This window comes from Anoxybacillus andreesenii, from assembly GCF_030813005.1.
GTDB lineage: Bacteria > Bacillota > Bacilli > Bacillales > Cytobacillaceae > Robertmurraya > Robertmurraya andreesenii.
The window spans coordinates 1-103,856 of record NZ_JAUSTU010000015.1 but is presented as its reverse complement, the minus strand read 5'-3'; the positions used below and the strand labels follow the sequence as shown (position 1 = coordinate 103,856).

The window sequence follows — 103,856 nt, the reverse complement described above, 5'->3', positions numbered from 1 at the left end:
CTATCTGAACTACCATCTATGAAGTTATCAAAGAGCAATAAACGAACTGGAAATTACCTCGAAAGAGGATTCTAAACTTACTATACGAGGAGGAAACGGGATGAATCAATTTCATGCTACTACCATTTTCGCTGTGCATCATAATGGAATTTGTGCGATGGCAGGGGATGGCCAGGTTACATTCGGCAATGCCGTAGTGATGAAACACACAGCAAGAAAGGTTAGAAAGATATTTAATGGGAATGTATTAGCTGGCTTTGCTGGTTCGGTAGCAGATGCCTTTACGCTTTTTGAAATGTTCGAAGGAAAGCTCGAGGAATTCAACGGGAATCTTCAGAGGGCTGCTGTAGAGCTTGCAAAAGAGTGGAGAAGTGACAAGGTTCTACGTAAGTTAGAAGCCATGTTAATTGTGATGAACAAAGAGAGCATTCTTCTAGTTTCGGGTACTGGTGAGGTGATTGAGCCAGACGATGGAATTTTAGCGATTGGTTCCGGTGGGAATTATGCTCTTTCAGCAGGTAGAGCTTTAAAGCGCTATGCTGGTGATCATTTAACTGCTAAGGAAATCGCCAAATCTGCCCTTGAAATAGCTTCAGAAATATGTGTCTATACCAATGAAAATATCATAGTCGAAGAGCTGTAAAGGAGGAATGAAGTGGTGGGATACGGAACAAACTTAACACCAAGGCAAATTGTCGAACGGTTGGATCAATACATTGTTGGTCAAAAGGATGCAAAGCAAGCAGTTGCAGTTGCTTTAAGGAATCGCTACCGCCGTAGTTTATTAGACGAAAAGCTCCGAGATGAAATCAATCCCAAGAATATTCTAATGATTGGGCCAACTGGTGTAGGGAAGACTGAAATTGCAAGAAGAATGGCAAAGCTCGTCAATGCCCCTTTTGTGAAGGTTGAAGCGACCAAATTCACAGAGGTCGGATATGTGGGCAGAGATGTAGAATCAATGGTCAGGGATTTAGTGGAAACCGCTGTTCGTCTAGTAAAAGAAGAAAAAATGGCCAGCGTGAAAGAGCGGGCTGAAGAAAACGCCAATCGCCGCCTTGTCGAACTGCTCGTACCATCGCAAAAAAAAGCGACAAGCTACAAAAACCCGCTAGAAATGCTTTTTGGTGGTGGGAACCAGCAGGAGCAAGACAGCAATCCATCTGAGGAATACAATCTTCAAGAAAAGCGAAAGATTATCCGTGAAAAGCTGGCGATGGGCGATTTGGAAAACGAAGTTGTCACCGTGGAGGTAGAGGAGCAGCAAGCTTCTATGTTCGATTTGCTGCAGGGCTCTGGAATGGAACAAATGGGCATGAATATGCAAGATGCCTTAAGTGGGCTTATGCCAAAGAAACGGAAGAAAAGGAAGCTTACTGTCAGGGAGGCGCGAAAGGTTTTAACAAATGAAGAGGCACAGAAGCTGATCGATATGGATGAGGTAACACAGGAGGCTGTATTTAGGGCAGAGCAATCCGGGATTATTTTTATCGATGAGATTGACAAAATCGCAAGCAAGAATCATGGTGGCTCTTCAGCGGATGTATCAAGAGAAGGGGTTCAACGGGACATCCTTCCAGTTGTAGAGGGTTCAACAGTCGTGACTAAATACGGCTCTGTTAAGACAGACCATGTTTTATTTATGGCGGCAGGAGCCTTTCATATTGCTAAGCCGTCTGATTTAATCCCTGAGCTTCAAGGTCGTTTTCCAATCCGTGTAGAGTTGACTAAGCTTACAGTCGATGACTTCTTCAAGATTTTAATCGAGCCGGATAATGCCCTTATTAAACAATATCAAGCTTTATTAGCAACAGAAGGTATACAAATTGAATTTTCTGACGATGCTATTCGTAAGATTGCAGAAGTTGCGTTCGAGGTCAATCAGAATACAGATAATATCGGTGCAAGACGCCTTCACACCATTCTTGAAAAACTGTTAGAAGACCTGTCATTTGAAGCTCCTGAAATTTCAATGGAGAAGGTGACAATTACACCACAATATGTCGAAGAAAAGCTTGGAGCCATCTCCAAAAATAAAGATTTGAGTCAGTTTATCTTGTAAGTGCAGATAAAATTAAATATTGAAGGTTTTAGCCAATTAGGAGGAAGAAACAATGGATTTATTAACAAAAACGAGAAAGATTAATGCATTATTACAAAAAGCAGCAGGTAAACCAGTGAATTTTAAAGAAATGTCTGAAACGTTAAGTGAAGTAATTGAAGCGAATGTCTTTATCGTAAGTCGCCGTGGAAAATTACTTGGTTATGCGGTCAACCAACAAATTGAAAATGATCGTATGATTAAAATGCTTGAGGATCGTCAATTTCCAGAAGAGTATACCAATAATCTTTTTAACATTAAGGAAACCTCACCAAATCTTGATGTGAATAGTGAGTACACTGCTTTCCCAGTTGAGAATAAAGAATTATTCCAAAGTGGATTGACAACAATTGTTCCAATTATTGGTGGGGGAGAGAGACTTGGCACTCTAATTCTTGCGAGATTACAGGAGCAATTCCATGATGATGATCTAATTCTAGGTGAATATGGTGCAACGGTTGTAGGAATGGAGATTCTTCGTGAAAAAGCGGAAGAAATTGAAGAGGAAGCTCGCAGCAAGGCTGTTGTGCAAATGGCCATCAGTTCATTGTCCTATAGTGAGCTCGAGGCAATTGAGCATATTTTTGAAGAGCTTAACGGACATGAAGGTCTCCTGGTTGCTTCGAAAATAGCAGACAGAGTTGGAATCACACGTTCCGTTATCGTTAACGCTTTAAGGAAGCTTGAGAGTGCTGGTGTGATTGAATCACGTTCATTAGGTATGAAGGGAACATATATTAAGGTATTAAATGATAAATTCCTTGTGGAACTAGATAAATTAAGAACCAACTAATAGGAACAATCTTTGTTAGTAAATATGATCACTGAAAACCCCTAACTTAGGGGTTTTTGTCGTTTTTAGGTCGATTATTGAATTCTACTTTCAGTTAATTTACAAATTGTTACAAAAATATGTATAAAGATAGGATCAATTTTTCGACAAAACTATCATTACTATAGTAATAATCAACGAAAATATCGTATATTAAGAGTTGTTTTTAACTTATAGGACGAAGAGAGGGACCTTTTCCATAGAAAAAATGGAGAACCATAGTGAAACAGGACATATCTCCCATGTTTTTTAGCTCAATATTCGTAGACATATTATTACATATTCATTACAATAAGTAATATGCTACATAATTCAGCTTTTTATTACAAAATTCAACATAATTATTAAATGGGGGTGACAAACTTTGAAGCTTTTTTCAAATACCATAACAACCCTTGAACAAGCATTAAACTATTCATCTACCAAACAAAAAGTGATTGCTCAAAATATATCAAATGCCGATACGCCAAATTACAAGTCGAAGGAAGTCAGTTTCAAGTCTGCATTGCAAAATGCAATGGATCAGTCCATGCAGGCTAAACGGACAGATGCTCGGCATTTTGAATTCAAAGGGCAACAGACAAATGGTATAGCCATAACAACTAACCAAAATACCTCTTATAACAATAATGGAAACAATGTGGATGTTGACAAAGAAATGGCGGATTTGGCGACAAATCAAATCTACTACAATGCTTTGACAGAGCGAATCAGCGGTAAGTTTCAAACCTTACAATCTGTTATTAGAGGAGGGAAATAGCGATGTCAATTTTTCATAGCATCAATACTTCTGCGTCGGCCTTAACGACCCAAAGACTCAGAATGGATGTTATTTCTTCAAATATGGCCAATGTCGATTCGACAAGAGCTACACAAGTGAATGGAGAGTGGGTGCCATATAGAAGAAAATCGGTCGTACTGGAGCCGAAGGAAAATAACTTTTCTTCGTTCTTAAATGTTGCGATGAATAGGAGTGAAGTTGGGAATGGTGTCAAGGTGACAAGAATTGTCGAGGACGACACTCCTTTCAAAGAGGTCTATGATCCAGAGCACCCCGATGCGAATGAATTTGGTTATGTGCAAATGCCTAATGTAGACCCTTTAAGAGAAATGGTTGATTTGATTAGTGCATCAAGATCCTACGAGGCCAACGTCACAGTACTCAATGCTTCAAAAGGGATGCTGATGAAGGCGTTAGAAATAGGAAAGTAAAGGAGCCAATATAAATGAACAATGTTTCATTTCCAAATATGTCTCGAATCTTTAAAGAAGCTGATGTGTCAAAAACGACAGCTACACCTTACGAAGCACAAAAGAGCTTTGCTTCCGTACTTAAGCAATCTATTGAAAAAGTAAATGAAGCACAAATACAATCGGATGTAATGACTGAAAAACTAGCACGCGGTGAAAACGTTGATTTACATCAAGTCATGATTGCTAGTCAAAAGGCTAGTATTACTTTGCAAGCAACAATGGAAGTAAGAAATAAAGTAATTGAAGCCTATCAAGAAGTTATGAGAATGCAGGTCTAGTATAGTTGTAGTTCTTTCCAACAATTAGACAGAATAGCCGGGGGATAAGAATGACAGTTTCGTTTCAAAAATATATAGATAAATTAAAAGAATATTGGAGTGGCCGTTCTAAGAAACAAAAAATGATCATTATCGGCTCTATTCTGTTACTTGTAATTTTAATTTCCTTAACAACTTTTTTTGCTACACGAACGAAGATGGTTCCTTTATACAAAGATTTATCACTATCTGAGGTAGGAACAATAAAGGCAAGTCTGGATGAAAAGGGCGTCAAATATGAGATTTCGGGCTCGCAAATTCTTGTTCCAGAAAAGGACGCCGATAATCTTTTGGTCGATCTTGCTGCTGAAGGGCTGCCAAAGTCTGGAGGAATTGACTACTCTTTTTTTAGTCAGAACGCTGGGATTGGGATGACGGATAACGAGTTTAATGTCATGAAGCTTGATGCCATGCAAACGGAGTTGGCTAACCTCATAAAGGGGATTGATGGGATTGAGGATGCAAATGTGATGATCACCCTGCCTCCCCAAGGCATTTTTGTGAGTGATACAAAGGAGGAAGCCTCTGCTGCGATCGTTTTGAAGACGAAAGCGGGCTATCAGTTTGAGGAGAAACAAATCAAGGGCCTCTATCATCTTGTTTCAAAGAGTGTTCCAAGCCTTCCTACTGATAATATCGTCATTTATAACCAAAATTTTGAGTATTTCGATCTAAAAAATAGTGAAAATTCTTCAGGTGAAACCTTTGCTACACAAAATCAGATCAAGAAGGAAATTGAACGTGATGTACAGCGCCAGGTTCAAAGCATGCTTGGTACTTTGATGGGGCAGGATAAGGTCGTGGTTTCGGTAACGGCTGATGTTGATTTCACGCAAGAGAATAGAGAGGAAAATCTCGTCACCCCTGTGGATGAAGAAAATATGGAAGGCATTAAGATCAGTGCCCAAAAAATCACAGAGACCTTCTCAGGCGAAGGGGCAGCAGCAGGGGGTGTACCTCAGGGAGAAGATCCTGCTGATACGTTAGGCGGAACCTACCAGCAAGGCGCTAATGGGAACGGCGATTACGAAAGAATTGAAGAGACCATCAACAATGAAGTGAATAAGATCCGAAAGGAAATCGTTGAGAGTCCTTATAAGATTAGAGACTTAGGAATTCAGGTAATGGTTGAGCCACCAGATCCAGAGGATGCAACGTCTCTTCCGCAAGAAAGAGTAGATGACATTAGCAAAATATTAAGTACGATCGTGCGTACTACCATCGATAAGGATGCAGCAGGCGCTGAGCTAACAGATGAAGCAATTCAAGACAAAATTGTCGTCTCTGTTCAACCATTTAACGGTAAGCCACAGTTCAGTTCTGAACAGAAATTTACATTGCCTTGGTGGGCATATGTGGTAGGTGGAATTCTTCTCTTAGTCATTGGTTTGGGAATCTTCTTGTTTATCCGTTCACGTAAGAAACGTGAGGAAGAAGAGGAGATGGAGGAAATCATGGATAATGGACCACAGTTGACTATCCCAGATGTAAATGACGAGCAGGAAACGGAAAGCTCGTTAAGACGTAAGCAACTTGAAAAGATGGCGAAGGACAAGCCTGAGGACTTTGCTAAACTATTACGGACGTGGATTTCAGAAGACTAGGAGGTATGAAAGTTGGCAAAAAAAGACCATAAAGAGCTATCAGGGAAACAAAAAGCAGCCATCCTTCTTATTTCGCTGGGACCTGATGTATCTGCGTCTGTTTATAAGCATTTAAGTGAAGAAGAAATTGAGAAACTCACATTAGAAATCTCAGGTGTAAAAAAAGTAGATACTCAGGCCAAGGAAGAAATCGTTGAAGAGTTTCATAACATTGCCTTGGCACAGGACTATATTGCACAAGGTGGAATTGGCTACGCGAAGACGGTGCTTGAGAAGGCACTGGGTGCTGAACAAGCGGCTGTTATTATAAATAGACTAACCTCATCCTTGCAGGTACGCCCGTTTGATTTTGCGAGAAAAGCTGACCCAGGACAAATATTGAATTTTATCCAAAATGAACATCCCCAAACGATCGCCTTAATTTTGTCCTATTTAGATTCTGCGCAAGCAGGGCAAATTCTTTCAGAATTACCGCAGGAAATGCAAGCAGATGTTGCGAGAAGAATTGCTGTAATGGATAGTACTTCACCTGAAATTATTAATGAGGTTGAACAAATTCTGGAACGGAAGCTGTCATCGACAGTGACTCAGGATTACACTCAAACAGGTGGAGTTGAGGCAGTTGTTGAGGTTCTTAATGGTGTTGATCGAGCAACTGAACGAACCATTCTCGATGCTCTAGAAATTCAAGATCCAGAGCTTGCAGAAGAAATCAAGAAGAGAATGTTTGTCTTTGAGGATATTGTCACGCTTGATAATCGTGCCATTCAAAGGGTTATTAGAGATTGTGAGAATGAGGATCTGATGCTGTCCTTGAAGGTGTCAAGCGATGAGGTGAAGGATATCGTCTTTAAAAATATGTCAACACGGATGGTAGAGACCTTTAAGGATGAAATGGAATTCATGGGACCTGTACGCTTGCGTGATGTAGAGGAAGCCCAATCAAGAATTGTTGCCATTATTCGTCGTCTTGAGGAGTCCGGTGAAATCGTCGTTGCTCGCGGCGGAGGAGATGATATTATTGTCTAGGCTTATCAAATCAGGTTGGACAATTCCTGACAAATCTGAAAATCGGGTCATTTCCATCAAAACATTTAAAGTTCATCAGGAAGAATCGGGTGAACCTTATACAAGTATTGATGCAATGAAAGAAAGAGAACAAATTATCGAAAAGGCCGTGACTGAAGCAGATTCGATTGTTGCAGAGGCAAATGCCTACAAGGAAAGCATTGAGATTCAATTGCAGCAGGAAAAATTAAACTGGGAGCAAGAGAAGGTTCTTCTTACGAATCAAGCTCAGGAAAGTGGATTTGAAGCAGGGTTCCATGAGGGAAGAAATCAAGGTTACAATGAGACTCAAAGTTTAATAGATGAGGCAAAACAGATTATCGATAAATCAAAAGAGGACTATTTTAAAAAAATTGAATCGGCTGAAGAAACGATTTTAAATCTTGGCCTTAAAGTAGCGGAAAGAATCCTTGGTACACAGCTTAAAGAAAACGAAGAGGTTTTTTTAAGCATAGCCAAGCGTGCTTTAAAGGAAGCAAGAGAGTATCGTGAGATTCAATTGCATATTCATCCGCGTTATTATGACTTTTTGATCGAGCAAAAGGATGATTTAATAAGCATTTTTCCTAAGGAAACAGAGCTTTATATTTATCCAGATAGTGATTTATCAGAACAAAGCTGTATCATAGAATCTGCAAATGGGCGAATTGATGCTAGCGTCGATGTACAGCTCGAAGAAATCAAGGCTAAGCTTTTTGAAATGTTGGAGAGTGAATAACGTGAGGGCAGCCGAACTGATTGCGCAAATCAACCAAATCGATACATTTAAACGTTACGGTAGGGTAAAACAGGTTGTAGGGCTTATGATTGAATCCCAGGGTCCAGAAAGCTCCATTGGTGATGTTTGCTATATTCATGTCGGCCATAAGCAGAAACGTAAAATTCAAGCAGAAGTAGTTGGCTTTAAAGATGAAAATATTATTTTAATGCCCTACACAACGGTCAATGATATTGCTCCAGGAAGCTTGGTGGAGGCAACTCTAAAACCTTTAGAGGTGAAGGTTGGTCCTGGTCTAATTGGCAGTGTTGTGGATTCATTAGGAAATCCTTTAGATGATTCCCCCTTGCCAAAGGGCCTTACACCGGTCTTAACTGAGCAGGAGCCGCCTAATCCGTTAAATCGTCCGCCCATTTCCGAACCAATAGAGGTCGGCGTAAGGATGATTGACAGCTTACTAACGGTTGGGAATGGTCAAAGGGTAGGGATCTTTGCCGGTAGTGGTGTGGGAAAAAGCACCTTGCTTGGTATGATTGCTCGCAATACAAAGGCTGATTTAAATGTCATTGCGCTCATTGGTGAACGTGGACGTGAGGTTAGAGAATTCATTGAAAGAGATTTAGGACCAGAAGGGTTAGAACGTTCGATTGTGGTGGTGGCCACTTCTGACCAGCCAGCTCTCATGAGAATCAAGGGAGCATTTACAGCCACGGCGATAGCGGAATATTTCCGTGATAAGGGTCTAAATGTCATGATGATGATGGACTCGGTTACTCGTGTCGCAATGGCACAACGTGAGGTTGGTCTAGCGATTGGTGAACCACCGACTACAAAGGGCTATACTCCATCTGTATTTGCCATTTTACCTAAGCTATTAGAAAGAACAGGGACTAACCTGCATGGTTCGATTACCGCATTCTATACTGTTTTGGTGGACGGCGATGACATGAATGAGCCTATTGCAGATGCTGTACGGGGGATTTTGGATGGCCACTTTGTCTTAGATCGGGATTTGGCTAATAAGGGACAATATCCAGCTGTCAATATATTAAAAAGTGTTAGTCGTGTTATGAACAATATTGTTCCGAGTGAGCATCGTCACTCGTCGGAGAGACTGCGGGAACTGTTAAGCACCTATATCAATGCTGAGGATTTAATCAATATCGGAGCTTATAAGAAAGGCTCATCTCGGCAAATTGATGAAGCGATTCGGTTATACCCCGAAATTATTGAATTTCTTAAGCAGCAAACAGATGAGAAGGTTTCTTTGAACGAGGCTATAGCTGGGCTTTACAGATTGATTGGAAAAGGTGATTAAACCGATGAATTATCAATATAAGTTTGGTCGGGTGCTTGCCCTGAAGGAACGAGAAAAGGATGAGGCTTTATCTCTCTATCAGGAATCTGTCAAGAAGTTTGAGGAAGCTGCCCAAAAGCTCTATGAGCTGTTGAAGAAAAAAGAAGATCTAGAAGCCCATCAAGCTACTGGATTGCAAAAGGGACTTTCCATCATGGATATCCGTCAGCAACAGTTATTCATCGGAAACATCGAAAAAACGATTCATCATTATCAAAAAATGGTCATAAATGCAAGGAATCGGATGAATCTTCATCAAGAGAAACTGATGGAGAAAAATATTGAAGTAAAAAAATATGAAAAAATTCGTGAAAAGGATTTTGAACTTTTTTTAAGAGAATTGAAGGCAAATGAAAGTAAGCAAATGGATGATATCTCGATACAACATTATATGCATCGAGGAGGTTAGGTGATGAAATGGCGAAGACAAAGGAAGATAAAGAAGTATTAGATGAAAAAGAACAGAAAAAATTTAACAAATTCCAATGGTTTGTGTACACAGGTCTAATCCCTTTCCTTTTCACTATCCTAGTCGTCCTTATTGTCCTTTCATTTGCGGGAATTAATGTGTTTGAAAAGGCTAAGGAAGTTGGAGAAAAGATTCCGTTTGTCTCAAATTTCATTAAAGAAGATGAAACCAAGACTACTGAAGAATGGGAAAAAAGTCTCATTGAGCTTGAAGGCGAGATTAAGGATAAGGAAGCACAAATTGAACAGCTTCAGACAGAGCTTGATGGTAAGGACAAGGAAGTTGAACGAGGCAAGCTAGAAATCGAGCAACTGCAGGCGCAAATTGACGAATTAATGGCAATTCAGGAAGAAAATAAGAGGGCCTTCAAGGATATTATTAAAACCTATGAAACGATGTCAGCCAAAAAAGCGGCACCGATTATTTCGCAAATGAATGATCAAGAGGCATTAAAAATTCTATCCAATATCAAGGCGGACAATTTAGCGGCCATCATGGAAAGCTTGCAGCCGGATAAAGCTGCTAAATATACGGAGTTGCTAACAAATGAAGCAGAGAATTAATATTGTTTTTCTTGAAAGGAGGTGAAAAGAATGGAGATCGGTGGATTGGGCACAGTGAAGACGTTGATTTCTTCAGCAAATGACAATTCCCAAAGCTCACAGGTCAGCGGCTTTCTCGGTGTTTTTGGTGCTTTACTAACTGAAGAAAATAGTTCAATCGAAAATGCCTCACTTGGAGCAAATCCAATATCAAAAGAAGAGCTGCTGAATCTGATTCAATTATTAAAAACAGAGGATATTCTTGATGTTGAAGGTGGAATGGAGCTTCTAAACAAGGCGTTATCAACTGATAATGAGCAAGAAATCATTTCATTTGTTAAGAGCTTAGTTTTAGGAGATTCAAATTTGAAGAATTTGGTTGAACTAGCTTCTGGGCAAATTAGTGATAAGGGACAACTAGAGGACCTAGAAAATGGGTCAGCTAAAGAGGGAACAGCTAGAATTGAAGACTTAATTCAAGTTGTGGAACAGCTTTTATCCATGCCTATACAGGAATTGAGTAAGCTCCTCAATGGTGAAATGCAGAATGTGATCAAAGCGATTAAACTCATTGACTTAACTTTTAATGAGAGGAATCCTGGGTTTGATGATGCACCGTTAAAGGCTTTAATTCATGAGCTAACAAAGAAACTTGAATTATTAGGAGAGAATGGCAAGGGATTGTTGCTGGATTCCGGAAAACAGGTTTCAAGAATGGAATACCTTCATCGAACCTTTAACACGGTTGCTGCGGAATGGAATAGTGAAGCACAAACGGAGCAAAGACCTATTAACACGAAGACAGAAGCCGTAAGCGGAGTGATCCCATTTCAGCAAATGAGCAAAGCTGAGCAATTGACTTTACATTTAAGTCAATCAGGAAGGCCTACCAATTCGGCAGAGCTTATTAAACAATTCGAAAATATTCTAGCCAGAAGTCAATTTTCAAATGTTGCAGGTGCGCAAAAGCTATTGATCAAATTAAATCCTGAACATCTAGGGGCTCTTAGAATTGAGTTAATTCAAAGGGATGCGGGGTTAGTGGCTAGGATTATGACGACCACTCAGGCAGCCAAGGATGCCCTTGAGACCCACTTGAACGGATTAAGACAAGCCTTTGGCTCGCAAAACATCCAAGTGGACAGAGTGGAGGTTTCACAGGCTATGGCGCAGCAGCAGGATCGATATTTCGGCCGAGAGCAAGGCCAGCAGTCACAACAACAATGGCAAGACAATGAAGAAAAGAACAAGCAGGATGAGAAATTAGAAAATGAAGCATTTAATTTTTCATTAGAAGAGGCTCTTGTAAATACGGAAGTGTAGGTGGTTAGGATGACAAATACGATTGATCCGTCGCTGCTTTTATCTGAGTATCAGAACAGTCAACGAAAAACGGGTTCAAATACGCTTGGGAAAGACGATTTTCTGAAGCTATTAATTACACAGCTTGCAAATCAAGACCCGACAAATCCGATGCAGGATCGAGAGTTTATTTCACAAATGGCTCAGTTTTCTTCATTGGAGCAAATGACCAACATGAACAATACGATGCAAAAGTTTATCGACTCACAGCAGCAAAATACACTCATTGCTTATAACCAATTTATTGGTAAAGAGATTACTTGGCATCGAATTAGCTACACGGATGAAAAAAATCCAAAACCAGTTATCGAAGAAGGTACTGGTAAGGTCGTATCGCTGCAATTTAAAGATAACAATGTTTATTTTATATTAGAAGATGGGACGAAATTAGAGCCGGGAAATGTTTCACAAATTAATTCTGTTTCATCAGAAAATCAATTAACTCAAGCAAGTCTATTAATTGGAAAAACGGTCACCTATAAAGGAAAGGATAATGAAGAGCTAGTTGCTCAAGTGAAATCCGTATTCTTTAAAGATGGAAAGACATTTTTTCAATTAAACGATGAAAACAACACTAATATCACTGCATCACAGATAACGAAAATCGAATAAAGAGGGTAGGTTGAATGGATAAGTCTTCATTTAGGCCAATACAAGCTCAGCCGCTCACAACCGGGCAGCTTCATTCCAAGAAGCCAAATCAAATCAAGGGAAATGCTTTCTCACTTCATTTACAACAGGCGATTCAAGAAGGTGACAACAAGTTAACCTTAAGCAAGCATGCAAAGGAGCGGTTGATACAGCGAGATATACATATTTCTGACAATCGCTGGGAGCAAATCGAACAAAGAGTAAATGAGGCCAAAAAACTGGGAGTAAAGGATTCTCTAGTATTGTTGGATAATGCAGCACTGATTGTCAGCGCCAAAAACAATACGGTCATAACTGCAATGGATCGCCAGGAAGCAACGACACAAATTTTCACTAACATTAACGGGACAATTGTACTAGAATAAAAAAGTGGCTGGACCTATTTAGGAAGCCGGAGCTGTGGACCGATCGAAGCAGCTCAAATGGAAAGGAGAAATAATTATATGCTACGCTCCATGTACTCAGGAATAAGCGGAATGAAGAACATGCAAACAAAACTTGACGTAATTGGTAATAATATTGCCAATGTCAATACTTACGGATTTAAAAAAGGTCGTGTAACATTTAAAGATATGATGAGTCAGACGGTTGCTGGTGCATCTGCATCTAATGAAACAAGGGGCGGAACAAATCCAAAGCAGGTTGGATTAGGTTCCACTTTAGCAACTATAGATACAATTCATGACGGTTCAAGTTTACAAACAACCAATCGCTCCCTTGATCTTGGAATCGATGGGGATGGATACTTCGTCGTACGTCAAGGGACAGCACAATACTATACAAGAGCTGGGAACTTTTATTTAGATGATAATGGCTTACTCGTAAATGGTGATGGATTGGCGGTTCAAGCTTATCAATATGATAATGCTGGAAATTTAACGAATAGACTAGGAGACATAGCAGTAAATGTTAACGCGGTAATGCCAGCACAGACAACAACAATTATCTCTGCAGCAGGGAATCTCCCAGCCAATGCTATAGCTGAAGATACGACCGCTACTCCACCAGTGAAAGGTTTTATTTATACACAACAGATAAAAGTAGTAGACAAAAACGGTAATGCACATGCATTAGATGTTCACTTTAAAAAAACTGGGGAAAATGAATGGAGTCTTTATATAAATCAGGATCCCAATAAGGCAGATTCTACCGGAACAGAGATAAAATTTAAAGCTGATGGAACATTAGATTCAGATGAAGAAATTGACATTACAAATAAAATTCCAATTGGGAAAGATGCAGATGGAAATGACATTGAATTAGAATTAGGTGATAATGGACTAACTTTAAATGTATCTCAACTATCACAAAACTCTGGAACCGCCTCTGCATTGTTAGATCCTGATGGTAGCACAGAAGGCAAACTAGAAAGCTTTAATATTGGCGCAACCGGTGATATAACAGGTGTCTATTCCAACGGAGAGATAGTGACATTAGGGCGCCTAGCACTTGCAAAATTCAGTAATACCTCTGGTTTAATGAAAGCAGGAAATAACTTATTCCAAGAAACCATTAACTCAGGCACAGCTAATATAGGAGCTGCAGGAGAGGGGCGCGGTACACTCGTTTCAGGTTCCCTCGAAATGTCAAACGTCGACTTATCCGAGGAATTCACCGAAATGATCGTCGCACAGCGTGGCTTCCAAGCAAACACTCGAATCATCACAACATCCGATGAAATTCTTCAAGAGCTTGTTAATTTAAAACGATAGGTTAAGGGAGGGACAGGGCTGAAGATGATTGTCTTCAGTCCTGAATAGACAAGTGATTAATGTGACTAGATTGAATGGAAAAGGGTTTACGATTAATGCCATCTATATTGAAACGATTGAATCGTTTCCTGATACGACCATTACCCTTACGAATGGGAGAAAGTATGTCGTAAAGGAAAGCAAGGACGAGGTCCTGCAGCTTGTCACGAGATTCTATCAAACGATTAACCTATTAGGACTACAGATGGAGGAGCCAGAGGATGAAAAATAATAAACTTGTCATGATTATGTTAATACTTCTTATCGCCATCACCCTCGTTGGCGCTGTTGCCGTTGTAGTTATTCTGAAGGTTACTGATGAGGACAAGGAGCCAACGATAGATGAAGTGCTCGAAGCTTCAGTGGATGTTCCGGAAATTACTACGAACCTAGCCAGCAATGATTTTATTCGAATATCCTTTAAGATTCAAACAGACGGGAAGAAAGCGAAAGAAGAGCTAGAAAAGAGAGATTTTCAAGTGAAGAATATTATTATTCATACCCTCTCAGAAAAGACAGCAGAGCAGGTCTCTGGGAATGAGGGACAAACTCAGCTCGAAAATGAGCTAAAGGAAGAGATTAATAAGCTTATGCAAAAAGGGAAAGTTGAAAAGGTTTATATAACGGGATCACTCCTTCCATAATTTGATCACCATTATGAAAAAGTATAGCGAATGGAGGTGAGGATTCATGTCTGGAGAAGTTTTATCACAAAGTGAAATAGACGCCCTACTTTCTGCCATTTCAACGGGAGAAATGGATGCCGATGAGCTGAAGAAAGAAACGACGGAGAAAAAGGTAAAGGTGTACGACTTTAAGAGGGCTTTGAGATTCTCAAAGGATCAAATTCGTAGCTTAACACGAATCCATGAGAATTTCGCAAGGTTACTCACTACCTTTTTCTCAGCACAGCTCAGAACCTATGTCCAAATCACGGTGGCATCCGCGGACCAAATACCTTATGAAGAATTTATTCGGTCCATCCCGAAAATGACCATCCTAAATGTATTTGAGGTTCCGCCGCTAGATGGTAGGATTCTGATGGAGGTCAACCCCAACATCGCCTACGCAATGATGGATAGAATGATGGGTGGCAAGGGCTCGAGCATCAATAAAGTTGAAAATTTAACCGAAATTGAAACAAAGATTATGTCCAACACGTTTGAGCGCTCCTTTGAAAATTTACGGGAGGCATGGGAAACGATTGCGGATATTGACCCAATCCTAACAGATTTTGAAGTGAATCCTCAATTCTTGCAAATGGTTTCTCCAAATGAAACAGTTGTAGTCATCTCATTAAATACAACCATCGGGGAAACGACTGGGATGATTAATATATGCATACCTCATGTTGTGCTGGAACCAATTATCCCTAAGCTTTCTGTACATTATTGGATGCAGACAGACAAGAAGGAAAGGGAGCCTAAAGAAATCGAAGTTTTGGAGAAACGCTTAAAACGGGCCGATATTCCAGTATCGATAGATTTAGGAAGCACGGAGATTTCCATCCAAGATTTCTTAATGCTTGATGTAGGGGATGTAATTGAATTGAATCAACAAATTGAACACCCACTAACGATAAAAATTGGTGGGATGCCAAAGTTTCATGGACAGCCAGGGTTAGCGAATAAGAAGATAGCTGTTCAAGTATTAGAAATTATGAAGGGGGGCGACGACGATGGTGAGTGATGATATGCTCTCTCAAGATGAAATAGATGCCTTACTAAGAGGTACAGATGACATTGAGCCCGAGGTTCATGACATTGAAGAGACAAAAGTAGAAGATTATCTTTCTTCCATGGAGCAGGATGCACTGGGGGAAATTGGTAATATTTCCTTTGGAAGCTCGGCAACAGCCCTCTCAACGCTACTGAATCAAAAGGTTGATATTACAACCCCAACTGTTACCGTTATTCCACAGCGTCAATTAGAGGAGGAATTTCCACATCCGTATGTAGCCATCCAAGTCAGCTATACAGAAGGCTTTTCAGGAAGTAATTTGCTAGTGATTAAGCAGGAGGATGCAGCGGTGATTGCCGATCTCATGCTTGGCGGAGATGGAATTAACCCTGCCGAACTATTGGGAGAGATACAGCTGAGCGCTGTCCAAGAGGCGATGAATCAAATGATGGGTTCGTCCGCTACTTCCATGTCAACGATTTTTAGTAAAAGAGTAGATATTTCCCCACCTTCTATTGATATGTTAGATCTCAGGCATGGAGAAGGGACGGATAGGATACCAAACGATGATATGCTTGTGAAGGTATCGTTCAGGTTAAAGGTTGGAGAATTAATCGATTCGAGCATCATGCAGCTACTTCCACTAGAATTTGCCAAGGGTTTAGTTGCAGAATTGTTAAATCCTGAAGCCTCAAGCACTGAAGCTTCTGCTAGAATAGAAGAGGTTAAAGATACTAGAATTGAAGAACCTGTCATGAATCAACCACAACAGACTCAAAATGTAGAGTATCATGGACAAGCAAATCCCTCCATGGATGCACAGCAAACCATGCCTATGAACGGTGGAACAGGATACCCGGGAAATTGGCAGCAAGGACCAGCTCCTGGTGGCTATCAAATGCCACCGCTCATGCAGCAAACAGGCCCACAATATTATGGGACGCAATATCCTGGCGGAGCACAGCCGACGGTTCAACCGGCTGTCTTCTCAAACTTTGAACAGGTTTCACTGCAGGAGTCAGAGACAAAGAACCTGAACATGCTCCTTGATATCCCATTACAGGTTACGGTCGAGCTGGGGAGAACAAAAAGGTCTGTCAAAGAGATTCTTGAACTTTCACCTGGTTCCATTATTGAGCTTGACAAGCTCGCAGGAGAACCAGTTGATATTTTGGTCAATAATCGACTTATCGCCAAGGGTGAGGTAGTCGTAATTGATGAGAACTTTGGTGTCCGTGTGACAGATATTATTAGTCAAAGTGATAGACTTAATAAACTTAGATAATCAATGGGGGTAGAGATTAATGGCGCACAAAATTTTAATCGTAGATGATGCTGCTTTTATGCGTATGATGATCAAAGATATTTTAACAAAGAACGGCTTTGAAGTAGTTGGCGAAGCAGCTGATGGTGCTCAGGCTGTTGAAAAATACAAAGAAACCAATCCAGATCTTGTGACAATGGACATTACAATGCCGGAAATGGATGGAATTACAGCTTTAAAAGAGATCAAAAAGGTTAATCCGAATGCCAAGGTGATTATGTGTTCGGCTATGGGACAGCAGGCAATGGTTATCGATGCGATTCAAGCAGGTGCAAAAGATTTTATCGTCAAACCTTTCCAGGCCGACCGGGTAATTGAAGCAATATCTAAAACCTTAGGATAAAACAACTTGGCGGCGTTTTGCCGCCAAAGCTATGTTTTTCTAAAAGGAAATCATTCTAGTACAAGAGGTGCATCCAGTTGCAATCCATTCGGTCATTTATGAAAGTATTACTTCTCTTATTTATTGTTCTAGTTGGAGCTGGAACCAGCGTACATGCAGAACAATTAAATAGCGTAAAAGACTGCATTGAGCATCCAGAGAGTTGCAGTGAGAAGGACCAAGCTCCTAAACAGGATAAAGCAGATCACAATCAAAATGATGTGAGTACGGTTGGACTGACTGCTTGGGATTTCGCAAAAATGATTTTTGCAACTCTTTTTGTCATTGCACTTCTTTACTTTCTGCTCAAATTTATTAATAAAAAAAGCCATGGATATAAGGAATCCCAGATCATACAAAATATTGGTGGAACCTCTCTAGGTGCTAACCGCTCTGTACAAATGGTTAAGGTTGGCGAGAGGGTGCTGATTATTGGGGTTGGAGAGAATATTCAGCTGTTAAAAGAAATCGAAGACGAAGAAGAGGCTCGTCAGATCATCCTTGATTACAACAACAAAATGGAACAGCTTATGAGTCCAAGCGATATTGTGACAAAGCTGATAAAAAGAACATCAACTCTTAACAATAAGAAGAACGAAAAAGAAAATAGTGCTTTTCCTTCAATTCTGAAGAAACAGTTAGACACGATTACGAAAGAAAGAAAAAAGCTACTAAATGAAATGGAGAAGAAGGGGCCAGAAGAACGATGAGTCAGTTTATGGAGTTTTTTAACAATAGCGATCCTGCTAATGTCTCGACATCTGTTAAGCTTATGCTTCTTCTTACGGTCATGTCCTTGGCTCCTAGCATTCTAGTCTTAATGACATCATTTACACGTATTGTTATTGTTCTTTCCTTTGTCAGAACGGCGCTTGCCACACAGCAAATGCCACCAAACCAAGTTATTGTAGGTCTTTCCTTGTTTTTAACATTTTTTATCATGGCACCAACGTTTCAAGAGATTAATAAGGATGCTTTAACACCATTGTTTAATGAAGAAATCACGTTGGAGCAGGCCTACGATAAGGCTGCTGCTCCACTAAAGGATTTTATGAGTGCCCATACGAGGCAAAAGGATTTAGCTTTGTTTTTACAGTATTCCAAAGCGGAACAGCCTAAGTCAATTGAAGACATTCCCTTAACGACACTGGTTCCAGCTTTTGCGATTAGTGAGATTAAGACAGCCTTCCAAATTGGTTTCATGATTTTTATTCCGTTTCTCGTTATTGACATGGTTGTGGCGAGTGTGCTCATGTCAATGGGGATGATGATGCTGCCGCCGGTGATGATCTCATTGCCTTTCAAAATTCTCTTGTTCGTTCTTGTCGACGGATGGTATCTTGTCGTTAAATCGCTTTTTGAAAGCTTCTAAGCAGGTGATAATAGATGACACCAGAACATGTAATTTCAATCGCGGAGCAAGGCATATGGACAGTATTGCTCGTATGTGGACCACTAATCCTGCTTGCATTGGTTGTCGGATTAATTGTTAGTATTTTTCAGGCAACCACTCAGATACAGGAACAAACCTTAGCTTTCGTCCCAAAAATCGTAGCGGTTTTACTGGGCATTGTGTTCTTTGGTCCATGGATGCTGAGCCGTATACTATCCTATGCCAATGATATATTTTCTAATTTAACGAGGTTTATAGGATGATACGATGGTAGACTTACTTCCAGAATTTCCAGTATTCCTGTTAATATTTGTGAGGGTTACATCATTTTTCATTATGATGCCCATTTTTTCTTATCGAACGATTCCGGCACCTTTTAAAATTGGGTTGGGTTTCTTTCTTGCTTGGATTATGTTCTACACGATCGATGCACCGGTATTGGAGATTAACGGTGCATACTTTTTATTAATCATGAAGGAGGCCCTTGTTGGGATACTGATAGGGTTCATTGCCTATTTAATTCTTTCCGCAATTCAGATTGCCGGAGGGTTTATTGATTTTCAAATGGGATTTGCAATTGCCAATGTCATCGACCCTCAGACAGGTGCCCAAAGTCCGATCACGGGCCAGTACTTCTATATTGTAAGTTTGCTATTTTTGCTTAGTGTTAATGGTCATCATCTATTGATAGATGGAATTTATTATAGCTATCAATTTGTTCCCATCGATCAAGCGTGGATCCCCTTTGGAAAAGAATCATTGGTGGAGTTTGTATTAAAAGCTTTCAGTACCATGTTCATGATTGCACTACAAATGGCTCTACCCATCGTAGGTAGCATTTTTCTTGTCGATGTTGCCTTGGGGATTGTGGCCAGAACGGTACCACAACTAAATGTGTTCGTTGTAGGACTGCCGTTAAAGATCGGTGTAAGCTTTATCGTGATTGTCGCTGTCATGACGGTGATGATGGGAGTGGTATCCCAGTTGTTTGAGTATACGCTCATTACGATGAGAGGCCTGATGGAGCTCATTGGGGGTTCATAGAATGGAATTCTTAAAGTTAGATTTACAGTATTTTTCTGGTGAGAAAACGGAAAAAGCAACACCGAAAAAACGGCAGGATAGTCGTAAAAAAGGACAGGTTGCCAAAAGTCAGGATATTAACACAGCCGTTGTCTTATTAGCTGTCTTTCTCGTTCTTCTGTTTGGAGGAAAGTACTTTTTTGACACCCTCTTATATCTGTTTCGGCACACATATGAACAATATATTGGGATGGATATTACAGAGAATAACCTGCAGATGCTTTTCCTGGATATATTGAAGGAGCTCGTATATGTGCTAGCACCGATCATGGCTATTGCGATGGTTGCTGGTGTTGCGGCCAATTATATGCAGTTTGGCTTCCTATTTTCAACAGAAACGATACAGCCGAAGCTGGAAAAATTAGATCCCATCAAAGGCCTCAAGAGAATTTTTTCTATTCGAGCCATTGTAGAACTGTTAAAATCGATCCTGAAAATAAGTGTTGTAGGAGTCGTAACATTCTCTGTTTTATGGGCAAGAAAGGATGAGATCCTGATCTTGGGCCAGAAATCGGTTGGTGCTGGGCTGGCTACCATTGCCAATTTAACGGTCCAAATGGGGTTAATTGCGTGTGCCGCACTTATCATATTGGCTGCACTTGACTATTTTTATCAGAAATATGATTTTGAAAAAAATATCCGGATGTCAAAGCAAGACATCAAGGATGAGTATAAGAATATGGAAGGGGACCCGCTCATTAAGTCAAAAATCAAACAGCGCCAGCGGGAAATGGCCATGCGCCGAATGATGCAGGAGGTCCCAAATGCTGATGTGGTCATTACGAACCCGACCCATTATGCCGTCGCCTTGAAATATGATGAGAATAAGCTTGATGCTCCATATGTCGTGGCAAAGGGCGTCGATTATGTCGCTCAAAAAATCAAGTTGATTGCGAAAGAAAATGAAGTTATTCAGGTGGAAAACCGCCCTCTAGCAAGGGCTTTATATAGTCAGACAGAAATTGGGGATGCCATCCCTGAGGAGTTTTTCAAAGCGGTGGCGGAGATTCTAGCCTACGTCTACCGAACAAAGAAAAAAATCTAGAAACGAATGAGAAAACGATAGTACTTCAACTTGCATTTGTACTTTTATTCTATCGTGGAGTGAATTTTTCACATAAAACGGATCAACCGTGACGCTTTACTAATGGGGGAAATACTATGCGTGCAAAAGATTTAACCGTATTGCTAGCTGTCATCTTAATCGTGGCTATGCTCATTATCCCTTTGCCAACCTGGTTATTGAGCTTGCTCTTGATCGTGAATATCTCGCTAGCATTACTGATTCTTTTAATATCCATGAATACCAATGAGCCACTTCAATTCTCGGTTTTTCCCTCTCTTCTATTATTGGCAACGTTATTCCGATTAGGCTTGAATGTTTCAACAACCCGTTCGATTCTTTCAAAGGGAGATGCTGGAGGCGTTGTCGATACCTTTGGCTCCTTCGTTGTCGGTGGGAATATTGTTGTTGGTTTAGTTGTTTTCTTTATTTTGGTTATTATCAACTTTATTGTTATTACAAAGGGTACGGAACGTGTGTCAGAAGTAGCTGCCCGCTTCACCCTCGATGCGATGCCAGGTAAGCAGATGAGTATCGATGCTGATTTGAATGCAGGCATGATTTCAGAGCATGAAGCAAGAATTCGTCGTGAAAAAATCAGTAGTGAAGCTGATTTTTATGGTTCCATGGATGGTGCGAGTAAATTTGTTAAAGGGGATGCCATCGCAGGGATTATCATTACCCTTATAAATTTGATTTTTGGGATCGTCATTGGGATGCTGCAGCTTGGACTACCAATAGCTGAAGCAGCAACCAGATTTTCCTTATTGACGGTCGGAGATGGTCTTGTCAGCCAAATTCCCGCCCTGCTTATCTCAACAGCAACGGGAATAATTGTAACAAGAGCAGGTGCTTCCGATGGAAGTCTATCTGAGGATATTTCGAATCAGCTTCTTTCTCAGCCGAAAATGCTCTATGTTACAGGTGGAACGATTATTGTATTAGGTTTATTAACACCTATCGGGATTGTCATTACACTACCAGTTGGGGGATTATTGATTTTTGCTGGTTTTAGAATGAGCCAAATACCAGCACAGGACAAAGAACAGCTTGAGGAATTGGAAGAAGAAATTCAATCTGATGAATTAAAGAGCCCTGAGAGTGTGGTTAGTCTCCTCAACGTAGATCCGATTGAATTTGAATTTGGCTATGGACTAATCCCTTTAGCAGATTCCAATCAGGGAGGAGATTTGCTCGATCGAATCGTGATGATTAGAAGACAACTCGCAATTGAGCTTGGACTCGTCATTCCGGTTGTGCGAATTAGGGATAATATCCAACTGCAGCCAAATGAATATCGGTTGAAGATTAAGGGAAACGAAATGGCAAGGGGCGAATTGCTTCTTGATCATTATCTCGCTATGAGCCCAGGGGTAGAGGATGACTCCATTGAAGGAATCGATACGATCGAACCATCCTTTGGTCTGCCTGCCAAATGGATTACGGAGGAGATGAAGGAGCAGGCGGAAATATTTGGGTATACTGTAGTAGATCCGCCTTCCGTCGTTTCGACTCATATAACGGAGGTCATTAAGGCCAATGCCCATGAGCTTCTTGGAAGACAAGAGACGAAACAATTAATCGATCATGTAAAAGAAAGCTATCCAATTTTGGTCGAGGAGGTTACACCTAACCCTCTTTCTGTCGGAGAGGTTCAAAAGGTACTTGCGAAGCTACTCCGAGAAAATGTATCCATTCGAAACCTACCGATTATTTTTGAAACACTGGCTGATTTTGGGAAGGTTACTTCAGATACGGATGTTTTGACTGAATATGTGAGACAAGCCTTGGCTAGACAAATTACAAATCAATATAGTACAAATGGACAAACATTAAAGGTTGTGACCGTATCCGGTAAAGTGGAAAAAACAATTGCCGATGGGGTACAACAGACGGAGCATGGAAACTATTTGTCGATTGATCCTTCCGTTTCACAGTCGATCTTAGAATCAATTGCATCGCAGGTTGAACAGCTCTCCTTGATGGAACAGACACCGATCGTTTTATGCTCTCCAGCTGTTCGCATGTATGTCCGTCAATTAACAGAACGATATTTTCCGCAGATCCCAATTTTGTCTTATAACGAACTCGAGGCAAATGTGGAAGTACAAAGTGTCGGGGTGGTGAACATCGATTGAAGGTGAAAAAATATGTGGCAGCAACAATGCCCGAAGCGATGAAGTTAATTCGTGCAGAACTAGGAAATGATGCGGTCATCCTTAACTCGAAAGTAGTCTATACGGGAGGTTTCCTTGGTTTCTTTCGAAAAAAGAAAATTGAAGTGATAGCCGCGATGGATCAGGTTGCAAAGATGGAACCGGTTGTGAAGGAAAAACCGAAAAAAATACCAGTTAGCAGTCCTAAAAATGTAGTGGAAAAGGATATCAAGCCCTCGGAGGAGGTGCTGAAGGAGCTTTCCGAATTAAAGCAAATGCTGGGGAGCATTTCTTCGTCAGGGCAGGGACGAATTTCTTATCCAGCACCCATTCAGACAGTCAATACACATTTAATCAAACAGGGAATTGAAGCAACAATTCGCGAAGACCTTTTGGTTGCCCTGTTAGAAAGATGGTACTCCCGAGGCTCCCAGGCTTCACAGAATGAAGTGCTCGAATGGTGCAAGGAATTAATGAAAGCAAGACTCTCAGACCTTCCATTTGGCGAGCTTTCCTTTTCAAAGAAATATGTTGATGTCGTTGGACCAACTGGGGTCGGAAAAACTACGACCTTAGCAAAAATTGCGGCGGATTGCATGCTTAAATTCAACAAAAAGGTTGCCCTTATTACGACCGATACCTACCGGATTGCAGCAATTGAACAGCTTAAGACCTATGCGAAAATCCTCTCTATTCCTTTAGAGGTTTGCTATAATCTTGAAGATTTTGAAAAAGCTTGTGAAGCCTATAAGGATTATGATGTTGTTTTGATTGATACGGCTGGTAGAAATTTTCGAAATTCATATTATGTAGAAGAATTAAAACAAATTATCGATTACGGGAATGAGATGGAGACGTTCCTCGTTCTCTCACTTACCTCCAAGCAAAGTGATATGGAGGAAATCTATCAACAATTTTCAAGCATTGATATCAAGCAGTTTATTTTTACGAAAATTGATGAAACGGCGACCTATGGGTCTATGTATAATTTGATCGATAAATATCGAATTGGTGCCGCCTATTTAACCAATGGACAAAATGTTCCAGATGATCGGGTTTCGGCATCTACAGAAATCATCACGAATCTAATTTTTGAGGATGTTCGGCCATGAAAGATCAAGCTGAGTCACTCAGAAAAAGAATGAATCAAAAAGAGAAGACGCACGCTCCCAAAACAATTGCGGTTGTAAGTGGAAAGGGTGGAGTTGGAAAATCGAATTTTTCGTTAAATTTTGCCATCTCCTTGTCTACAAAAGGGTATAAAGTGTTACTATTTGATATGGATGTAGGTATGGGCAATATTGATATCCTTTTAGGAAATAGTGCTAAACATACGATTGTAGATTTTTTTGATGGGAAAGAAACGCTTCAGAACATTGTCATGGAAGGACCGAACAACCTCCACTATATCGCTGGCGGAACAGGACTCAATCGTCTTGTTAAACTGGATGATCATCTGTTAAATAATTTTACGGACCAGCTATCACAGTTTCTGGATTTATACGATTATGTTATTTTTGATATGGGTGCCGGGGTTACGGAGGAATCATTGCATTTTATCCTATCTGTGGATGAAATGATCGTAATTACTACACCTGAACCTACCTCCATAACAGATGCTTATGCCATGTTGAAGCATGTTTATATCAAAAATGATCACATTCCATTCTTGATTGTCGTCAATCGTGTCGTCGTTGAAAAGGATGGTTTGGAGGCATTTCATCGATTGCAGTCCGTGGCAAGGAGATTTTTAGGAAAGGATTTAAAGCATTTGGGAATTATTCCTGATGATCGAGCCATACAACTCGCAGTTAAGAATCAAACGCCGGTTATTTTCAATAAAAAATCGTCCGCCGCAAAAGCAATTATAAAGATAAGTGAACGGTATGAAGACCAATCATTTATGGAGCTTCAGTCACTGAACACATTTCCATTTGTTTCAAAGTTAAAGCGATTTCTCTTTGAAAGGTAGTGCTCTACGTATGCAGAATATTAAAGTGCTAATTGTTGATGACTCAGCATTCATGCGAAAAATGATCAATGACTTTTTATCTGAGCATCAAGCAATTGAAGTTATTGGGACAGCAAGAGATGGACGAGATGCCTTAAAGAAGATAAAGACACTCAGGCCGGATGTTGTGACGATGGATATTGAGATGCCAGTCCTTAACGGCTTAGAGGCACTTCAGCTCATAATGGAGGAGCATCCCGTTCCTGTGATCATGCTTTCTAGCACTACGAAGCAAGGTGCAGAGAATACAATTCAGGCGATGGCTTACGGTGCAATTGACTTTATTGCAAAACCATCGGGGCCGATTTCGTTAGATCTCCATAAAATCAAAGAGGAACTTATTCAAAAAGTAATTTCAGCAAGTAATGCGAATATGACATCATTAGCAAAAAAACCAACATATGTTAAAAGTACTATTACACAGACGAGAGAATATAGTAAAATAGAACGAAGAGATAGGAGTAAATTGCCTCTTCAACAAGGAGCTTTAAACAAGAAACTTGTCTGTATTGGAACATCTACAGGGGGGCCAAGAGCTTTACAGCAAGTTATCACGAAATTACCTAAGAATTTAGACGCTCCTGTTTTTGTTGTACAACATATGCCAGCGGGGTTTACGAAAAGCCTGGCAAATCGACTGGATTCCCTCTCTGATGTTGCTGTTAAAGAGGCGAGTGACGGAGAAATTGTTCAAAACGGAACAGTTTATATTGCACCAGGTGGCTATCATATGCTGATTAAGGAGATGGGAGGAAATTTAAGAATCCAATTGGATGGAAGTACATTACCGAGGAACGGACATCGACCATCAGTGGATGTTATGTTTGAATCTATCAGTAATATTACGGGCTACTCGAAGATTGCTGTTGTCATGACAGGAATGGGTGCAGACGGTTCGCAGGGATTAATGGATTTGAAAAAAAAGGGCGTTGTTATAGCCATTGCTGAATCTAGGGAGACATCCATCGTATATGGAATGCCAAAAGCGGCGGTTGCTACAAATCTTGTAGATGAAGTTCAAAATGTCGATAAAATTGCTGAAACTATTATGAAATATGTATAGGCTCTTCTAGGACAAGCTGTGATTTCTTTTTGAAGGCGCTTAAGGAGGCCTATAATGAAGTCGGAGGGGGTAAGACGATGGAGTTAAATCAATATTTAGAGGTATTTATTGAAGAAAGTAAAGAACATTTGCAAAGCTGTAATGAGAGGCTGCTAGATTTAGAAAAAAACCCTGACGATATTGATATTGTCAATGATATTTTCCGTTCTGCTCATACGTTAAAGGGTATGTCCGCGACCATGGGATATGAGGATTTAGCAAATTTGACGCATCAGATGGAGAATGTACTTGATGCCATTCGTAACCACAAGCTATCGGTGACAGCGGAAATCTTGGATGTCGTTTTTCAGGCCGTTGATGATTTAGAGGCGATGGTTTTTGATATTGCAGGTGGTGGAGACGGTAAGCGAGATGTCGTAGCAGTCGTCGAAAAGTTGAAATTAATTGAAAAAGGTGAAAGCCCCGTACAAGCCCAAGCTCAAACAGAGGTCGCTGCAACTACAACAACCTCAAATGTTTCAGCAGTAAAGAGTGAATACGATGAGTTTGAATATACGGTTCTCCAGCAATCTAGGGAACAGGGCTTTGATGCTTATGAAATAACAGTCGCCCTAAGGGAGGATTGTTTATTAAAAGCAGCAAGGGTTTATATGGTTTTTGAAGTATTGGAGAAAACCGGGGAAGTCATTAAATCAACACCTCCTGCCGAACAGCTAGAAGAGGAACAATTTGACCAAGAATTTACCGTTTCCTTAGTGTCAAAAGAGCCGCTTGAAGACATTAAGAAAAAGGTCATGAAGGTATCCGAAGTTGAGAGAGTCGATATACAACCGATTTCTCTCGAGTCCATCCGTCATAACAATAATTCGATCGTTACGGAAAGGGTTGAAGAGGGAAGTCAAAAGGTAGAAGAGAATAACGATTCAATCACACAGCCGGCCGCTAATCAAAAGAAGGCAAGCAATGGGACGAAACAACCAGGCAATAAAACGATTCGGGTCAACATCGAAAGGCTTGACATTCTCTTAAATTTATTTGAGGAGCTTGTCATTGATCGTGGCCGTTTAGAGCAAATTTCCAATGATCTCAAGAATCAAGAGCTTCATGAAACGGTAGAAAGAATGTCACGGTGTACGGGTGAGCTGCAGAATATTATTTTAAATATGAGAATGGTCCCTGTCGAGACGGTGTTTAATCGCTTTCCAAGAATGGTGCGCCAATTAGCTCGTGATTTAGGCAAAAAGGTAAACCTGGAAATTATCGGAGCGGAGACGGAATTAGACCGTACGGTTATTGATGAAATTGGAGATCCGCTCGTTCATTTAATTAGAAACGCCCTTGATCACGGATTAGAGACTCCTGATGTGAGGAAAGCAAAAGGAAAGAATGAAGAAGGTACAGTTGTTCTTAAAGCGTACCATAGTGGAAACCATGTTTTCATTGAAATTGAGGACGACGGGGCTGGAATTAACCGGGATAAGGTTCTCCAAAAAGCGCTTAAGAATGGAATTGTGAATGAACAAACTGCTGCTACGATGACGGATAAAGAGGTATTTGAATTAATTCTTGCTTCTGGCTTCTCCACTGCAGATGTCATCTCGGATGTATCTGGTCGTGGAGTGGGTCTTGATGTCGTTAAAAACACGATTCAGTCATTGGGTGGCTCGATTTCCATCGATTCCAAAGAAGGAAAAGGCTCTATTTTTTCCATTCAATTACCACTTACATTATCGATTATTTCTGTCATGCTCGTTGAGATTCAAAAGGAAAAATATGCGGTACCGCTTTCATCAATTATTGAAACAGCCATTGTGAAACGGGATGAGATCTTAAACGCTCATAACCAGAGGGTCATTGATTTTCGTGGGAAGGTAGTTCCTCTATTATTCCTGAAGGATATTTTCCAAGTTCCTTGCTATGAGGAAGAGGATGAATTCTATTCCGTTGTTATCGTAAGAAAGGGAGACAAAATGGCAGGGTTAGTCGTTGATTCCTTCATTGGTCAGCAAGAGGTTGTCCTGAAATCTCTAGGAAACTACTTAACTAACGTTTTTGCTATTTCCGGTGCAACCATTCTTGGAGATGGTCAAGTAGCATTAATCGTTGATTGTAATGCCTTGATCAAATAGATGTTTGAAAGTCAAGACCAGGGGAATGGTCGGAATAGAGAGCATTCCCACAAATTTTGCGAATATAGTCTTGGACTAAAAGGAGGCTGACAAAATGACAGAAACGACAGAGACTCTAAAGGATGAAATCAAGTTAATTGTTTTTCAGCTCAAGGAAAAAGAGTATGCAATTCCTGTTAGTCAGGTCAATGCCATTGAAAAAATTGAACATATTACAAGAGTTCCGGGAGTGAAAAATTATATTAAGGGGGTTATTAACCTTAGAGGTGTAGTAACTCCAGTGATAGATTTGAGACTCCGCTTCGATATTGAACAAGAGGAATATTCGAACAGTACTCGTGTGATTATTGTGGCTTTGGAGGATATGGAAGTGGGACTAATTGTAGATGCCGCAAATGATGTCATTGATGTGAAGGTCGATTCCATTGAACCCCAACCTGAGATAGTAGGCGTAGCTGAGGCTGAGTACATAAGTGGAGTCGCCAAAATTGAGAAACGCTTGCTGATTCTATTAGATCTTGAAAAAGTACTAACTACAGACGAAGTTAGAGTAAATCTCGGAAATGAAGGATAATCGATATGGCTTTTCTTGATAAGTTTACTAATGTCCACCTTGATGTTCTTAAAGAAATTGGGAATATTGGTGCTGGCCATGCAGCTACTGCACTCTCTACTCTATTAGATAAGAAAATAGATATGAGAGTTCCAAAAGTTCGCATCGTCTCTTTTGATGAAATGATGGACATGGCCGGTGGGCCCGAAAATATTGTGGCAAGTGTTTTTCTAAGAATTGAGGGTGACGCACCAGGAAGCATGTTCTTTGTATTATCAATTGAACAAGCACATATGTTTATTAGGCAGATGCTTGGTGATGTACAATTTTCCTTTGAAAAGCCACCCTACAATGAACTAGCGATATCAGCATTACAAGAATTAGGAAATATTCTCTCGGGATCGTATTTATCATCCCTCTCTGACTTTACAAATCTTGACCTGTACCCTTCCGTTCCTGCTTTAAGCATAGATATGGTTGGTGCCATCATAAGCTTTGGGTTAATCGAGCTGTCTCAGGTAAGTGATTATGCGATCGTGATTGATACTGCTCTTGATGATGATAACTTATCGGCTTCAGAAAGCATTACTGGACATTTCTTTTTATTGCCGGACCCAGACTCCTTTGAGATTATTTTTCGAGCTTTAGGAGTACATTCTAATGAGTGAAAGTATTCAAGTGGTGAAGGTCGGGATTGCTGATATGAATATTGTCAGAAGCCCTCATCATATAAGAACCTCTGGCTTAGGCTCATGCGTTGGTGTAGTCGTCTATGATCAGGGAAAGGAGCTTGCTGGGTTAGCTCATGTCATGTTGCCTGATTCATCATTAGCAAAGGGAAGCACCATAAATATCGCTAAGTATGCGGATACAGCGGTAAAGGAGCTAGTGAATTGCCTCATCAAAAACGGAGCCCGTTCCTATTCCTTAAAGGCAAAAATTGCTGGTGGCGCTCAAATGTTTCAATATACCAGTTCGAATGACATGATGCGAATCGGCCCTCGTAATGTAGAGGCGGTCAAAAAAGAACTATCATTATTACGAATCGCGATTGTTGGTGAAGATGTTGGGGGAAACAGCGGCAGGACGATTGAGTTCGACCCGAAAACCTGTTTGCTTAATATACGTACTGTTAACAAAGGTGTTTTTGATTTATAGAATAACTTTTTCCAACACAAATCAGTCCTGTTTTTCGGGGCTGATTTTCTGTTAGGTGGCGACCTTTCAAATAGTGGTTTGGTATGATTTCTGCGACTTTCGACACTGCTCTTGTTGGTCCCAATGTCGATCATCTTGCCTTGATAAAAGGAAATTTCGAGATTTCAGGACCCAAATTTAGTCAATTATAACGAATTCGTGAATTCCCTAATAATGGTTTTGAACAATTTACGAACAATATCTAATATGATAGTCTTCAATTTGCTATAATAGGAGCATAAGAAAATTGTCGATTCTTGTGGAGGTAACAATGGGACATGTATTAACCACTGAGGAACAATTGATTTGGGAAAAATGGATATCGGAACGCGACTCAGATGCTGGGAACCTTTTAGTTAAAAAATACATGCCTTTAGTTAGCTATCATGTTCAAAGGGTAGCAGTTGGTCTTCCAAAAAACGTTTCCAGAGATGATATTCATAGTCTTGGGCTGGTGGGATTATATGATGCGATTGAAAAATTTGACCCTGCCAGAGATTTGAAATTTGATACATACGCTTCTTTTAGAATTCGTGGAGCTATCATAGATGGACTGAGAAAAGAGGACTGGCTCTCAAGGGGAACAAGGGAAAAAGCCAAAAGGATCGAAGCGACAATCGGAATGCTCGAACAAAAACATATGAGAAATATTACGGCGAAGGATGTTGCCAAAGAACTTAATATGTCAGAGGAAGAAGTTCAAACAACCATGAACGAGCAGTTTTTTTCTAGCATTCTCTCTATCGATGAACATCCCCATGATTCGGATGACAAGGATGGTCAACCTTTCGCCATTAAAGATCATAAGGCGGAAATTCCTGAGGAAAAAATCGTAAAAGATGAGCTTATTAAAGAAATGGCCGAAATGATTTCTCATTTAAACGAAAAAGAACAACTAGTATTGAGTTTGTTTTATCATGAAGAGCTTACGCTAACAGAAATTGGACAGGTAATGGACTTATCTACATCGAGAATTTCTCAAATTCATTCAAAAGCTATTTTTAAGCTAAGACAATCCTTAAGCAAGATGATTTAATTTGAGCCTACTGGTTGCAAATTTAAGCATAGGGAGAGGAAAAAAGATGGAGATGCCCTTTCGAGTCAAGATCTCTAGAGATCAATTAACCGCAGAAATAGAGTTAATAGGAGAGTTTGACGATAATATTACTGTTTCAGTAAAAAGCCTAGAAGCGTTTTTAAAAGAAAAAAACATCCATTTCGGAATCGATGAGACGAAGCTCTTTGAAGTGGCAGCCAGCCCAAAAAGCTTCGAATATCCACTTGTGATTGCCAAGGGAATCCCACCAAGGCACGGTGAGGATGCTTATTTGGTTGTTGAATATCAAAAGGAAGAAACAAAGAAAAAGGAAAAGGTAAACTTCAGAAACATCCTTGATATTCCTTCTGTAAAGAATGGAGAGGTGATTGCACGCTGTGTTCCACAAACGGTAGGGGAGAGCGGTAGAGGGGTCTCTGGTCGTTTACTGCCAGCTCGTGATGGCAAACCGTTATTGATACGAGCGGGAAAAAATGTTGTGAAGGATGGGAATCAGTTCATTTCTATTATAGATGGGCAGGTTAGTATTACCAATAAATCGATTGCTGTTAATCCTGTTTTTGAAGTAAAGGGGGACCTTGATTTAAAGACAGGGAATGTTAACTTTATTGGAAATGTTGTGATTCGCGGCAATGTCCCAACAGGCTATGAAGTGATAGCTGGAGGAGATATTAAGATTTATGGACTGGTTGAGGGTGCACAGCTACTAGCGAAGGGAAATATTGTCATCAGTGGTGGAATCACAGGGGGAAATCGTGGGAAAATTGTTGCGAACGGGAGTATACAGGCGAGTTTTTTAAATCAGGCCGACTTAAGAGCAGGTCAGGATGTGATCATTCATTCTTCCTCCCTACATAGTAAAATAGAGGCAGGGGGATCGATTCGATGTCAAAATGGTACGATTATTGGTGGGATTCTTAAAGCAGGAAAAGATATTCATGTAAAGGAACTCGGCAATCACCTGTATACGAAAACGGATCTAACGGTAGGGTATAATCCCTCTCTAGAGCAAAGGGAAAAGAAGCTTAAAGCAGAGGCGGATGAAATATCTGAAAATGTAAAAAAGTTAGATAAGATTGAACACATGATGCTTGAGACAGCAAAGGCAAAAGGACAGCTATCGGAACAAGAAAAGAACCTTATAACGAAGCAAAGGACAACGAAGAACCAGATGCTGCTGCAATTAAATGAACTAGAACAACAGCTGCAATTGATGGAAGAAGAAAAGGAAAATAGCAGGAAGCATTGTATTTATGTTTATGATAATGTTCATCCAAACTCTTGTTTTCACTTTGGTAAATATTCAAAGCTGATTCAAACGGTACATAGCTATGTGAAATTCTATGTTGATCAAAGTGAAATTGTTTTTGAACCGATTGGGTGAGGAATTGACTAAAGTAGAATTGTAAGGAAGTGACGCATGTGAGTCTAAAAGCGATTGAAATGCAAATTGCACTTCCAAGAACGCAGGATATTGGCAAACTACAAGAACAATTACAGCAAAGAGGGCAGCTTCAGCAGGATTTTGCCACAGAAACTGTGAAGAAGGAAGAAGATAAGAAAAAATCTACAGTGGTCAAACAAGAGCGAAAGGATGAGGCGCATTTTCACAAGGATGGGCATCATAGAGACGATAAAGAACAAAAAGGAAGGAAGAAAGATGGGCAAGAACATCAACAAAGAACTGAGCTGCATCCCTATAAGGGGACAAAAGTGGATATTAGTGGATAGAGGGATAGTATGGTCAATCTATTTTTAATACTAAGCTTCGTCCTTAATGGTATAGCGTTTTTTTGTATCATTATTCTTTATTTGCGACAAAATCGATTTCTTGAAGTAGAAAAAAAACAAGAAAAGCTTATCAGCGAAATGGAAGAGGTTATTTCAAGCTATTTAGTAGAGATGACAGAAGAAAACGAAAAGTTCATTCAGAGGGTGAAGGAGCTGATTCCAAATTTTCAAGCTCCCCCTTCTGAAGAATCTTCAACCATTGATACAGCCCAGGTTAACCTGAAAGGACCTCAAGGTTTTGAGCCTGAAATGGAAAAGCAGGAACCGCCGACATTCCGAAGGGGAACTGTTTTTCAGGCTGTTCAGGCTTATAAGAACATAAGTGACAGTGATAATAAAAAGCATAAAGAAACACCTCTAACCACAGAGACAGAGCTGCAATTGAAAAAAAACTTGCCCGAGGAAAAGGCTGAGCAAAAGGAAAACAATACAACATCAAGTGATCTCTACACCCAGTCCTTTTATTACCAGGCTCTTCTATTGCAAAAGCAGGGATTATCGATTGAGGATATAGCTCGAAGGCTGAATAAGGGGAAAACGGAAATAGAACTTTTATTCAAATTGCGACAAAATAAGAAAGAATAACTTGATTCTATATCTTTCATATGCTATATTTACAAATGGTGTTAATACACACGTTCATGGATTTAGACAAATGGTGCTGTTAGCAAACAGTTTTTGTTTAAAGATGAGATGAGCGGAGGAAAACAAAACCATTAGGAGGAAAGACAATGTCAGTAATTTCTATGAAGCAATTGCTTGAAGCTGGTGTACATTTTGGACACCAAACTCGCCGTTGGAACCCAAAAATGAAGAAATACATCTTCACTGAGCGTAACGGTATCTACATCATCGACCTACAAAAAACAGTTAAGAAGGTTGAAGAAGCTTACAACTGGGTAAAAGAATTAGCTGCTAATGGCGGTACAGTTCTTTTCGTAGGTACAAAGAAACAAGCTCAGGATTCTGTTAAAGAAGAAGCAGAACGTTCTGGAATGTACTATGTTAACCAACGTTGGTTAGGTGGTACTTTAACAAACTTTGAAACAATCCAAAAGCGTATTACACGCCTTAAAGATATCGAAAGAATGGCTGAAGACGGAACTTTTGACGTACTTCCTAAAAAAGAAGTTGTCGGGTTAAGAAAAGAACAAGAGCGTCTTGAAAAGTTCTTAGGCGGTATTAAAGATATGAAGCAGCTTCCAGATGCTTTATTCATCATCGACCCTCGTAAAGAGCGCATTGCTGTTGCTGAAGCTCACAAATTGAACATTCCTATCGTAGGTATCGTTGATACAAACTGTGATCCAGATGAAATCGACGTTGTTATCCCTGCGAACGATGATGCAATTCGTGCGGTTAAGCTTTTAACTGGTAAAATGGCAGATGCTATTTTAGAAGCTAAGCAAGGCGAAGAAGTAACAACAGCGTAAATCGAAATGCGGAAGTGCCTTGACCAGATAGGTGCTGGAGCTAGACAATATAACGAAACACAAGGAAGGTGATAAGAGGGCTTTACCCTTCTTTATCACCTTTTTTTCGAGAATAAAGGATTAGCTGCTGTTAGTCCTGTTAAAAATAAGTACATAAACCCTAAGGAGGATTTTTCATAATGGCTATTACAGCACAAATGGTGAAAGAACTGCGTGAAAAAACAGGCGCAGGTATGATGGATTGTAAAAAGGCTCTACAAGAAGTAGATGGAGATATGGAGAAAGCAATTGATTTACTTCGTGAAAAAGGAATTGCAAAAGCTGCGAAAAAAGGTGACCGTATTGCGGCTGAAGGTCTTACTTCTGTAAAAGTAAACGGAAATGAAGCAGTAATTCTTGAAGTAAACTCTGAAACTGACTTTGTTGCGAAGAACGAAGGATTCCAAGCACTTGTTCAAGAACTAGCAGATCATTTATTAGCTAAAAAACCTGCTTCCGTTGAAGAAGCACTTTCTCAAGTAATGGACAACGGGGCAACTGTGGAAGCACATATCAATGCTGCGGTTGCAAAAATTGGTGAGAAGCTTACTCTTCGCCGTTTTACAGTTAAGACTAAGACTGACAGCGATGCTTTTGGTGCATACCTACATATGGGTGGCCGCATTAGTGTGCTATCTGTTCTTGAAGGCACAACTGACGAAGAGGCTGCTAAGGATGTATCCATGCATATCGCTGCTTTAAATCCGAAATATGTTTCACGTGATGAAGTGTCTGCAGATGAAGTAGAACGTGAGCGCCAGGTTCTAACACAGCAAGCACTAAACGAAGGCAAGCCTGAGAACATTGTGGCAAAAATGGTAGAGGGCCGTCTCGGAAAATATTTTGAGGATGTTTGCGTCAACGACCAAGCCTTCGTTAAGAACCCTGATCAAAAGGTTCGTCAATTTGTTGAATCTAAGGGTGGAAAAATCCGCGATTTCGTTCGTTACGAGGTTGGAGAAGGTATCGAAAAGCGCGAAGATAACTTTGCTGAAGAAGTTATGAGCCAAGTTAAAAAATAATTCATTAAGGCGGATGAAGGGAACACGATGTGTTCCCTTCTTTTAAAAGAATACATGTGAGTCCATTTCATAATACAAATCAGGATTATGAAAGTGATTAATGTAAAAAAGGATGTCGTTTTTTGGTGGGGGACAGTTTTTCGTTAGAAACTCTTTCCCTTATACTGACGTCTAATTATACATACGGAGGTTCTAATGAGCAGTCCCAAATATAAACGAGTAGTCTTAAAACTTAGTGGTGAAGCTTTAGCTGGCGAAAAAGGATTTGGCATTAACCCTACTGTCATCAAGTCTGTAGCGAATCAGGTCAAGGAATTGGCTGAGTTAGGTGTTGAGGTTGCTGTAGTAGTTGGCGGAGGTAATATTTGGAGAGGTAAAATCGGTGAGGAGATGGGCATGGACAGGGCCAATGCCGATTACATGGGCATGCTAGCAACGGTCATGAATTCATTAGCTCTTCAGGACAGTCTCGAGCAGCTTGGAATTGAAACACGTGTGCAGACTTCAATCGAGATGAGACAAGTGGCTGAGCCTTATATAAGACGTCGTGCGATTCGTCATCTAGAAAAGAAGCGTGTTGTTATTTTTGCTGCTGGAACCGGAAACCCTTATTTTTCAACAGATACAACTGCTGCTTTGCGTGCTGCTGAAATCGAAGCTGACGTCATTTTAATGGCAAAGAATAATGTGGATGGTGTTTACTCCGCAGATCCAAAGCTGGATGTGAATGCGAAGAAGTATGACGAACTATCCTACCTCGATGTCTTGAAGGAAGGTTTAGCTGTCATGGATTCAACAGCTTCATCATTATGTATGGACAATGATATCCCACTAATCGTTTTTTCAATCATGGAAAATGGTAATATTAAAAGAGCTGTACTAGGTGAAACAATTGGTACAATCGTAAGGGGGAAAAGATAATGCCAAAACAAGTGATAGCAAACGTTAAGGAAAGAAACACAAAGGCTATTCAAGCTTATACGCGTGAGCTTGCAAGTATTCGTGCCGGCAGGGCCAATGCATCATTATTGGATCGTATTACCGTAGACTATTACGGTGCACCAACGCCTATTAACCAGCTTGCTGGTGTTTCTGTGCCAGAGGCTCGCCTACTTGTTATTCAGCCTTATGACAAATCTATATTAGGAGATATTGAAAAAGCAATCCTTAAATCTGATCTAGGTTTGACCCCTTCTAGTGATGGAAGCGTTATTCGACTCTCCATTCCTCAGTTAACAGAGGACCGCCGCAAAGAGCTAGTTAAGCTAGTGAAGAAGGAAGCGGAGGAAGCGAAGATTGCCATTCGAAATATTCGTCGCGATGGAAACGATGAATTAAAGAAATTAGAAAAGAATGGCGAAATTACGGAAGATGATCTTAGAGGCTATGCTGATGATATTCAGAAAATCACAGATGAATACATAGCCAAGGTTGATAATCTTACGAAAGAAAAAGAAAAAGAAATTTTGGAAGTGTAAAAGATTAACCCTCTATCCATAGGGGGTTTTTCTTTTACACACCCAACTTTTTATTCTTATTTCTTTAGCCTGTACATATTTTTTAAGGAGATATCTCCTTTTATTTTTGGTATGATATAAGCATTAAGTATAAATATCTGAAATCATCAGCCAGAGAGAAATTCTTTACTGGAGGAGCAAAATCATGTTAGATAAGATGAATCCTTGGAAGAACAAGAACAACTCTTCCATTCTCCGAGAACAAAAGAATGCGATTAAAGAGCAAATGATCCCTGAGCATGTTGCCATTATTATGGACGGAAATGGAAGATGGGCCAAGAAACGGGCTCTACCACGAATTGCTGGACATCATGAAGGCATGAAGGTTGTTAGGAAGATTACCAAACTTGCGAATGAGGTTGGTGTAAAGACACTCACGCTCTATGCATTTTCGACGGAAAATTGGAAGCGTCCCAAAATGGAAGTTGATTATTTGATGAAGCTACCAGAGGAATTTCTTGGTACTTTCCTTCCGGAGCTAGTGGAGGAGAATGTCCGTGTCGAAATGATAGGCTATAAAGAGAGTTTGCCTTCCGCGACACTTAGAGCAATTGAAAAGGCAATGCGTGAAACGAAAGATAATAATGGCCTTATCTTAAATTTTGCTCTGAATTATGGAAGTAGGGCTGAAATTCTTGATGCAGTGAAGCACGTCTTGGATGATTATAAAAATGGTATAATAAATGAAAAGGAGCTTAATGAAGAATCCCTTTCCACTTATTTAATGACAAATGGATTGTCGGATCCTGATTTACTAATAAGGACGAGTGGAGAAATCCGGTTGAGTAATTTTATGCTTTGGCAGCTGGCCTATACTGAACTCTATTTTACGGATGTTCTTTGGCCCGATTTTGATGAGAATCATTTTTTAGAAGCAATCGGAACATATCAGAGTCGCCAAAGGCGATTTGGTGGAGTATAAATAAAGGTGTTGAATATATTACAATGAAGCAAAGAATAATCACAGCTATCATCGCAGCAGCTGTTTTTCTACCGATTGTAATCGTTGGAGGATTCCCAATTATCTTGTTGGCTTATCTTTTAGCCTCGATTGCATTATATGAATTATTAAGAATGCGTCATCTGAGCCTATTCTCTATTCCGGGTCTTATTTCATTACTGGTATTATGGATTTTTCTTTTGCCAGAACAATATCAAGATTTTTTGACGGATTTAGGATATACGAAGGTTGAATTCGCCTTACTGGCAGTTTTGTTATTTTTGACTTATACTGTTGCTACGAAAAATAAGTTTACATTTGACGATGTAGCATTTTCGATTATGGCAACCCTTTATGTTGGTATGGGGTTCTTGTATTTTATTGAAACAAGAGAAGCTGGCCTTGTTTATATTTTTTATTCGTTATTTATTATCTGGGCGACGGATTCAGGTGCCTATTTTATCGGTCGTGCCATTGGAAAAAGAAAGCTCTGGCCAGAAATTAGCCCAAATAAAACAGTTGAAGGCTTTTTAGGTGGTATTTTTTGCGCCGTAATTGTCGCCATTCTCTTCATCCTATTCTCTGATATGGATGCCTCATTACTGAAGCTTGTTCTAGTAACCATCGTGCTATCGGTATTTGGCCAAGTAGGAGATTTAGTTGAATCAGCATTAAAACGTCATTACAATGTGAAGGATTCTGGCACGATTCTCCCTGGTCACGGAGGCATTTTGGACCGTTTTGATAGTCTTTTATTTGTTTGGCCATTGGTGCATTTTCTACAGCTGCTTTAGTTTGATTTGGAGTGAATTTGGTGAAATATATTAGTTTATTAGGAGCAACTGGCTCGATCGGAACTCAAACATTAGATATCATTAATGAGCATCCAACTGAGTTCCAGCTAGTCGCTATGTCAGTTGGACAAAACATTGAGCGAGCACGGAAAATTATAACTCAATTTCAGCCCGAGCTTGTGTCAGTTGCGAACAAAGAGGATGCAGAAGAACTAAGACAAGAGTTTCCAAAGATGAATTTTTCTTTTGGGCATGAGGGTTTAGTAGAAGTGGCCACATATCCGAAGGCTACCACTTTAGTGAATGCTGTTATCGGAAGTGTCGGGCTGTTTCCAACCCTTGAAGCGATAAAAGCGAAAAAAACAATTTGCATTGCTAATAAAGAAACATTGGTGACGGCAGGGCATTTGGTAATGGATGCAGCTAGGAAAAATAACGTTGCCTTTCTTCCAGTCGATAGTGAGCATTCGGCCATTTTTCAAGCCCTTCAGGGTGAGAAGGTCAAAAATATTGAAAAGCTCATTATTACGGCCTCTGGTGGAAGCTTTCGTGATAAAACAAGAGCAGAATTAAACAATGTAACAGTATCGGAGGCATTGAACCATCCGAATTGGTCAATGGGTGCAAAAATCACGATCGATTCTGCAACCATGATGAACAAAGGGTTAGAGGTTATCGAGGCTCATTGGTTATTTAATATTCCATATGAAAAAATAGATGTCCTACTTCATAAAGAAAGTATTATTCATTCAATGGTGGAGTTTCATGACAGCAGTGTGATCGCACAGCTTGGAACACCTGATATGAGAGTTCCAATTCAATACGCCTTGACCTATCCAGATCGAATCCCCCTTAAAACTGCGGCTAAATTGAACTTAGCGGAAATTGGACAGCTCCATTTTCAAAAAATGGATTTAGAAAGATACCGCTGTTTACGATTTGCCATTGAAGCTGGTAAAGTGGGAGGAACGATGCCAACCGTCCTTAATGCAGCAAATGAAATTGCTGTCCAGGCTTTCCTAGATGGAAAAATTACATTCCTTGAAATTGAGGATTTGATTGAGAAAGCATTAGAAGCTCATAGCTCTGTTAAAAATCCAGATTTAGACATCATTCAAGGGGTTGACCTAGAGACGCGAGCTGTTGTCCGCTCTCTCATTTCATAAGACTGTTTTCGTACAGGCTTATTTCACGTAACTGCTGCAATGGGACAGAAGCATGATAATTAAAAAAGCATGTTAATTAGAAAAACAGCCAAAATAAAAGGTGGTTTTATTTTGAGTACAGTGATTGCCTTTATCATTATTTTCGGGGCGTTAGTATTTTTTCATGAATTAGGACATTTAATTTTTGCGAAAAGGGCAGGAATCCTTTGTCGAGAATTCGCAATTGGAATGGGCCCGAAGGTATTTTCTTTTACCAAGAATGAGACTTTGTATACGATAAGACTATTGCCAATAGGCGGTTATGTTCGCATGGCTGGCGATGATCCGGAAATGATTGAAATCAAGCCTGGATATCGAGTGGGGTTGTTGTTTGATGTGAAGGAAGAAGTAAATAAGATTATTCTTAGTAACAAAGAAAAATATCCAGACCTCAGGATTATTGAAGTCGAAGCTTGCGATCTTGAGCACGAGCTTGTCATTAAAGGCTATGAAGAGGGAGACGATGACACGCTCAAGACATTTAAGATAAGCCGTCAAGCCAGGTTAATCGAGAATGGGGCGGAGACGCTTATTGCCCCATATGATCGCCAATTTGCATCGAAAACACTTGGACAAAGGACAATGGCTATTTTTGCCGGCCCGATGATGAATTTTGTGCTCGCCTTTGTCGTTTTTGTGATAATTGCCCTCATTCAAGGGATCCCGACAAATGAACCAATGCTTGGAAAGCTTACTCCTGATGGTGCGGCACTTGCTGCTGGTCTTCAGGAAGGCGATATTGTTCATTCTATTAATGGTGCAGAGATTTCAAGCTGGAAAGATGTTGTCGAGGTTATTCAAAAAAATCCGGAGAAACAATTGGATTTCCTGCTTGAACGAGACGGCAAGGAGATGACCATTCCGGTTACACCGAAGAAGCAAAAGCAAGAAGATGGAGAAACAATAGGAATTATTGGAGTATACAATCCGATGGAAAAAGCTCCTCTAAAAGCGGTAGTATATGGTGCCAAAGACGTGTATGTTTGGACAAAAGAAATCTTCTCGATGCTAGGAAAGCTGATCACAGGCCAATTTTCCATTGATGCTCTGTCCGGGCCGGTAGGAATTTATGTTTCAACAGATACCGTGGCCAAATCAGGGATATTATACTTAATGAAATGGGCTGGTGTGCTCAGTATTAACCTAGGGATCATGAATCTTTTACCAATCCCTGCACTTGACGGAGGACGGCTCATGTTCTTTGCCGTCGAAGGTTTAAGAGGAAAGCCTGTTGACAGACAAAAGGAAGGGATGGTTCACTTTATCGGCTTCGCCCTCCTGATGTTGTTAATGCTTGTTGTGACCTGGAACGATATCCAAAGGTTCTTTCTATAATTTATACTCTTGATAACATTGGCTATCTCAGTCGAGGTAGCCAGTGATCTTTTAGCTAGGTAGAGTTAAAGCTAGTTGTTGATCTTATGTACCGCCTTATACGTACGCATTCTCTACGTTACTCGTACCGAGTAAAACCCGTTCACACGTACGTATAAGGCTAAAGTCAACAGCCAGTGTTAACAAGCTTTCAGATAAAAATAATCGATGCGATTAAAGAGGTGCTAGTATATGAAACAAAGTATGATGCTTATTCCAACGCTACGTGAAGTGCCAGCTGATGCAGAAATTAAGAGCCATCAATTATTGCTTCGCGCAGGCTTTATGAGACAAAATGCAAGCGGGATTTACAGCTATTTACCACTCGGAACAAGGGTTTTACAAAAGGTCGAGCAAATTGTTCGGGAAGAAATGAACGCAGCTGGTGCGGTCGAGCTATTGATGCCAGCCCTTCAACAGGCAGAGCTGTGGCAGGAATCTGGCCGTTGGTATACATATGGACCTGAGCTTATGCGTATGAGGGACCGTCATGAACGAGAGTTTGCCCTTGGTGCCACCCATGAAGAGGTGATTACGAGCCTTGTCAGGGATGAGGTAAAATCCTATAAAAAATTGCCATTAACGCTCTATCAAATTCAAACGAAGTTTCGTGATGAGAAGCGTCCTCGCTTTGGCTTATTGCGTGGACGGGAATTCATTATGAAGGATGCTTACTCCTTCCATTCTTCTCACGAGAGCCTTGATCAAGTGTACGAGCAAATTTTCCAAGCCTATTCCAATGTTTTTAGACGCTGTGGCCTTGATTTCCGTGCGGTCATTGCCGACTCTGGGGCAATGGGTGGAAAAGACACCCACGAGTTTATGGTGTTATCTGATGTAGGCGAGGATACAATTGCTTATTCTGATACATCGAATTATGCGGCCAATATCGAAATGGCTCCAGTGATCAATACGTATGAAAAAGAAAACGAGCCGGCTAAGGAATTAGAAAAGGTATTAACGGAAAATCAGAAGACGATTGAAGAGGTTTCAAGCTTCCTTCAGGTAGAGACAAGAAAATGCATTAAATCACTCCTTTTCAAAGTAGATGAGCAATATGTATTAGTACTCGCTCGTGGCGACCATGAAGTAAATGATATTAAGCTGAAAAATCTTTTTGAAGCCAGTGTAGTGGAGCTTGCATCTGGAGAGGACACAAAGGAAATTCTCGGCTGTCCAGTTGGTTCGTTGGGACCAATTAATGTAGAGAATGTCGAGATTGTTGCGGATGAAGCTGTCCGTTATGTTGTCAATGGTGTTTGCGGTGCGAACGAGGACAACTACCATTATATCAATGTCAATGCGGAACGTGATTTCAAAGTAAGTCGCTATGCCGATCTCCGCTTTATTCAAGAAGGAGATCCGTCCCCTGATGGAAAAGGGAAAATTCTGTTTGCCAAGGGCATTGAGGTTGGTCACGTCTTCAAGCTTGGTACCCGTTACAGTGAAGCAATGGGTGCAACCTATCTTGATGAGAATGGCAAGGCAAAGCCAATGATTATGGGCTGCTATGGCATCGGTGTTTCAAGAACAATGGCTTCAGTTGCTGAGCAATTTAACGATGACAAAGGACTTGTGTGGCCAGCAAATATCGCTCCATATGAGCTGCACTTAATTGCGATTAACTTAAAGGATGAAGTCCAAGCTTCATTAGCGGAGGAATTATACTCCCTGTTTAACGCCAATCGTTTCGAAGTATTATTCGATGATCGGGCAGAACGCCCAGGGGTCAAATTCGCCGATTCCGATTTAATAGGCCTACCTCTACGAATCACTGTTGGGAAGAAGGCTGCTGAAGGAATTGTCGAACTAAAGGTAAGAAAAACAGGTGAAATGATTGAAATCCATAAGGATGACTTACTCGATAAGATAAAAGAATTACTGCCTACCTTGTAGGAGGACGGGGTCCCTTGAAGAGGGGCCCTATTTTTTTTGATGGCTCTGTTATTTTTGATTGTCGAACTTGACATCGCCTTATTGTTAAGAAATTACTTGACGTGTTCCTGATAATTGTTTTTGTGAAAAGGGAAATCTAGCATCGTTTGTTTATGTTATAATGATGTTCGTACTAGATAGATTAGTTGATAGAGAGGAGAGAAAGTGGATGAGCGGTGCCTCGGAGAAGAAAGAAGCATTTCAACACTTGCTCCAGCAAATACAATTAACAGATGACCGTGTAGTGACTCATTTTCACCATGCAGAAATTGATAAGGTCGTTGTCGAAAGAAAAGCAAAAAAATGGCATTTTTATTTTAGTATGGATGAAATACTGCCTTTTAAAGTATTTGAATTATTTACCTCGAAGCTTGAGAAAGCTTTCGCTCATATTGCCCGAACTTCCTATTCTTTTCAAGTGAAACATCCCAATATACATGAACAATTGATGATCGATTATTGGAATTATTGTATTGGACAGCTTGAGGGAATCGCCCCACCCTACCAAAAACTCTTAAATGAACAGCTTCCAAACATCGTTGGAAACAAAATGATTGTGAAGGTCAGCAATGAATTAGAGGAAATGACCATCAAGAAAAAGTACGGGGAAATGATCTCTGATATTTATCATCAATGTGGCTTCTCAAGCTTCATCATTGACACTGAAATCCAAGAGGATATAACCAACAAACAATACGAACAGTTTCTTGAAGCGAAACAGAAAGAGGATCAGGAAAGAGGTTTTCAAGCGCTGATGGAATTAGAGAAGCAGGAAGCTGAGAAGGATGCAGGAGGAGAGGTTCCTTCTGGGCCATTGACCATTGGCTTAACCATCAAGGATGATGCGGAGTTCCGCAGACTGATCGATATTATTGACGAGGAACGAAGAGTGGCAATCGAAGGCTATGTCTTTTTTGCCGAAACAAAGGAATTGCGGAGCGGAAGAACGCTGTTAACCTTTAAAATTACTGACTATACAAGCTCAATTATCGTCAAAATGTTCTCCAGGGACAAGGAGGATGCCGCTCTCTTTGAAAAGGTGAAAAAAGGTATGTGGCTCAAGGTGAGAGGAAGTATTCAAAACGATACGTTCGTCCGCGACTTAGTCATGATCTGTAACGATATTAACGAAGTAAAGCCGATTGAAAGAAAGGATACAGCACCAGAGGGAGAAAAACGAGTCGAGCTCCATCTTCATACCCCAATGAGTCAAATGGATGCCGTTAGCTCAGTCGGAAGCTTAGTCGCTCAGGCGAAAAAGTGGGGACATAAGGCGATTGCCATTACGGACCATGCGGTGGCTCAGTCCTTCCCTGAGGCCTATAGTGCAGGGAAGAAGCATGATATTAAGATTCTTTATGGAATAGAAGCGAATCTCATCGATGATGGTGTTCCAATTGCCTATAATGATGCACATCGACTACTAGCAGAGGACACGTACGTGGTATTTGACGTCGAGACAACGGGTTTATCAGCAGTCTATGATACAATCATTGAATTAGCGGCAGTGAAAATCAAAAACGGCGAGATCATCGACCGTTTTGAAGCCTTTGCTAATCCACATCACCCATTATCAGCGACCACGATTGACTTAACAGGAATTACAGATGATATGGTCAAAGATGCTCCTGATGTGGAAGTGGTGTTGAAAGACTTCTACGAATGGACAGGCGATGCTATCTTTGTGGCGCATAACGCATCCTTTGATATGGGCTTCTTAAATGTCGGATACAAGAAAATTGGCCTGGAAAAGGCAAAGAACCCAGTTATCGACACGTTAGAGCTTGCTCGCTTCCTTCATCCTGAAATGAAAAACCATCGTCTCAATACGTTAGCTAAGAAATTCAACGTTGAGCTAACCCAGCATCACCGGGCGATTTATGATGCGGAAGCGACAGGCTATATCCTATTGATTCTATTGAAAGAGGCACTTGAAAAAGGGATTACGTATCACGATGACCTCAACAATAATATGGGAAAAGGCAATGCCTATCAGCGTGCTCGTCCTTCCCATTGTACTTTACTTGCTCAGAACGAGGTTGGGCTAAAGAATCTCTTCAAGATTATCTCAATTTCACATATTGATTATTTCTATCGGGTTCCAAGAATTCCTCGTTCTGTTTTGCAGAAATATCGTGAGGGCATCATCGTTGGATCTGGCTGTGATAAAGGCGAAGTATTTGAAGGCATGATGCAAAAAGCATTTGAAGAAGTAGAGGAAATCGCTCGCTTCTATGATTATATCGAGGTGCATCCAAAAGAGGTGTACGCTCATTTAATCGAGCTGGAGCTTGTGCAAAATGAAAGTAAGCTAGAAGATATTATTAAGAATTTAGTTAAGCTTGGTGAAAAGCTGGATATTCCAGTAGTGGCAACTGGAAATGTTCATTATTTAAATCCCAATGACAAGATTTATCGAAAAATCTTGGTGAATTCACAAGGTGGAGCCAATCCACTTAATCGCCATCAGCTCCCTGATGTACATTTTCGTACAACCAATGAAATGCTTGATGCATTCTCCTTCTTAGGTGCTGATAAGGCGAAGGAAATTGTCATTACAAATACAAATAAAATTGCAGATATGATCGAAACCATTAAGCCTATTAAGGATGACCTATACACTCCAAAAATTGAAGGAGCAGAAGAGGAAATCCGCTCGATGAGCTATAAGCGTGCGAAAGACATTTATGGGGAGCCACTTCCTGAAATTGTGGAAGCCCGTTTGGAGAAGGAACTGAAGAGCATTATCGGACATGGGTTTGCGGTTATCTATTTGATCTCTCATAAGCTTGTAAAAAAATCATTGGATGATGGCTATCTTGTTGGTTCAAGGGGTTCGGTCGGTTCCTCACTCGTCGCGACGATGACGGAAATTACCGAGGTTAACCCGCTTCCACCGCATTATGTTTGCCCTTCCTGCAAGCATTCTGAGTTCTTCAATGACGGTTCGGTCGGCTCCGGCTTTGACCTTCCCGACAAGAACTGTCCAAATTGTGGGGAAAAATATACGAAGGATGGCCATGATATTCCGTTTGAGACCTTCCTAGGCTTCAAAGGAGACAAGGTACCTGATATCGATTTGAATTTCTCTGGGGAATATCAGCCGCGTGCTCATAACTATACAAAGGTGCTTTTCGGTGAGGATTATGTGTATCGTGCCGGTACAATCGGTACGGTTGCAGATAAAACAGCCTTTGGATATGTGAAAGCCTATCAGCAGGATCATAATCTTCAGCTTCGAGGTGCCGAGGTAGAAAGGCTCGCATCAGGATGTACGGGAGTAAAACGGACAACTGGGCAGCATCCAGGTGGAATCATCGTTGTTCCAGATTACATGGATATTTATGATTTCACACCGATTCAATACCCAGCGGATGACCGCAACTCTGAATGGAAAACAACTCACTTTGATTTCCATTCCATCCATGACAATGTCTTAAAGCTTGATATCCTTGGACACGATGATCCGACCGTCATCCGCATGCTGCAGGACTTGAGTGGGATTGACCCGAAGACGATTCCAACGGACGATAAGGAAGTCATGAAAATTTTTAGTGGTACAGAGGCCCTTGGCGTAACGGAAGAGCAGATCATGTGTAAGACAGGAACTCTTGGCATTCCTGAGTTTGGAACACGGTTCGTCCGACAAATGCTTGAGGATACGAAGCCAACAACCTTCTCTGAGCTCGTGCAAATCTCTGGCCTATCTCACGGGACGGATGTTTGGCTTGGAAATGCCCAGGAGCTTATTCAGAATAAAATTTGTACACTTAGTGAGGTCATTGGCTGTCGGGATGACATCATGGTTTATCTGATCTATCAAGGTCTTGAACCATCCTTTGCCTTTAAGATTATGGAATCGGTGCGCAAAGGAAAAGGGCTAACCGATGAAATGGAAGAAGAGATGCGCAAGAACAATGTGCCAGAGTGGTATATTGATTCTTGTAAAAAGATCAAATATATGTTCCCGAAGGCGCATGCCGCAGCCTATGTTCTCATGGCTGTCAGGATTGCTTATTTTAAAGTTCATATGCCACTGTACTACTATGCTGCTTATTTCACGGTGCGGGCAGAGGATTTTGATATTGAAGCGATGGTGAAGGGCTCACAGGCGATACGTGCCAAAATAGAGGAAATTAATGCAAAAGGACTTGAAGCATCTACAAAGGAAAAGAACCTTTTAACGGTATTAGAACTTGCATTAGAAATGAATGAGCGGGGCTTTACGTTTAAAAAGGTCGATCTCTACCGATCAAGTGCTTCAGAATTTATCATTGATGGGAATTCTCTTATTCCTCCGTTTAATTCGATTCCTGGGCTTGGAACAAACGCAGCATTGAACATTGTGAAGGCCAGGGAAGATGGGGAATTCTTATCGAAAGAGGATCTGCAGCAGCGCGGAAAGGTTTCAAAGACAATTATGGAATATCTGGAGAATCACGGCTGCTTAGCGGATATGCCAGAGCAAAACCAGCTCTCTTTATTTTAGGCTTTTAATGTAAAATACTGATTTTAGCCTTATACGTGTGCGTGAACGGGTTTTATTCGGAACGAATAACTTAGAGAACGCACACGTATAAGGCGGTATGTGGAACAACAATAGAAATTACAGTGTTCTATTTGCAGGAGCTTTTGTCAAGTAGAAATGAGATTCTCATTTGCATTAAAATATTGGTTATGGTATAGTTTTATTGGAAATACTATCGATAACTCTCGTTAACAAGAGTGGGGATTCCCCACTCTTTCGTGTTGTGTTGGATATTTTTATATGATCTCAATCATGATGAGTTACACATCACATAGGGTTAGGAGGGAATATATGAGCAAAGTAGTCGATGTTGTTGAAGAACTAGTGAAACCGATTGTCGATGAACTCCAACTTGAATTGGTAGATATCGAATATGTCAAGGAGGGGAAAAACTGGTTCCTCCGTGTATTCATTGATAAGGAAAACGGCGTTGATATAGAGGAATGTGGAATCGTTAGTGAACGGCTGAGCGAAAAGCTGGATGAAATCGACCCAATACCTTATAACTACTTCCTAGAGGTTTCCTCTCCTGGGGCGGAACGCCCTTTGAAAAAGGAAAAAGATTTTGAAAAGGCAGTTGGGAAGCATATATTTGTTAAGACCTATGAACCCATTGACGGTGAAAAAACCTTTGAAGGAAAGCTGCTCAATTTTAGTGATAGGCAATTAACAGTAGAGATCATGGTCAAGACTAGGAAAAAGACGGTGACGATACCGCTTGAGAAAATAGCTGCTGCACGGCTTGCTGTGACCTTTTCTTAAATTAGCTTGTGGATACATATCCATTTTCTAATGTAGTTAGCAGTTCATATTGATGATTAGTGTTTAAAGGGGGATATATTCAAATGAGCAGTGAATTGCTTGATGCTCTTGACTTGCTTGAAAAAGAAAAAGGGATTTCAAGAGATGTAATTATTGAGGCGATTGAAGCAGCCTTAGTATCAGCCTATCGTAGAAACTTCAATCAGGCGCAAAATGTTCGTATAGATCTTAATTTAGGATCAGGAACGATGCGGGTTTTCGCTCGGAAAGATGTGGTGGATGAGGTCTTTGATCCACGGCTAGAAATATCGCTTGAAGATGCTCGCAGAATTAATCCAAATTATCAAATCGAGGATGTTGTGGAGCTAGAGGTAACACCTAAGGATTTTGGAAGAATTGCCGCGCAAACTGCTAAGCAGGTTGTGACACAGCGTGTGAGAGAAGCAGAGCGTGGAATTATTTATTCTGAGTTTATTGACCGTGAAGAAGATATTATGACTGGAATCGTTCAACGTGTCGATTCAAAATTTATTTATGTGAGCCTCGGAAAAATTGAAGCGATTTTGCCAGCCAATGAGCAAATGCCTAATGAGAAATATCAGCCTCATGATCGCATCAAAGTATTTATTACTAAGGTAGAAAAGACTACGAAGGGTCCGCAGATTTTCGTTTCACGAACGCATCCAGGACTTTTGAAGCGTCTTTTTGAAATCGAAGTTCCAGAGATTTATGACGGTACGGTTGAAATTAAATCAGTCTCGAGGGAAGCGGGAGATCGTTCGAAAATTTCTGTTCATTCCGATAATCCAGAGGTTGATCCAGTTGGTTCATGTGTAGGTCCAAAGGGTTCACGGGTTCAGGCAGTGGTGAATGAGCTTAAGGGTGAGAAAATTGATATCGTGAAGTGGTCAAATGATCCCGTCGTATTTGTTGCCAATGCTCTAAGTCCTTCTAAGGTGCTTGATGTGATCGTTAATGAGGAGGAAAAGGCAACAACTGTGATTGTTCCTGATTACCAGCTTTCATTAGCCATTGGTAAACGTGGACAAAATGCCCGCCTAGCAGCCAAATTAACAGGTTGGAAAATTGACATCAAATCGGAAACAGATGCAAGGGAAGCGGGAATATACCCACGGGAAACTGGTATTCTTTCCTTTGATGAAGAGGATGACGAACTTGATACGGATTTAAGTCTCGATTTTGATAATGAAGATATGATGGAATAAGGGTGAGGTGACTGATCAATGAACACGAGGAGAAAGGTTCCGATGCGAAAATGTGTCGCTACTGGTGAAATGAGACCGAAAAAAGAACTCGTTCGCATCGTTCGCTCTAAAGAGGGAGAAGTATCCATTGATCTAACAGGAAAGAAGAACGGTCGCGGTGCCTATCTTTCTAAAGACAAAGAAGCCATCCTTTTAGCTAAGAAGAAGAACACATTAAAGACTCATTTAGAAGTAGAGATTGATGAACGTATTTATGAAGAGTTATTAGAGCTAGTTGAGAAGGAGAAACGACTATCCTAATGAAAGCAAATCAATGGATGTCATTGCTTGGATTAGCCAATCGAGCGCGAAAAATTATTTCAGGTGAAGAGCTGGTCGTTAAGGAAATCAGAAGTGGCAAAGCGAAGCTCGTGTTACTGTCCGCGGATGCATCCGCCAATACCACCAAAAAAGTGACTGATAAATGCAAATCCTTTTCAGTTCCATACAGAATGGTTGATAACCGTACTTTACTCGGTCAATCGATTGGAAAAGAAGCCCGCGTAGTGGTGGCCGTTTTAGATGCAGGGTTTGCAAATAAGCTGAAACAAGTGCTCGATTAATTTATGCGGGGGTGAAAGTATGAGTAAATTACGAGTTTATGAATATGCAAAAAAACAGAACGTGTCTAGTAAGGACGTAATTACAAAACTAAAAGAAATGAATATTGAGGTTTCTAATCATATGACAACAATTGAAGGGGATACAATCAAGAAGCTTGATCGTCTTTATAACAATAAAGAAGAAAAACAGCCTCAAAAGGAGAAAGGACAGGCGAAGCCTGCTCCTCAGCAAAAGGTAGACCAACCAGCGAAGAAAACTTCTTATGATGAAGGGGACGACAAAAACTCAGGCCCATCCAAGGTGAAAGTAAAAACAGCACCAAAGCCTCGTGATGGCAAAAAGGGTACTGGGGAAAATCAATCAAATAATAAAGTGTTTAAGGGCAACAATCAAAATAATCAAAACAGAAATAAGAACAAAAATAATAAGCAAAAAGCAAGGGTTCACACAAATACTAAGCCGCCACAACCAAAAAAGGAAAAAGAACTCCCGACAAAAATTGTATTTAGTGAATCTTTAACGGTTGCGGAATTAGCAAAAAAACTTCACCGCGAGCCTTCTGAGATCATTAAAAAATTATTCCTTTTAGGTGTGATGGCAACGATTAATCAAGACCTTGACAAAGATGCCATTGAATTAATTGCCTCCGAATATGGGGTCGAAGTGGAAGAAGAAATTAAGGTGGATGTTACCGATTTAGAGGTGTATTTCACTGAGGATGATGAGACAGAGCTGCAGGAGAGACCTTCCGTTGTAACGATCATGGGTCACGTGGACCACGGGAAAACAACAACCCTTGATTCCATTCGTAATACGAAGGTAACAGCAGGAGAAGCTGGTGGAATAACTCAGCATATCGGCGCTTATCAGGTTGAGGAAAATGGAAAGAAAATAACGTTCCTTGATACACCAGGGCATGCTGCATTTACAACCATGCGAGCTCGTGGTGCGAAAATTACGGACATTACCATTTTAGTCGTTGCAGCCGATGACGGTGTCATGCCGCAAACGATTGAAGCGATCAACCATGCCAAAGCTGCTGAAGTGCCGATTATTGTGGCAGTGAATAAGATGGATAAGGAATCAGCGAATCCTGATCGCGTCATGCAGGAGTTAACAGAGCATGGTTTAATTCCAGAAGCATGGGGTGGGGATACCATTTTCGTACCGATTTCTGCGTTAACTGGTGAAGGCATTGATACCCTTTTAGAAATGATTCTTCTTGTCAGCGAAGTAGAAGAGTATAAAGCAAATCCTAATCGTAAAGCCGTTGGTACGGTTATTGAGGCACAGCTAGATAAGGGTCGCGGTTCTGTTGCCACACTTTTGGTTCAAAATGGTACATTAAAGGTTGGAGATCCAATCGTTGTTGGAAACACTTATGGTCGTGTTCGTGCGATGGTGAACGATCTCGGTCGACGTGTAAAAGAGGCGGGTCCATCTACTCCTGTTGAAATTATGGGCTTAAATGACGTCCCACAAGCAGGGGATCGCTTTGTCGTCTTCGATGATGAGAAAACAGCTCGTCAAGTCGGTGAGGCACGTGCATCCCGCGCTATCCAAGCTCAAAGAAGCGAGAAGACAAGAGTAAGTCTGGATAATCTCTTTGACCATTTGAAGCAAGGGGAAATGAAGGAATTAAATCTAATCGTTAAGGCAGACGTTCAAGGTTCCGTTGAAGCCGTTGCTGCAGCTTTCCAAAAGCTTGATGTGGAAGGAGTCAATGTTAAAATCATTCACACAGGCGTAGGTGCAATAAATGAATCTGATATTACATTAGCAGCAGCATCCAATGCGATCGTGATTGGCTTTAACGTGCGCCCTGACAATAATGCGAAGCGTACTGCAGAGGCTGAAGGTGTTGATATTCGACTTCACCGCATCATTTATAAGGCCATTGAAGAAATTGAAGCGGCCATGAAGGGAATGCTTGATCCAGAATTTGAAGAGAAAATTATCGGTCAAGCTGAGGTTCGTCAAACCTTCAAGGTTTCCAAAATCGGAACGATTGCAGGCTCCTATGTCACAGATGGAAAAATTACTCGCCATAGCGGAGTTCGTGTGATCCGTGACGGAATTGTCATTTATGAAGGTGAAATTGACGCACTGAAACGCTTTAAAGACGATGTGAAAGAAGTAGCCCAAGGCTACGAATGTGGAATTACCATCAAGAACTTCAACGATGTTAAAGAAGGCGACGTCATCGAAGCATATATTATGGAAGAAGTGGAACGTTAAAAGGACTAGATTTTCTGTTCCAAGACTCCTTTTCAATCTTTTACTTTTGTAAAGGAGTCTTTTGATTAAACTAGAGGTGATTTACTATGAGCCTTAGATCGCACCGTGTTGGGGAGCAAATGAAAAAAGAACTTGGCGACATTATCGGACGAAAAATCAAGGATCCAAGAATTGGTTTTGTTACGGTGACAGATGTTCAAGTTACTGGGGATCTTCAGCAAGCAAAAGTGTTTATCTCCGTATTGGGAGACGCAGAACAAAAGGAAAACACTTTGAAGGGGCTTGCCAAAGCTAAAGGGTTCATCCGTTCAGAGATAGGGCAAAGAATCCGTTTACGGAAAACACCTGAAATTACATTTGAATTTGATGGATCAATGGACTATGGTAATCGAATCGATTCCCTTCTTTATCAGCTTCACGAAGAAAATCAATCGAAGGATAAAGAAACGGAAGAATAGGATATCAAGTGGAGGGATAGACGGGTATGTCTATCCTTTTGCTATTTTGAAAAACTGTTTTCATACGGATTATTTATTTTAATAACTGAAATGAGGGAATGGTATGGACGGGATATTACCATTATACAAACCAAAGGGAATGACCTCCCATGACTGCGTCTTCAAGCTTAGAAAAATATTAAGGATGAAGAAAATTGGACATACGGGAACTCTAGATCCTGAGGTGGATGGTGTTTTGCCCATTTGCCTTGGCCGTGCTACGAAGGTGGCAGAATACATAACAGATGCAGGGAAGAGGTATGAAGGAGAAGTGACAATAGGCTTTTCGACAACAACAGAGGATGCTACTGGGGAAGTCGTTTGCCAAAAATCAGTGGACAAAATCATAACTAAGAAAGAAATTTTACGTGTTCTAGAAGAGTTAACCGGTGAAATTACACAAACTCCTCCCATGTATTCAGCTGTAAAGGTAAATGGAAAAAGACTTTATGAATACGCAAGACAAGGAATTGAAGTGGAACGTCCATCAAGAGTGGTCAAGATCTATTCGATTGAATTATTGGATGAGCAAGCTCTATATGAAGGAGAGACAGTCTCCTTTCGCTTTAGAGTCTCTTGTAGTAAAGGGACCTATATTAGAACGCTGGCAGTCATGATCGGAGAGAAATTAGGTTACCCTGCACATATGTCATCTTTAACAAGAGTTCAAGCTGCGGCTTTCACATTAGAGGATTGCCTTTCATTCTCAGATGTTGAGAAGCTTACAGTGGAAGGCACGATTCATGAAGTGTTACGACCCATTGAAATGGCTCTTAATGATTTGCCGAAATACGTAATAAGTGATAAATTAATTGAGAAAGTGAAAAATGGTGCTATTCTGTCCGTCCCAGAACTATTCAAAGCTGAAAAGGGCCCTATTGTGGTCACAGAAGCTGACGGACAAGCTCTTGCTATATATCAGGCCCATCCTATGAAGGAAGGCCTAATGAAGCCTACAAAAGTGTTACGTGTTTAAAAATAATTATTTTTTAAAACGAGGGTAGCTTCTTCGTACCTTAGCGGGTAGTGAACCCTCCTCTAGAGGAATTAGGTGAGAAGCAAAGTGGAAGTAATTCATATTCATCATCCCCATCGGATAAGACAAACCGATTTTTCACCCATGGTAATGGCTCTTGGTTTTTTTGATGGGGTCCATTTAGGACATCAGGAGGTCATCAAGACAGCCGTTACAATTGCGAAAAAAAGAGGAGTAAAAAGTGCGGTCATGACCTTTGATCCGCATCCATCTGTGGTGCTTCGAGGAAATGTAAAGCATGTAGAATATATCACTCCGATCAAAGAAAAGGAAAGATTAATTGCTGAATTACAGGTTGACTACTTATTTATTGTTCATTTTACGAGCGAATTTGCGAATCTATTGCCTCAGGAATTTGTTGATCAATATATCATTGGTTTAAATGTAATCCATGTGGTGGCGGGATTTGACTATACCTATGGAAAAATGGGAAAAGGGACAATGGAAACCTTGCCATTTCATTCACGGAATAAATTTGATTTTACCGTTGTGCCAAAGCTGTCATTTGGCCATGAGAAAATTAGTTCAACCTTAATTCGCAAAGCTCTTAAAGAGGGGCAAGTTCATAAGCTTGTTGATTTTTTAGGCAGATACTATACAACGAGCGGTGTCGTTGTGCACGGGGATAAAAGAGGGAGAACAATCGGGTTTCCGACAGCCAATACAAGCATTGATGAATCTTATTTTGTTCCTCCGGTTGGAGTGTATACCGTCCGGTTCTACGTGAATGGGAATTGGCATGAAGGCGTATGTAATGTTGGGCATAAACCAACATTCAAGGCTGAGCAGAATCACAAGCCCTCCATTGAGGTGCATATTTTTCAATTTGATCAGGATATTTACGGGCAGGAAGTAATCATTGAATGGCATCAGCCCATTCGTTCCGAGATGAAATTCTCATCCATTGAGGAGCTCGTTCAGCAAATTGAAAAAGACAAGCAGATTGCCCAAGATTATTTTCTTTTACGTAACAACTAATTTCAGTCATCATGGTGATCCAATAAGCGAAAAATATAGTTTGTTCTTGCTTTTTGTCATAAAAAGTTGTATTCTTAATAACGTGAATGAATAAGAGAACCTTTGCTTGGCAAGTCGACTCACCGACGCTTGCTAGAGCATTTGGGGATTAAGAATTAGGAGGTGAAACGGATGGCAATCACAAAAGAACGTAAGAATGAGCTTATTAACGAGTTCAAAACACACGACACTGATACTGGTTCACCAGAGGTTCAAATCGCTGTCCTTACAGAAGAGATTAACAACTTAAATGAACATTTACGTACTCATAAGAAAGACCACCATTCACGTCGCGGTCTTTTAAAAATGGTAGGTAGACGTCGTAACCTATTAACTTACCTACGTAACAAAGATGTTCAACGTTATCGTGAGTTAATCAACAGACTTGGATTACGTCGATAAAATCTAAAGCAGAAGGGGTTATCCCTGTAGCTAGATTTTTCATTACAGAAAAGCGGGATTTTTCCCGCTTTTTTGTTAGCATGAAAAACTTGGAAAATATATACATAATCACTTATTTTAAGTATTGGCTATCCGGTGCATACTATAGACAGTGTGATGTTCAACCTTTGAAGTATTTCTTAGTGTAGCTGGACAAAGAAAAGTAATACCTGCTAAAACTGAAAATAATGGTCATCCTCATTTCTGAATGGGATGAAATTAATTATAAAGTTTGAATAAGCTAAATCTCCCAGGAGTTAGTAAGAGAGGGGTTTGAAAAATATGGTACAAGAAAAGCAGATCTTTTCTATAGAATGGGCCGGCCGCCCACTGACTGTTGAAATTGGTCAATTGGCAAAACAGGCAAATGGTGCCGTGTTGGTTCGCTATGGGGACACAGCTGTATTGAGTACAGCGACAGCGTCAAAAGAGCCAAAGAAGCTCGATTTTTTCCCATTAACAGTTAATTATGAAGAAAGACTATACGCCGTTGGAAAAATTCCGGGTGGATTTATTAAAAGGGAAGGTCGTCCAAGTGAAAAGGCGATCTTAGCAAGCCGCCTAATTGACCGTCCAATTCGTCCGTTATTTGCGGATGGATTCCGTAATGAGGTACAGGTTATTAGCATGGTCATGAGCGTGGATCAGGATTGTTCCTCCGAAATGGCTGCGATGTTTGGCTCTTCCTTGGCATTATGTATTTCGGATATTCCTTTTGAAGGTCCGATTGCAGGTGTTACGGTAGGTCGTGTCAACGGTAATTTTATTATTAATCCAAATGTTGAGCAATCCGAACAGAGTGATATCCACTTGGTTGTTGCCGGCACAAAGGATGCGATCAACATGGTAGAGGCAGGAGCGGATGAAGTACCTGAAGAAACCATGCTGGAAGCGATCATGTTTGGTCATGAAGAAATTAAGCGTCTCATTGCCTTCCAAGAAGAAGTGGCAGCTAAGGTCGGCAAACCGAAGATGGAAATTGTGCTTTTTAATACGGATGAACAATTGGAGCAGGAGATTCGCGAGGCATGCGAAAAAGAAATGATCGAAGCGATTCAGGTTCCAGAAAAGCATGCACGTGAGGATGCCATCCAGGCGGTTAAGGCTAAAGTAATCGCTCATTATGAAGAACAAGAAGCAGATGAGGATGACCTCAAACAAGTAAGCATCATTCTGGACAAGCTTGTAAAAGGGGAAGTAAGACGGTTAATCACAGAAGAGAAGGTTCGTCCTGATGGTCGTAACCCAGATGAAATTCGCCCGCTCTCCTCTGAAGTTGGCATATTGCCACGTACCCATGGCTCAGGCTTATTTACACGTGGACAAACTCAAGCATTAAGCATTTGTACCCTTGGAGCGCTAGGTGATGTTCAAATCCTTGATGGTTTGGGACTTGAAGAGGAAAAACGCTTTATGCATCACTATAATTTCCCAAGCTTTAGCGTGGGGGAAACCGGACCAATTAGAGGACCAGGTCGCCGAGAAATTGGACATGGTGCTCTTGGAGAACGTGCATTAGAACCAATTATCCCACCGGAAAGTGACTTTCCATATACGATTCGTCTTGTCTCAGAGGTTCTGGAGTCTAACGGTTCTACCTCACAGGCTAGCATTTGTGCGAGTACATTGGCGATGATGGATGCGGGTGTACCAATCAAGGCCCCTGTTGCTGGAATTGCCATGGGACTTGTTAAGTCAGGTGAACATTATACTGTTTTGACCGATATTCAAGGGATGGAGGATCATCTCGGGGATATGGACTTTAAGGTAGCTGGAACGGCAAAAGGGGTCACAGCTCTTCAAATGGATATTAAGATTGAAGGCTTATCCCGTCAAATTCTTGAAGAAGCGTTGCAGCAGGCGAAGATCGGTCGGATGCAAATTCTTGAATCCATGATGGCTACGATTGATAAACCGAAGACAGAGCTATCGAAATATGCTCCAAAAATTTTAACGATGCACATCAACCCAGATAAAATTCGTGATGTGATTGGACCAAGCGGTAAGCAGATTAACAAAATCATTGAAGAAACAAACGTTAAGATTGATATTGAACAGGATGGAACGATTTTCATCTCTTCCACAAATGAAGACATGAATCAAAAGGCGAAGAAAATTATTGAAGACATTGTTCGCGAGGTTGAAGCTGGACAAATGTACCTTGGAAAAGTCAAGCGGATTGAAAAATTCGGCGCCTTTGTTGAGATCTTTAACGGAAAAGATGGCTTAGTTCATATTTCTGAGTTAGCCGAGGAACGTGTTGGAAAAGTAGAGGACGTTGTCAAAATTGGGGATGAAATTTTAGTGAAAGTCACTGAAATCGACAAACAAGGTCGTGTGAATCTATCCCGTAAGGCGGTTTTAAAGGAACAACGTGAACAAAGAGAACAAGCTGAGAAGTAAAGAGTAGCATTTAGGATAATCGTTCTGTTTTGCTCCTTTGCTTTGGATAGAAGTCAGGGGAAGCCCTGGCTTTTTATTTTTCAAATGGATGAGTTATGCAAGATTTTCTCAATAATCACGGAGAAGTGCTTTTTGTTCTATCTTGTCCCCTCCTTTCATAATTTTTAGGGAAGGAGGCAAAGGATATGAAAAAGTTCATTTCAGTAGCAGTGGTTTTTTTGCTCGGTTTTCTGATAGTTAATAATTCACTGACGGAACAATATTTAGTAAAATTAAAAGGTGACGCCATACTAACAAGCAAGAAAATGGATCCCTTGTATGAAGAAATCAGCATAAAAGCAAAGGAATACGAAAAACCTCCGATTGATGCCAAGATTGACCCCATTTGGAAGGCAATCCCTGGTTATAACGGACTAAAGGTAGATATAGATGCTTCCTACAAGAAAATGAAAAAGGATAAAAAATTTTCTGAAGCCAAGCTCATTTTTAAGCAAGTAAAACCAAAAGTGCATCTAGAAGATTTGCCACCTAGTCCCATCTACAAAGGAAATCCAGATAAACCGATGGTGAGTCTCATTATTAATGTCGCTTGGGGAAATGAATACTTGTCGCCCATGCTAGCAACGTTAAAAAAGAACAATGTACAGGCTACCTTCTTCCTAGAGGGGAGATGGGTAAAGAACCATCCAGAGCTAGCGAAAATGATTGTTGCTGCCGGCCATGAGGTAGGGAATCATTCTTATACGCACCCGGATATGAAACGAATTTCTTCTGGAGTAATCAGGCAGGAAATTCAGAAGACAAACGAGGTGATTAAAGCTACAACTGGAGAGAAACCAATATGGCTTGCTCCCCCAAGCGGTAGCTTTCGTGATGAGGTTGTGCAAATTGCCGCGCAAGAAAAATTAGGGACGATTATGTGGAGTGTGGACACCGTTGATTGGAAAAAGCCAGCACCTGAAGTGCTTATTCAGCGCGTGATGAGCAAGATTCATCCAGGAGCCATTGTTCTTATGCATCCTACAGAACCAACGGCTAAGGCTTTAGATCAGCTCATTAAAGAAATGAAGGAAAAAGGATTTAGAGTGGATACCGTAACAGAGCTTCTGAGTGAGGAAAGGATTAATCAAACCTTGACTACTCGGTAATTTTTAAAAAAAGTGCTTACATGGACGCTTTGTCGGAATGCTGGATAAAAAGGGCTTCAAAAGACAAGCTATGAAGACAAGTTCAAGGACAATCCACGCTTTTGAAACAGGAGGAGTCAATACGTGATCAAGAAATATACATGTCAAAATGGAGTAAGAATTGTACTAGAAAATATCCCAACCGTTCGTTCTGTTGCAATAGGTGTCTGGATTGGGACAGGTTCTCGCAATGAAAATCAACAGAATAATGGGATTTCTCATTTTCTCGAGCATATGTTTTTTAAAGGGACGAAGACAAGAACGGCCCGTGATATTGCCGAATTATTTGATAGCATTGGCGGCCAGGTCAATGCCTTCACCTCGAAGGAATATACATGCTACTACGCCAAGGTGCTGGATACACATGCCCAGTTCGCCTTAGATATTTTAGCAGATATGTTCTTTAACTCTACATTTGTAGAGGAGGAGCTCAAAAAAGAAAAGAATGTTGTCTATGAGGAAATTAAGATGTATGAAGACACACCAGACGACATTGTCCACGATTTACTAAGTAAGGCGATCTATGAAAATCACGCCTTGGGCTATCCGATCCTTGGAACAGAGGACACCCTTGCTACTTTTACCGGCGACACTCTGAAGGAGTACATGCATGATACATATACACCTGAAAATGTGGTCATTTCCATTGCAGGAAATATCACGGATTCGTTTATTTCAGAGGTTGAGAAATACTTCGGCTCCTATGAAGGTGGCAAGTATGAACAGACCGAGGAAAAACCTATTTTTCATACGAACCGAATTGCTCGCAAAAAGGATACGGAACAGGCCCATTTGTGCATCGGGTTTGAAGGATTGCAGGTAGGGCATGAAGATATATACAGCTTGATTGTCCTCAATAATGTCCTCGGTGGAAGCATGAGCTCAAGGCTCTTCCAGGATGTTCGGGAACAAAAGGGGCTTGCCTACTCTGTATTCTCGTATCACTCAGCTTTCCAGGATACAGGGATCGTCACTATTTACGGGGGTACGGGGGCTAAGCAGTTAGATCTATTATTTGACACGATTCAAGAAACTCTTGAGAAGCTGAAGGCAGAAGGCATAACAGATAAAGAGCTGCGAAATTGTAAGGAGCAATTGAAAGGAAGCTTAATGCTTAGCTTAGAGAGCACCAATAGTCGCATGAGCCGCAACGGAAAGAATGAGCTCCTGCTTAAGCGTCACCGCAGCTTAGATGAGATTGTTCAGCAAATTGATGAAGTGACAAAAGCTGGAGTCGATAAATTAGCCAATGAGGTATTTACGGATAAGTTTTCCGTTTCACTCATCAGTCCAGAGGGAGTCCTACCCAAAAATCTATCTTAAAGCGATACAACCTGTGAAAATCACGGGTTGTATTCTTTTTTACTGAGCGATTAATGAATGGTCGGTGGCATGCCTGAATGAGTCTTTGCTCCTGCTTTTTGGAGCAACAACGAAGAGAAGGGATGCTACCGACATTATTAACCCTAAGATTCACGTTTTTTTACAGAATCATTCTAAAAGGCCGTCTCCTTCGATACATATATAAAGAGACAAGTGGAAACGGAGGGATATCGCTTGAGGCTAAGTGAATTAAGCGGAAAGGAAATCGTTGATGTCAAAAAAGCGGAACGCTTGGGAGTGCTGGGTCAAACCGATCTAGAAATAGATGAAAATAGCGGACAAATCAAGGCTCTTTTAATCCCATCATTAAAATGGTTTGGCTTCAGGAAACAAGGGGGAGAAGTGAGAGTCCCATGGCGACATATTCAAAAAATAGGCGCAGATATGATTATTATTGATATTCCAGATGGGGAAAATGGGAGAGATTGACAACTTGTCAATCTCTTTTTTTGTCCATATTCCTTAACAATACTCACCCAATTCGTGCATTTTACATAAGATGTTGGAGTAGTACGTGATAGGTTCTTCCCTGAAGTATTTTTAAATCAAAGAAGGTGAATGTTTTATGCTGACGGGATTGCATTTGGCAGTCATCGGTGGTGACGCAAGACAGCTAGAAATAGTCCGGAGATTAACTGAGCTCGATGCAAAACTATCCTTAATTGGCTTTGAACAGCTTGATCATGCATTTACGGGTGCAATAAAGGAAAAAGTGAGTGAGGTTGATTTCGCCACCATTGATGCCATCATTTTGCCTGTGGCAGGTACGGGATTAGATGGTCAAGTCGATACCATTTTTTCCAACGAAAAAGTATTCTTAACAGAGGATATTCTTCTAAATACTCCAGCACATTGCACCGTATATTCTGGAATATCAAATTCATATCTGGACGAAATCACTAGAAATGCGGACCGCCGCCTTGTTCAGCTTTTTCAACGAGATGATGTTGCGATCTATAACTCGATTCCTACGGTCGAAGGAACGATTATGATGGCGATCCAACATACGGATTTCACAATTCATGGCTCAAAGGTTCTTGTTCTTGGGCTAGGAAGAGTAGGAATGAGTGTTGCTAGAACCTTTGATTCATTAGGCGCCCATGTGAAGGTGGGTGCAAGGAAAACAGAGCATATAGCGAGAATTACAGAAATGTCGCTCACCCCGTTTCACTTAAAGAACCTCAAGGAACATGTAAAGGACGTTGATATTTGTATTAATACGATCCCACATTTGATTGTGACAGCTTCCGTTATTTCGAGAATGCCGCCACACACTCTTATTATTGACCTTGCTTCAAAACCAGGTGGAACCGATTTTCGTTATGCAGAAAAGAGGGGCATAAAGGCACTATTAGCACCGAGTCTCCCAGGAATTGTGGCTCCAAAAACGGCGGGGCAAATATTGGCGAACGTTCTTTCACGAGTGTTAAAAGAGGATTTACAATCACGAAAGGGGTAAGCAGCATGAGTTTAAATGGTAAAAGAATCGGATTCGGGTTAACGGGCTCCCATTGTACGTATGATGCAGTCTTTCCAGAAATTGAGAAACTGGTAAATGCAGGTGCAGAGGTATTGCCTGTCGTGACCTTTACCGTCAAAAATACGGATACTCGATTTGGGGACGGCGAGGATTGGATAAAGCGTATTGAGGACTTAACAGGGAATAAGGTGATTGATTCCATTGTGAAGGCAGAGCCGCTTGGCCCGAAGATTCCTTTAGATTGCATGGTTATTGCCCCGCTTACGGGGAACTCCATGAGTAAATTCGCAAACGCCATGACTGATAGTCCTGTTCTAATGGCAGCAAAGGCTACGTTAAGGAATCGAAAGCCCGTTGTTTTAGGGATTTCAACGAACGATGCTCTTGGTCTAAATGGGGTTAACCTGATGCGGTTGATGGCGACAAAGCATATCTATTTCATCCCATATGGACAGGATGACCCTATAAAAAAGCCCAACTCACTTGTGGCAAGAATGTCGATGCTGACACCAACAATTGAAGCAGCCATAAATGGCGAACAAATACAACCAGTATTAGTAGAAAGGTATAAGGATGAAGTCTAGCCTTAAATAATTTTCTTGTTAATAATAGATAAAAATTCATTTCTTTAAAGTGTGAATATGTTAAAATAGAAATATTATAAATCAAGCATTCTATAGATAGCTGAGGAATGAAATAAGAGGGAGCGGTAGACAATGCCCTCCCTTCACTTTTTAATATTATTGTTGGGAAGGAGAAACATTCATGGCAGAAAGAAATTCATTTCACATCGCAGTAGTAGGTGCAACAGGTGCTGTAGGGCAGCAAATGCTAAAGACGTTAGCAGATAGAGATTTTCCGATTTCCAAGCTATCTCTATTATCATCAGCTCGTTCTGCTGGTAAAAAGGTTGAGTTTAAGGGAAAAGAATATATCATTCAAGAGGCAAAGCCTGAGAGCTTTGAAGATGTAGATATCGCTCTTTTCAGTGCAGGTGGCAGTGTTTCAAAGGAATTGGCACCAGAGGCTGTTAAGCGTGGAGCGATCGTCGTAGATAATACAAGTGCTTTTAGAATGGACGAAAATACGCCACTGGTCGTACCAGAAGTGAATGAGGATGATTTGCAAAACCATAACGGGATTATTGCGAATCCGAACTGTTCAACGATTCAGATGGTTGTTGCACTTAAGCCAATTCTAGAGAAATTTGGCTTAAACAAGGTGATTGTTTCGACCTACCAAGCAGTTTCTGGTTCTGGTGCCCAAGCTGTTGAAGAGCTAGAGGAGCAAACAAAATCCATAATAAATAATGAAAGCTTTGAGCCGAAAATTTTACCGGTTAAATCAGATAAGAAGCATTATCAAATTGTTTTTAATGCCATTCCACAAATTGATAAGTTTGAGGACAGCGGCTATACATTTGAAGAAATGAAAATGATCAATGAAACGAAGAAAATCATGCATTTACCAGAATTAAAGGTTGCAGCAACCTGCGTACGCATCCCTGTTGCCACTGGTCATTCAGAATCTGTCTATTTTGAAATTGAAAAAGATGGGGTTTCTGCTGAGGAAATCAAAGCACTGCTCATGGATGCTCCGGGAGTCGTGCTGCAGGATGATCCAGATAACCAAATCTACCCAATGCCTGCTGATTGTGTAGGTAAGAGGGATGTATTTGTCGGACGTATCCGCAAGGATCTTGATGAGGACAAAGGATTTCATATGTGGGTTGTCTCTGATAACCTCTTGAAGGGTGCAGCCTGGAACTCTGTTCAGATTGCTGAGAGCTTAATTAAACTAGGATTGGTAAAATAAGCGAAGAAGAGGTCAACGACTTTCTTTTCTGTATGAATGCACACATATTTTTAACAGATCAAGGCGCTTACGCATTTCAACGAGGTGTAACAATGAAGATTATTGTTCAGAAATTCGGCGGGACTTCAGTTCGAAATGAAGAAACCCGTCAAAACGCTAGAAATCATATTCAAAAAGCATTGGATGAAGGATACAAGGTAGTAGTGGTTGTTTCAGCAATGGGCCGCAGTGGGGAGCCGTATGCAACCGACACCTTGCTCTCTTTAATTGGAGGTTCCAAGAGTAAGGTGACAAAGAGGGAGCAGGACCTCCTGCTTTCTTGTGGGGAAGCTATTTCGAGTGTTGTTTTTTCAAACATGCTTCTAGAGAATGGCATTAACGCTACCTCTCTAACTGGTGCTCAAGCGGGATTCCGCACCAACCATGATTTTACCAATGCGAAAATTATTGAAATGGACTGCACTAGACTAGTTAGTGAACTTGAAAAGTATGATGTGGTGGTTGTGGCAGGTTTCCAAGGAATGGCGAAAAATGGAGACACAACGACGATTGGTCGAGGCGGGAGCGATACCTCTGCCGCGGCATTAGGTGCAGCATTGCAGGCTGAGTGGATTGATATTTTCACAGATGTAGAGGGGATTATGACGGCCGATCCGAGAATTGCAGAGAATGCTAGACCTCTCTCTGTTGTCACGTATAATGAGGTCTGCAATATGGCTTATCAGGGAGCCAAGGTCATTCATCCACGAGCGGTGGAGATTGCGATGCAAGCAAAAGTTCCAATCAGAATTCGCTCCACTTATTCTGACAGTCCTGGCACATTGGTAACGACGGTAAACAGAAGCAGCCGTGGCAGTGATGTAAGAGAGCGAACAGTGACCGGGATTGCCCATGTTTCTCCAGTTACACAAATTAAGGTCACCGCTAAAAAGGGACAGTATAACCTTCAATCTGAGGTTTTTAAGTCCATGGCAAATGAAAAAATCAGCGTTGATTTTATTAACATTTCTCCAAATGGTGTTGTCTACACCGTGACCGAAGAAATGACCGATCGCGCCGAGGAGATTTTAACAAGCCTTGGTTATGAACCAGAGTTAGAAAGAGATTGTGCAAAGGTATCGGTCGTAGGTGCTGGCATTACAGGGGTACCTGGAATTACTGCCAAAATCGTTACGGCATTATCTGAAAAAGGCATTCGAATTCTGCAATCAGCCGATAGTCACACAACCATTTGGGTGCTAGTAAAGGAAACCGATCTCGTTACAGCTGTTAATGCTTTGCATGATGCTTTTCAGTTAGAGAAGGATTCATTTGAATATGAGCAAAGTTAAGGATTAAGGGAGTGTAATTATGGCTATATTTGGTAGAGTATCAACAGCGATGGTTACCCCTTTTGATAACAAGGGGCATATTGATTTTGGGAAAACAACCAGCTTGATCAATTATTTGATTGAAAATGGTACAGATTCGCTCGTTGTTTCAGGAACAACCGGTGAATCTCCAACCTTAACGAAAGAAGAAAAAATTGCCTTGTTCCAGCATGTGGTCAAGGTTGTGGATAAGCGCATTCCTGTCATTGCGGGTACAGGAAGCAACAACACTTACGCCTCAATCGAACTAACCAAAAAAGCGGAGCAGGTGGGGGTTGACGCCATCATGGTAGTAGGCCCTTATTATAACAAACCAAATCAAGAGGGACTCTATCAGCATTTTAAAGAGATTGCAGAAAGTACAACCTTGCCTGTGATGGTGTATAATATCCCGAGCCGTTCTGTTGTGAATATTTTGCCAGAAACAATCATCCGTCTTTCCGAAATCCCCAATATTGTAGCGGTGAAAGAAGCAAGCGGCGATTTGAATGCGATGACAAGAATTATTGCCAGTACCCCTGATGATTTTTATCTTTATAGTGGAGACGATGGCATGACACTGCCGGTACTATCGATTGGTGGGGCAGGGGTTGTGTCAGTAGCAGCCCATATTATCGGGAAGGAAATGCAAGAAATGGTGCAAGCTTTCTTGAACGGGGATCATTCGAAAGCAGCGAGGATGCACCAAGATTTACTTCCAACAATGGAAGGCTTATTCAAGGCACCGAGTCCGGTTCCAGTAAAGACTGCACTGCAATTGAAGGGCTTAAATGTTGGTTCCGTACGCTTGCCTTTAGTTCCATTGACCGAGCAGGAAAGAAATAGTCTAATTTCATTATTGAAAATTAATCAGTAAGACTAAAACCAAAAGCTTAGGAATCGGCTCATAAGATGGTTGAACAATCAGCCCGCTTATGAGCTGGTTTTTTTTATTCTTACTCGAATTGGTTGGAAAGGCTTGCAAATTTCAAGTATAATATGGGTAACTGATCTTGGGTCGGAAACAACTTGTAGGAGGAAGTAATGCATTGGATACAGAAAAAAATAAACACATCAAGGTAGTGGCGCTCGGAGGAGTGGGTGAAATTGGCAAGAACATGTACATCGCAGAAGTAAATGGTGATTTGTTTGTGCTGGATGCGGGTCTTATGTTCCCAGAGAATGAAATGCTGGGAATTGATATCGTGATCCCGGACATCACCTATCTCACACAAAACAAGGAGCGCGTTAAAGCGATTTTTCTTACACATGGTCACGAGGATCATATCGGGGCACTATCCTATCTATTAAGACAGCTCCAAGTCCCTGTTTATGGGACAAGATTAACGAACGCTTTAGCGAAAGCAAAGTTGAGAGAACAGGAGTTCAAAGGGCATGCGGAGTTTATTGAAATTGATTCTTCTTCCATCGTAGAATTTGACTCTGTTTCCGTCTCCTTCTTCAGAACCAATCATAGTATTCCGGATTCTGTGGGAATTGCGATCCATACCTCTGAAGGAGCCATTGTGTACACGGGTGATTTCAAATTTGACCAAGCGGCGTCAGAGCTGTATAAGGCAGATATCGGAAAGATGGCAAAGCTAGGTGAACAAGGAGTCCTTTGCTTGCTTTCAGATAGCACAGATGCTGAAAAACCAGGCTATACTCCTTCAGAAGCGATCGTAATAAGAGAGATGAAGGATGCCTTTTACAATGCGAAGGGAAGGATCATTGCCGCATCCTTTGCTTCTGATTTGAATCGGATTCAGCATATTTTCGACGCCGCCTATGAAGCAAGAAGAAAGATAGCCGTAGTGGGAAAAAGCCTTCAGCAAGTATTTGATATTGCGATTGAGATGGATTATTTATATGTCCCAGATGATTTAATCATCCGCATTTCTGAACTAAAGGATTATCCTGATGATGAAATCGTCATTTTAACAACGGGTATGCAGGGAGAGCCCATTGAAGCCCTTCAAAAAATGGCCAAAGGGGCTCATAAACAGGTAAATATCCAGAGTGGAGATACTGTCTTAATTGCAGCGTCACCTCTTCGTGGCAGTGAGGTTTTTATCTATAAAACGATTGATATGCTAAGTCGAGCAGGTGCCAATGTTATATCAGGCAAACGTTTAGTGAGCACTTCCAGTCATGGCAGCCAGGAAGAGCTTAAATTCATGATCAATTTGATGAACCCCAAATACTTTATTCCTGTTCATGGAGAATATCGCATGCTCAAGGCGCATGAAAAAATCGCCAAAGAATGTGGGATTCCCGTAGATCGAATCGCTGTAATCGAAAAAGGAGATTTAGTCGAAATCAGTTCTGACCAGCTGAAAATCACAGGAAAGGTTCCAGCTGGCAATGTTTTGGTAGACGGAAGTGGCATTGGAGATGTAGGGAATATCGTTCTTCGAGATCGGAAGCTTCTGTCACAGGACGGAATTTTAATCGTTGTTGTTACTCTAAATAAGGTTGAGAAAAAAATCTCTGCTGGACCTGAAATCATTTCACGTGGGTTTGTCTACGTTCGTGAATCTGAAGAGCTGATGGATGAATCAGTTAAGCTAGTAAAAGGAATTGTCGAGAAAAATATTAATCGAGAGTTTTTTGATTGGTCTGGCATCAAGCAGGATATGAGAGACGGACTGAACCAATTCTTATTTGAAAAAACGAAGCGAAGACCAATGATTTTACCGATTATCATGGAAATTTAACGACACCTCGTGTGTCGTTTTTTGATCCCGTATTCTAGCAACTGAATGAAATCTTCCAGACGGTCTCATAATATAACTAGGTATACTTATGCAAGTGGTTAAGGAATGGTCCAATTACCGACCATTCCGTTTCGTATGATTCTGGGTCATACACATCGAGTGACCAGGCACTTTTCTTAGCTGCTACAATAGCTTAGCCCTATGAATACTGGCTTCATTTATTCTATGCGTTCCAAAGCAACCAAGTTTAAGAAAAGAGCCTATACTATAATGTCTGAAGGGAGAATGTTAGATGGATCAAGAGAATCGATTTGCAAATGCTGAAAATGATGAGGAACAACAGCCGCAACAGCCTAAGGAAGAGAAGACATCACCCTTATTAGAAAAAATTCAACAGCTTGGACAAACGAATGTTCCGCAGCTTTCCCAGGATTCTAATATACATTGTTTGACGATCGTAGGTCAGATTGAAGGGCATTTGCAACTGCCTCCACAGAATAAAACATCAAAATATGAACATATCATTCCACAGATCGTAGCGATCGAGCAGAACCCGAAAATCGAAGGGCTTCTCATTATCTTAAACACGGTGGGCGGGGATGTGGAAGCGGGTCTTGCCATTTCAGAAATGCTATCAAGCCTCTCTAAGCCAACCGTTTCCCTTGTCCTTGGCGGAGGGCACTCCATCGGCGTTCCGATTGCGGTTTCCTGTGATTATTCCTTTATCGCAGAAACAGCAACGATGACCATTCACCCGATCCGTTTGACTGGACTTGTGATCGGGGTCCCGCAAACCTTTGAGTATCTTGACAAGATGCAGGAAAGAGTTGTGAGCTTTGTGACAAGGCATTCCAAAATCCCTGAAGAAAAATTTAAGGAGCTCATGTTTGAGAAAGGAAATCTGACAAGGGATATCGGAACCAATGTGATTGGAACGGATGCAGTAAAATATGGTTTGATTGACGAGGTCGGTGGAATTGGTCAAGCTATCAGAAAGCTCAATGAATTGATTGACTTGAATAAGAAGAGCGATGAGCAAAGTGAGGGATTGGTACAATGATCCTATACACAATGATGCCTCATGATCTCATTTTTCCTACGGATGAAAATGACTATGGAAAACAACTGACGGTTACCTATGACGGGATCCCTTTAATGGTAGAAAAAACGGAGAATGCTGAGTATCGAGTGATTCGTGTATTAAGCAGTGATCCGAATCATTTCTTACATCAAAAATATGCCCCTGGTTCAAAGATTTCGTTCTAATCGTCGCTGTCAACTAGTACGGGTTGGACTTGCTTATGGTATAATAAGGTTAAACTTCATGGAGAGCAGCCGGTTCGGGCTGCTTTCGTTTTTAAATTCTACTAATTTTTTAGGTGATTGAATGGCGAAGAGAAAAAGAAGAAAAACAAAGAGAAACAAAAATTTAAAACGGACGATCCGCTTTGAGCTAATAGGACTTATACTGATTGCTTTAGCTGCTATCTCCATTGCAAGACTGGGCGCTGTTGGAACAGCCTTCGTTCTTTTTTTCCGCTTTTTTGCCGGAGAATGGTATATGCTATTTCTCTTAGGTCTTGTCTTCATTGGTGGATATTTTATTTGGAAAAGGGAAATCCCGAGCTTTTTTCATCCGCGGCTCGTTGGGATATACCTGATCATTGCTTCCCTCTTGCTTCTAAGTCATGTAACCTTGTTTAAAAATCTCTTAAATGACGGCAAATTCCAGGATCCGAGCGTAATTAAAAATACGTGGGAGCTCTTTTGGATGGAGGTGAAAGGGGAAACAAGTACGACCGACCTAGGCGGAGGGATGATCGGTTCCATTTTGTTTGCTTTATTTTATTTCCTCTTTGATGCAGTAGGTACTAAGATCATTGCAGGTGTTCTTATTATTACGGGCCTCGTTCTCCTCACAGGGAAGACCTTTGGCGAGGCGGTCGGGAAAATTGTCGGGGCCACCTTTGGCTTTATGAAGAAGCAATGGGCTGCCTTTGTAGAGGATTGGAAGAATTCCAAGCAAAAGCGTCAGGAAAGAAAAGAAGCGAGAAGAAGAGAAGTGGAGGAATTAGAGGAGGAGGCTGAACAGGAAAGAGGCACAGTTATTCCAATTGAGACACATAATCCAATTGCCGAGCTGCAGCCTGAACCCATTATTTCTAGCTTTACGGAAAGGGCTGCTGTGTCTGAAATGCATCCTGTTGAGGAAGTCGAGCATCACGAAATAGATGATGAGCCAAGCCCTCCTATGACCTTTACCGAAGTGGAGAATGTCGACTATCAGCTGCCTCCTCTTCAGCTGTTAAAAATGCCAAGGCATACGGATCAGAGTGGTGAGTATGAACTCATTCATGCCAATGCGGCCAAGCTTGAGAGAACCTTCCATAGCTTTGGTGTGAAAGCACGGGTCACTCAGGTGCATTTGGGTCCTGCCGTCACCAAGTATGAGGTCCATCCGGATGTTGGCGTAAAGGTTAGCAAGATTGTAAGCTTAAGTGATGATCTGGCATTGGCACTGGCAGCGAAGGACATTCGTATTGAGGCACCGATCCCAGGTAAATCAGCCATTGGAATCGAGGTTCCGAACTCAGAGGTAGCGATGGTATCCCTTCGTGAAGTATTGGAATCTAAGCAGAATGATAAGCCAGATGCCAAGCTCATGATTGGACTTGGTCGGGATATTACGGGTGAAGCTGTACTAGCTGAACTGAACAAGATGCCACACCTCCTTGTAGCCGGTGCAACAGGTAGCGGGAAGAGTGTCTGTATCAACGGGATCATAACGAGCATTTTGATGAGAGCCAAGCCTCATGAAGTGAAGCTGATGATGATTGATCCGAAGATGGTAGAACTAAATGTCTACAATGGCATTCCGCATTTGCTGGCACCTGTGGTCACAAATGCAAAAAAGGCTTCTCAGGCATTGCAAAAGGTTGTCAGTGAGATGGAGCGCCGCTATGAGCTCTTTTCACATACGGGAACGAGAAATATTGAAGGCTACAATGAACATGTAAGGCGCCATAATGCCGAAGAAGATGGGATGCAGCCGCTACTTCCATATATTGTGGTGATTGTCGATGAGCTGGCAGACCTAATGATGGTTGCTTCTTCAGATGTTGAGGACGCTATTACACGTCTTGCCCAGATGGCACGGGCGGCAGGAATTCATTTAATTATCGCCACACAGCGACCTTCTGTTGATGTTATTACTGGTGTGATTAAGGCGAATATTCCGTCTCGCATCGCGTTTGCAGTTTCCTCACAAACAGATTCTAGAACGATCTTGGATATGGGAGGAGCGGAGAAGCTACTCGGGCGTGGAGATATGCTGTTCTTACCAGTAGGTGCATCTAAACCGATTCGCGTACAGGGTGCCTTCCTTTCAGATGATGAGGTAGAGGAAATTGTGGATTTCGTCATTGATCAGCAAAAGGCACAATATCAGGAGGAAATGATTCCTGATGAGCTTCCTGAAACCACGCGAGAAGTTGAGGACGAGCTGTATGATCAGGCAGTTGAGCTTATTTTGGAAATGCAGACAGCCTCCGTTTCTATGCTGCAAAGAAGATTTCGAATTGGCTATACGAGAGCGGCCCGTTTGATTGATGAGATGGAGCTAAGAGGAGTTGTAGGACCCTACGAAGGAAGTAAGCCGAGGGCTGTTTTAATAGAAAAGCCATCTGATGAAGCAACATCATAGGGGGAGGTTCATAACAATGAACCATTCCCCTTTTTTAGACAAGCGCAGACCAAATTTTCACTGGAAACAAAGGAATTTTATTGAAATCTTGTTATTCTCTATTTATTTATATTAGGAAAAATGGTATATTATTTTCGATTAGTAGGAATGATTATACATCAGAGGTCTGATGTCTCGGAGAAAAGCAGTGGAGGATGCGGGCAATGTCCATCAAGTCAGATAATAGACATTTATACTTACAGGTGATCGATCGGATCAAACAAGATATTGAGAAAGGGATCTATAAGGAGAAGGAACAGCTGCCATCAGAATTCGATTTAGCGAAGATACTTGGTGTGAGCAGAGCGACACTTAGAGAAGCCCTTCGTATTCTTGAAGAAGAAAATGTAATTATCCGACGTCATGGCGTGGGCACTTTTGTAAACGCGAAACCACTGTTCACATCTGGAATTGAACAACTTATTAGTGTCACTAATATGATTGTTCAAGTCGGGATGAAGCCAGGGACAAAGTTTTTGAGCTCTGATACTCTAAATGCTACAGAGGAGGATGTTCGTCGTTTCGATTGCGGACAGGATGAGAAGATTGTAGTGATTGAACGTGTTCGAACTGCAAATGGGGAACCAGTCGTCTATTGTGTTGATAAGGTTCCACACAATATCATGCCGGAAACCTTTTCGCATGATGGGGAATCTCTTTTTAACATACTAGATGAGACAGCACAGAGAAGAATTACTTATGCAGTTGCTGAAATCGAACCAATCGGATATCACGAACGCATTTCATCCATACTAGAGTGTGATCCTGAGACTGCTTTGCTTGTTTTAAAGCAGATGCATTATGACGAAATGGATGAACCGATTCTCTATTCTGTTAACTATTTTAGAGCCGATAAGTTCAGTTTCCATGTACTCAGAAAGAGAGTATGAAACGGGATGAATCAATTGTTTTCTACTAAATCAAAAAAATAGGGGGAACAAACCTTGAAAAAGCGTAGATTTGGATTAGCTTTATCACTTGTACTAGCGGCCGGAACATTGTTAAGTGCTTGCGGTAAGGATGAAGGTAATGGTGCTGAGGGCGGTAAAGATAAAAAGGACGCTCTAAAAGTCGGTATGGTTACTGATGCAGGTACGATCGATGACAAATCCTTCAACCAAGGTACATGGGAAGGAATTCTTCAAGCAAGTAAAGAGCTTGGCGTACAAGAAAAATATCTGAAGCCAGGCGGTACGACAGAAGCTGATTATTTAAAAGAAATTGGAAACCTTTACGATGCTGGCTATAAATTTATCGTTACTCCTGGATTTAAATTTGAAACAGCTGTATTCCAGGCACAAGACAAGTATAAGGATGCAAACTTTGTCATCATTGATGGTAGCCCAAATGACGGAAAAAATGATCCCGTTGTTGCTGATAACACGGTTTCGATCTTCTTTGCTGAGCACCAAGCTGGTTTCGTAGCGGGTGTGGCAACGGCTCTTGAGCTAAAAGAAGGAGAAGCTGGATTTATCGGTGGAATGGAAATTCCTCCAGTGCAAAAATTCAACTGGGGCTTCCAACAAGGTGTAGCATATGCAAACGAAAACCTTGGCACAAAAATTACCATTAAGAAAGAAAATGTAGTATATCAAGGATCCTTTGATAATGTTGCTGCTGGTCAACAGCTTGCTGCCCAAATGTTTGATAAAGGTGTGAATGTCATCTTTGCTGCTGCAGGTGGTGTTGGAGTAGGAGCGATTAACGAAGCGAAGACTCGTGTGAAATCTGGTAAAGAAGTGTGGATGGTTGGTGTTGACGTAGACCAATATGCTGATGGAATCTACGAAGGCGATAAATCTGTGATCCTAACTTCTGCTATGAAGAAAATTGACCATGCATCTTTTGATATGGTTAAGCGATTCTTAAATAAGGATTTCCCTGGTGGAGAAACATTAATATATGATGCTGCTAACGATGGTGTGGGAATACCTGAAGAAAACCCTAACTTAAGCGATGAAACAGTTAAACAAGTGAAAGAAGTTTATGAAAAGCTTAAGGCTGGCGAAATAGAAGTTTCCGCTGAGCAAGGGGATTTATTCAAGTAATCCAGAGCAAAAGAGACGGAAATTCCGTCTCTTTTGTATATTAGAGTGAAAGTAATAGCAAAATTCTTAAAAAAACAAAAATTAATGAATGATTTACTTAACAATTAGAGATTTCTTATCATGATAGGGGACTCCCTATTTATAGATGGAAGTGACACTTAAAAAAGGGTGTGTGCTAGGATGAGCTATGTTGTTGAAATGCTCAATATTAGGAAGGAATTCCCTGGTATTGTAGCTAATGATAATATTTCCCTATCATTGAAGAAGGGAGAAATTCATGCACTTTTAGGAGAGAATGGCGCGGGAAAATCGACATTAATGGGTGTTTTGTTTGGAATGTATCAACCTGAAAGAGGAATTATTAAGGTTCGTGAAAAGGAAGTTCGAATCACAAACCCAAATGTGGCCAATCAGCTTGGAATTGGGATGGTCCACCAGCATTTTAAATTGGTTGAAAATTTCACCGTAACAGAAAATATCATCTTAGGAAGTGAACCGCTAAAGGGCTTGGTTCTTGATATTGATAAAGCGGCGAAAAGAATTGAGGAACTATCGAAACATTATGGTCTTAATGTTGACCCTTATGCGAAAATTGAAGATATTTCAGTTGGGATGCAACAAAGAGTCGAAATTATGAAAATGCTCTATCGTGAGGCAGAGGTTCTTATTTTTGATGAGCCAACAGCTGTTTTAACACCAGCTGAAATTGACGAATTAATGAAAATTATGCGAAACCTAATTAAAGAAGGTAAGTCGATTATCATTATTACTCATAAATTAAAAGAGATTAAAGCGGTCGCTGATCGTTGTACGGTTATTCGCCGCGGTAAATCAATTGGAACGGTCAACGTGGCGGAAACGAGTGAGGAAAGCCTCGCTGAAATGATGGTAGGACGTCACGTGAATTTCAAAGTGGATAAGAAAGAAAGTACACCAGGGGATACTGTACTTAAAATAGATTCTGTGTCTGCAAAAAATAATCGCAAGGTAATGGCATTGAAGGACTTTTCACTTGAGGTTAGAAGAGGTGAAATTGTCGGGATTGCAGGGGTTGATGGAAACGGTCAATCCGAGCTTGTAGAGGCAATTACGGGCCTGCGTAAGGTAGAATCAGGGAACATCCTTATAAATGGGGAGGATATTACAAATGCCCCGATTCGCCATAGGATTGAAAAAGGAATTGGCCATATTCCAGAGGACAGACATAAGCGTGGACTCGTACTAGACTATCGTCTAGATTCGAACATGGTATTAGAGGTTTATAATAAGCGACCATTTGCCAAAAATGGATTATTAAATTTTGGTGAGATAAGAGCATACGCCGAAAATATTTTCAAGAATTTTGATGTGCGTTCAGGTGAAGGTGGAGCTTCCCTAGCTAGAACGTTATCTGGAGGAAACCAGCAAAAAGCGATTATTGGTAGAGAAATCGAGCTAGATCCTGACTTGCTGATTGCCGTACAGCCTACTCGTGGCCTGGATGTTGGTTCGATTGAATATATCCATAAGCGATTAATTGAGCACCGCGACAAAGGGAAAGCCGTTTTGCTTGTTTCACTAGAGCTTGATGAAGTGCTAAAACTTTCGGACCGAATTGCCATTATTAACAATGGAGAACTTGTTGGGATCGTCCAAGCCTCTGAGACAAATGAAAATGAGGTCGGCTTAATGATGGCGGGGATTAGTAAGGAGAGAAGCGTATGAGAAACACCATCGTATCAATCATAGCGATTCTATTAGGGCTTATTGCTGGGGGGCTATTGATGCTTGCGATAGGAAGCAATCCTATCGAGGGCTACAATTATCTGTTACAAGGTGCACTCATCAATATTGAGCGCATTGGGAATACACTGGCGACCGCCACACCTTTAATATTCACCGGGTTAGCCGTTGCTTTTGCATTCAGAACGGGATTATTCAATATTGGTGCGGCTGGTCAAATGCTTGCTGGGGGTCTTGCAGCTACGGCAATCGCATTGACGTTCGAATTTTCGAGACCCGTAATGCTGATTCTAATGATACTAGGCGGCCTGCTGGCTGGTGCACTCTTTGCGTTAATTCCGGGGATCCTAAAAGCGCGATTCAATGTTCATGAAGTAGTATCGACGATTATGATGAACTGGATTGCCTACTGGAGTGTTTATTACATTGTGCCAGGATATTTTAAAGGACCTTCGCTTGAAACCGAGTCACAAAAATTACCTGATGAATACACATTAAGGGCTCCATTTTTGTCCGATATGTTTGACGGGTCTTATATTAACTATGGGATCTTTCTAGGGATCATTGCAGTCATCATTATTGCTTTTATTATTGATAAAACAACACTTGGCTTTGAACTGAAGGCAGTCGGATTTAACCGACACGCAGCCGAGTATGCAGGGATGCGAGTGAACCGCAATATCATTTTGTCGATGCTGATCTCCGGTGCTCTTGCTGGACTAGGTGGGGTTGCACTGTATACAGGAAATGCTTCAAGTATGCAAATTGGCCTGCTTCCATCACAAGGGTATGACGGAATTGCAGTAGCGTTGTTAGGGGCGAATAACCCGATAGGTGTTTTCTTTGCTGCTATTTTATTCGGTATTCTCTATTCTGGTACAGGCTTCATGAATGCGATGACGGAAATTCCACCAGAGTTAGCAAACACGATTATTGCCATCATCATTTACTTTGCAGCAACAAGTGTTCTTATTCATCGTATCATTGATAAATTTAAGCGAAGTAAGGCAAATAGACCTGAACATAAGAAGGGGGAAGCCTAAGATGTGGACGATAGTTGAACAGATTTTTCCTTACGCAATCCTATTCACGATTCCTCTTCTTATCACAGCATTAGGAGGTTTATTTAGTGAACGCAGTGGAATCGTCAACATCGGCCTTGAAGGTCTGATGGTTATGGGCGCTTTTGCTGCCGCTATTACCGTACACTATCTTCAAGATATGATATCAAATAACTCATTAGTGCTTTGGATCGGCCTTCTTGTAGGGATGTTAGTTGGGCTACTCTTCTCACTACTACACGCATTTGCAAGCATTAATTTAAGTGCAGATCAAGTCATAAGTGGAACAGCGATTAATATGATTGCCGCAGCACTAACCGTATTCTTAGCAAGAAATATTACTGGTAGTGGTAACATCAGAATCAGAACAGGTTTTGCGCCTTTTGATGTACCGATCCTTTCCAAAATACCAATTATTGGAGACTTATTCTTTACGAAGACATATGCAACAACATGGGTCATACTATTGGTGCTATTAGTCAGTACCTTCATCCTTTATAAGACGAAGTTTGGCCTTCGCTTAAGATCTTGTGGAGAGTTTCCTCAGGCTGCGGAAGCGGCTGGAATCAATGTTAGAAGGATTCGTTACAGTGGCGTGATGATCTCTGGGGCTTTTGCTGGTCTTGGGGGAGCAATTATCCTGCTAACTTATGCTGGTGAGTTCACGGGAACCGTGTCTGGTCTTGGATTCCTTGCATTAGCAGCCTTAATCTTTGGACAATGGAGACCGTTTGGTATTTTAGGAGCAACCCTTTTCTTCGGGTTTGCAAGTACGATTGCGAACGTTTCACAGGTTATACCAGAGTTAGCGGTTATTCCGCCAATTTTATTGAAGATTTTTCCTTACGTAGTCACATTGATTGCACTCGTCATTTTCTCAAAATCCTCACAGGCACCAAAAGCCGCTGGGGAGCCATTTGATTCATCGAAGAGATAATTAATGTCGATGCCTTGCATCCTTGCATGATAAAAGCCGATACATGGTCTGATTTTAGTCAACCTTGTATCGGCTTTTTAACTTGATATGGAAAATAATCACAATGTATAGTAGAACTAATATCATATTGTGGAATGTTTGAGAAATAAGCTTCAGAAAAAAATAGTCTAAAACGAAAACAGCTGATGATAATGGGTATGATATTAAGGATTACGTTTCGATATACATATAGTAAGCAATCTAAGGAGGATAACAAAAATGGCGGTCGTAACGGAAACGATTCATGAGATGAAAGGCTATAAGCTTCATATCGTGAAGACAGAGAAATATAAAACGAATACATTTGTTTGGAAAATGAAGGCACCATTGAGTAAAGAGGATGTGACACATCGGGCTTTACTTCCATATGTCCTGCAAAGTAATGCAAAGGCCTATCCAACATCAACGGTTTTGAGATCCTATTTAGATGAATTATATGGTGCAAGTCTTTTTGTTGATTTGGCTAAAAAAGGTGAATACCATGTGATCACTTTTACCATGGAGGTGGCGAATGAAAAGTTCTTATCTGACCCAACTCCATTGTTAAAAAAGGCACTCGATTTTTTATCCGAAATTTTGATGAATCCGAATGTGACCAACCAAGCCTTTGATAAGGACACCGTGGAAAAGGAGAAAAGAACGCTAAAACAAAGAATTCAGTCTGTCTACGATGATAAGATGAAGTATTCGAGTAACCGGCTAGTGGAAGAAATGTGCAAGGGTGAGAAATATGCCCTGCATGTTCATGGTGATATGGCCTCTGTAGATGAAATCACCTCTGAAAGCTTATTTGCCTATTACGAAAAGGCAATGGCTGAGGATGAGATCGATCTTTATGTAATCGGGGATATATCCGAGGAGGAAGTGAAAGCAGTTGTAAACGAAAAGCTGCAATTGAATGCACGTCAACCAAAGCTCCTTGAAAACGTTATTCTCCCGAGTAAAAGAGATGTCCAAGAGATACAGGAAGTTCAGGATGTGAAGCAAGGGAAATTAAATATTGGTTTTCGGACAAATGTGGTGTATGGGGACGAGGATTATTTTGCGCTTCAGGTGATGAACGGAATTTACGGAGGGTTTGCTCATTCAAAGCTCTTTATCAATGTGCGTGAAAAAGCGAGTTTGGCTTACTATGCTGCCAGTCGACTCGAAAGTCATAAGGGATTGATGATGGTGATGTCGGGGATTGACTATAAAAATTATGAGCAAGCGGTTACCATCATAAAAGAGCAATTAACAGCCATGAAAAAGGGAGATTTCTCTGATCAGGAACTCAGCCAAACGAAAGCAGTGATTCGTAATCAGTTTCTAGAAACACTAGATACAGCTAGAGGGATTGTTGAAGTTCTCTATCATAATGTTGTAGCTCAGCAAAATATTTCTCTTGATGAATGGTTGGAGGAAATGGATAAAGCAACGAAGGAAGATATTATTAAAGTATCGGAGAAGATTCAATTGGATACGATTTACTTCCTAACGGGAACGGAGGCGGCGCAGTAATGGAGAAAATCACTTTTGATCAATTGCAAGAGGACCTATATCACGAGAAATTATCCAACGGGCTTGAGGTATATATTCTTCCTAAGAAAGGCTTTAATAAGACTTATGCAACCTTCACAACGAAGTATGGCTCTGTTGATAATCAATTTATACCATTAGGCAAGGATGAATTTGTCAAGGTACCAGATGGAATTGCCCATTTTCTAGAGCATAAGCTTTTTGAAAAGGAGGACGGCGATGTGTTTCAACAGTTTAGCCGTCAGGGTGCTTCCGCTAATGCCTTTACTTCTTTTACAAGGACGGCCTACCTTTTTTCAAGTACCTCAGATGTGGAATTGAATTTGGAGACGTTGATGGATTTTGTCCAGGAGCCCTATTTCACAGAAAAGACAGTAGAGAAGGAAAAGGGGATCATTGGCCAAGAAATTACGATGTATGATGATAATCCTGATTGGCGACTTTATTTTGGGCTAATCGAAAATCTCTATCAAAATCATCCGGTTAAAATTGATATTGCGGGAACGATCGAGTCGATATCGCATATTACAAAAGATATGCTGTATGAATGCTATCATACCTTTTACCATCCGAGCAACATGCTTCTTTTTGTGGTCGGGCCTGTGGAGCCGGACAAAATCATGAAGCAAATAAAAGACAACCAAGCAAAGAAACCGTTCAAGGCTCAGCCTGAGATTAAACGGAAGTTCGAGCCCGAGATAAGGGAAGCGAATGAGGCGAAGAAGGTGCTTGAGATGAATGTCCAAACTCCGAAATGCCTCATTGGGATAAAGGCACTCTACGATCAGCAAAGTGGGACTGAAATGCTTAAGAACGAATTAACAACCAATATGCTGTTAGATATGCTTTTTGGGAAAAGCTCAGCCAATTATGATAAATTATATGAGCTTGGCTTGATTGATGATTCCTTTTCCTATGAATACACTCAGGAGCAGGGCTTTGGCTTTGCGATGATTGGCGGCGACACACGGGATCCTGAAAAATTAGTGGAACTGTTGAAGGGGATGCTTTTTGCAGCAAAGGAAAAGGGGCTTACAAAGGAAGAGCTTGAACGGACGAAAAAGAAAAAAATAGGTAGCTTTCTCCGTGCTGTCAACTCTCCTGAGTTTATTGCCAACCAATTTACACGCTATGCCTTTAATGAGATGAACCTATTTGATGTCGTTCCTACGCTTGAGCAAATAACATTAGAGGATGTCAACCAGGTTGCAAAGGAATTCATTTCAGAGGAGCGTTTTTCAGTTTGCCAGGTACTGCCAAAGAAGAAAAAAGCGTCTTAATGACGCTTTTTTCCGTGAGAAAATAGATAGAAGGAGAATGGAGAGATGAAAAAATACGCTCTTGTTACCGGGGCAAGCGGGGGAATTGGTCGGGCCATTTGTCTACAATTAGCTAGGGAAGGCTACTCCCTCTATTTGCATTATTTTCAAAATAAGGATTCGATAAAAAAACTGATGGAGGAGCTTTCCAGCTATGATGGCGAATATATCCCCATTCAAGCTGATTTGTCGTCTCCAGATGGATATAGACGGTTGGTTGAAAATATTTTTTCCATTGATGCGATCATCCATAATAGCGGAATGAGTCGCTATGGTTTGCTTGTGGATTTGGAAAGGGAGCAAGCGGAGGAACTGGTCACGACACATGTAACCAGCCCCATGCTGATAACAAAAGAACTTCTGCCGAAGCTTCTGCAGAAGAGGGCCGGTAATATCATTGTGATCTCTTCTATTTGGGGACAGACCGGTGCTGCGTGTGAAGTAGCTTATTCCACGGTCAAGGGTGCACAGCTATCTTTTGTTAAAGCGCTCAGCAAGGAGGTCGCACTGGACGGAATTCGGGTTAATGGGGTGGCACCAGGAGCCATTAGAACACCGATGATGACCGTTTTTAATGAAGAGGACATTGCGAGCTTGAATGAAGAAATTCCTATGGGGCATTTAGGTTCTCCAGAAAATATTGCTGATGTGGTGTCCTTCCTGGTTTCTGAAAAAGCAGCCTACATTACAGGACAAATTATACCTGTAAATGGAGGATGGTATACGTAAGTAAAAGCTACTACATACAAATGAAAAAATGTGTATATTTTCGTTCTGATGTAAGCAAAATAACCTTGTAATACAATTAAGGAGGTTATTACATGTCTGTACTTGAAAACTGGAATCAGTGGAAGGACTTTTTAGGTGATCGCTTAAACCAAGCGAAAACTGAAGGAATGAACCAGCAGGTGATTTCTGATGTCGCCTTCCAGGTTGGAGATTATCTAGCAAAACAGGTAGATCCGAAGAATGAACAAGAAAGAATATTGGCTGATCTATGGTCTGTTGCAAGTGAAGAAGAGCAGCGTGCGATTGCTAATGTGATGGTAAAATTAGTACAGAACAATGGTAGTAATTCATAGATAAAAACTAGAAAAAGAGGGGCGGTATGCCTCTCTTTTTCTAGTTTTCGAAGGCTCTATTCTCAAACCGTGAGTTTTCTTGAACAACTATTCCAATCGCTTTTTCGAAACAATATGAGCATGTTTTGCGTCTAACTTATTTGAGGATATGATTATGCTTGTTTTTTCTTTCATATTCTATACAAATCCTTTATTATAGAATCTAGGATCATTTAACTTAAATTGGTGAAATTGGCTAGACAAATGTCTTTTGAGTTCACCTTACTCCCAATATATTTACAAATGTTCACCTTTGATCAGACATCCTCACTTACTTTTTAGGAGGAATTAGAGTGGTTAGAAAAGAATGGTACCTAGAATATGAGATCCAAAAGAACCGCCCTGGTTTACTTGGTGATATATCATCCTTATTGGGGATGTTATCGATCAACATTATCACGATTAATGGGGTTGATGAGGGGCGCCGTGGCTTATTGATCCTTGCCGAAACTTTCGAGCAGATTGTTAGGCTTGAGTCTATTTTACATACAATGGATACAATTAAAGTAATCAAGCTTCGTGAACCAAAGCTAAGGGATCGTTTGGCTGTACGACATGGTCGTTACATACAAAGGGATGCAGACGATAAGAAAACTTTTAGATTCGTTCGCGATGAGCTTGGATTATTGGTAGATTTTATGGCAGAATTATTTAAGAAGGAAGGACATAAGCTTGTTGGAATAAGAGGAATGCCGCGAGTCGGAAAAACGGAGTCCATCGTCGCCGCCAGTGTTTCTGCAAACAAGAGATGGTTGTTTGTCTCCTCAACCCTTTTAAAACAGACGATACGAAATAAATTAATAGAGGATGAGTATAGCGATAATAATATTTTTATTATTGACGGTGTTGTCTCCACGCAAAGAGCGAATGAGGCCCATTGGCAGCTTGTCCGTGAAATCATGCGCATGCCTGTAGTGAAGGTTGTTGAGCATCCAGATATTTTTATTCAAAATACCGAATATACGATGGATGATTTCGATTATATTATCGAATTAAGAGATCATCCTGAACAAGAAATAACTTATGAAATCATTGAAAGAAACAATATGTTTTCGAATTCTGATTTTGGAGGATTTGATTTTTAGGAAGGTGTTACAAGTTGACGGAATTAGGAAATCGATTGAAAGAGACTCGCCTCGAAAAGGGAATGAGTCTAGACGATTTGCAAGAAGTGACGAAAATACAAAAAAGATATTTGCTGGGGATTGAAGAAGGAAATTACAGCATGATGCCGGGGCCTTTTTATGTACGAGCCTTTATCAAACAATATGCTGAAGCTTTGGAGTTAAATCCAGAAGAACTTTTTGAAGAATTTAAAGCGGAAATTCCATCTACTTTTAATGAGGATCTGCCTGAGAAGCTCTCAAGGGTTCAATCAAGAAAGAAATTTTCTGGGAATAGCTCTAGGTTTTTTGATATTCTTCCGAAAATTTTGGTGATCGCCTTTATTATTGGCGCCCTCGCTGTGATTTGGTATTTTTGGTCAAAGTATGCGGATGATAATGGGAATGAACCGATCAATAACAATAAAGAGGGAACATCCTATGAGCAGTCCGAGAATTTATCTCGAGAAGATGTCAAGAAGAATGAACCAGTAGAGGAACCAACGACGGATCCAGAAGATACGGATGTAACGGACCCGAACGATTCTACTGACACGGAGGAAGAATCAACGGTACAGCAGGAGATCTCAGTGATTGAAACAAAAGGAAAAAATACGGTTTATGAGCTAAAAAATACAGATAAATTTGTTCTCAAGGTGGTTTCGACTGGCGAAACTTGGGTTAATATTAAAGATGGCAAAGGATCGTCCCTTTTCCAAGGAATGTTAAAGCAAGGCGAAACCGATAGTAATACCCAGGATTTAACAAATGAAACAGAAGCCGAAATTAAGATCGGTAAAGCAACTGACACAGAAATCTATGTGAATGATCAAAAGCTAGAGTATGCGATTCCACCTGGTGAAAAAGTTACCCAGAATATTACCATTCGTTTCACTAAAGCATCTCAATAAATCAATTTCATTATTTCCAAATTTGCCGTGCTAAAAATTAGGGTTATGGAATTGATTAAATAGTCATCGATTTGGTGACTATTTTTCTCTTTACGATTAGGTTCTCTTCTTTTACATTGTGGCTGTTGGAGATTAGTCAATACATGTTCAACCTAGAATAGTTGGAGGGTAAATAATGAATTTGCCAAATAAAATTACCGTTTCAAGAATCCTATTAATTCCTATTTTTCTCATTGTGATGCTGTATCCATTTTCCTGGGGGGAAATGAAGCTGCTTGGAGCAGTTCTCCCGGTTACCCATTTTGTCGGTGCGTTAATTTTTATCCTGGCATCCACAACCGATTGGATTGATGGGCATTATGCTCGTAAATACAATTTAGTTACAAACCTAGGAAAATTCTTAGATCCTTTAGCAGATAAGCTGTTGGTGTCAGCTGCTTTAATTGTCCTTGTAGAGCTAGGGATGGCTGCATCATGGCTAGTGATCATCATTATTAGTCGGGAGTTTGCTGTTACGGGACTTAGAGCCATACTTGCTGGTGAAGGTGAGATTGTCGCAGCTAATATGCTAGGAAAAATCAAGACGTGGACACAGATCGTTGCTATTTCTGCGCTGCTGTTACATAATACCATCTTTGAATTGGCATCCTTTCCATTTGCGACCATCGCGCTTTGGGTTGCAACCTTCTTTACGATTTGGTCTGGATGGGATTATTTTGTTAAGAACAAACATGTGTTTGTGAATTCGAAATAGAATGGGCATGACAAGGGGTTTTTAGATGAATGCAGAGATAATTGCAGTAGGTTCAGAGCTTTTGCTCGGGCAAATAGTGAACACGAATGCACAGTTTCTTTCCAAGCACCTTGCAAACATCGGCGTGAATGTGTTTTATCATACGGTTGCAGGGGACAATTCAGAGAGATTAACAAAAGCCATTGAGATAGCAGAGAGTCGTGCGGACCTGATTATTTTTACTGGCGGATTAGGGCCGACAAAGGACGATTTAACAAAGGAGACCATTGCTTCTCATCTTGGGAAAGGGTTAGTTTATGATGAAGAAGCGCTTCGCTCTATTGAAAGCTTTTTTAAAAAAGTAAAACGAAAGATGACGGAAAACAATCGCAAACAGGCATTCATTCTTGAAGATTCTACCGTTCTCCCAAATGATCATGGAATGGCTCCAGGAATGTTCCTGCAGGTTCAAGGGAGAAGCTATATGCTGTTGCCAGGACCACCGAAGGAAATGGAGCCCATGTATCTTTCCTACGGAGAGAAAGCGATTTTGGAGCTTCTCCACACAAATGATAAAATCGTATCTCGTGTTCTACGTTTTTTTGGAATTGGTGAATCCCTGCTTGAGACGGAGATTGAAGATTTAATTGATGCTCAAGCGAACCCGACGATCGCTCCACTTGCAGCAGATGGGGAGGTCACTCTAAGACTGACGGCCAAGGAAAAAACGGAGGAGCTTGCCAACCAGCTTATCGAAGAGACGGAAAAGAAAATTCTTTCCCGGGTAGGGCAATACTTTTACGGATATAATTCCACCTCTTTAATGAACGAGCTATTTAAGCTGCTACGGAAACGCAATCTCACGATTGCCTGTGCGGAAAGTTTGACAGGTGGCCTATTCCAGCAGGAAATCACTTCGATTTCCGGGGCTGGTGATGTTTTTAAAGGTGGAGTCGTCTGCTATGCCACCGAGGTGAAGAATCGTGTTCTTAAAGTGAAAAAGGAAACCATCGATCATATGGGCGTTGTTAGTGCTGAGTGTGCTAGTGAGCTTGCCGAGAATGTAAGAGAGCTTATGCAGGCAGATATTGGAATTAGCTTCACTGGTGTTGCAGGGCCAACTGAACAGGAGGGGAAGCCGGTCGGAATGGTCTTTATCGGGGTGTCGATGAAGGAACAGCCGACCCTTGTAGAACAGCTTCAGCTTGCAGGAACAAGGGAAGGGATCCGCAATCGAAGCGTAAAGCATGGCTGTTATTTGTTAATCAATCGGTTAGAGGAGTCACAGGATACGAATTAGTATTCTGTGATTTTTAATTTCAGACAATGTGTGAAAATCCTGTTTTGGGACTTAGATTCGGGGCAAATGAGGATCTTCATCTAGGGAGATTGCAAATTTCGGTCGAAAATTCGGTTCAAAATAAACGAATGGATGTTCGATTATTTTCTCGACAAAGTCATCCAAAACGGTTATAGTTAAGATAGGTTTTTTTTGAAACAAGCAATTTTGAGGAGGAATCAGTATGAGTGACCGTCAAGCAGCCTTAGAGATGGCATTGAAACAGATAGAGAAGCAATTTGGAAAAGGGTCCATTATGAAGCTTGGTGAGCAGACAGATCGCCAAATCGCAACATCACCAAGCGGCTCGTTAGCGTTAGATGCGGCCCTTGGTATCGGTGGATACCCTAGAGGTCGTATTATTGAAATCTATGGCCCTGAAAGCTCAGGTAAAACAACCGTTGCCCTGCATGCCATTGCAGAGGTGCAAGCTGAAGGAGGACAAGCTGCATTTATCGATGCAGAGCATGCCTTGGACCCAGTTTATGCATCTAAGCTCGGGGTTAATATTGATGAATTGCTTTTATCACAGCCTGATACAGGGGAGCAGGCATTAGAAATTGCAGAAGCATTAGTCAGAAGTGGCGCTGTCGATATTCTAGTCATTGACTCTGTTGCTGCGCTTGTTCCGAAGGCGGAGATTGAAGGGGAAATGGGAGATGCCCATGTCGGGCTTCAAGCGCGTCTTATGTCGCAAGCCCTTCGTAAGCTATCGGGAGCGATTAACAAATCTAAGACAATCGCAATCTTTATTAACCAAATTCGTGAGAAGGTTGGAGTTATGTTTGGAAATCAAAATCTAGCTGCTTAACATTGTAAAAGTGATTGAAAAGATTAAGCAGTTTACTCTGGGTTTCCCTTGCTAGTGATAGCAAGTCAAAAACCTTGTGAACCCTATTGCCTAGGGGTGTGACTGAGAAGTTGCTAACGGTGAAGCCCGCCATTTTGAAGGGTAATACCGTGCCAAGCCTTCTTTTTAAAAAAAGAGGGAAGGTGTAGAGACTACCGAAAAGCGTCTATTGACGAACTTAGTAGGGTACGGTGGAAGATAGGCTACCACTGGAAGTGCAAGGCTCTCCGTGATGGAGATGAAGAGATAGTCCACTCTATAGAAATGGTAAATCTATAGGCTAAGCCAGAGACAACTCCAGGAGGACGTGCGCTTAAATTCTATTCGTCTATTCGTCTAGAAGTGCGCCGTGCTGAAACATTGAAGCAAGGCAATGAAATGGTAGGTAACAAAACGAAGATTAAGGTCGTAAAAAATAAGGTTGCTCCACCATTCCGTGTAGCAGAGGTTGATATCATGTATGGAGAAGGGATCTCCAAAGAAGGAGAAATCGTTGATATCGGCTCTGAGTTAGAGATCGTTCAAAAGAGTGGATCTTGGTACTCCTATAACGGAGAACGTATCGGCCAGGGTCGTGAAAATGCCAAGCTATTTTTAAAGGAAAACCCTGAACTACGTCTTGAGATCCAACAGAAAATTCGCGAGCATTTTGGCCTTGATAATGCAGCAGTACCAGAAGTTGATCAAGAACAAGAGAGCTTAGATTTAATAGACTAGTAAGAAACAGCAAAGTGCACATGCGCTTTGCTGTTTTTATATGGCTCTTTTCTAAAACATTATTCCTTTGGAGGAAAAATTAATAAGTCGATGTTGTTTTAAGCAGATTTTCTATTGAACTAACAGAGAAAAGAGGGAATTCATCTATGCGTGTCGCATAACTGATATGAAACTGAATGGCTGGCACTAGAGCCATTCCATAATACAGCTCGTACGATAACAACCTTTTATATAAGCTGGAAATCTCTTCAATCTCGTTAAGACCTGCACTTGACAATGAAAAAGTACAGCTTTACAATTAAACTGTATATTTTACATTTTTTAATAAAGATTAAATTGTTAAAAAGCCTTTGTGCTGTATATTGATGTAGGACAATGTACATGCCGACACTTTAGAAATGTAAAACCAAAAAGTTCATAGCAAGAGGAGGTGAAATGATGGATTTAGGAATTATAATCATCTCCATTTTGCTTGGCCTGTTCGTCGGTGCAGTTGTTGGCTATTTTGTTCGTAAATCCGTTGCTAAAGCAAAGCTTGTTGGAGCTAAAGACGCAGCGGAGCAAATTATAGAGGATGCGAAGCGTGACGCAGATTCTATTAAGAAGGAAGCTCTGCTAGAAGCAAAGGATGAAATTCACAAGCTTCGAACAGAAGCTGAACGTGAAATTCGTGAGCGAAGAAATGAATTGCAAAAACAAGAAAATCGCTTAATGCAAAAAGAGGAAAATCTTGATCGAAAAGATGAATCGTTGGATAAACGTGAATCACAATTAGAAAAGAGGGACGATTCTCTTAACAAAAAACAACAGCATATTGAAGAGATGGAAAGCAAAGTGGACGAGATCTTAAAAAGGCAACAAACAGAGCTTGAACGCATCTCAGGTTTGACACGTGATGAAGCGAGATCCATCATTTTAGAGCGAATGGAGAAGGAATTATCTCATGATGTCGCTTTAATGATTAAAGAGAGTGAAAACAAAGCAAAAGAGGAATCGGACAAGAAGGCCAAGGAAATCTTGTCACTAGCCATCCAGCGATGTGCAGCTGATCATGTTGCAGAAACAACTGTTTCAGTTGTAAATCTACCAAACGATGAAATGAAGGGAAGAATCATTGGTCGTGAGGGAAGAAACATTCGAACGCTTGAAACTCTCACTGGAATCGATTTGATTATCGATGATACACCAGAGGCCGTTATTCTTTCAGGATTTGATCCGATACGGAGAGAAACGGCAAGACTTGCTTTAGAGAAGCTTGTTCAAGATGGACGGATACATCCTGCCAGAATCGAAGAAATGGTCGATAAGGCTCGTCGTGAGGTGGATGAACATATTCGTGAAATTGGTGAACAAACCACCTTTGAAGTTGGAGTACATGGTCTTCATCCAGATCTAATCAAAATTCTTGGTCGCCTGAAATTCCGTACAAGCTACGGTCAAAATGTCCTTAAGCACTCGATGGAGGTTGCTCAGCTCTCTGGTTTACTTGCTGCAGAGCTTGGTGAGGATGAAACTTTGGCACGTCGTGCAGGTCTGCTTCATGATATTGGGAAAGCCATTGACCATGAGGTCGAGGGAAGCCATGTTGAGATCGGGGTAGAGCTTGCAACGAAATATAAGGAGCATCCAGTCGTGATTAACAGCATTGCCTCTCACCACGGGGATAGTGAGCCAACATCGACAATTGCCGTGCTGGTTGCGGCGGCGGACGCTTTAAGTGCTGCTCGACCAGGCGCTAGAAGAGAGACGCTTGAAAACTATATTAGACGCTTGGAAAAGCTTGAAGAAATCTCCGAGTCCTATGATGGTGTTGAAAAGTCATATGCCATTCAGGCGGGTCGAGAAGTGCGAATTATTGTAAAACCTGACCAAATCGACGATCTTGAATCACATCGATTAGCTCGCGATATTCGCAAGAAGATTGAAGCAGAGCTTGATTATCCGGGCCATATAAAAGTAACCGTGATACGTGAAACACGAGCGGTTGAATATGCGAAATAAAACGGTGCTAGTGAGCACCGTTTTATTTTTGTAGAATCGAAATGTTATAATAAACCAGTACACGTAACTAGAAAGGAATATTGGATGGATATTTTATTTATTGGTGATGTAGTTGGATCTCCTGGCCGTGATATGGTGCAGGAATATGTTCCAAGGCTGAAGGAAAAATACCGACCTCATCTCACGATTATTAATGGTGAGAATGCAGCTGGAGGTAAAGGGATTACAGAAAAAATCTACCGTAGCTTTCTCGAGGTGGGGGCTCAAGCGGTCACGCTCGGAAATCATACATGGGATAATCGAGAAATATTCGAGTTTATTGAGGAAGCGAAATATTTGGTGAGACCGGCTAATTTTCCAGAGAACAATCCGGGAAAGGGAATTGTATATATTAAGTTGAATCAGACGGAAATTGCTGTCATCAATTTACAAGGCCGGACCTTTTTGCCTGCCATTGACGACCCATTCATGAAGGCAGATGAACTAGTGGCAGAAGCCAAGAAAAGAACGCCCTTTATTTTTGTGGATTTCCACGGAGAAGCGACAAGTGAGAAACAGGCGCTGGGATGGTATCTGGATGGAAGAGTTTCTGCTGTTGTTGGTACCCATACCCATGTGCAAACAGCCGATGAGCGCATTTTGCCTAAAGGAACCGCCTACATTTCTGATGTCGGGATGACTGGACCATATGATGGGATTCTAGGTATGGAGCGAGAGGTTGTTTTAAGAAGATTTCTAACTGGCTTACCCGTAAGATTTGAGGTGCCGAAGTCTGGTCGAACTCAGCTAAGTGCTGTACTCATACATTTGGATGATAAAACAGGCCAAGCAAAGAAAATTGACCGAATTCTTATCAATGAGGATCATCCATTTTACTCATAAAGAATAGTTGGCTTAGCTCCTCCCGAAGAAAATCTTTGCTTTATTTTGACCAAGCTGGAATATGTTTTTTATGAGTCGAATATAGTAGCAATGGAATGATATATACCTGACCTGTTTAGTAATGGGACCAGGAGGGGTTAAACGAGGAGGAGCTAGGAATGGAAATATTAAAAGTTTCAGCAAAATCTAATCCTAATTCTGTAGCTGGTGCGCTTGCTGGGGTTCTGCGGGAAAGAGGTGCCGCAGAAATTCAAGCCATTGGAGCGGGTGCATTGAATCAAGCCGTTAAGGCAGTAGCAATTGCAAGAGGATTTGTAGCACCTAGCGGCGTAGATTTAATCTGTATCCCAGCCTTTACAGACATTCAGATTGATGGCGAGGAACGTACTGCCATTAAACTAATTGTGGAACCGAGATGAATACGTGAAAGCCTGCCTGTTTGCATCGCAAGCGGGTTTTTTTTGTATGTATAAAAATATTATTCTAATCTAACAATAGAGCGATGTAAATTAAAAAAATCATGGAACTTACTAGTATGTTTTTGAAACAAAAAAAATATTCATACTTTCGTCAATATTTGAGTTGAAAGGGTTGCTTTTTTTACTACATAGGTCTAGAATTGAAAGCGTTTAGTACCCTTCTTTTTCATCTTAAAAAAATGATTAGGAATCGTACTATACTGATTTTAAATAACGTTTTTATATATTTTCTAACGTATCCGAAGGGGTGTAAGACATGATCAATCAACTTTCTTGGAAAGTTGGCGGACAACAAGGGGAAGGAATTGAAAGTACAGGAGAAATTTTTTCAATTGCTCTGAATCGTATGGGCTATTACTTGTATGGCTACCGTCACTTTTCATCACGTATTAAGGGTGGACATACGAATAACAAGATTCGTGTAAGCACAACTCAAGTTCGTTCTATTTCTGATGATTTAGACATCTTAGTGGCTTTCGACCAAGAAACAGTCGATCTTAACTACAAAGAGCTTCATGACAAAGGAATTATTATTGCCGATGCAAAGTTTAGTCCGAAGCAGCCAGAGGATACTAATGCTAGATTGTATGCGGTTCCATTTACGGACATCGCCACAGAACTCGGGACATCCTTAATGAAAAACATGGTGGCTGTCGGTGCAACATGTGCAGTCCTTGATTTAGATATCAACGTTTTTAGAGAAGTAGTTCAAGAGATTTTTGGGAAAAAAGGTCAGCAGGTTGTTGATAAAAATATGGAGGCCGTGAAGGCAGGCTATGATCATATGAAAGGTGAGCTTTCTGAGGATGCTGTGATGCACTTAGGTAAAGCGGACGGAAAGAAACGCCTATTCATGATTGGAAACGATGCCATCGCACTAGGTGCATTAGCAGGTGGTTGTCGTTTCATGGCAGCATATCCAATTACACCAGCTTCTGAAATTATGGAATATTTAATTAAGCATCTTCCAGCTCTAGGTGGAACGGTGATTCAAACAGAAGATGAAATCGCCGCTGCAACTATGGCCATCGGTGCCAACTATGCAGGTGTTCGTGCTTTAACTGCTTCTGCAGGTCCAGGACTTTCATTAAAAATGGAAGCGATTGGTCTTTCAGGTATTACCGAGCAGCCGCTTGTTATCGTGGATACACAGCGTGGGGGTCCATCTACAGGTTTGCCAACAAAGCAGGAGCAATCTGACTTAATGGCAATGATTTACGGTACTCATGGAGAAATTCCAAAGATTGTTATGGCTCCAAGTACAGTTGAAGAAGCATTCTATGATACAGCTGAGGCATTTAACCTTGCAGAAGAGTATCAATGTCCAGTTATTGTTCTTTCCGATTTACAATTGTCTTTAGGAAAGCAAACAGTGGAACCACTTGATTATAATAAGGTAGAAATTCGCCGTGGTAAATTACAGCAAGGCGAGCTACCTGAAATTGAAAATAAAGGCTACTTCAAGCGCTATGAAGTGACAGAAGACGGTGTTTCACCACGTGTGATCCCTGGTATGAAGCATGGTATTCACCATGTAACAGGGGTTGAGCATGATGAGACAGGGAAACCATCTGAATCTGCAGCAAACCGCAATGCCCAGATGGATAAGCGTTTCCGCAAGATTGAAAATGTTCAATTCAAAACACCTGTTTATACCAATGCACCTCACGAAGAGGCAGACCTACTCATTGTTGGTTTCAACTCCACCCGTGGTGCAATCGAAGAAGCGATCACACGTCTTGAAAAGGATGGATTGAAAGTGAACCATGCTCATGTTCGCTTAATTCATCCGTTCCCAAGCCAGGAAATGCTACCGCTTGTGAAGTCGGCTAAGAAGGTTGTCGTTGTCGAGAATAACGCAACAGGCCAATTAGCGAACATTCTCAAGATGAACGTCGGACATGCTGAAAAGGTGGTCAATCACTTAAAGTATGACGGGAATCCGTTCTTGCCACATGAAATTCATACAAAATGCAAGGAGCTGTTCTAAAAATGGCAACGTTTAAAGATTTTCGAAATAATGTGAAGCCCAACTGGTGCCCAGGCTGTGGAGACTTCTCCGTACAGGCAGCTATTCAGCGTGCAGCAGCTAATGTAGGGCTAGAGCCAGAAAATTTAGCGGTCATTTCAGGTATCGGTTGTTCGGGACGTATTTCAGGCTATATTAATTCCTATGGCTTCCACGGAATCCATGGCCGTTCTCTTCCAATTGCCCAGGGTGTAAAAATGGCCAATCGTGATTTAACGGTTATTGCTTCCGGTGGTGACGGTGACGGCTTTGCGATCGGGATGGGACACACGATTCACGCAATTCGTCGCAACATCGATATTACTTATATCGTTATGGACAACCAAATTTATGGGTTAACAAAAGGTCAAACATCTCCGAGGTCAGCAACTGGGTTTAAAACAAAATCTACGCCACAAGGCTCTGTAGAACAGCCGATCGCACCGATGGAAATGGCTTTAACAGCAGGAGCAACCTTTGTAGCGCAAAGCTTCTCCACTGATCTAAAGGACTTAACAGCATTAATTGAAGCAGGAATGAAGCATAAAGGCTTCTCTTTAATCAACGTATTTAGCCCTTGTGTTACTTATAACAAGGTCAATACCTATGATTGGTTTAAAGAAAACCTAACAAAGCTATCAGATATCGAAGGCTATGATCCTTCTAACCGTGAAGAAGCGATGCAAACCTTAATGAAGCACAATGGTTTGGTGACAGGCCTCATTTATCAAAATACAGAACGCCCTTCCTACCAAGAGCTTCTTAAAGGATATTCCGAAGCACCACTTGTCGAGGCAGATCTGCAATTAGACGGAGCTCATTTTGATAAGTTAGTAGAAGAGTTTATGTAATAAGAAATGCGGAAGCGCCAGGAACAACCCCATCTGTTTGGGGTTGTTTTTTGATCGTGACCATTGTCACAATATTTATGTTTATTTTTTGTTATGATTAAGTTTGGCTTGAACAACTAACTATCGGAGAGCTGGCATGAAAGAAGCTTCCTATTGTATTCAATTTGAGTTGGGTTTATACTTTAATAATGTGCATAATTTTTTAAAAAAGATTCGAGCGAGCTCGAAAAATCTGGGCGCATTTGATTATTTATACAGAAAGGGGATACCCATGAACGAAAAACAACGATTAGAAGGTCAGCAAGTACAAGCTGCAAATTCTTCGGACAAAAAATCCGAAAAGGATTACAGCAAGTACTTTGAAGCAGTGTATGTTCCTCCTTCCTTAAAGGAAGCAAAGAAAAGAGGGAAGGAAGAAGTACAATACCATCATGATTTTTCCATCCCTGAAGAATTTAAAGGAATGGGAAAGGATCGGAAATTCTATATCCGTACTTACGGCTGTCAAATGAACGAGCATGATACAGAGGTGATGGCTGGAATTTTTCTAGCATTAGGCTATGAACCAACCGATACCCCTGAAGATGCGAATGTCATTCTATTGAACACTTGTGCCATTCGTGAAAATGCTGAAAATAAGGTGTTTGGTGAGCTTGGTCACCTGAAATCATTGAAAATGCAGAGACCTGATTTACTACTTGGTGTCTGCGGCTGTATGTCTCAGGAAGAATCCGTAGTTAACAAAATTCTCAAAACGTATCAGCATGTCGACATGATCTTTGGAACACATAATATTCACCGTCTCCCAAGTATTCTTCATGAGGCATATATGTCCAAAGAAATGGTAGTTGAAGTTTGGTCCAAAGAGGGCGATGTCATCGAAAATCTTCCGAAGGTTCGCCGCGGCAACATAAAGGCGTGGGTGAACATCATGTACGGCTGTGATAAGTTCTGTACGTACTGTATTGTTCCCTATACACGCGGAAAGGAAAGAAGCCGTCGTCCTGAGGAAATTATTCAAGAGGTTCGTCAATTGGCGGCTCAGGGCTATCAAGAAATTACACTTCTTGGACAGAACGTCAATGCGTACGGAAAAGACTTCGAGGATATGAAGTATGGTCTTGGTGACTTAATGGATGAAATTCGCAAGATTGATATCCCACGTGTTCGCTTTACAACGAGCCATCCTCGTGACTTTGATGATCATTTGATTGAAGTTCTCGCAAAAGGCGGTAACCTGATGGAGCATATCCATCTTCCGGTTCAATCAGGTTCAACAGATGTCCTTAAGATTATGGCTCGTAAATATACGAGAGAACATTATTTAGAGCTTGTTCGTAAAATCAAGGCTGCGATCCCAGATGTAGCATTAACCACTGACATAATCGTCGGTTATCCGAATGAAACGGATGAGCAGTTTGAAGAAACGTTGTCTTTATATCGCGAGGTAGGTTATGAAGCTGCTTATACATTCATCTATTCTCCACGTGAGGGCACACCTGCAGCAAAAATGGTTGATAACGTACCAATGGAAGTGAAAAAAGAACGTCTTCAACGACTAAATGAATTGGTCAATGAGCTTTCCGCTGAAGCAATGAAAAAATACCAGGACAGGATCGTTGAAGTATTAGTTGAAGGTGAAAGCAAGAATAATCCAGATGTCCTTGCTGGCTATACAAGAAGAAATAAGCTTGTGAACTTTGTTGGTCCAAAGACAGCCATTGGCAAAATTGTAAAGGTTAAAATTACGGATGCCAAAACATGGTCGTTAAATGGAGAAATGATAGAGGAAGTACAACGGGTAGAGGTGAGATAGGATGGCTAAGTATACAAAGGATCAAATCGTCGAAAAAGCTCGTGAAATTGCGAAAATGATCTCCGAGACAGAGGAAGTAGATTTTTTCAAAAGAGCGGAAGCACAAATTCATGAGAATGAAAAGGTTCGCCAACTCATTGATGAAATTAAGGGGCTACAAAAACAAGCCGTTAATTTACATCATTATGGCAAGCCTGAAGCATTAAAGAGAACAGAGGACAAGATTGCAAAAATTGAGGCAGAACTCGATGCCATTCCAGTTGTTCAGGAATTCAAGCAATCCCAAGGCGATGTGAACGATCTCTTGCAGCTCGTTGCTTCGACCATCTCCAACAAAGTAACCGATGAAATCATTACCTCCACAGGTGGAGACCTTTTGAGCGGTGAAACAGGAGCAGAAATTAAGAACAAAGAATGTTCGCATCACCATTAATAAGGCTCTTTTTCCAGACTTTGTTGCTACCCCATACCGATTACGGTGTGGGGTTTTTTGCGTCTGGCCGATTTCTTTTCATCCATTAGACTATCACCTAATTATGGGTGAACGCATAGGATGGACTATATTCATTCTAATGACTGTTTCAGGAGCCTAATGCAGAAAACATGGGCGAGAAGCCTATATGCTCGGGTAAAAAGATAAGCACACTAGTCTAATATCCCGCATAGGATGAAGTGAAACTTAAGTGAGGAGGGTTCGCTCGAGAATGGGAGAATACAGAGAGATTATCACAAAAGCGGTCGTAGCGAAAGGAAGAAAATTCACCCAATCCAATCATACGATTTGCCCTAAGCACAATCCAACAAGCATTCTTGGATGTTGGATCATCAACCATACGTACAAGGCGAAAAAGGTTGGAAAAACTGTAGAAGTTAGCGGCTACTATGACATTAATGTTTGGTACTCCTTTAATGATAATACACAAACGGAAGTCGTCACTGAGCGAGTAGAATATACGGATACCATTAAGCTGAAATATCGCGACCCAGATTGCTTAGACGACCACGATGTAATTGTCAAGGTTCTACAGCAGCCAAACTGCATTGAAGCTGTCATCACACCAAACGGAAACAAAATTGTTGTTCATGTGGAAAGGGAGTTTCTTGTAGAGGTTATTGGTGAAACGAAGGTATGCGTTGAAGTCCATCCTGGAAAACATAAAGAAGATGACGATGACATCTATGATGTAGATGATGAGGAATTTGAGGATTTAGATCCTGATTTCCTGGTCGGAGCTGAAGAGGAGTAGAAAATAACTAGGGAGGGTTGCTTCCTAGTTTTTCTTTTTGGATAACATTCCAAACGATACACCGAAAAAACGACCTATGCTATAATAAATAGGACGAATGAAAGTTTTGGAGGATTTATATGGCTACATACACGCCAATGATACAGCAATATTTACAGGTGAAGGCAGACTACCAAGATGCCTTTTTATTTTTTCGATTAGGTGATTTTTACGAAATGTTTTTTGACGATGCCCTCAAAGCATCGGTGGAGTTAGAAATTACGTTAACGAGCCGGGAAGGAGGCGGTGAGGAACGCATTCCGATGTGCGGAGTTCCTTACCACTCTGCTTCTCAGTATATTGAAAGACTGATTGAGAAGGGCTACAAAGTCGCCATATGCGAGCAAACCGAGGATCCGAAGCAGGCCAAAGGCGTCGTAAAAAGAGAGGTTGTTCAGCTGATCACGCCGGGGGCGATGATGGAGGGTCGCGGATTAAGTGAGAAGGAAAATAACTATATCGCAACCTTCAGTATTTTTGATCAGGAATCCTTCGGCTTTGGTTATAGCGATTTAACAACCGGTGAAAGCAAGGTGACATTACTTGAGGGGGATACAGAGCTTCTTCTGAATGAGATTGCTTTGTCTGGTGCGAAAGAGATTGTCATTTCAGCAACCACCCCTGAATCCTTGCAAAACAAAATACGGGAGCGGTTTGGGGGAACTCTCTCCTTTGAGGAGAAAGAGGAAATCAGCGGGTCCTATCAGCATCTATTAAACAAGCTGAATGATCCGAAGCTTTCTACAACGATTGCGAGATTGTTTAACTACTTATACCGTACGCAAAATAGAAGTCTTGACCATTTACAAATTGTAGCTCCCTATGAAATCCAGCAATTTATGAAAATTGACTATTATTCTAAGCGTAACCTTGAGCTAACAGAAACCATTCGCTCCAAGGGGAAAAAGGGCTCTTTATTATGGCTATTAGATGAGACCAAAACAGCGATGGGGGGCAGACTACTCAAGCAATGGATTGATAGACCCCTTATTCAAAAGAAGGATATCGTCCGTCGTCAGTCCCTTGTGGAAGCTTTCTTAACCCATTATTTTGAGCGGCAGGAGATTCGTGAAAAATTGACGGAGGTCTATGATTTAGAACGGCTGGCAGGAAGAGTCGCATTTGGAAATGTGAATGCGCGTGATCTTATTCAATTGAAGCGCTCCCTGCAGCAAATTCCAGCTCTGAAAGAAACCATTTCGCAATTATATCATGATGAGGCTGAAAGATTGGCAGAAAGGCTTGATCCATGTGAGGAGATCGTTGATCTTTTAGAAAGAGCGATTGTGGACACCCCCCCCTTATCGATCAAGGATGGAAATCTTATTCGTGATGGCTACCATGAAGAGCTCGATAAATATCGCGATGCGAGCAGAAACGGTAAGACCTGGATTGCTCAGCTGGAGAAAGAAGAGCGAGAGAAGACAGGAATTAAATCACTGAAGGTCGGCTATAACCGTGTATTTGGCTACTATATTGAAGTGACAAGGGCTAACCTCCATCTATTAAAGGAGGGGCAGTATGAACGGAAGCAGACTTTAACGAATGCGGAACGTTTTATTACTCCCGCTTTGAAAGAAAAGGAAGCGCTCATCCTGCAAGCAGAGGAAAAAAGTGTTGAGCTAGAATACGATCTTTTCACGGAGGTCCGTGAGTATGTGAAGGAATATATCCCTAGACTTCAGGAGCTGGCGAAGACGGTGAGCAAAATTGATGTCCTTCAATGCTTTGCGACGGTCAGTGAAGAAAGGCACTATGTAAAGCCAAGCTTTTCGAACGAAAGAGTCATTCTCCTCAAGGATGGTCGACATCCAGTTGTGGAAAAGGTGATGAAGGCGCAGGAATATGTGCCAAATGATTGCTATATGGACCGTGAGCGAGAAATCCTTCTCATTACAGGTCCGAATATGTCAGGGAAGAGCACATACATGAGGCAAGTCGCATTGATGGCCATTCTCGCTCAAATTGGCTGCTTCGTGCCAGCAAGTGAGGCAACCTTACCGATTTTTGATCAAGTCTTTACTAGAATAGGCGCAGCCGATGATCTCATTTCTGGACAGAGCACCTTTATGGTAGAGATGCTGGAGGCGAACAATGCTATTTCAAATGCAACTGAAAACAGCTTAATTTTGTTTGATGAAATTGGGCGTGGCACATCAACCTATGATGGGATGGCACTCGCTCAGGCAATTATTGAATATATCCATGATCATATTGGGGCTAAGACGTTATTTTCTACGCATTATCATGAATTAACGATCTTGGAAAACGAGTTGAAACAGCTAAAGAATGTTCATGTGAGCGCGGTAGAGCAAAATGGCAAGGTTGTCTTCCTCCACAAAATTAAGGAAGGAGCAGCTGACAAAAGCTACGGAATCCATGTTGCCCAGCTCGCCAATCTACCGTCAAGCTTGATAGAAAGAGCGAATGAAATTTTACACAACTTTGAAAATCAAGAGGCGGAAGAAGTCGAACAGCCAGCTTCTACCCAGCTCTCCTTATTTGAGGAGCCGGTGGTGAAAGAGAAACCACTTCTATCCTCCAAAGAGAAGCGAGCCCTAGAGCGAATCAAAGAGATAGACATATTGGAAATGACTCCGATGCACGCGATGAATACGCTCTATGAATTGCATAAAGCGTTGAAAAACTCCTAGAAAGGAGGGGAACTCAGATGGGAAAAATTATCGAACTTGATGACCAGCTTTCAAATAAAATAGCTGCTGGTGAGGTAGTCGAGCGACCTGCTTCTGTTGTGAAGGAACTGGTCGAGAATGCGATTGATGCAAACAGTACCGTGATTGAGATTGAGATTGAGGAAGCGGGACTATCGAAAATTCGCATCATTGATAATGGTGATGGGATGGACGAATCCGATGTCGTCATGTCTTTTAGAAGACATGCGACAAGTAAGATTAAGGATGACAAGGATTTGTTCCGCATTCGGACACTTGGGTTTCGTGGTGAGGCTCTTCCGAGTATCGCCTCAGTGTCAAAGCTTGAAATTAAGACCTCACCAGGTAATGAGGGAACTCGGCTCGTCATGAGTGGCGGGCATGTGGAGACATTGGAGAAGGCGGCGAGTCGAAAAGGAACGGATATTGTCGTAACAGATTTATTTTACAATACCCCTGCTCGCCTTAAATACATGAAGACAGTTCATACCGAGCTTGGAAACATTACTGATATCGTGAACCGTCTAGCTCTCTCCCATCCTGATATCAGCTTTCGTCTTATTCATAATGACCGCAAGCTCCTGCATACAAATGGAAACGGGGATGTTCGTCAAGTACTTGCAGCCATTTACGGACTGACCATCGTGAAGAAAATGATTCCGATTCAGGCCGATTCGTTGGATTTTCGGATTCATGGCTGGGTCGCCCTTCCGGAGATTACGAGGGCATCTCGCAACTATATCACGACATTGGTCAATGGGCGTTTTATCAAAAATTATCCATTGGCCAAGGCCGTACAAGAGGGTTATCATACGTTGCTTCCTATTGGCCGCTATCCGATTGTCCTTGTTCATATCGAAATGGACCCCATCCTTGTCGATGTGAACGTGCATCCTTCCAAGTTGGAGGTTCGTTTTAGCAAGGAAGCGGAATTGAACGAGCTTGTCTCATCAGCCATTAAACAAGCCTTCCGAAAGCAAGAGTTGATTCCTGCTGGAATGCAGCGAGAGACGAAACCGTTGGTAAAAATTGAACAGCCTGCCTTTAACCTGGATCATCTGCCGTTCGCTGCGAAGGAGGAGCAAGCCGAAATTAAGTTTGACCTGCCGCCAGTTGAGAGCTTTTTTCAAAGTAAGCCACTTACTCCTACTCCCGTTGTTGAAGAGCAGCATGTAGAGCCTACAGTCGAAGGTGAAGTGCAAGAAGAAATTGAGCAAAAGAAGGAAGCCAGAGTTCCGCCACTTTATCCGATTGGACAAATGCATGGCACCTATATTCTTGCGCAAAACGAAAAGGGGCTCTATATCATTGATCAGCATGCGGCCCAGGAACGGATTAAGTATGAGTTCTTTCGTGAAAAGGTTGGGCAGGTTGAAAAAGAACTTCAGGATATGCTTGTCCCGCTGACATTCGAGTATTCGGCGGATGAATCGATCCTCATCCTTGAGCATCAAGCTGAGCTTGAAGAGGTGGGGGTATTTCTAGAACCATTTGGAATGAATAGCTTTATTGCGCGCTCCCATCCGCAATGGTTTCCAAAAGGAATGGAAAAAGAAATTATTGAAGAAATGATTGAGCAGGTTCTTTCGATGAAAAAGGTCGATATTAAGAAACTGAGAGAGGAAGCGGCGATTATGATGAGCTGCAAGGCCTCTATTAAGGCCAATCATTACTTGCAAATGAATGAAATCCAAGCCTTGCTTGATGAATTAAGAAGAACGACCGATCCTTTCACATGTCCGCATGGCCGCCCAATCATTATTCATTATTCGACGTATGAAATGGAAAAGATGTTTAAAAGAGTGATGTAAAGGGGTTTCTAGTCTAACAATAAAGTTAGGAGGTTGGAGATATGAAGTTTGTGAAATTTTCACTTATCGCGGTCGTTGTCATTTTTGTACTTGGATACGCTGTTTACCATTTTGGAACCAAAGTAGCATCTGACAAGTTAATAGATACTGTTTCAACAGAATTAGAAAGTAGTGGAGAAATCGATTCAATCAAAGAAACCATTGAGAAAGACCCGAAGCTTATGTCTTTTATTGAAGAAGCAAAAGCTGTTGATGAAATTACACTTCCGTTTCAAACTAAAGAGGAAGCTACAAAGGTGCTAATAAAAAAAGTCGGTATTAATGAATTAAATGATATTAGAAAACAAGTACAAGAGGGTACGGCTTCGAAGGAAGAGATTTTGCAAGAAATCCAGAGTAAACTGTCTGAAGAAGAGATACTTGCATTAAAAGTGATTGCGTATAAAGAATTAATTAAACAGTAATTTAATGAGGGTTCATTATGGGTCCTCTATAAAATGAAAAGAATGTTCAAGTGAGTCATATAACAAATTGTAACTCGCCGAGCGTAATGGTTCGGCGTTTTTTGTTTTTACTATATATTCACGAGCTTGTTCAAAAGTTATAATGAAAATAGTGAAAGAAATTGCTTAGTCTACATAGAGTAATAGTACAAGGGAGGTGGGAGGAGTTTGACCTTTTTTATATTTTTGCCTCTTATGATAGGTGCTGTTTTAATCGCTTTTTTAATTGTTGTGGTGACTAAGAATAAGGAAGGAGGAGAAAGTGTGATCCGACATTTGTATACTTATTTAGTCCTATTCGCGACTTTAATGATGGTGATCGGTGGAGGGATTTCGATTTTTATGGCAACGGCAGATTTAGTTAGTCCACCAACGTATTATCAAAGTTATTCCGATTTTAAAATGATGAAGCAAAGTGAGAAATTTGAGGGGCAAAAGCAGACAGAGGTTAGTGATGAGCAGCTAAGGGCTGAATATGATCAGCTTATTGCGGATGAAAAAAGACGACAGCAGGAGAATGCGAAGAATCAAATCATAAAGAGCCTCGGTTTTATCGTCATTCCCCTACCCATTTTCATTTATTTTAGTAGAATGAGAAGGAAAACGATTGAATAGGTCGGTTCAAAGACAGCATTGAATGCTGTTTTTTTTCTTTGGGACTTCGCCTATCGCCCATTTCGCCTGTCCCAAACTTCCCCTTTAGGAATGTGCACATATACTAGATTGACATTAGAAATGAGGAGGAAAATATAAAAATGAGGCAATTTGGTTATGGGGCAGGGATGATGGGTGGTTATGGATATCCAACTGGAATGGGATATGGGTATCCAACAGGATTAGGAATGGGCTATTCAGGTATGCATGGTGGCTACGGGTATCCAGGAGGATTTCTCTCCCCAGGATATGGCATGGGCTGGCAGGGACACGGCCTAAGTGATGGATATTATGGACATCATCATGACGGATATCATCACCACCATGGACATTACCATGACGGATATCATCACCATCATGGACATCACGGACATTATCACGACATGTACTGATCTTTTGGGAGCATAAATGCAATGGACACCCTTACTACGGGTGTCCTATATTGCTTCCTGTGAATTCATTATTTTGCTACGTGCTGGAGCTTTTTCATTAAATGGAGTGCCTCACCTGATCCGAGGACAACGGATTCTAGGGGGCTTGGAGCAAGCTGAACAGGTACGACAATTTCCTTGCTAAGCCACTCCTCCATACCATTTAAGAGCGAGCCTCCACCTGTTAGAATGACGCCACGATCCACAATATCACCACTTAGTTCTGCCGGGCATTTTTCTAGAGTAACACGAATAGCCTCGAGAATTTGTAATAAGGATTCCTTTAATGTATCCCGGATCTCATAGGACGAAAGCGGAATGGTTTTCGGTAGACCGGTTACTAAGTCTCTGCCTCGGATATCGATCGTTAATTCTTCATGATCAATGAGGGCGTAACCAATTTCAATTTTTATTTGTTCCGCTGTTTTCTCACCAATAAGAACATTATATGTCTTCCTGACATACTGAATGATCTCATCGTCCAAGTGGTCTCCACCAATGTGGATAGACTCACTTGCCACAACTCCGCCGAAGGAAATAATCGCTACCTCGGTCGAACCACCACCGATGTCGACGATCATGTTGGCAACTGGCTCGTCTACAGGCATACCAGCTCCAATCGCAGCAGCAACAGGCTCTTCTATTAACACAACCTGTTTGGCCCCAGCATTTCGAGCTGCATCCTGGATGGCACGCTGGTCCACACTTGTTGCTCCTGAAGGTGTGCAAATGATGACATTTGGCTTACGTAGTGTCAACCCACTTTTATTTAGGGCTTTTTTCATGATGATCTTCAGTAGCTCAGTCGTAATATCATAATCTGCAATAACTCCATTTTTTAGAGGACGGATGATGTTAATATTTGCGGGAGTCTTTCCGATCATCTGCTTAGCCTCCATACCGAAGGCGATAATTTTTTTTGTTTGACTATCTATGGCCACTACAGATGGCTCGTTCAATGTTATTCCCTTGTTTTTACTATAGACTAAGATGTTAGCTGTCCCTAGATCAATTCCGATTTCATTACCTTGTATCATAAAAATTCCCACCAATTCTTGTTGTAGTATCATATGACTGTTTCTATACGGCTTATGGTTGTTTCAAAAGCAACAATGTTTGAGAAAAGAGCTTATCATTTAATGTCACTATATAAATTAGCATGCGTTAGGGTCAAAAAAGGGGGTTGTTATCGAATCGTTATGAAAATGTAAACTTCGAGGAGGAAAATGGAAAAATTGGAAAGACATTTGAATAGAGGATAAAATATTGGGCATAATTCTTAGATGTTGAGATCAAACCTGTGGTCGAAGGTTTGACTATGACGATCGTGTAACAAAAACAACCTTCAGTTTAATAAAGTATGAGTAAAATTAATGTGGGCAAAAATTAAACCCCTTCATTTGGGTAAGGACCGTTAGGTCCTTACCCAAATGAAGGGGCCACCAAGCGAAAG

The 103,856-nt window shown here is 41.1% G+C and carries 97 protein-coding genes and 2 pseudogenes; 98 read left to right on the top strand and 1 reads right to left on the bottom strand.

Annotation, left to right across the window (positions count from 1 at the left end):
• Window positions 1-100 precede the first annotated feature (100 nt).
• The 98 genes and pseudogenes from hslV to J2S07_RS14995 all read left to right on the top strand — a co-directional run bounded on the left by hslV (window position 101) and on the right by J2S07_RS14995 (window position 102,364).
• The gene (hslV, locus tag J2S07_RS15480; RefSeq protein ID WP_307151321.1) at window positions 101-643 is read left to right on the top strand and encodes an ATP-dependent protease subunit HslV; all 543 of its coding nucleotides are present in this window, start codon (window positions 101-103) and stop codon (window positions 641-643) included.
• 15 nt (window positions 644-658) lie between these two features.
• The gene (gene hslU, locus J2S07_RS15475; protein ID WP_307151320.1) at window positions 659-2,062 is read left to right on the top strand and encodes an ATP-dependent protease ATPase subunit HslU; all 1,404 of its coding nucleotides are present in this window, start codon (window positions 659-661) and stop codon (window positions 2,060-2,062) included.
• Between the two features lie 52 nt (window positions 2,063-2,114).
• The gene (gene codY, locus J2S07_RS15470) at window positions 2,115-2,894 is read left to right on the top strand and encodes a GTP-sensing pleiotropic transcriptional regulator CodY (protein WP_307151319.1); all 780 of its coding nucleotides are present in this window, start codon (window positions 2,115-2,117) and stop codon (window positions 2,892-2,894) included.
• A 403-nt stretch (window positions 2,895-3,297) separates the two neighbouring features.
• Window positions 3,298-3,693 carry a flagellar basal body rod protein FlgB gene (flgB, locus tag J2S07_RS15465; RefSeq protein ID WP_307151318.1) on the top strand — a complete coding sequence of 132 codons (396 nt, stop codon included), beginning with the start codon at window positions 3,298-3,300 and terminating at the stop codon, window positions 3,691-3,693.
• A gap of 2 nt (window positions 3,694-3,695) precedes the next feature.
• Window positions 3,696-4,145, top strand: coding sequence for a flagellar basal body rod protein FlgC (flgC, locus tag J2S07_RS15460; protein WP_307151317.1), 450 nt, complete (start codon window positions 3,696-3,698; stop codon window positions 4,143-4,145).
• Between the two features lie 14 nt (window positions 4,146-4,159).
• Complete coding sequence (gene fliE / locus J2S07_RS15455) at window positions 4,160-4,465, top strand: flagellar hook-basal body complex protein FliE (protein ID WP_307151316.1); 306 nt, start codon at window positions 4,160-4,162, stop codon at window positions 4,463-4,465.
• Window positions 4,466-4,515: 50 nt separating this feature from the next.
• Window positions 4,516-6,108: a flagellar basal-body MS-ring/collar protein FliF gene (fliF, locus tag J2S07_RS15450; RefSeq protein WP_307151315.1), complete on the top strand. Its 1,593-nt coding sequence runs from the start codon at window positions 4,516-4,518 to the stop codon at window positions 6,106-6,108.
• Between the two features lie 12 nt (window positions 6,109-6,120).
• A complete protein-coding gene (fliG, locus tag J2S07_RS15445; RefSeq protein ID WP_307151314.1) occupies window positions 6,121-7,137 on the top strand; it encodes a flagellar motor switch protein FliG in 1,017 nt (338 codons plus the stop codon).
• Window positions 7,121-7,894: a flagellar assembly protein FliH gene (gene fliH / locus J2S07_RS15440; protein WP_307151324.1), complete on the top strand. Its 774-nt coding sequence runs from the start codon at window positions 7,121-7,123 to the stop codon at window positions 7,892-7,894. Before fliG ends, fliH begins: the two co-directional genes overlap by 17 nt.
• A 1-nt stretch (window position 7,895) precedes the next feature.
• Window positions 7,896-9,212 (top strand): flagellar protein export ATPase FliI, encoded by a 1,317-nt coding sequence (gene fliI / locus J2S07_RS15435; protein ID WP_307151313.1) that lies wholly within the window; start codon window positions 7,896-7,898, stop codon window positions 9,210-9,212.
• Window positions 9,213-9,216: 4 nt separating this feature from the next.
• Window positions 9,217-9,660, top strand: a complete 444-nt coding sequence (fliJ, locus tag J2S07_RS15430; protein ID WP_307151312.1) for a flagellar export protein FliJ — start codon at window positions 9,217-9,219, stop codon at window positions 9,658-9,660.
• An 8-nt stretch (window positions 9,661-9,668) separates the two neighbouring features.
• Window positions 9,669-10,283: a MotE family protein gene (locus tag J2S07_RS15425; RefSeq protein WP_307151311.1), complete on the top strand. Its 615-nt coding sequence runs from the start codon at window positions 9,669-9,671 to the stop codon at window positions 10,281-10,283.
• Between the two features lie 30 nt (window positions 10,284-10,313).
• The gene (locus J2S07_RS15420; RefSeq protein WP_307151310.1) at window positions 10,314-11,585 is read left to right on the top strand and encodes a flagellar hook-length control protein FliK; all 1,272 of its coding nucleotides are present in this window, start codon (window positions 10,314-10,316) and stop codon (window positions 11,583-11,585) included.
• Between the two features lie 9 nt (window positions 11,586-11,594).
• Window positions 11,595-12,236, top strand: coding sequence for a flagellar hook assembly protein FlgD (gene flgD, locus J2S07_RS15415; protein ID WP_307151309.1), 642 nt, complete (start codon window positions 11,595-11,597; stop codon window positions 12,234-12,236).
• 14 nt (window positions 12,237-12,250) lie between these two features.
• Window positions 12,251-12,640 (top strand): TIGR02530 family flagellar biosynthesis protein, encoded by a 390-nt coding sequence (locus tag J2S07_RS15410; protein WP_307151308.1) that lies wholly within the window; start codon window positions 12,251-12,253, stop codon window positions 12,638-12,640.
• A gap of 57 nt (window positions 12,641-12,697) precedes the next feature.
• Entirely contained in the window at window positions 12,698-13,987 is a 1,290-nt protein-coding gene (locus J2S07_RS15405) for a flagellar hook protein FlgE (RefSeq protein WP_307151307.1), read from the top strand.
• 52 nt (window positions 13,988-14,039) lie between these two features.
• Window positions 14,040-14,258, top strand: coding sequence for a flagellar FlbD family protein (locus J2S07_RS15400; RefSeq protein ID WP_307151323.1), 219 nt, complete (start codon window positions 14,040-14,042; stop codon window positions 14,256-14,258).
• Complete coding sequence (gene fliL / locus J2S07_RS15395; RefSeq protein WP_307151306.1) at window positions 14,248-14,670, top strand: flagellar basal body-associated protein FliL; 423 nt, start codon at window positions 14,248-14,250, stop codon at window positions 14,668-14,670. The genes J2S07_RS15400 and fliL overlap by 11 nt, the downstream gene beginning before the upstream one ends.
• A gap of 46 nt (window positions 14,671-14,716) precedes the next feature.
• Complete coding sequence (gene fliM / locus J2S07_RS15390; protein WP_307151305.1) at window positions 14,717-15,715, top strand: flagellar motor switch protein FliM; 999 nt, start codon at window positions 14,717-14,719, stop codon at window positions 15,713-15,715.
• The gene (gene fliY / locus J2S07_RS15385) at window positions 15,705-16,991 is read left to right on the top strand and encodes a flagellar motor switch phosphatase FliY (protein WP_307151304.1); all 1,287 of its coding nucleotides are present in this window, start codon (window positions 15,705-15,707) and stop codon (window positions 16,989-16,991) included. Before fliM ends, fliY begins: the two co-directional genes overlap by 11 nt.
• A gap of 19 nt (window positions 16,992-17,010) precedes the next feature.
• On the top strand, window positions 17,011-17,373 hold the full coding sequence (gene cheY, locus J2S07_RS15380) for a chemotaxis protein CheY (protein ID WP_307151303.1): 363 nt from the start codon (window positions 17,011-17,013) through the stop codon (window positions 17,371-17,373).
• Between the two features lie 77 nt (window positions 17,374-17,450).
• Window positions 17,451-18,122 (top strand): flagellar biosynthetic protein FliO, encoded by a 672-nt coding sequence (locus J2S07_RS15375; RefSeq protein WP_307151302.1) that lies wholly within the window; start codon window positions 17,451-17,453, stop codon window positions 18,120-18,122.
• On the top strand, window positions 18,119-18,784 hold the full coding sequence (gene fliP, locus J2S07_RS15370; protein WP_307151301.1) for a flagellar type III secretion system pore protein FliP: 666 nt from the start codon (window positions 18,119-18,121) through the stop codon (window positions 18,782-18,784). Before J2S07_RS15375 ends, fliP begins: the two co-directional genes overlap by 4 nt.
• A gap of 14 nt (window positions 18,785-18,798) precedes the next feature.
• A complete protein-coding gene (gene fliQ, locus J2S07_RS15365; RefSeq protein WP_307151300.1) occupies window positions 18,799-19,068 on the top strand; it encodes a flagellar biosynthesis protein FliQ in 270 nt (89 codons plus the stop codon).
• A gap of 4 nt (window positions 19,069-19,072) precedes the next feature.
• The gene (fliR, locus tag J2S07_RS15360) at window positions 19,073-19,849 is read left to right on the top strand and encodes a flagellar biosynthetic protein FliR (protein ID WP_307151299.1); all 777 of its coding nucleotides are present in this window, start codon (window positions 19,073-19,075) and stop codon (window positions 19,847-19,849) included.
• 1 nt (window position 19,850) lies between these two features.
• Complete coding sequence (gene flhB / locus J2S07_RS15355; protein ID WP_307151298.1) at window positions 19,851-20,933, top strand: flagellar biosynthesis protein FlhB; 1,083 nt, start codon at window positions 19,851-19,853, stop codon at window positions 20,931-20,933.
• Window positions 20,934-21,049: 116 nt separating this feature from the next.
• On the top strand, window positions 21,050-23,089 hold the full coding sequence (flhA, locus tag J2S07_RS15350) for a flagellar biosynthesis protein FlhA (protein WP_307151297.1): 2,040 nt from the start codon (window positions 21,050-21,052) through the stop codon (window positions 23,087-23,089).
• Window positions 23,086-24,219 carry a flagellar biosynthesis GTPase FlhF gene (gene flhF / locus J2S07_RS15345; RefSeq protein WP_307151296.1) on the top strand — a complete coding sequence of 378 codons (1,134 nt, stop codon included), beginning with the start codon at window positions 23,086-23,088 and terminating at the stop codon, window positions 24,217-24,219. The genes flhA and flhF overlap by 4 nt, the downstream gene beginning before the upstream one ends.
• Entirely contained in the window at window positions 24,216-25,079 is an 864-nt protein-coding gene (locus J2S07_RS15340) for a MinD/ParA family protein (RefSeq protein WP_307151295.1), read from the top strand. Before flhF ends, J2S07_RS15340 begins: the two co-directional genes overlap by 4 nt.
• A 10-nt stretch (window positions 25,080-25,089) precedes the next feature.
• On the top strand, window positions 25,090-26,181 hold the full coding sequence (locus tag J2S07_RS15335; RefSeq protein WP_307151294.1) for a protein-glutamate methylesterase/protein-glutamine glutaminase: 1,092 nt from the start codon (window positions 25,090-25,092) through the stop codon (window positions 26,179-26,181).
• Between the two features lie 77 nt (window positions 26,182-26,258).
• Window positions 26,259-28,310 carry a chemotaxis protein CheA gene (locus J2S07_RS15330; protein WP_307151293.1) on the top strand — a complete coding sequence of 684 codons (2,052 nt, stop codon included), beginning with the start codon at window positions 26,259-26,261 and terminating at the stop codon, window positions 28,308-28,310.
• Between the two features lie 94 nt (window positions 28,311-28,404).
• Window positions 28,405-28,884 carry a chemotaxis protein CheW gene (locus J2S07_RS15325; protein WP_307151292.1) on the top strand — a complete coding sequence of 160 codons (480 nt, stop codon included), beginning with the start codon at window positions 28,405-28,407 and terminating at the stop codon, window positions 28,882-28,884.
• 5 nt (window positions 28,885-28,889) lie between these two features.
• Window positions 28,890-29,531, top strand: a complete 642-nt coding sequence (locus J2S07_RS15320; RefSeq protein WP_307151291.1) for a chemotaxis protein CheC — start codon at window positions 28,890-28,892, stop codon at window positions 29,529-29,531.
• The gene (locus J2S07_RS15315; protein WP_307151290.1) at window positions 29,524-30,021 is read left to right on the top strand and encodes a chemotaxis protein CheD; all 498 of its coding nucleotides are present in this window, start codon (window positions 29,524-29,526) and stop codon (window positions 30,019-30,021) included. Before J2S07_RS15320 ends, J2S07_RS15315 begins: the two co-directional genes overlap by 8 nt.
• Before the next feature lie 310 nt (window positions 30,022-30,331).
• Window positions 30,332-31,096 carry a FliA/WhiG family RNA polymerase sigma factor gene (locus tag J2S07_RS15310; RefSeq protein WP_307151322.1) on the top strand — a complete coding sequence of 255 codons (765 nt, stop codon included), beginning with the start codon at window positions 30,332-30,334 and terminating at the stop codon, window positions 31,094-31,096.
• 46 nt (window positions 31,097-31,142) lie between these two features.
• Window positions 31,143-32,501: a flagellar assembly protein A gene (locus J2S07_RS15305; RefSeq protein WP_307151289.1), complete on the top strand. Its 1,359-nt coding sequence runs from the start codon at window positions 31,143-31,145 to the stop codon at window positions 32,499-32,501.
• 38 nt (window positions 32,502-32,539) lie between these two features.
• Window positions 32,540-32,848 (top strand): hypothetical protein, encoded by a 309-nt coding sequence (locus J2S07_RS15300; RefSeq protein WP_307151288.1) that lies wholly within the window; start codon window positions 32,540-32,542, stop codon window positions 32,846-32,848.
• Window positions 32,849-32,857: 9 nt separating this feature from the next.
• Entirely contained in the window at window positions 32,858-33,493 is a 636-nt protein-coding gene (locus J2S07_RS15295) for a DUF6115 domain-containing protein (RefSeq protein WP_307151287.1), read from the top strand.
• Between the two features lie 146 nt (window positions 33,494-33,639).
• Window positions 33,640-34,341, top strand: coding sequence for a 30S ribosomal protein S2 (gene rpsB, locus J2S07_RS15290; protein ID WP_307151286.1), 702 nt, complete (start codon window positions 33,640-33,642; stop codon window positions 34,339-34,341).
• Between the two features lie 179 nt (window positions 34,342-34,520).
• Window positions 34,521-35,402, top strand: a complete 882-nt coding sequence (gene tsf, locus J2S07_RS15285; protein WP_307151285.1) for a translation elongation factor Ts — start codon at window positions 34,521-34,523, stop codon at window positions 35,400-35,402.
• A 195-nt stretch (window positions 35,403-35,597) separates the two neighbouring features.
• Complete coding sequence (pyrH, locus tag J2S07_RS15280) at window positions 35,598-36,323, top strand: UMP kinase (RefSeq protein ID WP_307151284.1); 726 nt, start codon at window positions 35,598-35,600, stop codon at window positions 36,321-36,323.
• A complete protein-coding gene (frr, locus tag J2S07_RS15275; RefSeq protein WP_307151283.1) occupies window positions 36,323-36,880 on the top strand; it encodes a ribosome recycling factor in 558 nt (185 codons plus the stop codon). Before pyrH ends, frr begins: the two co-directional genes overlap by 1 nt.
• Window positions 36,881-37,064: 184 nt before the next feature.
• A complete protein-coding gene (gene uppS, locus J2S07_RS15270) occupies window positions 37,065-37,841 on the top strand; it encodes an undecaprenyl pyrophosphate synthase (protein ID WP_307151282.1) in 777 nt (258 codons plus the stop codon).
• A 23-nt stretch (window positions 37,842-37,864) separates the two neighbouring features.
• Window positions 37,865-38,653, top strand: a complete 789-nt coding sequence (locus J2S07_RS15265) for a phosphatidate cytidylyltransferase (protein WP_307151281.1) — start codon at window positions 37,865-37,867, stop codon at window positions 38,651-38,653.
• Between the two features lie 20 nt (window positions 38,654-38,673).
• Complete coding sequence (locus J2S07_RS15260) at window positions 38,674-39,819, top strand: 1-deoxy-D-xylulose-5-phosphate reductoisomerase (RefSeq protein WP_307151280.1); 1,146 nt, start codon at window positions 38,674-38,676, stop codon at window positions 39,817-39,819.
• A 111-nt stretch (window positions 39,820-39,930) separates the two neighbouring features.
• Window positions 39,931-41,193: an RIP metalloprotease RseP gene (gene rseP, locus J2S07_RS15255; RefSeq protein ID WP_307151279.1), complete on the top strand. Its 1,263-nt coding sequence runs from the start codon at window positions 39,931-39,933 to the stop codon at window positions 41,191-41,193.
• Window positions 41,194-41,424: 231 nt separating this feature from the next.
• On the top strand, window positions 41,425-43,128 hold the full coding sequence (locus tag J2S07_RS15250) for a proline--tRNA ligase (protein WP_307151278.1): 1,704 nt from the start codon (window positions 41,425-41,427) through the stop codon (window positions 43,126-43,128).
• A 208-nt stretch (window positions 43,129-43,336) separates the two neighbouring features.
• On the top strand, window positions 43,337-47,656 hold the full coding sequence (locus tag J2S07_RS15245; protein WP_307151277.1) for a PolC-type DNA polymerase III: 4,320 nt from the start codon (window positions 43,337-43,339) through the stop codon (window positions 47,654-47,656).
• 330 nt (window positions 47,657-47,986) lie between these two features.
• Complete coding sequence (rimP, locus tag J2S07_RS15240) at window positions 47,987-48,457, top strand: ribosome maturation factor RimP (RefSeq protein WP_307151276.1); 471 nt, start codon at window positions 47,987-47,989, stop codon at window positions 48,455-48,457.
• 83 nt (window positions 48,458-48,540) lie between these two features.
• Window positions 48,541-49,683, top strand: a complete 1,143-nt coding sequence (gene nusA, locus J2S07_RS15235) for a transcription termination factor NusA (protein ID WP_307151275.1) — start codon at window positions 48,541-48,543, stop codon at window positions 49,681-49,683.
• 18 nt (window positions 49,684-49,701) lie between these two features.
• A complete protein-coding gene (gene rnpM / locus J2S07_RS15230; RefSeq protein WP_307151274.1) occupies window positions 49,702-49,983 on the top strand; it encodes an RNase P modulator RnpM in 282 nt (93 codons plus the stop codon).
• Window positions 49,983-50,285 carry a YlxQ family RNA-binding protein gene (locus tag J2S07_RS15225; RefSeq protein ID WP_307151273.1) on the top strand — a complete coding sequence of 101 codons (303 nt, stop codon included), beginning with the start codon at window positions 49,983-49,985 and terminating at the stop codon, window positions 50,283-50,285. Before rnpM ends, J2S07_RS15225 begins: the two co-directional genes overlap by 1 nt.
• Window positions 50,286-50,304: 19 nt before the next feature.
• Window positions 50,305-52,524, top strand: a complete 2,220-nt coding sequence (gene infB / locus J2S07_RS15220; RefSeq protein ID WP_307151272.1) for a translation initiation factor IF-2 — start codon at window positions 50,305-50,307, stop codon at window positions 52,522-52,524.
• Window positions 52,525-52,610: 86 nt separating this feature from the next.
• The gene (rbfA, locus tag J2S07_RS15215; protein ID WP_307151271.1) at window positions 52,611-52,982 is read left to right on the top strand and encodes a 30S ribosome-binding factor RbfA; all 372 of its coding nucleotides are present in this window, start codon (window positions 52,611-52,613) and stop codon (window positions 52,980-52,982) included.
• Window positions 52,983-53,085: 103 nt separating this feature from the next.
• The gene (truB, locus tag J2S07_RS15210; protein ID WP_307151270.1) at window positions 53,086-53,997 is read left to right on the top strand and encodes a tRNA pseudouridine(55) synthase TruB; all 912 of its coding nucleotides are present in this window, start codon (window positions 53,086-53,088) and stop codon (window positions 53,995-53,997) included.
• Between the two features lie 87 nt (window positions 53,998-54,084).
• The gene (gene ribF, locus J2S07_RS15205; protein WP_307151269.1) at window positions 54,085-55,035 is read left to right on the top strand and encodes a bifunctional riboflavin kinase/FAD synthetase; all 951 of its coding nucleotides are present in this window, start codon (window positions 54,085-54,087) and stop codon (window positions 55,033-55,035) included.
• Window positions 55,036-55,206: 171 nt separating this feature from the next.
• Window positions 55,207-55,476 (top strand): 30S ribosomal protein S15, encoded by a 270-nt coding sequence (rpsO, locus tag J2S07_RS15200; RefSeq protein ID WP_307151268.1) that lies wholly within the window; start codon window positions 55,207-55,209, stop codon window positions 55,474-55,476.
• Window positions 55,477-55,797: 321 nt separating this feature from the next.
• On the top strand, window positions 55,798-57,918 hold the full coding sequence (gene pnp / locus J2S07_RS15195) for a polyribonucleotide nucleotidyltransferase (protein ID WP_307151267.1): 2,121 nt from the start codon (window positions 55,798-55,800) through the stop codon (window positions 57,916-57,918).
• Window positions 57,919-58,103: 185 nt separating this feature from the next.
• Window positions 58,104-59,066: a polysaccharide deacetylase family protein gene (locus J2S07_RS15190; protein ID WP_307151266.1), complete on the top strand. Its 963-nt coding sequence runs from the start codon at window positions 58,104-58,106 to the stop codon at window positions 59,064-59,066.
• A 123-nt stretch (window positions 59,067-59,189) separates the two neighbouring features.
• Complete coding sequence (locus J2S07_RS15185) at window positions 59,190-60,428, top strand: M16 family metallopeptidase (RefSeq protein WP_307151265.1); 1,239 nt, start codon at window positions 59,190-59,192, stop codon at window positions 60,426-60,428.
• A 234-nt stretch (window positions 60,429-60,662) separates the two neighbouring features.
• Complete coding sequence (locus tag J2S07_RS15180; protein ID WP_307151264.1) at window positions 60,663-60,917, top strand: YlmC/YmxH family sporulation protein; 255 nt, start codon at window positions 60,663-60,665, stop codon at window positions 60,915-60,917.
• A gap of 136 nt (window positions 60,918-61,053) precedes the next feature.
• On the top strand, window positions 61,054-61,947 hold the full coding sequence (dpaA, locus tag J2S07_RS15175) for a dipicolinic acid synthetase subunit A (protein ID WP_307151263.1): 894 nt from the start codon (window positions 61,054-61,056) through the stop codon (window positions 61,945-61,947).
• 5 nt (window positions 61,948-61,952) lie between these two features.
• Entirely contained in the window at window positions 61,953-62,552 is a 600-nt protein-coding gene (dpaB, locus tag J2S07_RS15170) for a dipicolinate synthase subunit B (RefSeq protein ID WP_307151262.1), read from the top strand.
• A gap of 181 nt (window positions 62,553-62,733) precedes the next feature.
• Window positions 62,734-63,783, top strand: coding sequence for an aspartate-semialdehyde dehydrogenase (gene asd, locus J2S07_RS15165; protein ID WP_307151261.1), 1,050 nt, complete (start codon window positions 62,734-62,736; stop codon window positions 63,781-63,783).
• 92 nt (window positions 63,784-63,875) lie between these two features.
• Complete coding sequence (gene dapG / locus J2S07_RS15160; RefSeq protein ID WP_307151260.1) at window positions 63,876-65,114, top strand: aspartate kinase; 1,239 nt, start codon at window positions 63,876-63,878, stop codon at window positions 65,112-65,114.
• A gap of 19 nt (window positions 65,115-65,133) precedes the next feature.
• Window positions 65,134-66,009: a 4-hydroxy-tetrahydrodipicolinate synthase gene (gene dapA, locus J2S07_RS15155; protein WP_307151259.1), complete on the top strand. Its 876-nt coding sequence runs from the start codon at window positions 65,134-65,136 to the stop codon at window positions 66,007-66,009.
• 172 nt (window positions 66,010-66,181) lie between these two features.
• Window positions 66,182-67,849 carry a ribonuclease J gene (locus J2S07_RS15150; protein WP_307151258.1) on the top strand — a complete coding sequence of 556 codons (1,668 nt, stop codon included), beginning with the start codon at window positions 66,182-66,184 and terminating at the stop codon, window positions 67,847-67,849.
• A 292-nt stretch (window positions 67,850-68,141) separates the two neighbouring features.
• Complete coding sequence (locus J2S07_RS15145; RefSeq protein ID WP_307151257.1) at window positions 68,142-68,909, top strand: ClpP family protease; 768 nt, start codon at window positions 68,142-68,144, stop codon at window positions 68,907-68,909.
• On the top strand, window positions 68,906-69,115 hold the full coding sequence (locus tag J2S07_RS15140) for a YlzJ-like family protein (RefSeq protein ID WP_307151256.1): 210 nt from the start codon (window positions 68,906-68,908) through the stop codon (window positions 69,113-69,115). The genes J2S07_RS15145 and J2S07_RS15140 overlap by 4 nt, the downstream gene beginning before the upstream one ends.
• Window positions 69,116-69,236: 121 nt before the next feature.
• The gene (locus J2S07_RS15135) at window positions 69,237-71,552 is read left to right on the top strand and encodes a DNA translocase FtsK (protein ID WP_307151255.1); all 2,316 of its coding nucleotides are present in this window, start codon (window positions 69,237-69,239) and stop codon (window positions 71,550-71,552) included.
• A 203-nt stretch (window positions 71,553-71,755) separates the two neighbouring features.
• Entirely contained in the window at window positions 71,756-72,481 is a 726-nt protein-coding gene (locus J2S07_RS15130; protein WP_307151254.1) for a GntR family transcriptional regulator, read from the top strand.
• 54 nt (window positions 72,482-72,535) lie between these two features.
• On the top strand, window positions 72,536-73,639 hold the full coding sequence (locus J2S07_RS15125) for a BMP family lipoprotein (protein WP_307151253.1): 1,104 nt from the start codon (window positions 72,536-72,538) through the stop codon (window positions 73,637-73,639).
• Window positions 73,640-73,819: 180 nt separating this feature from the next.
• Window positions 73,820-75,343: an ABC transporter ATP-binding protein gene (locus J2S07_RS15120; protein WP_307151252.1), complete on the top strand. Its 1,524-nt coding sequence runs from the start codon at window positions 73,820-73,822 to the stop codon at window positions 75,341-75,343.
• A complete protein-coding gene (locus J2S07_RS15115; RefSeq protein ID WP_307151251.1) occupies window positions 75,340-76,404 on the top strand; it encodes an ABC transporter permease in 1,065 nt (354 codons plus the stop codon). Before J2S07_RS15120 ends, J2S07_RS15115 begins: the two co-directional genes overlap by 4 nt.
• 1 nt (window position 76,405) lies before the next feature.
• On the top strand, window positions 76,406-77,359 hold the full coding sequence (locus J2S07_RS15110; protein ID WP_307151250.1) for an ABC transporter permease: 954 nt from the start codon (window positions 76,406-76,408) through the stop codon (window positions 77,357-77,359).
• 258 nt (window positions 77,360-77,617) lie between these two features.
• Entirely contained in the window at window positions 77,618-78,898 is a 1,281-nt protein-coding gene (gene yfmF, locus J2S07_RS15105; RefSeq protein WP_307151249.1) for an EF-P 5-aminopentanol modification-associated protein YfmF, read from the top strand.
• Window positions 78,898-80,196 carry an EF-P 5-aminopentanol modification-associated protein YfmH gene (gene yfmH / locus J2S07_RS15100; RefSeq protein WP_307151248.1) on the top strand — a complete coding sequence of 433 codons (1,299 nt, stop codon included), beginning with the start codon at window positions 78,898-78,900 and terminating at the stop codon, window positions 80,194-80,196. The genes yfmF and yfmH overlap by 1 nt, the downstream gene beginning before the upstream one ends.
• Window positions 80,197-80,241: 45 nt before the next feature.
• On the top strand, window positions 80,242-80,964 hold the full coding sequence (gene ymfI, locus J2S07_RS15095) for an elongation factor P 5-aminopentanone reductase (RefSeq protein ID WP_307151247.1): 723 nt from the start codon (window positions 80,242-80,244) through the stop codon (window positions 80,962-80,964).
• Between the two features lie 92 nt (window positions 80,965-81,056).
• Window positions 81,057-81,317, top strand: a complete 261-nt coding sequence (locus J2S07_RS15090) for a DUF3243 domain-containing protein (RefSeq protein ID WP_307151246.1) — start codon at window positions 81,057-81,059, stop codon at window positions 81,315-81,317.
• Between the two features lie 332 nt (window positions 81,318-81,649).
• Window positions 81,650-82,441, top strand: a complete 792-nt coding sequence (locus tag J2S07_RS15085; protein WP_307151245.1) for a DUF3388 domain-containing protein — start codon at window positions 81,650-81,652, stop codon at window positions 82,439-82,441.
• 14 nt (window positions 82,442-82,455) lie between these two features.
• Window positions 82,456-83,370, top strand: coding sequence for a helix-turn-helix domain-containing protein (locus tag J2S07_RS15080; protein ID WP_307151244.1), 915 nt, complete (start codon window positions 82,456-82,458; stop codon window positions 83,368-83,370).
• Between the two features lie 175 nt (window positions 83,371-83,545).
• Window positions 83,546-84,124 carry a CDP-diacylglycerol--glycerol-3-phosphate 3-phosphatidyltransferase gene (pgsA, locus tag J2S07_RS15075; protein WP_307151243.1) on the top strand — a complete coding sequence of 193 codons (579 nt, stop codon included), beginning with the start codon at window positions 83,546-83,548 and terminating at the stop codon, window positions 84,122-84,124.
• A 25-nt stretch (window positions 84,125-84,149) separates the two neighbouring features.
• On the top strand, window positions 84,150-85,403 hold the full coding sequence (locus J2S07_RS15070) for a competence/damage-inducible protein A (protein WP_307151242.1): 1,254 nt from the start codon (window positions 84,150-84,152) through the stop codon (window positions 85,401-85,403).
• Window positions 85,404-85,626: 223 nt separating this feature from the next.
• Window positions 85,627-86,235, top strand: a pseudogene (gene recA / locus J2S07_RS15065) (recombinase RecA); the annotation flags it as partial.
• Between the two features lie 342 nt (window positions 86,236-86,577).
• A pseudogene (locus tag J2S07_RS22035) lies at window positions 86,578-87,009 on the top strand (recombinase RecA family protein); the annotation flags it as partial.
• Between the two features lie 438 nt (window positions 87,010-87,447).
• Complete coding sequence (rny, locus tag J2S07_RS15055) at window positions 87,448-89,010, top strand: ribonuclease Y (protein ID WP_307151241.1); 1,563 nt, start codon at window positions 87,448-87,450, stop codon at window positions 89,008-89,010.
• An 84-nt stretch (window positions 89,011-89,094) separates the two neighbouring features.
• The gene (gene ymdB, locus J2S07_RS15050) at window positions 89,095-89,892 is read left to right on the top strand and encodes a 2',3'-cyclic-nucleotide 2'-phosphodiesterase (RefSeq protein ID WP_307151240.1); all 798 of its coding nucleotides are present in this window, start codon (window positions 89,095-89,097) and stop codon (window positions 89,890-89,892) included.
• Between the two features lie 158 nt (window positions 89,893-90,050).
• Window positions 90,051-90,311 (top strand): stage V sporulation protein SpoVS, encoded by a 261-nt coding sequence (gene spoVS / locus J2S07_RS15045; RefSeq protein WP_003181955.1) that lies wholly within the window; start codon window positions 90,051-90,053, stop codon window positions 90,309-90,311.
• Between the two features lie 316 nt (window positions 90,312-90,627).
• Window positions 90,628-92,361 carry a 2-oxoacid:acceptor oxidoreductase subunit alpha gene (locus tag J2S07_RS15040; protein WP_307151239.1) on the top strand — a complete coding sequence of 578 codons (1,734 nt, stop codon included), beginning with the start codon at window positions 90,628-90,630 and terminating at the stop codon, window positions 92,359-92,361.
• Window positions 92,362-92,363: 2 nt separating this feature from the next.
• On the top strand, window positions 92,364-93,230 hold the full coding sequence (locus J2S07_RS15035) for a 2-oxoacid:ferredoxin oxidoreductase subunit beta (protein WP_307151238.1): 867 nt from the start codon (window positions 92,364-92,366) through the stop codon (window positions 93,228-93,230).
• Between the two features lie 271 nt (window positions 93,231-93,501).
• Window positions 93,502-95,046 (top strand): tRNA (N6-isopentenyl adenosine(37)-C2)-methylthiotransferase MiaB, encoded by a 1,545-nt coding sequence (miaB, locus tag J2S07_RS15030; protein ID WP_307151237.1) that lies wholly within the window; start codon window positions 93,502-93,504, stop codon window positions 95,044-95,046.
• A gap of 1 nt (window position 95,047) precedes the next feature.
• Entirely contained in the window at window positions 95,048-95,479 is a 432-nt protein-coding gene (locus tag J2S07_RS15025; protein ID WP_307151236.1) for a YlbF/YmcA family competence regulator, read from the top strand.
• 271 nt (window positions 95,480-95,750) lie between these two features.
• Window positions 95,751-96,293: an outer spore coat protein CotE gene (locus tag J2S07_RS15020; protein WP_307151235.1), complete on the top strand. Its 543-nt coding sequence runs from the start codon at window positions 95,751-95,753 to the stop codon at window positions 96,291-96,293.
• A gap of 119 nt (window positions 96,294-96,412) precedes the next feature.
• The gene (gene mutS, locus J2S07_RS15015; RefSeq protein ID WP_307151234.1) at window positions 96,413-98,986 is read left to right on the top strand and encodes a DNA mismatch repair protein MutS; all 2,574 of its coding nucleotides are present in this window, start codon (window positions 96,413-96,415) and stop codon (window positions 98,984-98,986) included.
• Between the two features lie 17 nt (window positions 98,987-99,003).
• Complete coding sequence (gene mutL / locus J2S07_RS15010; RefSeq protein WP_307151233.1) at window positions 99,004-100,815, top strand: DNA mismatch repair endonuclease MutL; 1,812 nt, start codon at window positions 99,004-99,006, stop codon at window positions 100,813-100,815.
• Between the two features lie 41 nt (window positions 100,816-100,856).
• Entirely contained in the window at window positions 100,857-101,279 is a 423-nt protein-coding gene (locus J2S07_RS15005) for a hypothetical protein (RefSeq protein WP_307151232.1), read from the top strand.
• 207 nt (window positions 101,280-101,486) lie between these two features.
• The gene (locus J2S07_RS15000; protein ID WP_307151231.1) at window positions 101,487-101,933 is read left to right on the top strand and encodes a hypothetical protein; all 447 of its coding nucleotides are present in this window, start codon (window positions 101,487-101,489) and stop codon (window positions 101,931-101,933) included.
• 140 nt (window positions 101,934-102,073) lie between these two features.
• A complete protein-coding gene (locus J2S07_RS14995; RefSeq protein WP_307151230.1) occupies window positions 102,074-102,364 on the top strand; it encodes a spore coat protein in 291 nt (96 codons plus the stop codon).
• Between the two features lie 68 nt (window positions 102,365-102,432).
• Here the strand turns inward: J2S07_RS14995 and mreBH are convergent, their stop codons facing one another.
• Window positions 102,433-103,440, bottom strand: coding sequence for a rod-share determining protein MreBH (mreBH, locus tag J2S07_RS14990; RefSeq protein ID WP_307151229.1), 1,008 nt, complete (start codon window positions 103,438-103,440; stop codon window positions 102,433-102,435).
• Window positions 103,441-103,856 lie beyond the last annotated feature (416 nt).

What these genes read in the sequence shown, in the direction of transcription:
- fliR (WP_307151299.1), top strand. Translation starts at nt 19,073, where the DNA reads ATGGTAGACTTACTTCCAGAATTTCCAGTATTCCTGTTAATATTTGTG.
- hslV (WP_307151321.1), top strand. Translation starts at nt 101, where the DNA reads ATGAATCAATTTCATGCTACTACCATTTTCGCTGTGCATCATAATGGA.
- J2S07_RS15250 (WP_307151278.1), top strand. Translation starts at nt 41,425, where the DNA reads ATGAAACAAAGTATGATGCTTATTCCAACGCTACGTGAAGTGCCAGCT.
- J2S07_RS15070 (WP_307151242.1), top strand. Translation starts at nt 84,150, where the DNA reads ATGAATGCAGAGATAATTGCAGTAGGTTCAGAGCTTTTGCTCGGGCAA.
- fliL (WP_307151306.1), top strand. Translation starts at nt 14,248, where the DNA reads ATGAAAAATAATAAACTTGTCATGATTATGTTAATACTTCTTATCGCC.
- J2S07_RS15310 (WP_307151322.1), top strand. Translation starts at nt 30,332, where the DNA reads ATGGGACATGTATTAACCACTGAGGAACAATTGATTTGGGAAAAATGG.
- fliQ (WP_307151300.1), top strand. Translation starts at nt 18,799, where the DNA reads ATGACACCAGAACATGTAATTTCAATCGCGGAGCAAGGCATATGGACA.
- pgsA (WP_307151243.1), top strand. Translation starts at nt 83,546, where the DNA reads ATGAATTTGCCAAATAAAATTACCGTTTCAAGAATCCTATTAATTCCT.
- J2S07_RS15405 (WP_307151307.1), top strand. Translation starts at nt 12,698, where the DNA reads ATGGAAAGGAGAAATAATTATATGCTACGCTCCATGTACTCAGGAATA.
- mreBH (WP_307151229.1), bottom strand. Translation starts at nt 103,440, where the DNA reads ATGATACAAGGTAATGAAATCGGAATTGATCTAGGGACAGCTAACATC.
- yfmH (WP_307151248.1), top strand. Translation starts at nt 78,898, where the DNA reads ATGGAGAAAATCACTTTTGATCAATTGCAAGAGGACCTATATCACGAG.
- tsf (WP_307151285.1), top strand. Translation starts at nt 34,521, where the DNA reads ATGGCTATTACAGCACAAATGGTGAAAGAACTGCGTGAAAAAACAGGC.
- J2S07_RS15020 (WP_307151235.1), top strand. Translation starts at nt 95,751, where the DNA reads ATGGGAGAATACAGAGAGATTATCACAAAAGCGGTCGTAGCGAAAGGA.
- cheY (WP_307151303.1), top strand. Translation starts at nt 17,011, where the DNA reads ATGGCGCACAAAATTTTAATCGTAGATGATGCTGCTTTTATGCGTATG.
- miaB (WP_307151237.1), top strand. Translation starts at nt 93,502, where the DNA reads ATGAACGAAAAACAACGATTAGAAGGTCAGCAAGTACAAGCTGCAAAT.
- flhB (WP_307151298.1), top strand. Translation starts at nt 19,851, where the DNA reads ATGGAATTCTTAAAGTTAGATTTACAGTATTTTTCTGGTGAGAAAACG.
- fliJ (WP_307151312.1), top strand. Translation starts at nt 9,217, where the DNA reads ATGAATTATCAATATAAGTTTGGTCGGGTGCTTGCCCTGAAGGAACGA.
- rpsB (WP_307151286.1), top strand. Translation starts at nt 33,640, where the DNA reads ATGTCAGTAATTTCTATGAAGCAATTGCTTGAAGCTGGTGTACATTTT.
- fliF (WP_307151315.1), top strand. Translation starts at nt 4,516, where the DNA reads ATGACAGTTTCGTTTCAAAAATATATAGATAAATTAAAAGAATATTGG.
- J2S07_RS15225 (WP_307151273.1), top strand. Translation starts at nt 49,983, where the DNA reads ATGAAAGCAAATCAATGGATGTCATTGCTTGGATTAGCCAATCGAGCG.
- mutL (WP_307151233.1), top strand. Translation starts at nt 99,004, where the DNA reads ATGGGAAAAATTATCGAACTTGATGACCAGCTTTCAAATAAAATAGCT.
- J2S07_RS15420 (WP_307151310.1), top strand. Translation starts at nt 10,314, where the DNA reads ATGGAGATCGGTGGATTGGGCACAGTGAAGACGTTGATTTCTTCAGCA.
- J2S07_RS15120 (WP_307151252.1), top strand. Translation starts at nt 73,820, where the DNA reads ATGAGCTATGTTGTTGAAATGCTCAATATTAGGAAGGAATTCCCTGGT.
- J2S07_RS15090 (WP_307151246.1), top strand. Translation starts at nt 81,057, where the DNA reads ATGTCTGTACTTGAAAACTGGAATCAGTGGAAGGACTTTTTAGGTGAT.
- J2S07_RS15340 (WP_307151295.1), top strand. Translation starts at nt 24,216, where the DNA reads ATGAAAGATCAAGCTGAGTCACTCAGAAAAAGAATGAATCAAAAAGAG.
- spoVS (WP_003181955.1), top strand. Translation starts at nt 90,051, where the DNA reads ATGGAAATATTAAAAGTTTCAGCAAAATCTAATCCTAATTCTGTAGCT.
- J2S07_RS15025 (WP_307151236.1), top strand. Translation starts at nt 95,048, where the DNA reads ATGGCTAAGTATACAAAGGATCAAATCGTCGAAAAAGCTCGTGAAATT.
- J2S07_RS15130 (WP_307151254.1), top strand. Translation starts at nt 71,756, where the DNA reads ATGTCCATCAAGTCAGATAATAGACATTTATACTTACAGGTGATCGAT.
- codY (WP_307151319.1), top strand. Translation starts at nt 2,115, where the DNA reads ATGGATTTATTAACAAAAACGAGAAAGATTAATGCATTATTACAAAAA.
- J2S07_RS15320 (WP_307151291.1), top strand. Translation starts at nt 28,890, where the DNA reads ATGGCTTTTCTTGATAAGTTTACTAATGTCCACCTTGATGTTCTTAAA.
- asd (WP_307151261.1), top strand. Translation starts at nt 62,734, where the DNA reads ATGGCAGAAAGAAATTCATTTCACATCGCAGTAGTAGGTGCAACAGGT.
- J2S07_RS15190 (WP_307151266.1), top strand. Translation starts at nt 58,104, where the DNA reads ATGAAAAAGTTCATTTCAGTAGCAGTGGTTTTTTTGCTCGGTTTTCTG.
- flgD (WP_307151309.1), top strand. Translation starts at nt 11,595, where the DNA reads ATGACAAATACGATTGATCCGTCGCTGCTTTTATCTGAGTATCAGAAC.
- J2S07_RS15315 (WP_307151290.1), top strand. Translation starts at nt 29,524, where the DNA reads ATGAGTGAAAGTATTCAAGTGGTGAAGGTCGGGATTGCTGATATGAAT.
- J2S07_RS15135 (WP_307151255.1), top strand. Translation starts at nt 69,237, where the DNA reads ATGGCGAAGAGAAAAAGAAGAAAAACAAAGAGAAACAAAAATTTAAAA.
- rny (WP_307151241.1), top strand. Translation starts at nt 87,448, where the DNA reads ATGGATTTAGGAATTATAATCATCTCCATTTTGCTTGGCCTGTTCGTC.
- J2S07_RS15110 (WP_307151250.1), top strand. Translation starts at nt 76,406, where the DNA reads ATGTGGACGATAGTTGAACAGATTTTTCCTTACGCAATCCTATTCACG.
- ymdB (WP_307151240.1), top strand. Translation starts at nt 89,095, where the DNA reads ATGGATATTTTATTTATTGGTGATGTAGTTGGATCTCCTGGCCGTGAT.
- rpsO (WP_307151268.1), top strand. Translation starts at nt 55,207, where the DNA reads ATGGCAATCACAAAAGAACGTAAGAATGAGCTTATTAACGAGTTCAAA.
- J2S07_RS15265 (WP_307151281.1), top strand. Translation starts at nt 37,865, where the DNA reads ATGAAGCAAAGAATAATCACAGCTATCATCGCAGCAGCTGTTTTTCTA.
- J2S07_RS15005 (WP_307151232.1), top strand. Translation starts at nt 100,857, where the DNA reads ATGAAGTTTGTGAAATTTTCACTTATCGCGGTCGTTGTCATTTTTGTA.
- J2S07_RS15115 (WP_307151251.1), top strand. Translation starts at nt 75,340, where the DNA reads ATGAGAAACACCATCGTATCAATCATAGCGATTCTATTAGGGCTTATT.
- J2S07_RS15040 (WP_307151239.1), top strand. Translation starts at nt 90,628, where the DNA reads ATGATCAATCAACTTTCTTGGAAAGTTGGCGGACAACAAGGGGAAGGA.
- dapA (WP_307151259.1), top strand. Translation starts at nt 65,134, where the DNA reads ATGGCTATATTTGGTAGAGTATCAACAGCGATGGTTACCCCTTTTGAT.
- nusA (WP_307151275.1), top strand. Translation starts at nt 48,541, where the DNA reads ATGAGCAGTGAATTGCTTGATGCTCTTGACTTGCTTGAAAAAGAAAAA.
- J2S07_RS15035 (WP_307151238.1), top strand. Translation starts at nt 92,364, where the DNA reads ATGGCAACGTTTAAAGATTTTCGAAATAATGTGAAGCCCAACTGGTGC.
- truB (WP_307151270.1), top strand. Translation starts at nt 53,086, where the DNA reads ATGGACGGGATATTACCATTATACAAACCAAAGGGAATGACCTCCCAT.
- pnp (WP_307151267.1), top strand. Translation starts at nt 55,798, where the DNA reads ATGGTACAAGAAAAGCAGATCTTTTCTATAGAATGGGCCGGCCGCCCA.
- dpaA (WP_307151263.1), top strand. Translation starts at nt 61,054, where the DNA reads ATGCTGACGGGATTGCATTTGGCAGTCATCGGTGGTGACGCAAGACAG.
- J2S07_RS15245 (WP_307151277.1), top strand. Translation starts at nt 43,337, where the DNA reads ATGAGCGGTGCCTCGGAGAAGAAAGAAGCATTTCAACACTTGCTCCAG.
- pyrH (WP_307151284.1), top strand. Translation starts at nt 35,598, where the DNA reads ATGAGCAGTCCCAAATATAAACGAGTAGTCTTAAAACTTAGTGGTGAA.
- J2S07_RS15330 (WP_307151293.1), top strand. Translation starts at nt 26,259, where the DNA reads ATGGAGTTAAATCAATATTTAGAGGTATTTATTGAAGAAAGTAAAGAA.
- J2S07_RS15410 (WP_307151308.1), top strand. Translation starts at nt 12,251, where the DNA reads ATGGATAAGTCTTCATTTAGGCCAATACAAGCTCAGCCGCTCACAACC.
- mutS (WP_307151234.1), top strand. Translation starts at nt 96,413, where the DNA reads ATGGCTACATACACGCCAATGATACAGCAATATTTACAGGTGAAGGCA.
- rbfA (WP_307151271.1), top strand. Translation starts at nt 52,611, where the DNA reads ATGAGCCTTAGATCGCACCGTGTTGGGGAGCAAATGAAAAAAGAACTT.
- ymfI (WP_307151247.1), top strand. Translation starts at nt 80,242, where the DNA reads ATGAAAAAATACGCTCTTGTTACCGGGGCAAGCGGGGGAATTGGTCGG.
- flgC (WP_307151317.1), top strand. Translation starts at nt 3,696, where the DNA reads ATGTCAATTTTTCATAGCATCAATACTTCTGCGTCGGCCTTAACGACC.
- J2S07_RS15295 (WP_307151287.1), top strand. Translation starts at nt 32,858, where the DNA reads ATGGTCAATCTATTTTTAATACTAAGCTTCGTCCTTAATGGTATAGCG.
- dapG (WP_307151260.1), top strand. Translation starts at nt 63,876, where the DNA reads ATGAAGATTATTGTTCAGAAATTCGGCGGGACTTCAGTTCGAAATGAA.
- flhA (WP_307151297.1), top strand. Translation starts at nt 21,050, where the DNA reads ATGCGTGCAAAAGATTTAACCGTATTGCTAGCTGTCATCTTAATCGTG.
- J2S07_RS14995 (WP_307151230.1), top strand. Translation starts at nt 102,074, where the DNA reads ATGAGGCAATTTGGTTATGGGGCAGGGATGATGGGTGGTTATGGATAT.
- J2S07_RS15335 (WP_307151294.1), top strand. Translation starts at nt 25,090, where the DNA reads ATGCAGAATATTAAAGTGCTAATTGTTGATGACTCAGCATTCATGCGA.
- J2S07_RS15425 (WP_307151311.1), top strand. Translation starts at nt 9,669, where the DNA reads ATGGCGAAGACAAAGGAAGATAAAGAAGTATTAGATGAAAAAGAACAG.
- uppS (WP_307151282.1), top strand. Translation starts at nt 37,065, where the DNA reads ATGTTAGATAAGATGAATCCTTGGAAGAACAAGAACAACTCTTCCATT.
- fliM (WP_307151305.1), top strand. Translation starts at nt 14,717, where the DNA reads ATGTCTGGAGAAGTTTTATCACAAAGTGAAATAGACGCCCTACTTTCT.
- fliE (WP_307151316.1), top strand. Translation starts at nt 4,160, where the DNA reads ATGAACAATGTTTCATTTCCAAATATGTCTCGAATCTTTAAAGAAGCT.
- dpaB (WP_307151262.1), top strand. Translation starts at nt 61,953, where the DNA reads ATGAGTTTAAATGGTAAAAGAATCGGATTCGGGTTAACGGGCTCCCAT.
- J2S07_RS15140 (WP_307151256.1), top strand. Translation starts at nt 68,906, where the DNA reads ATGATCCTATACACAATGATGCCTCATGATCTCATTTTTCCTACGGAT.
- rnpM (WP_307151274.1), top strand. Translation starts at nt 49,702, where the DNA reads ATGAACACGAGGAGAAAGGTTCCGATGCGAAAATGTGTCGCTACTGGT.
- J2S07_RS15305 (WP_307151289.1), top strand. Translation starts at nt 31,143, where the DNA reads ATGGAGATGCCCTTTCGAGTCAAGATCTCTAGAGATCAATTAACCGCA.
- frr (WP_307151283.1), top strand. Translation starts at nt 36,323, where the DNA reads ATGCCAAAACAAGTGATAGCAAACGTTAAGGAAAGAAACACAAAGGCT.
- rimP (WP_307151276.1), top strand. Translation starts at nt 47,987, where the DNA reads ATGAGCAAAGTAGTCGATGTTGTTGAAGAACTAGTGAAACCGATTGTC.
- fliP (WP_307151301.1), top strand. Translation starts at nt 18,119, where the DNA reads ATGAGTCAGTTTATGGAGTTTTTTAACAATAGCGATCCTGCTAATGTC.
- infB (WP_307151272.1), top strand. Translation starts at nt 50,305, where the DNA reads ATGAGTAAATTACGAGTTTATGAATATGCAAAAAAACAGAACGTGTCT.
- fliH (WP_307151324.1), top strand. Translation starts at nt 7,121, where the DNA reads ATGATATTATTGTCTAGGCTTATCAAATCAGGTTGGACAATTCCTGAC.
- J2S07_RS15325 (WP_307151292.1), top strand. Translation starts at nt 28,405, where the DNA reads ATGACAGAAACGACAGAGACTCTAAAGGATGAAATCAAGTTAATTGTT.
- fliY (WP_307151304.1), top strand. Translation starts at nt 15,705, where the DNA reads ATGGTGAGTGATGATATGCTCTCTCAAGATGAAATAGATGCCTTACTA.
- yfmF (WP_307151249.1), top strand. Translation starts at nt 77,618, where the DNA reads ATGGCGGTCGTAACGGAAACGATTCATGAGATGAAAGGCTATAAGCTT.
- J2S07_RS15145 (WP_307151257.1), top strand. Translation starts at nt 68,142, where the DNA reads ATGGATCAAGAGAATCGATTTGCAAATGCTGAAAATGATGAGGAACAA.